This window comes from Mesorhizobium sp. M0815 (assembly GCF_040319995.1).
GTDB lineage: Bacteria > Pseudomonadota > Alphaproteobacteria > Rhizobiales > Rhizobiaceae > Mesorhizobium.
Genome location: NZ_JAMYOU010000001.1, coordinates 281831 through 394487 on the forward strand (window position 1 = coordinate 281831; position 112657 = coordinate 394487).

The following is a 112657-nucleotide window of genomic DNA, read 5'->3' on the forward strand; positions in this document are numbered from 1 at the left end:
TGAAGGCGTCGCGCCGAAACATTGACCGATACCCGCGGAATGTGGAGTCCCGCAGCGGACCATTCTTTGAAGTCCAAAAGCGACTGCTTCAATATGGCTTGGTCGATGATCGAGACCACATTCAGTTCTTCCGCAATTCTCAGGAAGACATCGGGCGCCAAAATACCCTTTTCTGGATGTCTCCACCTCGCCAGCGCCTCAACCCCCACGATTTCGAGCGTCTTTGCGTCAAATTGGGGCTGGTAGAAGGGGATGAACTCGTTGCGCTCAAGGCCGCCGAGAATTTCGTCGGCAATCCGCTTTGTATCGACGATTTCGCTTTGCATCGCGTCGGTGAAGAATTCGTATCGATTGCGCCCACGCCTCTTTGCTCGGTAAAGCGCGATATCGGCGTTTACCAGCAGGTGTTTGGCTTCGATATTTTTTCCGTTGTCGACTGCGATTCCCACGCTGACACCAAAACGGCATCGATGGCCCTGGTAGTAGACCGGTTCGCGCATCTGGCTGATGACGCGGTCAGCGAGCAGCGCCAGTTGCTTGGTATCGTCGCGCACCACGCACAGAACGATGAATTCGTCTCCCCCGATGCGGGCGACGAATCCCTCGTCGCCGACCTTCGATCTGAGGACTGTTGACGCGTGAACCAACATTGCGTCACCGGCGGCGTGGCCCAGCGTATCATTGATGTGCTTGAACCGATCCAGATCGATGTGAAGCAGTGCCGCATGCCCGCCTGAGCGCCTGGCGTTTGCCGCGTAATCTTCCAGTACCTGGTCGAGGTAACGCCGGTTGGGCAAGCCGGTCAACGAGTCATGAAGCGCGATGTGCTCTATGCGCGCTTTGGCCGACTCGAGTTCTGCATTTTTCGACTCGGACAGCTGTTTTGCTCGAACCAGATCCTGGTTCAGCAGGACATCGGCTGTAACGTCCCATTCCGCGCCTATCATTTTTGGAGTGTTGTTTGCGACCCGGTAAACGATCGCCTTGGACCGGACATGACGGACCTCGCCATCCGGACGCACAATCCGGTACTCCGACAAATAGGGTCGTCCGCTGGCCACCGCGCTGTCGAAATCTGCGTTGGCGGTAGCCAAATCATCTGGGTGGATTGCACCCGCCCAGTCTATGTAGCCCCGGTGCTCCCCGGTTGATTTGCCATATATTTCATTTACGCGATCATCCCACGTAAGCTCGTTGGTCGCGAGATCGTGTTCCCAAACCCCAATAGCCGAGGCTTCCAGAGCGAGTTCCAGGCGTCGTGACAATCGACGCAATTCCGCATAATTGCGCTGTCTTTCGCCGATCAGGCGACCTGTGACCAGGAAGGGGAACACAACCAAGGCCCCGGCCGTCGCCATGATCGCGCGCAACAACCATGCGTTACTTGGCGTCGAAGGCCAGCCATTTTTGGGAATGGCCGCGATCTGCCACGAACCGGACGGGAGCAAAACGTCGGCCGTCACCGGATCGCTTTTGCCGATCCGCTCATTGCCGTAGAATTGGTCTCCATTTTGGCCGAGAGCGTCCCTGCCGATCAGCGCTATGTCAATCCCGAGATCGTCGTCAAGCAGCCCGCTCGCCCGATAGAGACGCTGCACGTCGACAACGGCGGAAATGATGCCCCAGAACCTTTCCGTATTGCCCGCGCTCCGCACGAAAACCGGAAAGCGACCGATAAAGCCTTGTCCTCCCTGCTTCAGATCGACGGGACCGGCAAGCACCAGCTTGCGTTCGTCTCGCGCCCTTAGCGCAGCCGCACGCTGCCGCTCGTTCTTGCGGTAATCGAGGCCCATCGCCTGCTCGTTACCCTCCATCGGGTACATCAGGGAAACGACCAGATCGGGCGCGCCGGCAATATTGTTCAATTGCGAGTTCGCGCCAAACAGATTACTCGCCAGCGAAGCGAAGCGTTGCTGTCCCATATAGGGCTCGGTTACGACCGCAGCGACCAGTCCATGCACGAGTTGAAGGTTTCCGTTGATATTGCCTTCGAGCTTGGCGCGGATGAGGTTGACCTTGGTCAGCACGTCCGCACGGACGGCCTGGTCCGAGACGATCTTGTTCTGGTGCTCCGCGAACGCTGCGCTGATAAGGATGACGACAAACGCGATCGCCGCCGGAATATTTGCCGACGAAAAGACGGCCTCCTTAATGCCGCCGAACCTAGCGCGGAAAAAAGCCAATAGGCGATTCCTCAATTGCCATTTCAGGTTCTCGGGTCGACCCGATGAGGAATATTAGCGTTCAATGTTTAATTTGACCTTCACACTCCTGAAAAATTTCGCATTTTCCGATGGCTGACGCCGGCTGTTATGTCGACATCGACACCACCGCCCGCGCGATGTTGAAGGCAGGCTGCATGAAGCGGACCAACATGAAACGAGATCAGCCTTGCTCGGAAGACCGCAGACACGAGCGCCATTGCACACCTCGATGCTCCGACCCGAGTACATCAAGAGCGTTGACCTTGGGCTAGTGGCCCTCAATCGACTTGTGAGACACAAGATATGGTATCTTGCCGACGCTCCGCTTCGTCGCGCCAATGGAATAGGCCATCGGTATCTTGGGAGAGTTCTCTGGCAGGCCGTACATATCCTTGCCGGCCCGCACTGCAAATGAAAAGTGCTGCCACGAAACCGTGTCATGCTCATTGAGAAAATCGAGCGTCAGACCAGCTGAAATCAGCGCGTTCACCACGTCACTGATCGGATGGATCCACTCATAATAGCGAGGATGCTTCAAGATACGATTGTCGCCGGTGTAGGTCAGTTCCTCGTTCCAGGCGAGCGGCCGAGCTATCGGCGTTCGCCAGTCGTGCTTCAACTCCAGGGCCGCGGCCTTTCGATCGCACTGAAACATCAGCGGATGGCCCTCGGCCATGTAGAGCCGGCCGCCGGGTCGCAGGAGACTGGCAACCACCCGCGCCCAGCGGAACACGTCGTCCAGCCAGTTTACCGAACCCCAGGTAACGTAAGCGATGTCAAAGGTCCGGCCGAGCGCTTCGACGGCCTCGAACAGGGGCGCTTCCACGAAACGTACGTCGGTGCCTGCCTTCGCAGCGAAATCCCGCGCCGCCGCGATCGCCGTCGGTGAAAAGTCGAGGCCGGTCACGCTGCCTGCGCCGAGATTCTTCAGGCTGATCGTGTCAAGCCCGATGTGACACTGCAGGTGGACGATATCCTTGCCGGCAATATCGCCGACCTCGCGCGTTTCCAATTCATAGAGATTGGATCCGCCTGCCAGCACATTCTCGATGTGGTAGCTGCCCGTTGTGTCGGTCGAGTGCAGTTCGGCCCGATCATCCCAATTAAGGCGGTTCGCACCCAGAAACGGTTCCAAATTCCCCCCAACCCTGACTGACGGATGGTAAACAAGTCGTTAAGATACCTTTGCAGCGAAAGTATCGCGCGTCAATCCGGACCGGTCGCCTCTCAAACAAGCTTCGGCGGCAATCAAGACGAGCAAGAGCGTCTCGTCTTCAAGAACTGCGATCCACGACCAATGTTTTCACCGGATCGAGAAAAGAACGAGCCTGTCCGCGCCGCTGGCACGTCGCCGCTGACCATGTCCACTGCGGCTTTGGATCGCTCGATCACCATCAAGTGATCCAGGCGTGCCGGTGCCGAATGGAACATAAAGCCCGGAATTCAGTTAGATAGCCGGATTTGGCTGGAGTACCGCCAGATGCGGAACTCCGGCCGGGCAAGGGCACTGCCGTAACACGGAGTGAGCGGCTTCGGGCGCATCTCGCCGGACTCAGGCACCACCTTGCCGAACTCGGGAGCCATAAACGCTCCCTATGGAGGATGCCATGAACCAGTGGACAAACGCCAGGCTCTGTGACGTAGCCAACCTGATCCTTGGGGCAATTCTGTTCTTCTCTCCCTGGATCTTCGCCTTTGCGGCAGGCCCGCAGACGCAGAACGCCCTCGGCAGCGGAATCTTGATTGTCGTGCTTTCGATTGCCGCTCTCGCGGCATTTGCCGTCTGGGAAGAGTGGGTGAACCTGGTCGTCGGACTGTGGGTTCTCGTATCGCCCTGGGTGCTTGGATTCCAGGCGACCACGGCGATGACCGTGCATGTCGTGATCGGCATTCTGGTTGCCGTCCTGGCCGCGATCGAGCTCTGGATGATGTACCAGAACCCGCCGACCCAGTCCGCCGCCTAACAGGCGCAGCCAGCCAGCGCCCTTTTGGGCCTGACGGATCGATGGTTCGTCTGCCGGCCTCTCGGCAACAGCCGCCCAGAGGCCGGATGCCAGGATCTGAGAAGGATTGCGCATTATGGTCGGTGACAATCCGCGTTCGACGGCCAGGATTGCGGGACATCCCATTCATCCGATGCTCGTGCCGTTTCCGATCGCCTGCTTCGTCGGCACCTTGCTGACGGATCTGGCCTATTGGCGAACAGCGGAAATGATGTGGGCGGACTTCTCTGCTTGGCTGGTTACCGTCGGCGTGATCATGGGCTGCCTTGCAGCGATCGTGGGGTTGATCGATTTTCTGGCTAATCCGCTGATAAGGGCACAGCCCCCTGCCTGGCCGCACGTGCTCGGTAATCTGCTGGCGCTGGTGTTGTCCGTGATCAACATGCTCGTGCACACCCGCGATGCATGGACCTCCATCGTTCCCACCGGCTTGATCCTCTCGGCGGTTGTCGTGCTCATCCTCATCTTCACTGGTTGGCTGGGCTGGTCCATGGTGTACCGGCATCACGTCGGAGTGGCGGATTGATGCGCGTAGCAAGCTCCATCAGACAGGCCGGGCGCATCGCGGCGTCCATCCTTACTTGCACTGCGGCGATCACTCTTGCAGCGTGCAGCGGCAACGACCCGGATCCCAGCAGTCAGATAGGGCCGAATCCAAACCTGCCGGAGCCGATCCAATATTTCTTCCCGCCCATGCATCTCGCTTCCGTGGTAGGATGGAAGAACGACGAAAAGCCGACAGTCGCGCAGGGGCTGCAGATCCAGGCTTTTGCCAACGGCTTGCAGCATCCGCGCTCACTTTATGTGCTGCCCAATGGCGACGTCCTGGTGGTCGAGTCCAAGGCGCCGGGCGGCGAACCGATCAAACGGCCCAAGGATTTGGTGATGGGCTGGATCGAATCGTGGGTCACTTCGGGCGGCGACAGCGGCCCAAGCAACCGCATCACCTTGCTGCGCGACGCCGATGGCGATGGCAAGCCCGAGCTGACCAGCGTCTTCCTCGACCACCTGAGCTCGCCCTTCGGCGTGGCGCTGGTGGGAAGCGATCTCTACGTTGCCAACACTGATTCCATTGTTCGCTATCCCTACACCACCGGCGACACCAAGATCACCGCGCCCGGAACGCCGCTCACCGCCCTGCCCGGCGGCCCGATCGACCACCATTGGACGAAGAGCCTGGTGGCAAGCCCGGACGGCTCGCTGCTCTATGTCGGCATCGGCTCGAACAGCAACGTGGCCGAGAACGGCATGGAGGCGGAGAAGGACCGCGCCGCGATCTGGCAGGTGGACAGGGCTACCGGCAGGTCGCGCATTTTCGCCAGCGGTTTGCGCAATCCGAATGGCCTGAGCTGGGAGCCGCAGACCGGGGCGCTCTGGGCCGTGATCAATGAGCGCGACGAGCTCGGCCCCAATCTCGTGCCGGATTATCTGACGTCGGTAAAGGACGGCGGCTTCTACGGGTGGCCATACAGCTATTACGGCCAGCATCTCGATCCCCGAGTCATGCCCCAGCGTCCGGACCTGGTCGCGAAAGCGATCGTTCCGGATTATGCGCTGAGCTCCCACGTCGCCCCTCTGGGATTGGCCTTCTACACGGCAACCTCCCTTCCCGACGCATATCGCGGCGGCGCCTTCGTTGGCGAGCACGGGAGCTGGAACCGCACGCGCTTCAATGGCTACAAGGTGGTGTTCGTACCATTCAGCGGCGGCCATCCGAGTGGCGCCGCACAGGACGTGGTGACTGACTTCCTGGACAAGGACAACAAGGCGCGCGGCCGGCCTGTCGGCCTGGCCGTCGACAAAACCGGGGCCCTGCTCATCGCCGACGACGTCGGCAACACAGTTTGGCGGGTGACATCTGCCGGCCAATAAAGGGGCTCCACTCCCTTCGTCGAGCTGTCGGTCGAGCAGGGGATCGAACCCTGCGCGCGACGATCCCGACGATCGCCGTTCCGGTGATTCTGCCGGGCACATTCGGCATGCTCGCCATTGCCGTTTACTCGACGCTGACGATGTTTGCCGCGCGCTACCGCTGATCACCGCCGAACCGAAGGACCGCCAGCACCGAGAAATGGTATTTTTGCCCTTCCCACAGCCGGCTCTAGAATTTTCATCGCAAATCAAGTTATGATGCACTTGGTATTTCCCGGGACGGCTTTGCGCCGCTTGGAATACCGGGAGGAACCGGGACATGGCCGTTGCGCTTGTACTCGTTCTGATAGTCGTGGGCTCGGTGTTGTTCCACTTCCTGAGCCCATGGTGGTGGACGCCGATTGCCTCGAACTGGGACTATATCGACAACACCATCATCATAACTTTCTGGATCACCGGCGTCGTCTTCGCCGCCGTGGTTCTTTTCATGGCCTATTGCGTCTTCCGCTTCCGTCATCGGGAAGGCAATCAGGCGGCATATGAACCTGAGAACAGGCGGCTCGAATCCTGGCTGACGGTCGTCACTGCCGTCGGTGTCACGGCTTTGCTGGTTCCCGGCCTGTTCGTCTGGAGCCGCTTCGTCAACGTCCCAAGCGACGCAACCGAGGTCGAAGTCGTCGGCCAGCAATGGCAATGGAGTTTCCGCCTGCCCGGCAAGGACGGCAAGCTCGGCACATCCGACACTCGCGACGTCAACGCTGAAAATCCGCTCGGCGTCATCGCCGCTGATGCCAACGGCCAGGACGACGTCGTGGTCGAAGCGGCCGACCTGCATCTGCCGGTTGGCAAACCGGTCAAGATGCTGCTCCGCTCGATCGATGTGCTGCACGATTTCTACGTGCCGGAATTCCGCGCCAAGATGGACATGATCCCGGGCTCAGTCACCTATTTCTGGTTCACTCCGACCAAGACCGGAACCTTCCAGGTCCTGTGTGCCGAACTCTGCGGCCAAGGGCATCCGATGATGCATGGCGTGGTCATGGTCGATACGCAGGAAGATTATCTGGCGTGGCTTGGCCAGCAGCAGACTTTTGCGCAGCTGTCCGCGCCCCAACAGATGGGCTCGGCAGAGTAGACGCCGGAACGACGGCGCGCCGTCGGCATTGAAAAGATTGCGGCAGGCCCGAACTGTCGGGCATGGCCGAAAAGGGCACGGAGGTGTTCCTATGGTCGATATCACACCTGCAGATGCGGTACCGCCGGCCGAAGTCGCGGAAATGGAACTTTACCATCCGCACAGCTGGTGGACGAAATACGTTTTCTCGCAGGATGCCAAGGTCATCGCCATCCAGTATTCGGCGACGGCGACGGCGATCGGCATGGTGGCGCTGGTGTTGTCCTGGCTGATGCGGCTGCAGCTCGGCTTCCCCGGCACGTTCGACTTCATCACACCGGAAGCCTACTACCAGTTCATCACCATGCATGGCATGATCATGGTGATCTACCTGCTCACCGCACTCTTCCTGGGCGGCTTCGGCAACTATCTGATCCCGCTGATGGTTGGCGCTCGCGACATGGTCTTTCCCTATGTCAACATGCTGAGCTACTGGATCTATCTCCTGGCCGTGCTGGTCCTCGTGTCGAGCTTCTTTGCCCCCGGCGGACCGACAGGTGCCGGCTGGACGCTCTATCCGCCGCAGGCGATCATGACCGGTACGCCAGGCGGCCAGGACTGGGGCATCATCCTGATGCTCGTCTCGCTGATCCTGTTCATCATCGGCTTCACCATGGGCGGCTTGAACTATGTCGTGACGGTGCTACAGGGCCGCACGCGCGGCATGACACTGATGCGCCTTCCGCTCACCGTCTGGGGTATTTTCACCGCCACCGTCATGGCGCTGCTCGCCTTCCCGGCACTGTTCGTCGCCTGCGTGATGATGCTGCTCGACCGGGCGCTCGGCACCAGCTTCTTCATGCCGGCGATCGTCGAGATGGGCGAACAATTGCAGCATGGCGGCGGCAGCCCGATCCTGTTCCAGCATCTGTTCTGGTTCTTCGGCCACCCCGAGGTCTACATCGTGGCGCTTCCGGCCTTCGGCATCGTCTCCGACCTGATCAGCACCCATGCGCGCAAGAACATCTTCGGCTACCGCATGATGGTCTGGGCCATCGTCGGCATTGGCGCACTGAGCTTCGTGGTCTGGGCGCACCACATGTATGTCAGCGGCATGCATCCCTATTTCGGCTTTTTCTTCGCCACCACGACATTGATCATCGCGGTTCCAACAGCCATCAAGGTCTACAACTGGGTGCTGACGCTGTGGCGTGGCGACATCCACCTCACCATACCGATGCTTTTTGCCCTGGCCTTCATCGTCACCTTCGTCAATGGCGGGTTGACTGGGCTATTCCTCGGCAATGTCGTCGTCGACGTTCCGCTGTCGGACACGATGTTCGTCGTCGCCCATTTCCATATGGTCATGGGGGTCGCCCCGATCATCGTAATCTTCGGCGCGATCTATCACTGGTATCCGAAGGTCACCGGTCGGATGCTGAACGAGACGCTGGGCCGGTTCCATTTCTGGGTCACCTTCCTTGGCGCCTATCTGATCTTCTTTCCCATGCACTATCTCGGCTTGATGGGCGTGCCGCGGCGCTACAACGAATTGACCGATATGACGGTGATGACGGAATCGGCCCACCACCTCAACTCGTTTATCAGCATCATGGCTTTTATCGTCGGTTTTGCCCAGATTGTGTTTCTGTTCAATCTCATCTGGAGCATCCGCCATGGCCGTGAGGCTGGTGGCAATCCGTGGCGGGCAACGACGCTCGAGTGGCAGACGGCCGAAACACCGCCGGGCCATGGCAATTTCGGCAAGGATCTGCCGATCGTCTATCGCTGGGCCTATGACTACAGCGTACCGGGCGCCAAGGAGGACTTCATACCGCAAAACGTTCCGGGCTCCTTCGGACCTTCCAGGGAGCCGGCATGAGCGTCATTCTGGTTTTCCTGCTCGTGATCGCCGGCATTGCTGGGTGGTGGCTCTCGCATCAGCGGCTAATGACGAGGCCGTGGCTCGAGCAAGGTTTGGTCGGGGATTTTGTCGCCCTGGACCGATCGGCGCTGCCGACCGCAAAGATCGGTCTCGGCGTCTTCCTTGCCGTCGTCGGCTGCCTGTTCGCGCTGTTCACCAGTGCTTACTTCATGCGCATGGCGCTGTCGGATTGGCAGCCGCTGCCCATCCCGCCTCTGCTCTGGCTTAATACCGGCGTACTGGTCTTGAGCAGCATTGCCATGCAGTGCGCTTCGCTCGCGGCGCGCAAGGGTCAAGTGGACATGGTCAGGCTCGGTCTCGCCACCGCTGGACTCACGGCGCTCGCCTTCCTGGTTGGACAGCTTATGGCATGGCGGGAACTGAGCGCGGATGGCTATTTTCTGGCGTCCAATCCGGCCAACAGCTTCTTCTACCTGCTAACGGGAATGCATGGGCTGCATATACTGGGAGGGCTGGTCGGCCTGGGCAGAACGACCGTCGGTGCCTGGAACGGTGCGCGGCCGCAGCGGCTTCGCCTGAGCGTCGAGCTGTGCGCCATGTACTGGCATTTCCTGCTTTTCGTCTGGCTCGCCATCTTCGCTCTTCTGGCCGGCTGGGCTTCGACTTTAATCGACATTTGCCGAGGGTTGCTGACCTAGGAGGAACGGGCGGATGGCAGAGACGACACTGACCCACATCGGCCGAACGGGGCCGCGGCCCGCAGGCTGGCAAGGCATCGCCGCCGACTGGTCCTCGGATCAGCGGGCGTTCAAAAACGTGTCTTGGGGCAAGGCCATGATGTGGATCTTCCTGCTCAGCGACACGTTCATCTTCGGCTGCTTCCTGCTCTCCTACATGACCGACCGTATCTCCACACGCGTGCCGTGGCCCAATCCGAGCGAGGTCTTTGCCCTGCGCATCGGCGGCTCCGACATTCCATTGATCCTTATCGCCATCATGACCTTCGTCCTGATCTCGAGCAGCGGAACGATGGCCATGGCGGTGAATTTCGGCTACCGCCGCGACCGCCGCAAGACGGCAGTCCTGCTGCTTTTGACCGCGGCACTCGGCGCGACCTTCGTCGGCATGCAAGCCTTCGAATGGACCAAGTTGATCACCGAGGGCGTGCGGCCTTGGGGCAATCCGTGGGGCGCTGCACAGTTCGGCGCATCCTTTTTCATGATCACCGGCTTCCACGGCACACATGTGTCGATCGGGGTGATTTTCCTGATCATCGTGGCGCGAAAGGTCTGGCGCGGGGACTACGACGTCGGACGGCCCGGCTTCTTCACCAGCCGGAGGGGCCGCTACGAAAACGTCGAAATCATGGGGCTCTACTGGCATTTCGTCGACCTGGTCTGGGTGTTCATTTTCGCATTTTTCTATCTTTGGTGAGAGGCAGGACATGGCTGAAGCAACCGCAAATGGCCTTGGACAACACACGCTCGACAGCGCCCGTACGCATGATGCGACGGCGACCAGCGTTACCCCTACGGAGGTTCATCAGGAGCACCCGATCAAGCTCTACCTGGTGGTCTGGGCGTGGCTGTTCATCCTCAGCACCTGCTCCTATCTGGTCGACTATTTCGGGCTCCACGGCTATCTCAGATGGTCGCTGATCCTGATCTTCATGATCCTCAAGGCAGGGCTGATCGTCGCCATCTTCATGCACATGGCCTGGGAACGGCTGGCGCTGACATATGCAATCATCCTGCCGCCGGTGCTGGTGCTGGTATTCGTGACGCTGATGGTCTTCGAAGCGGACTACACCCTTCTCACCCGAATGGCGTTTTTCGGGGCCGGGCCCTGACATGCAATCCGGATCCAGGCCGGTCCTGTTCTGGAGCCTTCGCCTTGAAACAATCTACGGCTGGACCATTTCTGTTGGTATCGGAAACGACAGGCGATGCCGGCGTTTCCACATGCGTCGCGAACACCAGCAAGGGGCGCCCAAGATGACCATCGCAAACAGACTGAAGGACTTCATCGATAAGAAAGGCATTTCCTACGACACCGTCGAGCATCACCGCACGGCGACAAGCAGACAATCCGCCATTGCGGCACATGTGCCTGGCAGCATAATGGCCAAATCGGTGGTCGTTCACCACGACCGTGGCTACGCGCTGGCCGTGGTTCCAAGCACGCACAGGATAGAACTCGCGACATTGCAGGATGTTATGGACAAGCCTCTTGGACTTGCCTCCGAAGACGAGGTGGTCTCGTTGTTCGGCGATTGCGATGTCGGCGCTGTGCCGCCGATCGGCGCTGCCTATGATGTGCCGGTGGTCCTCGATGAAAGCCTCGGCGACGCTCCCGAAATCTATTTCGAGGGCGGCGACCATAGGACGCTGGTGCATGTGAGCGGCAAGGATTTCCGCGACCTGACAAAAGACGCGCGCCAGGCCCGTTTCAGCCACCCGGCCTATTGAAAGCTCTGCCCCACCCTCCCCGCACCGGCGCTCGGTGCGGAGGACAGGTTTTTCAGCTCACGGTCTGGTAGCCGGCGGCGATTCGACAACTTTCCGATAGACATGCCAGGTGGCATGACCAAGGATCGGCAGCACGACCGCCAACCCGGCGAACACTGGCAGCGAGCCGATGATCAGGGCGACGGCGACAATAAGGCCCCACACCGCCATCACGATCGGGTTGGCCAGGACAACGCGCACCGAGGTGTGGATGGCTTCGTAGGCGCCGACATCGCGGTCGAGCAACAACGGGAATGCGACGACCGTGGTGCACAACACAACCGCGGCGAACACAAAGCCGATGGCGTGACCCAGGATGATGAGTGTCCAGCCGCGTCCCGTGGCGAATATTTCACTGATGAAGCTGGACAGCGATTGCGGCGGCGCCGGGCCGAACACGGTCTGGTAAAATATCTGGGCCGTCAAAAGCCAGGCGATGAATATCGCAAGCAGCATGATGCCGACCGCCGCGATAGCCGGCAGCGCCGGAGAACTTCTGACCTCAAAGGCGTGCCTCCACGATGCGTCGAGCCCGGCTTCCCGTCGCCGGCTGATCTCATAGAGGCCGATCGCCGCGAACGGACCAATTAGCGCAAAGCCGGACACAAGCGGAAACAACAATGGCAGCGTGTTGTTGCCTGATGTCCAGACAGCAAGCACGACCCCCGCAAGCGGGTAGATCAGGCAGAGAAAAACGATGTGCGACGGCTTGACCATGAAATCATCGACGCCACGCCTGAGCGCATCAAAAAGATCGGAGACACCGATTTTTCGAATTCTGGTGTGTTCCAGCGTCTCGCTGGCGCCTGCTATCACGTGAAAGCTTGCCATGACCATTCCTCCAGACCGGGTCCGGTAAGGTCGCGTTTTACGGTGCTGCCGTTCTGCGTGATTGGCCACGCAAACCGCGACCTGCACCATGATCAATATACTCTCATGCGGGGGACTTGTCGCGCTTTGTACGAAGGCCCCCGGGGGTAAGAGGTCCCGGGTAGCCCGACTAGCTCTGGATGCCGTTCTTCGATATGCTCTTCTAGACGAAGGTGAAGGTCATGGATGGAAGGACAGTTCTCATACTCGGCCTTGGCGTCGTTATTCTGCTGTTGCTGGGATTTTGTGCTCTGCCAACGTGATGTTTTGAGCCGGGCTCAATAGCCGGCTGACGCGACCACTCGCATTACAATGGTGTCGGCAAGCAGCGCCGCGAAGATCGCGAAAAGATAGACAATCGAATACGCAAACAGCGCCTTTGCCGGCTTCATCTCCTTGTCGGCGACGAGGACCTTCCAGGCGTGCCAAATGAACCCTGCGCCCAACGCTGCTGAAGCAGTGCCGTAGTATCCGCTCGCGAAGCCGAAGGCCCAAGGAAGCACGCCGATTGGCGCCAAGACCAGCGAATAGGCGAAGATTTGTTTTCTGGTCGAGTGCTGGCCGGCCACATTCGGCATCATCGGGATGCCCGCCGCGGCATAGTCGCCGACCTTGAAAAGGGCCAGCGCCCAGAAATGAGGCGGCGTCCAGAGGAAAATGATCAGAAACAGAATGACACTTTCGATGCCGATTGCGCCGGTTGCAGCCGCCCACCCGATCACTGGAGGAAGGGCGCCTGCCGCGCCGCCTATGACGATATTTTGTGGCGTCGAGCGCTTCAGCCACATTGTGTAGATAACGACATAGAAAAAGATAGTGAACGCCAACAACGATGCGGCAAGCCACCCCACCAGCACGCCGAGCGTCATGACCGACAGTGCGGAAAGCACCAGACCGAAGCCGAGAGCTTCGCCAGGCGTGACGCGGCCTGACGGAATTGGTCGCTTGGACGTGCGAGACATCAAGGCGTCTATGTCTGCGTCGTACCACATATTGAGCGCGCCGGCGGCTCCTGCTCCGACCGCAATTGCGCCGATGGCGATTACGGCGATAACTGGATTCATTACGCCGGGCGCCATCATCAGGCCGACGAACGCAGTAAACACGGCAAGCGCCATGACCCGTGGTTTCAAAAGCGCAAGGAAATCACACGCCGTCGCCTCCGAGAGGCGGATGCCGGTATCCTTGAGACGGCTTTCTTCAGTCGACATTCAGACGACCACCGATGGGAACGGCAGCCTAGCCGGCCAATGTCTTTTTTGCAACAAGCCGCCCTCCCCACCGACACTGCCGGCAGATTGCGGCCGAGGCTATGCCTCGACCTGTTTGCGATACCAAGATCCGGCGGAAGAGCCGCGTTATTTGGAGAATTGCTTCAGATAGGCAATGACATTGACGATGTCCTCGTCTTTCTTGAGGCCGGGAAACGCCATCTTCGTTCCTTTGACCATCGCCTTGGGATCGCGAAGGTAGCTCGTCAGTGTGGCTTCGTCCCATTTGACGCCGGACTTGCCGGCCTCGGTCATCGCCTTGGAATAGCTGAACCCCGGATGCGTGCCGGCCGTTCGGCCGATGACGCCGTTCAACGACGGACCGACCTTGTTCTGATCCTTGTCCGCGACGTGGCAGACCTTGCATTTGGCGAAGACCTTCTCACCCGCCGCGGCATCCTGAGCCCACGAGGGGCCGGCGATGACGGTCGCGACCGACATGATGATAAAAAACACAATGGCACGCATGGCATTTCCTCCCTGATCGCCAATTTGCCCTGGCTGACCTGCACAGGCCGACATCTAGTCCGCTGGCATGCGCTCTTGAATGGCAGAACGGATATCCACTGCCTGGAGTTGCGGCACCTACATACCACGGAACCCGGCCGGCAGGTAGAGTTCGGCCATGCAAAGGTTTCATGCGGACAATCTGCTCAAGGCAATTTGGTGTTGCAGGTGGTGGCGATCCGGCCGACCGCCTCTTCAACTCCGGCGAGGTCAAACTCGGCTTTGCCGCGCCCCGACAGCAGCCCGAACCGCCAGGACAGCAGCAGCCGGTCCGCGGAAATCAGTCGCCTGATGCCGTCGGCACCGTCGCGCACCAGCATCCTGCTGCGCGGGCCGACCGACCAGCTTTCGTTGAGCTTGCCGGATTGGTCGACAGTCACCGACATGGCGATGGTTCGGCTGGCGGAAACAGTATCGCTCAGCTGCAGCCATTCGCTCCAACGCGGTTCGCCGGCGGTCCGGCAGGCAATCGTCAATACCGGGCTGTAGCTCAATGCGCCGCCGCCGGTGATGAGCTTGTTGGTAGCGTAAAGCGAGGCGGTGACCAGACCGTCGCTGGTCTTGTCGAACCGCCAGTTGTCGAGAACCGTGTCAGCCTGGGCGATGCCGTAGACCGACGCAAGCAGGAACGCCGCCGCGACCACGCTTCCGATACCGAAGAACTGTCTCAACGATGCCTCCAACAACCGCTGCGATCCGCAACCCAGCGCAGATAATCATCAAAGCTTCGTATCGCCACCTCGACCGCCAGATGCGTGAAATCCGTTGCGCCTGCGCCACAACGAAAAAGGCCGCCTCGAGAAGGCGGCCTTTTGGAATTCAGCAGGGACGTTATTCAGCGTCCTTGGCGGCCTTTTTCTTCGGCGCAGCCTTCTTCTTGGGCTCTTCAGCGTCGTCGTCGGCCTTCTTGGTGTCGGCTTTTTTCGCAGCCGCCTTCTTCGCCGGCTTGGCCTTGGTCGTCTCCGTATCCTCGTCGTCGGCCAGCAGCTCTTCCTTGCTGACCTTGACGTCGGTGACCGAGATCTGGCCAAGCAGATGGTCGACCACCTTCTCTTCGAACATCGGCGCGCGCAACGTATTCAGCGCTTCGGGATTGTTGCGATAGAATTCGAAGGCCTCCTGCTGCTGGTTGGCCGGATAGCGACGCACCTGCTCGAACAGGCCGCGCTGCAATTCCTCGTCCGTCACCGTGACGCCCGCCTTCTCGCCGATTTCGGCGAGAACCAGGCCGAGACGCACGCGGCGCTCGGCAAGCCGCATATATTCGGCACGCGCTTCCTCTTCCGTCGTCTCTTCGTCGGCAAAGGTGCGCCCGGCGGCTTCGAGATCGCGGTTGACCTGGTTCCAGATGTTGTTGAACTCGGCCTCGACGAGCTTGGACGGCGCCTCGAACGAGTAGGCGGCGTCGAGCTGGTCGAGCAACTGGCGCTTGACCTTCTGGCGCGTCATCGAGCCGAACTGATTTTCGATCTGACCGCGCACCACCTCGCGCAGGCGCTCCAGCGACTCCAGGCCGAGGTTTTTGGCCATCTCGTCGTTGATCTCAAGTTCGCCGGGCTTCGACACTTCCTTGACGGTCACGTCGAAAGTGGCTTCCTTGCCGGCCAGATGCGCCGCCTGGTAGTTTTCCGGGAAGGTAACCGTGACCTGCTTCTCGTCGCCGGCCTTGCTGCCGACCAGCTGGTCCTCGAAGCCAGGGATGAATTCCTTCGAGCCGAGCACCAGCGGCTGATCGGTGCCGGCGCCGCCGCCGAAGGCTTCGCCGTCGATCTTGCCGACATAATCGAGGGTCACGCGGTCGCCCTCGGCGGCCTTGCCGGTCTTCGGCTCATAAGTGCGCGCCGACTCGGCGACACGCTTGACCTGTTCATCGATCTCCTCATCAGGCACTTCGAATACCTGACGCGTCACCTTGATGTCGGAGAAATCCTTGATCTCGATCGGCGGAATGACCTCGTAGTTCAGGCGGAACTCGAAATCTGCGCCACCAGCCAGGATCTTCTCGGCTTCCTTCTCGTCCTCGGTCATGATCACTTCTGGCTGCATGGCAGCCTTTTCGCCGCGCCCGGTGATGATCGAACGGGTCGAATCGTTGAGGATCTCGTTGACCACTTCGGCCATGAACGATTTACCATAGACTTTGCGCAGATGCTGCACCGGCACCTTGCCGGGGCGGAAGCCGTTGATGCGGACCTTGTTCCTGGCATCGGAGAGCCGCGCCATCAGCTTGGCTTCCATGTCACCGGCCGGCACGGTGATCTTGATCTCGCGCTTGAGACCGGAGTTGAGCGTTTCGGTGACCTGCATCATAAAACCTTTGTTTCCACCAATGAGGCCGTCAAACGGCCCCTGCCGTTCACAGCCTGCCGGTATGATCTTGCCGGGAATGGCTTTTGGTGCGGGACTTGGCGATTTGTCCGCCCAACGCGGCACAAATCCTCCAGAAATACGCTCCAAAATGTGAATAAGTCTTTGTTTTTCCTACTTCTTATCACATTCTGCAGAAGCGGATCGTCGCGTCCCGTCACATTCGACACGCCTTTTGTCACAGGCGACGCTGATTTTCAACCATCTTTGCATTCCGGCCAATGATGCCGATGTGGGCTCTGACATTGACAGAATGATGGCTACATGGGATTGGCCGGGCAATGCGGATGTGGCGGAATTGGTAGACGCCCTGGATTTAGGTTCCAGTGCCGAAAGGCGTGGGGGTTCGAGTCCCTTCATCCGCACCACCCTTCGCTCTTCGAGCTTCGGGTGGCAGGCCGCTCGAAGCTCGTTAGACGAAGGAGTGCCCTCCGAAGCCTTGGCGGAGGAGGACAGGCGCCACTATGGCGCACCATTTCGATCCCCCGAGCGCCGACACCTAGATTCTTCCACGCTTCAATAGAGCGGCTCCTCGAACAGCGTCTTGTCGCCGTCCACCAGCGCCTTGATCTGCGCCGTGCCGTTGGCCGCGATCGCGACGCGGATGCCGAACGGCCGCACCCGCATGTCATTCTGGATCGCCATGCCCTCGCCCTCCGGCAAATAGAAGCGCTCGATGCCGTAATCCGGCGCGATCGTCGTGGCTGCGCTGAGATCCGAGCCCTCGGAGACGTGTCCGACGATATCGGCTTCACCGGATGCTGCCGGCACCGGCGCTTGCCCGAACCAAGCCGCGGTCGGACCCCAATAGCCGTCGGCGCCCGGCTTCAGCCTGACCACGATCGGCGTGTCGTCACTCGCCAGCTTGCCGGCTGGAATGTTGCCGATCAGCTTCACCGGTATGCGCGAAATCTCGTAGCCAAGCGAAATATAGTCACCGCGCAAGAGATCGCGCGGATCGATCGGCTCGACCCTGAGCAGGACCTGCTTGCCGTCGCGCAGGATCGCCGCGCGTCCGGCGATGATCCAGCTCAGGAAGCCGATCTGGACGAGCGCCAGGATCAGCGCCGAGATGATCAGTCTTTTGCCGGTCATCATGCTGCTGCACCTGTCATATCCGGAGCGTTCATGCGCTTTTCTATGCGGATGATAATGAAAGCAAGAACGGCGAGAAGCACCGCCGCCGCAAGGAAGAAGCCTGCCGTGTCGAGCATTGATTGCAGCATCACCACATAGATGATGGCGAGTTCGAAGGCGAAGCCCGCATAGGCAACCCAGCGCAGTCCCCGGCTCTCCCGGCCGCCCAGCACGATCGCCGCGACGATGCCGGCCAGCGCAACAGCCGAGGCAATGGCGAAGCCGCTGCTGTAGCTGCTTTCATCCGCCAGTTCGAACTGGATCATCGCCAGGCCGGTGAGAAAGCCGATCAGCGCGTGCAGGGGCAGCCTGCCACCCAGTTGCAAGATCCTGTCGACCGGCCCGGCAGCAAAGATCGCGGCGATAAAAAGCAGCACCGACGCGACAACGAGCGGAATGGCGACTTGCAGCGTGTCGTACCGCGTCACCAGGAGCACGAGATAGAACAGCACCGACAGGATGATCAGGTGGCGCGCGGCCTGGCTGCGCGTCCAGAACGAAACGGCAAACAGCACCAGCGCCATGACGACGAAGAGATGCGGGAATTCCGCGCGATACTCGAAGCCTTTCAGGAACAGCCAGGCATCGGCGATGCCGACGGCAGCGACGGTCAGCGGGTTCGAGCGCAGTGCCACCGCCGCCAGCGCCGTGCCGGCGCCCCAGGTGACCATGGCGGAGGCCTCGTCGCCAGACAAATGGTACATCTGGCCGATCAGCGCGATCGATCCGCCGAACGCTGCTGCCGCGACGATCCACAGCGCTTCGCCGATCGCCGCATGGTCACGCATTTTCAGCACCGCGCCGCCGACATAGCCGGCAAGGATAACGGCAAAGAGTGCTGCGACCCGTACCAGCCGCGGGATGACTTCCCAGTTGGCGGCGATGAAGATCAGGATGGCCGCGCCGAACAACAGTGCCGCCATCATCGCCAGGATCGAGCCGAAGCTCAGCGATTTGCGTTCGTTGGCCTCGACGTCGCGCGTCAGCCCGTCGGCTGTCGGCGCGTCGATCAGGCCGGCCTGCTGCCATCGTGCGATATCCAACCTGACCCGTGACGAATAGCTCGCCATGCCCCTCCCCCTTTGTTTAGCCCTTTTAGCTCGTCCGCCCAAGCGTTTGACCTAACGGCATTTTCCGATCTGGGCAGAAAACTGGACGCGCGTTAATGCTGCAATGCACAATTTGCATTGCTGCCATGCACCAATAGCGCTTTTAAATCGATATGACCCCTCTTATCTTCACGGTGCACACAAAGACGGAATGATCCGAAAGAAAGACGAAACGAGAATACCATGAACCTGATCCGCAACTATCGCAACTGGCGCCGCTACCGGGACACCGTTTCTGAGCTGAGCCGCCTGAGCACCCGTGAACTGACCGACCTAGGCATCAGCCGCGGCGACATCCACTACGTCGCCCGCAAGGCGGTCTAATCCTTTCGGACCGCAAATGGCCCGAACCAGTTTTGAAAGAGAACGACAATGAACCTGATCCGCAACTATCGTAACTGGCGCGTCTACCGCGAGACGGTTACCGAGCTGGGTCGCCTGTCAAACCGCCAGCTCAATGATCTCGGCATCGTCCGCGACGAGATCAAGATGGTCGCTCGCAGGGCGATCTAACCAGCAGAATTTCGCCAGGGTCGACCTCCTCCCCGACCCTGACGGATACGGTCAGCCTTCACCTCCTCCCGAGGGTTGACCACAAAAACGGCGCCCGCCGGACCTCCTCCCCCGGCGGGCGTTGTTTCTAAGAAGGGTTTCGCGCCCTTTCAAATGGCGAAAGGAATTTCGTCAAAGCCGACCTCTTCCCCGGCGATGACGAATACGGTCGATCTTCACCTCCTCCCGAGGATCGGCCAACAAAACGACACCCGCAGGACCTCCTCCCCCGGCGGGTGTTGTTGTTTTCAGGCTCGAAACGCCCTGGGAGCCGTTTTTGGCGGGACGTCCCCGTCGTCAGTCCAGCGCGCCGCTCTTCAGCACGCCTCGCTTCTTCCACTGGCTCAGCGGAAAAATATCCGGCGCGCCGCCCATCGGCGCATACCAGGAATCCACCACCCATTCTGTACCGCCGCGGTCGCTGATCACCGCCGTCCAATGCGGATAGCGCCCGTCGACAAACAGGCCTCGCGAGGCCTTGTCCTCGACCTTATGAAACCTGAGCAGTTTTCGCTCGGCAAGATAGACCAGCAACGCATGCGTATTGGTCGATTCGTCGACACAATCCATCTGGCCCCTGACGCGCGATGCACCGAATTTCGACTGCGGCTGGTCGCGGACGCCGATGGCCTGGAAAATGCGCTGTTCGAAATAGCGGACGGCCTTCGAAATAGCGGAGCGCTCGGCCTGGGGCGAACCCGCGCCCGCACGCAGGATAGAGCGGAAACGCGCACCGTCACTGGGGCCAAGCGCCAGCGTCGTGCGATAGTTGCAACCGTAACCATGGCATATGGGGATCCGCTTGGAAGCCGTCGCGGCCGGTTCGCCGGCCGCTGCTGATCCGCCCACGGCGATCACGACTGTCAGAAATGTCGCTCTGGCAAAGACCCCGAGACTCCCACCCATTCGCAATAGTAGACGATTGCAGCGCGTGGCGGCAACAGCGCGGCTGATTCGTGTAATTGCAATCGCCGCGCCAAGGGATTATTTCGGCGCTCATGAACACAAATCCCATTCACGTCATCGGTGGCGGTCTCGCCGGCTCCGAAGCTGCTTGGCAGGCGGCCGAAGCCGGCATTCCGGTTACCCTGCATGAAATGCGTCCCGTCCGCGGCACCGATGCGCACAAGACCGACGGGCTGGCCGAGCTCGTCTGTTCCAATTCCTTCCGCTCCGACGATGCGCAAGCCAATGCCGTCGGCCTGCTGCATGCCGAAATGCGGCTCGCCGGTTCGCTGATCATGAGCGCCGGCGACGCGCACCAGGTGCCGGCCGGCGGTGCGCTGGCCGTCGACCGCGACGGATTTTCCGAAGCGGTCACCAGAAAGCTCGAAGCGCACCCACTCATCACCATCCGGCGCGAGGAAGTGCCTGGCCTGCCGCCGGCGGACTGGGACCAGGCGATCGTCGCCACCGGCCCGCTGACCGCCCCTTCGCTCGCCCAGTCGATCGCGGAAGCAACCGGCGCCGACGCGCTCGCCTTCTTCGACGCCATCGCGCCGATCGTCCATTTCGACACGATCGACATGGATATCTGCTGGTTCCAGTCGCGCTACGACAAGGTCGGCCCCGGCGGCACCGGCAAGGATTACATCAACTGCCCGATGGACAAGGAGCAGTACCTTGTCTTCGTGCAGGCGCTGGTCGACGGCCAGAAAACCGAATTCAAGCAATGGGAAGGCACGCCCTATTTCGACGGCTGCCTGCCGATCGAGGTGATGGCCGAGCGTGGCATCGAGACATTGCGTTACGGGCCGATGAAGCCGATGGGGCTGACCAATGCACACAATCCGTCTGTAAAGGCCTATGCCGTCGTCCAGCTTCGCCAGGACAACGCACTGGGCACGCTCTACAACATGGTCGGCTTCCAGACCAAGCTGAAGCACGCCGAGCAGGTGCGCATTTTCCGCACCATTCCTGGGCTGGAAAACGCCGAATTCGCCCGCCTCGGCGGCCTGCACCGCAACACCTACATCAATTCGCCGACGCTGCTCGACGCTTCGCTGCAGTTGAAGTCGCGGCCCGGCTTGCGTTTTGCCGGCCAGATCACCGGCTGTGAGGGCTATGTCGAGAGTGCCGCCATCGGCCTGCTCGCCGGGCGTTTCGCCGCCGCCGAAAGGCTTGGCCATGCGCCGTCGCTGCCGCCGTTGACCACCGCTTTCGGCGCGCTGCTCAACCACATCACCGGCGGCCATATTGTCTCCGACGACGAGCCGGGAAAGCGCTCTTTCCAGCCGATGAACGTCAATTTCGGCCTGTTCCCGCCCGTGGACGCGCCAAAGATCGAAGGCAAGCGGCTGCGCGGCAAGGACAAGACGGTCGCCAAGCGGCACGCGGTGACATCGCGCGCGCTGGCCGATTGCCGCGAATGGCTCGGGCTGCCGGCGCAGGCGGAAGCTGCGGAATAACGGTCGGGTTGGCTACGCGGCAGCCTTTATGCGACCGGCCAGCCCCGCGTTGCGCGCCGGAACAAGAGCCAATGCCGGCGCAAGGCCGAAAGCCGCACCGCGCCATCAAGCGGTGAATGGCGGGAGCCGTCCATCTTGCCGAGATAGGCGCCCGTCAGCGCCAGCGGCAGAAACGCCGGACGCAGTGAAATCGGCAGGGCGGACGCCCCCTGCTCGAAAGCTGAGAGATGCTCGCGTGCCAGCGCGATCATCGCGGCAACGGCGCGTTCCGCGCCCGGCCCGCCGTCACCTGTAGCGAACTCTTGCGGCGACGATCCCGCCGCAGCCAGAATGTCGGCCGGAACGAAGCACTGTCCCCGCTTACGATGCAGCGGCAGCAGAAGCAGGAGACCGGTCATCGCCTGCGCACAACCTGCCCTGCCGGCAAGTTCGGCAAAGCGCGGTGCTTCGACCGGATCGAGCACCATCGCCGCAAGCTGGATGAGCGCGGCGGCAGTCTCGCCGCAATAGCCTTCGAGATCGGTGCGCGACGGCATCGGGTCGTCATAGAGATCGAAGACGCGCGCTTCGAGCATATTGTCGAAAGCGGCCTTGGGCAGGCGGTGAGCGGAAATAGTCGCCCTCAGCGCGTCCGCCACGGGATGGCCGACCTTAGCGCGATCCTCTTCGGCGGCGATGACGTCTCGCCACCATTGCAGCCGGACTTCACCCGGCAGCGCTTCGCGGATGCGATCGCGTATGCCGGCAATTTCGGCGTTGAAGGCATAGAGCGAAAACACCGCGTCCCGCTTGTCTTCGGGCGCGTAGAGCGCGGCGAGATAGCGGTCATGATCGGCGGCGCGCACCGTCTCCATGACGGCTTTGGTGTTTTCGGCCACGTCAGTCGACGGCGATGAGTGCTGCGGCCACGGCGCGGTCTTCAGCCAGCAGCACATTATAGGTCCGCACTGCCGCCCCGGTCGACATCGGATCGGCGGAAATGCCGGCATCCTTCAGCGCAGCACGCAACGCCGCCGGCAATGGCCTCAGATCCTTGCCGCTGCCGACCAGCAGGATCTCGACCTTGTCGGCCTCGTTGAACAGCTTGGTGAAATCCGCTGCCGTCAGCGCCAGCGGATCGGCCGGCTCCCAGCCATAGATGCCAGAAGGCAGGCACAGCAGCGAGCCGCGGTGCGACATGTCGGCAAAGCGGAAACCGCCATTGCCGTAAGCCTCGATCGGTGCGCGGCCGGGGAAATGCGCCTCGCGGATGACGATGCCCTTGGCCACTTTTGCGGCAAGCCGTCAGGTGGCTATGGCTTTGCCGCCGCCCACCGGCTTTTCCTCATCGGATGCTGTGGCCTGCGGCCGCAGCTTGAACAGGATAAGCAGTGGCGCGGCGATAAAGATCGACGAATAGGTGCCGAACACGACGCCAAACAGCATGGCCATGGTGAACGAGCGGATCACCTCGCCGCCGAACAGCACCAGCGCCAGCAGCGCCAGGATCGTCGTCACCGAGGTCAGCGTCGTCCTCGACAGCGTCTCGTTGATGGCGTTGTTCAGCAATTGCGGCAGCGGCATTCGCTTGTATTTTCGCAGATCCTCGCGAACACGGTCATAGACGACGATCGTATCGTTGAGCGAATAACCGATGATGGTGAGGATCGCCGCCAGCGACGACTGGTTGAATTCCAGGCCGGTAATGACGAAGAAGCCGATCGTCATGACCACGTCATGCACGGTCGCAACGATGGCGCCGACCGCGAACTGCCATTCGAAGCGGAACCAGACATAGATCAGGATGCCGAGCAGCGCGACAAGCATGGCGATGGTGCCTTGCTTGGCAAGCTCGCCCGAGACCGTCGGCCCGACCACTTCGACGCGGCGGAAATCGTACTGGTCTTGCAGTTCGCCGCGCACCTTGTCGATGACGGTCTGCTCGGCATTCTCGCCGCCCTCCTGCGTACCGACGCGGATCAGCACGTCGTTCGGCTCGCCGAACTGCTGAACCTGCACCTCACCGATATTGAGTTCCGTCAGCCTGCCGCGGATGTCGGCCAGATCGGCATTGCCGGTCTTGGACTGCACCTCGATCAGCGAGCCGCCCTTGAAATCGATGCCGTAATTGATGTCGATGGTCATGAACCCGACGACCGACAGGACTGAAAGCACGCTGGACAGCGTGAACGTCCAGCGGCGGATGCCCATAAACGGAATTTTCGTTCCGGGCGGAACGAAAGTCACAGGCGCCCGCGGCAACTCCTTCGGACGGGCCCGGCGAAGCCAGATCGACACCAGCAGGCGGGTGAAGGTGAAGGCGGTGAAGACCGTGGTCAGGATGCCGATGGCATAGGTGACGGCAAAGCCCTTCACCGGCCCGGTGCCGAGATAGAACAGCACCACGGTCGCGATCAGCGAGGTGACGTTGGAATCGACGATTGTGGCCAGCGCCTTGCTGAAACCGGTATCGATCGCCTGGATGACCGAGCGGCCGGCACGTCGCTCCTCGCGGATGCGTTCATAGATCAGCACGTTGGAATCGACCGCCATGCCGATGGTCAGCACGATACCGGCGATACCGGGCAAGGTCAGCGTCGCTCCAAGCAGCGACAGCAGCCCGACGATCATCGCCACATGCACCGCCAGCGCGATGTTGGCGAGGAAGCCGAAGAAGCCGTAGGCGACGAACATGAACGCCACAACCAGGATCGAACCGATGATGCCGGCGATTTTGCCGGCATGAATGGAATCCTGTCCGAGGCCAGGGCCCACCGTGCGCTCCTCGATCACCGTCAGCGTCGCCGGCAAGGCGCCGGCGCGCAGCAGCACGGCGAGGTCGTTGGCGCTCTCAGCGGTGAAATTCCCCGATATCTGGCCGGTGCCGCCGGGGATCGGTTCGCGGATCTGCGGTGCCGAAATCACCTGATTGTCGAGGATGATGGCAAACAGCTTGCCGACGTTCTGTGATGTCGCCTGGCCGAACCGCTGCGCCCCTTTCGAATCGAAGCGAAACGAAACAACCGGCTCGTTGTTCTGGGAGTTGAACGTCGCCTGGGCATCGACGAGGTTTTCACCCGAAACGATGACGCGGTTCTCGATCAGATACGGAACCGGCGGGTCGTCCTGCGAATACAGCACCGAGGATCCCGGCGGCGGACGGCCGTTCAGCGCGTCCTGCACCGGCATCGATTGGTCGACCATCTGGAAGGTCAGCTTGGCGGTCTGGCCAAGAATTTCCTTCAGCCGTTGCGGGTCTTGGAGACCCGGCACCTGCACCAGGATGCGGTCGTCACCTTGCCGCTGCACGATCGGCTCGGTCGTGCCGAGTTCATTGACGCGGCGGGCGACGACCTCGATCGACTGCGTCAGCGCTGCCGAAGTACGATATTTGATGCCCGCATCGGTGACGGTGAACTTGAGCAGGCCGGGCTCGGAATCATCCAGCGTCATCTCCTGGATCGAGCCGCCGCTGAACAAGCCGGCCGCCACCGGATCGGTCAACGTCTTCAACGCCTTCTTGGCAGCCTCGATCTGTGCGGGATCGGTGATGCGGACCTGCACCGTGCGGCCCGTTCCGGCAAGGCCGGTATAGCCGATCTTGGCATCGCGCAGCAGCGTCCTGATTTCGTCGCGCGTCGTCTCCAGCCGATCTTTGATCAGATCGTTCGGATCCATCCTGAGCAGGATATGCGAGCCGCCCTGCAGGTCGAGGCCAAGCGTCATCTGCCGCTTCGGCACCCAGTCGGGCAGCTTGGCCAGCGTGCTGGCGGAAAAAAGGTTGGGCGCAGCGAGGACCACTGTGGCGGCCACGGCCAGCCAGATCAGGATCATCTTGAAGCGCGAAAAATAAAGCATATGGCGTCGTCCGTCAGGGCGTACTGGCGGATCGTTCCGCCGACAATTCGGTTATTTCTTGGCGTTCTGGTTCGCCACCGGCTCGCCCTTGACGCGCACGTCGGCAAGCGTCGAGCGCAGCGCCGTCACCTTGGTGCCGCCGCCAAGGTCGATCTCGAGCTCGTTGTCGTCGATCACCTTGGTAACCTTGCCGACCAAGCCGCCGCCAGTGACAACGGTGTCGCCGCGGCGAACCGCCGCCAGCATCTCGCCGCGCTTCTTCAGCTGCGTGCGCTGCGGCCGGATGATCAGAAAATACATGATCACGAAAATCAGAGCAAACGGCACGATCTGGATAAACATTGCGGACGAGTCCCCGCCGATGCCTTGGGCGTATGCCGGTGTCACGAACATCGAGGTACTCCTGAACTTTGAAAAACAGCCGCAAGGCGGCCCCGCCAAATTTGGCCGGAATATAGTCGGTAACGTTGCCAATGCAACTGCGCTGCCGGGCAAATCGGCTGCTTTTCCGGCCTGGTGAGCCGTGTTAGAGGGTGATCACGAAAAGCGATGCTCGGTTTTCGCAAAAGATCATGCCCGAACAAATGCTTGGGACGAGTTTCGAAACCGCTGAAATCAGGTAGGTTGCCCTACCGCACCGTCCTGAACGCGAAACAAAACGCGAAACAAAAAGACAAGAGATGACCGACAGCCCTATCGATATCCTGCACCAGAAGCTCGACCGCCTGATCGAGGCGGTCGCCCGCCTCGCCCCGCCGCCGGTGCCTCAAACCGACCTCCGCGAGGCCGATTGCTTCGTCTGGCAGGCCGATCCCGGCTATCTGGAACCGGTGCGCAAGGTCAACCGCGTCGATATCGGCCTGATCCGCGGCGTCGACCGCGTCCGCGACATATTGGTCGACAACACCGAGCGCTTCGCCTCCGGCTACGCTGCCAACAACGTGCTGTTATGGGGCGCGCGCGGCATGGGCAAATCGTCGCTGGTCAAGGCGGTACACGCCTCGGTCAACGCTTCGGCGAAGCCCGACGTGCCGCTCAAGCTTATCGAGATCCACCGCGAAGACATCGACACGCTGCCGAAGCTGATGGGCCTGCTGAAGGCAGCGCCGTTTCGCTTCATCTTGTTTTGCGACGACCTGTCATTCGACCATGACGACACATCCTACAAATCGCTGAAGGCAGCACTTGAAGGCGGCGTCGAAGGCCGCCCGGCCAATGTCATTTTCTATGCCACCTCGAACCGGCGGCATCTGTTGCCGCGCGACATGATCGACAATGAGCGCTCGACGGCGATCAACCCGTCGGAAGCGGTCGAGGAGAAGGTTTCGCTGTCGGACCGCTTCGGCCTGTGGCTTGGCTTCCACAAATGTTCGCAGGACGAATATCTCGACATGATCGATGGCTATGTCCGCCATCATGATCTGGCCATCGATCCCGAGACGCTGCGCGCCGAGGCGCTGGAATGGGCGACGACCCGCGGCAGCCGTTCGGGCCGCGTCGCCTGGCAGTTCACCCAGGATCTGGCAGGCCGGCTCGGAAAATCGCTCAAGGACTAGCCGCTCAAGGACTGGCAACAGAAGAAGCCCGCACCTTGCGGAGCGGACTTCCTCGGCGGGCTGAAGGTCAGGCGGCCCGCAAAATCGGATTTTTCTCTATTCGAGATAACCCGACGGATCGACCGGCGCCGAGTTCTTGCGCACTTCGAAATGCAGTTTCGGCGAGTCGGTGGTGCCGCTCATGCCGGACAGGGCGATTTCCTGGCCGCGCTTGACCTTCTGGCCGCGCTGCACCTCGATCGAGCTGGCATGGCCGTAGACGGTGACCAGACCGTTTTCGTGACGCACCAGCACTGTGTTGCCGAATTCCTTGAGGCCGTCTCCGGCATAGATGACGACACCGTTTTCGGCTGCCTTGACCGGCGTCCCCTCAGGCACGGCGATGTCGACGCCGTCCTTGCCGCCGCCGAAGCTGGAAATCACGCGGCCGCGCACCGGCCAGCGCATCTTGCCGATGCCGGTTGCATCCGGCGCCACCGCATCGTCGTCCTCGGCCTGCTGGATGACTTTCGCGTCCTTCTTCGGCGGCGTGTAGGAGGCGAGCGTCTGCGTCGGCGTGCCCTTGGCCGGCGGCTGGGTGGTGGCCGTCGTCACCGGATCGACCTTTGCCGGCTTCGCACTGGCGACGACAGCGGTTCCGCCTGCCGGCACTTTCAGGGTCTGGCCGATCTTGAGCAGTCCATCCTGCATGCCGTTCGCCTGCTTCAGCGCAACGACGCCGACGCCGGTCTTCCTGGCGATGGCGGACAGCGTATCGCCTTGCTGAACCGTGTAGGTGCCGCCGGCTCCGGCCGGCTTGGCCGTCGCCGAAGCAGTTTTTGGCGCGGCCTTTCCATCCTTCGGCTGGCTTGCGGCAGCCGAGGCATCCACCTGCGCGGCGGACTTGCCTTCCCTGACCTTCGGCTGCTGCGGCAGCACGGCCACCTTCTCCGGCGCATCGGCCGGCTGGTCGTGCCTGGTGCCGTTCGCGGGCTTGGCGTCGGCGACTTTCGGCGCGGCGCCGTTGCTCGAATACGCATAGGCCGGGATGACGAGCTTCTGGCCGGTCTTCAGCCCTTTGGTCGCGCTCAGCCCGTTCACTTTCATGATGGCGTCGGCCGGCACGCCGTAGCGCCGCGACAGGCCGGAAATGGTCTCACCGTCCTTGACGACGATCTCGGTTGCATGCGGTGCGCCGGCGGCCGTCGCCACGCGCGGCGCGTCGGGCTCGGCGTTCTTGAACGGCCTTGCCGCAGGAGCGACGGTGCCGGTTGCCGTCCTGTCGACACGAGGAGCGGCAGGCGCCAGGGCCGGCGCGGCAGCGGTACGCACCGGGCGAGCGGCGGGTGCCAGGGCGGGAGCCGGCGGCGGCAATTGCTGCGCCGTAACCGGTTCGAGGCTTGAGCGGCTGACCGACTGGGTGTGGCTGCCGTCGATCGGCGCGGCCGCAACATCGCCCGGATAGGGCTGGGCAGCATCCTGCTTGTCGATGATGGCGCGCTGGTTGTTGGTCGAGGCGGTGAACACGTCGTCGACGCTGTTGAACCGCGCCACCTGGGAACTACACCCCGTCGCAGCGCCTGCAATCATGAGGACGGCGCAGCCACGCGCCAGATTGCGTCCGTTTGCCTTCAAAACACTGAATTGCATCGCACTAACCCGCACAGACCCGGTACAACTGAACCTGATTAAAGCGCGTTAATGTTACCGGTCGGTTAAACCTGTAGAATCAGACGCAAATTTTCTTAAAATGTTTCGAGGAAGGCTCTCAGCTTCGTCATCCTAGGGCGGAGCAGGAGCGGAGCTCCGTCGCGGAGACCCTGGGATCCATTCCGTGACATTGGCCGAAGAATGCGGCGGAGCAGAATTCTGCACCCTTGCAACGCCTCAAGGGCGTGGCATGGATCCTAGGGTCTGCGCTGTGTCGCTCCGCTCCTCGCTGCGCCCCAGGATGACGAAGCACCAGGCTTCGGCTGCCGCCAAGCGGCCGATGGTTAGGATATCAAATCACCGCCGCGACACTGCGCAGGATCGGCTGCAGACGCACCAGGCCGATATCCTCGCGTTCGAAGCGGCTGCCGACCTTGGTCAGCTTGGCCAGCACCTGCTCGCCCTCGTCGGGTCCGATGGGCGCAATGACGATGCCGCCGCTCGACAATTGGTCGAGCAGGAAACGCGGCAGGCTGTCGAAGGCCGCCCAGGCGACGATGCGGTCGAACGGCGCTTCGTTGGCCAGCCCGTTGGAACCGTCCGCCTGGCGCACGATGACGTTGCCGATGGCGAGTGCCTCGAGACGCTGCCGGGCCTGTTCGGCCAGCGTCTTGTAACGGTCGATGGTGACGATCCGCGCGGCAAGCCGCGACATCACCGCCGCCGTGTAGCCGGACCCGGTGCCGATCTCGAGCACGCGGTTGCCCGGTTCGATGGCAAGTGCCGCGATCACCGCCGCCTGCAGGTCGGCGCCTTCGATGGCCTCGCCGCATTCGATTGGCAGCATACGGTCGGACCAGGCAATCGAGTGGAAATGCGGAGACAGGAAGCCGCGCCGCGGCGTCGCCTCGAAGGCGGCGATCAGCGCCTTCGGCACCGTGCCCCTGCCGCGCAGGCGAAGCAGGAAGGCAGCGAAACCTTCGCGTTCGTCGAACGTTGCAGCGTGATTCAAGTTCATGCGAGCGCCTTGGCCAGTTGATCGCGGATTTCATGCGCGGTGAGATCGAGCTGCAGCGGCGTCACCGACACCAGCCGATTGCGCAAGGCATGGAGGTCGCTGCCTTGCTTGCCCTCGACCGGCTCGCGGCCGAAGCGCAGCCAGTAGTAAGGCAGGCCGCGCCCGTCGCGCCGCTCGTCGACCCACAGGCTGTGGACCAGCTTGCCCTGCGAAGTGACCACAGTTCCGGCGATCTCTTCCGGCGCACAATTCGGAAAATTGACGTTGAGCAGCACGCCGTCCGGCAACGGCATGGCGACGAGCTTTTGGAGCAGCGCCGGCGCCAGCGCCTCGGTTGTCTCATAGGGAACGACGCGATCCTCGCCGACATAGGAATAGGCCTGGCTGATGGCGATCGATCGCACGCCGAGCAGCGCGCCTTCCATGGCACCGGCGACCGTGCCCGAATAGGTGACGTCGTCGGCGATGTTGGCGCCGGAATTGACGCCGGACAGGATCAGGTCGGGCGCTTCGGGCAGGATCTTCTTCACGCCCATGATGACGCAGTCGGTCGGCGTGCCGCGCACGGCAAAGTGTTTTTCGCCGATTTTCCTCAGGCGCAGCGGCTCCGAGATCGACAGCGAATGCGCATAGCCGGACTGGTCCTGTTCCGGTGCCACCACCCAGACGTCGTCCGACAGCGTGCGGGCGATGCGTTCGAGTGATGCAAGGCCCTCGGCATGGATGCCGTCGTCGTTGGTCAGAAGGATGCGCATTATTTCGATTCGATCTTTTCCAGACCGCCCATGTAAGGCCGAAGCGCTTCAGGAATGGTTACGCTGCCGTCCTCGTTCTGGTAATTTTCGATGACGGCGATCAGAGCGCGGCCGACGGCGGTGCCCGAACCGTTCAGCGTGTGGACGAAGCGGTTGCCCTTGCCATCCTTGTCCTTGTAGCGGGCGTCCATGCGCCGGGCCTGGAAATCGCCGCATACCGAGCACGACGAGATTTCGCGATAGGTATTCTGGCCGGGCAGCCAGACCTCGATATCGTAGGTCTTGCGCGCGCCAAAGCCCATGTCGCCGGTGCACAGCGTCATGGTGCGGAACGGCAGGCCCAGCCGCTTCAGCACCTCCTCGGCGCATTCGGTCATGCGCTCGTGCTCGGCAATCGACGAGTCCTGATCGGTGATCGACACCAGCTCGACCTTATTGAACTGGTGCTGACGCAGCATGCCGCGCGTGTCGCGGCCGGCCGAACCCGCCTCGGAGCGGAAGCACGGCGTCAGCGCGGTATAGCGCAGCGGCAGTTTTTCGTGCGGCGTGATCTCCTCGCGCACGAGATTGGTGAGTGGGACTTCGGCGGTGGGGATTAGGCCAAGCCTGCCATCCCCATGCCGGGCGAAGAACAAATCTTCCTCAAACTTTGGCAGCTGCCCAGTCCCGAAAAGCGCCTCGTCGCGCACCATCAGCGGCGGGACGATCTCCTCGTAGCCGTGCTCGGTGGTATGCAGGTCGAGCATGAACTGGCCGAGTGCGCGCTCCATGCGCGCCAGCTGGTTCTTGAGCACCGTGAAGCGCGAGCCGGAAAGCCTTGCCGCGTGCTCGAAATCCATCATGCCGAGCGCTTCGCCGATCTCGAAATGCTCTTTCACCCAATTCGGCCGCGTCGGCAGCTTGCCGACGACGCGCTTGACGACGTTGTCGTGCTCGTCCTTGCCGACCGGCACATCGTCGAACGGCACGTTGGGCAGCACCGCCAGTGCGTCGTTCAGCGCCTTGTCGAGTTCGCGTTCGCGCGCCTCGCCGTTCTGGATGAAGGCCTTGATCTCGCCGACCTCAGCCTTCAGCCGTTCGGCAAGCGCGGCATCGCCCGAGCGCATGGCATTGCCGATCTCCTTCGATGCGGCGTTGCGGCGCTCCTGCCTGGTCTGCAGCTCGGTCAGATGCTCGCGCCGCGCCTCATCCGCAGCGATCAGATCGTCGACGGTGGACTGCGCCGCCTCGGCCGACCACGAGCGCTTCTGGAGCGCGTCGACAAGGGCCTTCGGGTTGTCGCGAATCCATTTGATGTCAAGCATGGTCTGTTCGTCCTCGAGGGCATGTCGCCCAAAAAATGCGCAGCGGTTGTGGGGCAACGACATGCCCAAAACAAAGACCAGAGGGCGTAAACCGCATCTTTCATTGATGCAAGACGGGAACGCCGGCGTTTCTTCACGCCGCCATCTGTCCCGCCGACTTCACAGACGGCAGCACTCGCAACATTTGGTCGAAAGGGAACCTGAAACAAAAAAACCCGCCTCAGAGGGCGGGTCGTCGGCGCCGAATCAGCACCATACCCAGATTAGTAGCATAGCTGCCGGCACAAAGCAAGAACAAAGTTGCTGCGGCCGGAAGAAAGATGCCAGCCGGTAACCCCACCTACGTCGACGACGCGTCCGCCGGCTTTTCGGCCACCTCTTCCGTGGCGTCCTGCTTTTCGCGGGCGACACGGTCGCGCTCCTTGCTGCGCTCGATCAAGCGAGCCGACCAGATCGAGACCTCGTAGAGCAGGATCGTCGGAATTGCGAGGCCGATCTGGCTCATCGGGTCGGGCGGCGTCAGCACCGCCGCCACGACGAAGGCGATGACGATCGCCCATTTGCGCTTCTCGGCCAACCCTTGCGACGACAGCATGCCGACTCGCGTCATCAGGCTTGTCACCACCGGCAACTGGAACACCAGGCCGAAGGAGAAGATCAGCGTCATGATCAGGCTGAGATATTCGGACACTTTCGGCAGCAGCGAAATCTGCACCTGGTCGTTGGTGCCGGTCTGCTGCATGGCGAGGAAGAACCACATCACCATCGGCGTAAAGAAGAAATAGACCAGCGACGCGCCCATCAGAAACAGGATCGGCGAGGCGATCAGGAACGGCAGGAAGGCATTGCGCTCGTTCTTGTAGAGGCCGGGCGCGATGAATTTGTAGATCTGCGTGGCGATCAACGGAAAAGCGATGACCATGCCGCCGAACATGGCGAGCTTGACCTGGGTAAAGAAGAACTCCTGCGGCGCCGTATAGATCAGCTCGACCTTGTGCGGATCGAGCCCGGCCCATTGGGTCGCCCATCTGAACGGGATCACCAACAGGTTGAACAGCTTCTTGGCGAAGAAGAAGCACACAAGAAAAGCAACGAAAAAACCGCCGATCGACCACATCAGCCGCCGGCGCAACTCGATCAGGTGCTCCATCAGCGGAGCCGACGATTTTTCGATCTCGTCCTTTTCCGTGTCCGAAGTGCTCACTTGGCGGCTCCCGCCGTTTTCGTGGCGGCCGGCTTCTTCGTTGCTGCCGCAGGCTTCTTCGCTGCTGCCGCCGGCTTCTTCGCTGCTGATGACTGCGCTTTCGGCTCAGCTTTTGTGGCGACCTTTGGCGCAGCGGCCTTTGCCGGCTTGGCCGGCACGGCAGCCGCGGCTTTCGCGGGCGCCGGCTTCTTCTTTGCCGCCGGCGCTTTTTGCGGCACGGCCGCTGCAGTCGTTTGCGCCTCTACTGCCGGCGCCACGACGGACTCGTCCGTCATCGCCGGAAAGATCGGCGTGGCCGGCGTCGGCTCCGGCGGGCTGACGCCCGGCATCGTCGTCGCGCCGTTCTTCAGCGGCTCGGCTGCCTGCTCTGTCGAGGCGGCCTCGACCGCCGGCTTGGGTTTCATCACGGCATCGACGCCGGAACGGACGTCGGCGGCGGCCTGCTCGAATGGATTGAGCTGCTTCCTGATCTCCGCTGCCGGATTGAGGCTTCTCAGCGAATCGACCGACTTCTTGACGTCGTCGAGTTCGGCTTCCTTCAGTGCGTCGTTGAACTGCCGCTGGAAATCCGACGCCATGGCGCGCAGCTTCGCCGTTGTGCGGCCGAAGGTGCGCAGCATGTTGGGCAAATCCTTGGGCCCGACGACCACGATCATGACGATCGCGATCACCAGCATCTCGGTCCAGCCGACTTCGAACATGGCTATACGTTCCGACTCAAGTTTCAGGCCGACTCAAGTTTTGGCCAACCAAAGTTTTGGGCTCAGCTTTTGCTGGCCTTTTCCTTCGGTACCGACACGGTCTCGTCGGAACGGTGTTCGACGGTGCGCTTGTCCTCGGCAGTCTCGTCGTCGGCCATGCCCTTCTTGAAGCTCTTGATGCCCTTGGCCATGTCGCCCATCAGCTCGGGGATCTTGCCGCGGCCGAAGACCAGCAGCACGATCACCAGAACGATCATCCAGTGCCAAATCGAAAATGAACCCATAGCAAATCTCTCTCGAACGGTTTCCCAGACGCTGATCTATGCGCTTTCGGGTTCGGATTCAAACAGAACTGCGACAGAGTTCATGAATGAGTGGCCGAAGTCACGCACTTTCGGCACGGCGGCCCGCTACCAATCGGCGCAGTTCCATCCTGGCTGTGGCTTAAAGATGGCGCTCGGCTCAATCGTCCGTAACGCGCGGCGTCAAAAGGCCGAGTTCCTCGAGGTCGATGTCGGTCAGCGGATCCTCGTCGTCGGTGAGCGCATCGGGGTCGGCCGGCGGCAGCGGCACCGAGAAATTCGACGGCATGCGGCCGGACAGCAATCCTGCACCCTTCAATTCCTCCATGCCGGGGAGATCGCGGATCTCCTCCAGTGCGAAATGGTCGAGAAAAATGTCCGTCGTGCCGTAGGTGACGGGACGGCCGGGCGTGCGGCGGCGGCCGCGCATTCTCACCCATTCCGTCTCCATCAGCGTGTCGAGCGTCCCCTTTGACGTCTCGACGCCGCGGATATCCTCGATCTCGGCGCGCGTCACCGGCTGGTGGTAGGCGATGATCGCCAGCACTTCGAGGGCAGCGCGGGACAGCTTGCGCTGCTGCACCGTGTCGCGGCTCATCAGGAAGGCGAGGTCGCCGGCGGTGCGGAAGGCCCAGGCATCGCCGACGCGCACCAGATTGACGCCGCGCCGCGCATAGATCTGCTGCAGTTCGGCCATCGCCGCGGCAATGTTGATGCCGTCGGGCAGCCGCGAAGTGAGCTGTTTTTCGCTGACCGGCTCGGCGCTGGCGAATACGATCGCCTCGGCCATCCGTACGGCCTCCGCCATATGCAGCCGCTCGCCGGGATTCTGCGACAAATTCTGCCCCTGGTTTTGTGCCGGGTTCTCGGCAACCGCGCCTTGCTCGGCGTCGTCCTCGACCTTGAACGGAATGACCGAAGCGTTGGCGCGTTCGCTCATGGTGTCACCTCGACTATCTTGATGGCTTGAGCGCGGCCGCGCAGATAAAGCGGCGCGAACACCTGGTCCTGCCGCATCTCCATCTTGCCTTCGCGCACCAGTTCCAGCGTTGCGGCAAACGAGCTGGCGACAGCGGTGCGCCGCTCTTCCGGGCCAGCCAGATATTCGACCAGGAAACTGTCGAGCGCCGTCCAGTCGCGCAGCGACCCGATCAGCCTGATCAGCACGTCACGCGCATCCTTGAGCGACCACACGCCGCGCCTGGCGATCGTCACATTGGTGATCGCCTGCTTTTGGCGCTGCTGGGCATAGGCGGTCAACAAATCGTAGAGCGAGGCCGAATAGGCATTTCGCTTCTCGACGATGACCATTTCCGGCATGCCGCGCGCAAACACGTCGCGTCCGAGCCGGTTGCGGTTGACCAGCCGTGCCGCCGCGTCGCGCATCGCCTCCAGCCGCTTCAGTCGGAACTGCAGCACTGCCGCCAGTTCCTCGCCGCTTTCGCCTTCGTCGCCGGGCTGCTTGGGGATCAGGAGCTTCGACTTGAGGAAGGCCAGCCATGCCGCCATCACCAGATAGTCGGCGGCAAGCTCCAGCCGCAGCGCCCTCACCTTCTCGACGAAGGCCAGATATTGCTCGGCCAGCGCCAGGATCGAGATGCGCGACAGGTCGACCTTCTGGTTGCGGGCAAGATGCAGCAGAAGATCGAGCGGACCTTCGAAACCGGCCACATCGACGACCAAAGCGGGATCGCCGGTCAACCGGGAATCGTCGTTCTCGGCCCACAGACGGTCCATCGGTGCGGCCTTGCCGGCCTTCAGGTCCAATGTTTCCGCCACTTCGCTTCCTTTGATGCTAGGCCACCGCGTCGAAATAACTGGCAAATTCGGCCCGAATCTCGGTCTCGTCCGCTACGTCACGGTTCCTGATATAGGTCAGCGCCCGCTCCGCGCGCTCAAACGACTTGCCTTCAAGTCCGGTCGTTCGCGATGCAATGCCGGCCATCTCCTCAAACACGCCGTTGCAGTGAAGGACCAGATCGCAGCCCGCCGCAAGGATAGCGGCCGCCTTTGACGGGAAATCCCCAGAAAGTGCCTTCATCGAGGTGTCGTCGCTCATCAACAGGCCGTCGAAGCCGATTTCGCCGCGGATGATCTTTTCGATGACCTTGCCGGATGTCGTGGCCGGGTTCTTCGGGTCGATCGCGCTATAGACGACATGCGCCGTCATCGCCATCGGCAAATGGTTGAGCTCCCTGAACGGGGCAAAATCATGCCGCTGCAGGTCGCCGATCGAGGCGTCGACGGTCGGCAGTTCGAAATGCGTGTCGGCGAAGGCCCTTCCATGGCCGGGAATATGCTTCATCACCGGCAGCACGCCGCCCGCCATCAGGCCTTCCGCCGCGGCGCGACCCAATTCGATGACGGCGCGCGGCTCCTTGCCATAGGCGCGTGCGCCGATGACGTCGCTGGCGCCCTCGATCGGCACGTCGAGCACCGGCAGGCAATCCGCCGTGATGCCGTAGCGCAGCAGATCGAAGGCATGCAGCCGCGCCATCAGCCAGGCGGCACGGGTGCCGGCGTCATGGTCGTCGCGCCATAAGGCGCCGAGTGCGCCGGCAGCCGGATAGTTCGGCGCCAGCGGCGGCCGCAGGCGCTGCACCCGGCCGCCCTCCTGGTCGATGAACACCGGCGCATCCGCGCGCCCGACGCAGTCGCGCATAGCGGCGACCAGATCGCGGATCTGCTCGGTCTCGCCGATATTGCGCGCAAACAGGATGAAACCCCACGGGCATTCGTTGCGGTAGAAACGGATCTCGTCGCGGGTCAGTGATTTCCCGGCGCAGCCGAGGATCATGGATTTTGATTCGGTCATGCGGAACAGTTTAGAGCTTCGCGCCGACAAAGGGAATCGACCGCAATTGCCTCCAGGGATTTCCGTTCACGCAAAAAAGCCGGCGCGAGCGCCGGCTTTTCGAGAGGTTTTTGGTGCCGCTAGTGGGACACGAAGCAATTGCCGCCGGCAGCCTTGTAGCTGGTGCACAGTTTGATCGCCCCGTTGCGCGACTGCGCTGGAACGCGGACGCGGTAGAAGGTGCCCTTGCCGGCAATTTCGGCCTTGACGATGTTGGCGGTGCGGCCGGAAAGCACGCTGCCGTAGCGGCGCTGCAGATCCTGATAAGTCGACTGGGCGCTTTCGACTGTCGGCTGCGAAGCGATCTGTATCGACCACGAACCAGCGCCGGCCGCGGCCGGATCGATGGAAGCAACCTGATCGGGCTTGACTTCGCCGACTACGTCGACCGGCTGGTCGGACGGACGCTGCGGCGCCACTGGGACCGTGGCCGGGGTGTTGGCGGACTGCTTGCTGGCTGAGGGCTGGGCCTTGGCTTCGGCCTTGGTGTCGGGCTTGGGCGCCGGCTGCAGCTTGGTGGTTTCGGCCTGATCGCCACTCGCCTGATCGCCACTCGGCTGGTCACCAATCTTCTGATCGCCAATCTTCGGATCACTTGTCATCTGCTCGATCAGGGGCACGGTGCCAGTCTGCGCGGCGGCGTCGGCCTGGGCCGACGGAGCCACGTGCTGCGGCGCCGGATCTGCCGGCTCGGCAGCAGCCATCTGCGGGGCGGCAGGCGCCGGATCCTCGCGCGCCACCAGCGAGCCGTCAGGTTTCACGACCATGGTCCGTACCTTGCGCGGCGCAACGGCGACGATCTCGGGGTTGGCACCCTTCTCGGCCTCCTGCAGAACCTGCGCGATGCGATCCTCGGACTTGGGCGCCGGTGCGGCGGCAGTTTCGGTACCGCCAGCGGCATTGGCGCCAAGCGCATCGGTGTCAGGCGCGTTGGTATCAGGCGCGTTGATACCAGAGGCGTTGGTGTCGGACGCCACTGTGCCGGGCGCGTCGAGATCGTCCGCGGCGTCGGGGTCATTGGGCGAAAGATCGACGACGCGGCTCTCCGGTTCGTTGGCTTTCAGGTCCACAGGCTCTTCGGTGTTGGTGACCAGCTTCTGCTGAACGGGCTCGGCGGGCTTGGCGCCCTTGACCACAGCGTCATAGACCTTGTTGTCCTGGTTCGGCACGACGGTGCCGCCTGGATTTTCCGGCTTGATCTTGATCGGCCTGTTGTCGGCCTTGACGATAACCGGCGCATCGCCGTCGCTCTTGCCGCCGAGGGTCAACGCAAAGGCGCCAAGGCCTCCGGCGATCGCCACCGCGCCGACTATCGCTCCTATCAGCAGCCCGCGCCTGCGCGGCCGCCTTTCGGCCTCGCGTTCGGCGAGGCCCGGGACCGACATCTCGTCGTCCAGTTCGGGATCGTAGTCGAGCTCATCGAAGGTGAAATCGTCGGCTTGCGAAACCGGCTGGCCACCGGGCAATGGGCCCAGATCGAAACCGTCCGCTGCATCGGCATAGGAAGCGGCCGCCGCGCTGACGGGGGCTTCCGCAGGCTTGGCGCCATAGGCGCGCGTCTCGCCACGATCTTGCTTATAACCAGACGCAAAGCCCGCATCGTATTCATCGTCATAGCCAGCACTGCGCACCGGGGCAGGCGCTATATCCGTGGCATTCATTTCGGTGAGAAGGCTGGCAAAATCGGCATCAAGATCGTCGTAGGCGGGCGCCACCGGCTCGTCATCGTCGAAGTTGAGCTCCGGAATGTCGAGATCGTCCGCCAGCGCCACGACGCGCTCGGGCACGTCGACCGTCTCGACATCGGGCATCTCGTCATACGCGGAAGGCTGTTGATGCGAGGTTGGTGCAGCTTCCGTGTAGGCGGGCCGATCTTCATAGGACGGCCTCTCTTCACGGGATGCCTGGCCTTCATAGGACGGCGCCTCTTCGACCGGTGCGGCCCGATAGGACGGCGCCGCAGCCGGCTGCGGCGGTGGTGCCGGACGCGCCGAAGCCACCGGCTGGCCTGCAAAAGCGGGCTGAGGCTGTGCGACCGGCGTCACGCGGCTCCACGAGCGGGCCGGCTCGGGCGGCGTGGCGCGTGTCGTCAGCCAGTTCAGCGCATCGAGCGGATCTTCTTCGGAAGCAGCTGCGGCACTCTTGTCGGCCGAGTCATGATCCAGGCCGATATTCCTGGCGAAATCGGCATCGAGCGCATCATTGTCCAAATCATCCGCAGGTCCGGCAGCGGCTTCAACACCGAAATCCTCGCCTTCAAGCTCATCGAAGAGGACACTGCCAAGATCGGCATCATCGGCGGCACTGGACTGCTGCGGCTCAGCGGGCTCGTGCTCGTCGAGTTCCCAATCCAGCTCGTCGACAGGATGCACCGGTTCGTTGGTGACGTCTTCAGCCGCCACCATGGGCTGTTCAGCAGCCACTGCTGGCTCCTGAATTGCGGGCGCCACGGGCTGCTGAGCAGCAGCCATCACAGGCTTCAGGGCAGGCTGCTGGCTTGTCTGAGGTTCGTTGGCCGCTTGTGCCGGCCGTGTGCTCATTGCACCCAGCAGCGCGTTCAGCTCGTCTTCCAGGCTGCGTTCCTCAGCCACTGGGGCTGTCGGGACGACAGCGGCCGGCGCCACTGGTTCGGCCGCAACCTGCGCCACGGGCTCTTCGACGTCCTCCGCAAGCGCATCGTCGAGGCCCAGATCGAAATGGTCGTCGAACGCCGCTTCAGCAGCCGTGCCGGAAAGCTCGACGGCCTCTGGTTCTTCGATTTCGGCAGGCTCGTTCGGGCGAACGTCTAAGTCCATGTCGACGTCGGCCATGGCATCATCGAAATGGCCGGCAAAATTCTCATCGGCCGCCTCAACCGGGGATGCCGGGGCGGCGACCGCCGGCTCCTGCTCGTCGAACATCAGCTCGTCTTCGAGCGAGCTCGCAACGGCATCGTCGAACTCGTCATCGAACGCAGGCGCGGCGGCTTGCGCGGCGGTTTCAACGGCGACGGCCTGCTCCATCGGCTCATGCTCTTCGAGCATCAGCTCGTCTTCGAGCGAGTTGGCCACGGCGTTGTCGAACTCATTGTCGAAGGCAGGCTCGTCGTCGAAGGCGGGCTCGTCGACCGGCGCGTATGCATCGGCTGCGGCCCTAGGTCCGTCCTCGCCCGTCGCCCCGATCTTGCCCGTCACATCGTCGTCGAGCCGAAAATCCTGGTCGACAGGGCCGGCAAGTTCGTCGTCACTCGACAAGTCGTCCTCGAACGGCGACACGTCTTCGAGCGAGCCGGCGACGGCGTTATCGAACTCGTCGTCGAACTCCGACTCGACAGCGGGAGCGAACGACCTTTCGGGGCCGGAGGCAATTTCGTCGGCGGCAACAGGAGCGGCCGCAACAGGAGCAGCATCATCCACCGCACTGTCGTCGAACGCGAAATCCTGTTCGAACGAGGCGGCAAGCGCGTCCTCCATCCCATCCGTGGTAGCCGGTTCGGATGCCGGCTCGCGAAGCTCGACAGGGGAAGCATTGTCATTGGCGTCGGCGCCGAACTCGCCCATCAACTCCTTCTCGAGATCGATGTCGAAATCGGCCTCGCCCTCCGGCGGCCCGGCGGCAGCGGCTTTCGGCTGGGCCGGCGTTTGCGGTTTGACCGGTTGGCGCGGGTCGAACCCCATGATCCTGGTCAGTTCCGCGAACGGATCATCGTTGGCGATGTCGTTGTGGTCGGCTGCTCTCAGCTGGGTTCTGTCTGCCATTATTGTTCCCGAACTCGCACTCATTCGGACGCCATGGACGTCGCGTAGGGTTGGCCCTTACCAGCGCAATGTGGGCAAAAGGTGACAGGTTTTTTACTCAAACCTAACGCATTTCGGTGGGCGCATTGGCTCCGATCAGCGTCAGGCCGGACGTCAAAACGTCCGAAACAGCCTGCACCAGCCCTAGTCTGGCATGCGTCAATTGTCGGTCGTTAACCTTAACAAAACGTAAGTCAGGATTATCGGTGCCGCGGTTCCAGTGTCCGTGGAAGCTGGAAGCGAGTTCGTAGAGGTAGAATGCCAGCCGGTGGGGCTCAAGCGCGAGCGCCGCGGCTTCGATCAGCCGCGGATATTCGGCAAGCTTTCTGATCAGGCCGATCTCACCCTCGTCGGTCAGCAAAGCCACTTCGGCGGCCAGCTGGTTGCGGTCGAACATGGCCTCGCCCAATTGCTCGCTTGCCTGCCGGAACACCGAATGGCAGCGCGCCGAGGCATACTGCACGTAGAACACGGGATTGTCCTTCGACTGCTCGGTCACCTTGGCGAAGTCGAAATCGAGCGGCGCGTCGTTCTTGCGGTAGAGCATCATGAAGCGGATCGGGTCGCGGCCGACCTCCTCGACCACTTCACGCAAGGTCACGAACTCGCCCGACCGCTTCGACATGCGCACCGGCTCACCGGCGCGAAACAGCCTCACCAGCTGGCAAAGCAGCACGGTAAGCTTGACCTCGTCGCCGGCAATCGCCCGGGCAAGCGCTTCCAGCCGTTTCACATAGCCGCCATGATCGGCGCCAAGCACATAGATCAGGTCAACGAAGCCGCGATCGACCTTGTCCTTGAGGTAAGCGACATCGGCAGCGAAATAGGTGAAGGTACCGTCCGACTTGACCAGCGCCCGGTCCATGTCGTCGCCGACCGCGGTCGAGCGGAACAGCGTCTGCTCGCGGTCCTCCCACTCGTCCGGCTTCTCGCCCTTGGGCGGCGGCAGCTTGCCCTTGTAGATGTGGCCCTTCAGCGTCAGGTCGCTGATCGCCGAGCGGATCTTCTTCGCATTGTTGGCATGCAGCGTCCGCTCGGAAAAGAAGACGTCGTGATGCACGTTGAGCAGCGCCAGATCCTCGCGGATCATCGCCATCATCGCGTCGATCGTCCTGTCCTTGACGATGGCAAGTGCCTCCTCGTCCGGCATCTGCAGTAGGGAGCGGCCGAATTCGCTGGCCAACGCCTGACCAACGGGGATCAGATAGTCGCCTGGATAAAGCCCGGCCGGAATCTCGCCGATCTCATCGCCAAGCGCCTCGCGGTAGCGCAGGATGACCGAGCGTCCGAGCACGTCGATCTGCGAACCGGCATCGTTGATGACATATTCCTTGGTCACGTCGTAACCGGCGAAGGCCATCAGGTTGGCGAGCGCGTCGCCGACCACGGCACCCCGGCAATGGCCGACATGCATCGGCCCGGTCGGGTTGGCCGAGACATACTCGACATTGGTTTTCTTGCCGCCGCCGACTGTCGAGCGGCCGTAATTGCGGCCCTCGCCGAGCAGCGCCGTCAGATGTGCCTGCCAGAAGTCGTCCTTGAGCTTGAGATTGACGAAGCCCGGGCCGGCGATCTCGGCGGCCGCGATATCCTCGTCGGCGCGCAGCGCCTCGGCCAGCCTTTCGGCCAGCGCGCGCGGGTTCTGGCCGGTCGGCTTGGCCAACACCATGGCAGCGTTGGTGGCGAGATCGCCATGGCTGGCATCGCGCGGCGGCTCGACGGCGATGCGCGACAGATCCGGCGGCACGCCATCCTTGTCTTTCAAATCAAGCGCTTCGACGGCCTTTATGATTCGCGCGTTGAAATCGGCGAAGATGTTCATTGCTATGGCTCTGACGGTTTTGCAGGGATCCGGCTCGTTGGCCGGCAAAATCGCGCCCGCCCTAGCTCAAATCCGGCGTATGGTCAAACAAACGCCTGTGTTCCTTGAGTGCATCAGTGTCCGTCATGCCAGCCAGGAAATCGGCAACACTGCGCGCCTTGACGCGATCCTCCGCCCGATCGAGCCCTTCGCGCCAGCCATCCGGCATGGCGCGCGGATCGGCGAAATAGACGTCGAACAGGTCCCTGACGATCTGGTCGGCGTCGGCGCGCACCCGCATGACCTCCGCGTGCCGATAGAGATGCTTGTAGAGAAAGGCCTTCAGCTCCTTTTCCGATACGGCCGTCTCGGCGGAGAAGCTCACCATCGTCTCGCCGGCCGCCCTTACCGCCTCGGCGCTGTCGGGCTTGATGCGCGCCAGATTGGCCGTCGTCGAGACGATCACGTCCTCGACCATGATAGTGATCTGCCGGCGCATCAGCTCGTGGCCGGTGCGTACGTCATCGAGCGCCGGATAGCGCTCACGCACCCCCTTGAGGATCGACCCCGGCAGCGAGAGGTCCTCCAGCATGTCCAGCGTCAGCAGCCCTGCCCTCAGCCCGTCGTCGATGTCATGGGTGTTGTAGGCGATGTCGTCGGCAATCGCCGCGCACTGCGCCTCGATACCGGCGAAGCGGTCGAGCTCGAGGTCGTGCAGTTCGGAATAGTCGCGGATCGCCTGCGGCACCGGCCCCTTCAGCCCTTTGCCCTTGGCATCGGTCAGTGGGCCATTGTGCTTGACCAGCCCCTCCAGCGTTTCCCAGGTGAGGTTCAGCCCATCGAACTCGGCATAGCGCCGCTCCAGCCGCGTCACCACGCGCAGCGATTGCGCATTGTGGTCGAAGCCGCCCCAGGCGGCCATCTTCTCGTTCAGCGCGTCCTCGCCGGTATGGCCGAAGGGTGTGTGGCCGAAGTCGTGCACCAGGGCCACCGCCTCGGCCAGGTCCTCGTCGCCGCGCAGTGCCCGCGCCAGAGCGCGTGCAATTTGCGCCACCTCGATCGAATGCGTCAGCCTTGTGCGGTAATGGTCGCCTTCGTGTGCGACGAACACTTGCGTCTTGTGCTTCAGCCGGCGGAACGCCGTCGAATGGATGATGCGGTCGCGGTCGCGCTGGAACGGCGTGCGCGTCGGGCTTTCCACCTCGTCGAACAGCCGGCCGCGCGACTTCGCCGGGTCGCTGGCATAGGCCGCGCGCGGCCGATAGCCGAATCCGATGTCGCCCAACTCGTTGGTCATAGCGTATGCCGCAGTTGACTTGCCCCGTCGCGCTTCATACCTATCATACGAAACCGAAAGCAAGGTGACGCCCATGGGCGCTGATGCCAAGACCGCCATGAAAGTCGAGATGACCGACGCCGCCGCCAAGCGGATCGCCAAGATCGTGGCGAGCGAAGCCGGCAAGACGGCCCTGCGCGTCTCGGTCGAGGGCGGCGGCTGTTCCGGCTTCTCCTACAAGTTCGATCTGGTCGATAGGCGCAATGATGACGACGTCGCCATCGAGAAGGACGGCGCAACCGTGCTGATCGACGACCTGTCGCTGGTCTATATGGGCGGCTCGGTGATCGATTTTGTCGACGATCTGATGGGCCAGTCGTTCCAGATCAGGAACCCCAATGCGGTCGCCTCCTGCGGCTGCGGCACCAGCTTCTCGATCTAGAAATGCCCGACATCGGCGCGGTCCGTCAGATCGCGCTTTCCGCCGGACGCGATCTCGACGCAACGCTGGCCTTCTGGCGCGAGGTGCTCGGCATGAGTCTGCATGCGCGTTTCGATCCTCCAGGCATCGCCTTCATCATGGCAGGTGACGTGCGCCTGCTTTTCACCGACGGCCTGCCGGCCGGCACCGTCTATCTCGACATATCGGACCTCGAAGAGTTCCACGCTTCGGCAAGGGCCGCCGGTGTTCCCTTCACCGCGCCGCCGGCGCTCGTCCATCGCGACACCGAAGGCCTGTTCGGCCAGGCGGGGGAAAGCGAGTGGATGGCCTTCCTAAAGGACCCGGCAGGCAATACGATCGGCCTTGTCGAACGTCACCCGCCGGATCGCTAGTCTCCGGACCACCAGCCTATCGAGGACGTCATGAAAATCGTCACCTGGAACATCAACGGCGTCCGCGCCCGCATCGGCAATTTGACCCATTGGCTGACGGAAAGCGCGCCCGACATCGCCTGCCTGCAGGAGATCAAGACGGTCGACGAGCAATTTCCTCGCGCCGAGATCGAGGCGCTCGGCTACAATGTCGAGACCTACGGCCAAAAAGGCTTCAACGGCGTCGCCATCCTGTCGAAGCTGCGTTTCGACGAGGTCAATCGCGGCTTGCCGGGCGACGATGCCGACGAGCAGGCGCGTTTCATCGAAGGCGTGTTCTCGACCGACAAGGGCGCCTTGCGGGTTGCCTCTATCTATCTGCCGAACGGCAACCCAATCGACGACGAGAAGAAGTTCTCCTACAAGCTTTCCTGGATGACGCGGCTGGAGCGCTGGGCCGAGGAGCGGCTTGCACTGGAAGAGCCGCTGGTCCTGGCCGGCGACTACAATGTCATTCCTGAGCCGGCCGATGCGAAATATCCGGAAAACTGGCTAAGCGACGCGCTGTTCCAGCCCGCAACGCGGCAGGCGTTCCGGCGGCTGAAGAATCTCGGCTTCACCGAAGCCGTGCGTGCCGTCACCGACGCCCCCGACGTCTTTACGTTCTGGGACTATCAGGCCGGCGCCTGGCAGAAGAACAACGGCATCCGCATCGACCACCTGCTTCTGTCGCCCGAAGCCGCCAATTGGTTTTCCTCGGCTTCGATCGAAAAACAGGTGCGCGCCTGGGAAAAACCCTCCGACCATGTGCCGGTGGCGATCGATCTGGCGCTGCGGCCGGCCTGATCGGAGCTGCTGTCCGGCGGCACATTGAGAAGTTGACCTCTTATCGCCACAAATCGCGCGCTTGATGAGAAATCATCATGGTGGCTGGGGTTCCCATGACTATCCGACTTGCACTTTGCACGTGTGCCGCGGCGCTCGCTTTTGGCGCGATGCCGGCCGTTGCCGCTCCGCTATGCCTTGCCAATGGCAAATCGTTCCAGATCGGTCAAATGGCCTGCCTGACACTTGCCGGACAAAGCCACCTCGCCCGCTGCGAGATGGTGCTCAACAACACGTCCTGGACAAAGCAGCGGGACGGCTGCCCGGAGAACACACTGGCCCCGCATCTGCAAGGCACGCCGATATCAACACCGGCGCCCGGCGGCGTGCCGGCGAAACCGACCGAGAACTGATTTAAATCGACCAATCCCGCCGGCCTACTGGTCGCCGCCACCCTTGGTCAGGATGTCGTCGGCCAGCGAAATCGCGGTGCGACGGTCGGCTTCGCCGGCGGCGGCAAACGCTTCTTCCTGCATGCCGCGGATCCATGGCTGGTCGGCGGGTGAGGCTCGTTCGAGTGCCGCGGTCATCATCGCCAGCCCGCGGACGATCTTGCCGCTTTGGAAAAGCAGGTTGCCGAGCGTCGCCTGCGCGCCCGCATGGCCCTTTTCGGCCGCCAGCTGGAACCAGCGTCCGGCCTGCTTGACGCTGGCCTTGACGCCGCCCTCGCCCTTGAGGAACATCTGGCCCATCTCGAACTGGGCGTTCGGATTGCGGTAGTTGGCGGCGGCACGCATGTAATATTCCTGGGCCGCCACCTCGTTCTCCTCGACGGGGCTGCCGGGAATGCCTTTCCTCAGATAGTCGCCAAGCGCCACCAGCGCGTCCGAAACATAGCTTTCCTCGGGCGAACCGGGCTCGACGTCCTGGTCGACGATCTCGCTGAAGAACTTGAATGCCGCGTAGTCGTCTCGCGCCACGCCATCGCCTTCGGCATACATGCGCGCAAGCTTCCAGGTGGCGCCGATCTGGCCGTTCTCGGCGGCATATTTGTAGGCTTCCGCGGCCTGCTCCTTATGGCCGTTCTTGTAAGCGGAAAAGCCGAACTGGAACACCGCCCACGGGCTCGACTGCGGCTTCACGCCGGTCTTGTCGTCGAACACCTTGTCGTCGAAGGCCATGGCCTGGCCGACGGCGCCTAAGGTCGCGCCAAACGTGGCGAGCGCAACCAGTGCCGAAAGGACAGACGACCTCAACAACTCAGATGTCCGCATAGCAGTGTGTTTCTTTGGCACCGCCCGGATGGGTGACCGCGCCGTCGCGGGCAGATCCGACCGTCTGTGCGTATTTCCAGATCGCGCCCGACTGATAGTCGGTCGTGCGCGCCTTCCATGCTTTTGCCCTCGCCGCCAGTTCGGCTTTGGACAATGCAACCTCGATCGTGCCGTTCACCGCATCGATCGAGATCAAGTCGCCGTCTTTCAGAAGCCCGATCGGGCCACCGACGGCCGCTTCCGGCCCGACATGGCCGATGCAGAAACCGCGCGTCGCGCCAGAAAAACGCCCGTCGGTGATGAGCGCCACCTTGCCGCCCATGCCCTGGCCGTAGAGAGCCGCCGTCGTCGACAGCATTTCGCGCATGCCCGGGCCGCCGCGCGGACCCTCGTAACGGATGACGAGAACCTCGCCTTCGCTATAGTTACGGCGCGTAACCGCCTCGAAACATTCCTCTTCCGAATCGAAGCAGCGCGCCGGACCCGAGAATTTGAGTTCCGCCATGCCTGCGACCTTCACGATCGCGCCTTCGGGGGCAAGGTTACCCTTCAAGCCCACGACCCCGCCGGTCTGGGTAATCGGCTTGTTGGCGGGACGGACCACATCCTGGCTGTCATTCCAGGAAACATGTTCCATATTTTCGGCCAAAGTGCGGCCGGTCACCGTCAGGCAATCGCCATGAAGATAGCCATGGTCGAGCAGCGTCTTCATCAAGAGCGGAATGCCGCCGGCCTCGAACATGTCCTTGGCGACGTATTTGCCGCCCGGCTTGAGGTCGGCGATGTAGGGTGTCTTTTCGAATATCCTGGCCACGTCGAAAAGGTCGAACTTTATCCCGGCTTCGTGCGCGATCGCCGGCAGATGCAGCGCCGCGTTGGTCGAGCCGCCGGTGGCCGAGACCACGGTCGCGGCATTTTCCAACGCTTTCATAGTAACGATGCCGCGAGGGCGGATGTTCCTTGCGATCAACTCCATGATCTTTTCGCCGGAAGCGAAATTGAAGCGGTCGCGCATCTCGTAGGGTGCCGGCGCGCCGCAGGAATAGGGCAGCGCCAGGCCGATCGCCTCAGCGACGGTGGCCATGGTGTTGGCGGTGAACTGGGCGCCGCAGGAGCCGGCCGACGGACACGCGGCTTGCTCGATTTCTAGCAGTTCGGCGTCGCCGATGGTGCCGACCGAATGCTGGCCGACCGCCTCGAATACGTCCTGCACGGTGATCTGCCGGCCACGGTAGCTGCCGGGCAGGATCGAGCCGCCATAGATGAAGATCGACGGCACGTTGAGGCGCACCATAGCCATCATCATGCCGGGCAGCGACTTGTCGCAACCGGCCAGGCCGACCAGCGCATCGTAGCAATGGCCGCGCATGGTAAGCTCGACTGAATCGGCGATGACCTCGCGTGACACCAGCGACGACTTCATGCCCTGGTGGCCCATGGCGATGCCGTCGGTGACGGTGATGGTGCAGAATTCGCGCGGCGTGCCTTTGGCGGCCGCCACGCCCTTCTTGACCACTTGCGCCTGGCGCATCAGTGAGATGTTGCAAGGTGCGGCCTCGTTCCAGCAGCTGGCGACACCAACCAGCGGCTGCGCGATCTCGGCCGCCGACAGCCCCATCGCATAGAGGTAGGAGCGATGCGGCGCCCGCTCGGGACCAACGGTCACGTGACGGCTTGGCAGCTTGGCCTTGGAGATCGCTCTGGCGTCCATACTCGTCCTTGCCGCGGGCGGTGCGGCCTGTCTCTTCGCCTAGCCTTTTGGCGCGTGTCCCGAGACAAGTTCGAGGTGCGCCGGGTTTATGGCGGGAAATGGGCAATGTTCCCAGGCGGCCGGGTGGCGCGAGGGTTGTTCAGAAACTGTTGCCGAAACGTCACAATTATCGGAGCGAACATCATGGGGGCAATTGTTGCGCTGGCCGAATGACGGATGACGCACCGAACGAAACGACCGGGCAGTGCCCGGCCGTTTTGTCGTTTAAAAATTTGTAGTTAGAACTTGATCTTGACGGAAGCCGAACCGGCGAGAAGCAGGTCGTTGCCGTAGGTATAGGTGACGGCATTTGCCACGTCGCCGACACCGCTGAAAGTCGATGACCCGCTCGTCAGCACACCGATCGAGCCGCCGAGCCTGACCTCGACCTGGTCGTTCGGCGAATAGGAGACGCCGCTGGCCACGGCCCAGGTATCCGACTGATAGCCGGAGGTCGTCGAGGTGCCGCGATCCCAGGTCAGCGAAACCACGCCCGACAATTGGTCGGTGAACTTGTGACCGATACCGCCCGTGATCGTCCAGCCGTCGCGATAAAGCAGGTCGAATGAAACGGGCGAGGGAGCACCGGTTACCGGACTGCGCACGCCATTGATGGCAATGACGCCAAGCTTGCTCCACTCCTGCCAGCGGATGGAACCAAAGGCCAGCCAGCCAGGAGCTATACCGCTCTGCAGCTTGAATTCCAGAGCCTGAGGTATCTCGGCCGACGCCGAGACTGGGTACACGCCGGTAGAGCCAGGAACCAGATCCGCTGGAAAGGCGCCCCTGAAGCCGGTCGTGTCGACCGTTCCCGACAGCCCGTCATATTTATAGCTGGAAGAGTACATCAGGCTGGCGCGCAGAGCGATCTCGGGGATCTCATAGGCTGCGCCCGCACGCCAACCCCATGCCTCGTCGGACAGCTTGAAGACGCCGAGGCCGGTATTGCCGAAGGCGAGCAGTGTCTGGCGGGACAGAAACGCGTCGACCTGCTGGTAGGAGACACCGCCAATGAATCGTATGGCGCCCTTGCCGACGTTCACCTTGTAAGAGCAGGTGAGACCGAAATCGTCTGTGTCGACGGAGTATTTGACCGCTGTCGGCGAATAGGCGTTGTTCATGCCGAAATTTGCGTCCGCACCATACGGTCTGGTATAGGTGGCAAGACAGTCTACGGGCTCAAAGATGTTGGCCTTGATGCCGACATGCGGCACCGCATAGTCGCCACCAACATCCACCGCCGACGTCGACAGCCCCGAGCCGTCCAGACGCTGCACATTTTTGAGCGTGCGTTGGGGCGAAACATAGGTGACGCCTGCATCGAACGAATATGGCGCCGCGTCGAACAGCTGGTCGATGTTGACGCCGCCCCGGTCAAAGCCTCCGGAGTGCGCCGTCCCGACCAAAGCCAGCGAAAAGGCCGCTGCGCCCAGCAGCGCTTTCAGACGCGAATAACACATGAATCTCCTCCCCGAATGTCATTCCATCAAGCTAGAACCAATTCAGGTTAATGGCGCAACAACGAATTCGCCGTGCGTACATGTACACCCTGGCCGAACGCATTTCCGACAAGGTGTCGGCCTTCTCGACAAGGCGGGAAAATGGCTGGCTCGGTACAAATCAATGAGAAAAATCGGGAAAATCGCCTAAATCACGACAAAACTGGGCATTTCGCGTGCGCAGCCACCCATTGTTACATTATGGCAACAATGGGGCAAAAACATTCAGTTTGCCTCAAGATTTACGCTGCGGAATGCCTGTTTTCGTGGCAGGAAGCCCATCTGGAAAGCAGATTCGTGACCCGGCGAATCTGCTCGATCAGCCGGCCCAATTTGCTCTATCAGCCGGCCCAATTTGTTCGATCAGCCGGCATCGCGCACCCGCGTCAATGCCACCGAAAGCTTCTCTTGCGCCTCGCGATATTCGGCGAGTTTTTCGCGCTCGGCCTCCACCACCTCGTCCGGTGCGTTGGCGACGAATTTCTCGTTGGACAGCTTCTTGTAAAGCCGCGCAATTTCCTCGGTCACCTTGGCAAGTTCCTTCTGCAGGCGCGCTGCCTCGGCTGTAACGTCGATCAGGCTGCCGAGCGGCAGGCAGATGGTCGCCTCGTTGACGACGATCTGGGCGGAGCCCTTGGGCGCCGCATCGACCAGCGAGATGTCGCCGACCCGCGCCAGCCGCTTGATGGCCGATGCCTGGCGCTCAAGCCTTTGGTGGGTCGTTTCATTGGCACCGATCACCATCAGGGGCGCGATCGCTGCCGGCGGCACGTTCATTTCCGAACGCACCGAGCGGATGCCGGAGACGAGATCGACCAGCCAGTTGATATCGGCGGCGGCCTCCTCGTCCTCGAAGTCGGGCGACGGCCAAGCCGCATGACAAAGCAGCGACGGCCGTTGCCTGCCCTCGCCGGCGGTTTCAGCCCACAGTTCCTCGGTCATGAACGGCATCATCGGATGCAGCAGCTTATAGATCTCGTCGAGCACGAAGGCGACGCAGGCCCTGCTCTCGGCCTTGGCGGCTTCGTCGGTGCCCATGAATACCGGCTTCAGCAGTTCCAGGTACCAGTCGCAGAACTGGTTCCAGACGAAGCGGTAGGCAGCACCCGCCGCCTCGTTGAAGCGGTACGAGGTGATGCCGTCGGTTATGTCGCGCGCGGCTCGCGTCAGCTCCGTCAGGATCCAGCGGTTGACCGCCAGCTTGGCGTCCTGCAGCCAGAAATCGTCGTCGCGCGCCACTTCGTTCATCTCGGCGAAGCGCGTCGCGTTCCACAGCTTGGTGCCGAAATTGCGATAGCCGGCAATGCGGGCCGGATCGAGCTTAACGTCGCGCCCTTGCGCTGCCATTACCGTCAAGGTGAAGCGCAGCGCATCGGCGCCATATTCGTCGATGAGGTCGAGCGGATCGATGACGTTGCCTTTCGACTTCGACATCTTCTGTCCATTCTTGTCGCGAACCAGCGCATGCACATAAACGGTATGAAACGGCTCCTGGTCCATGAAATGCAGGCCCATCATCATCATGCGGGCGACCCAGAAGAAGATGATGTCGAAACCGGTGACCAGCACGTCGGTCGGGTAATAGGTCTTCAGCTCCGGCGTCTGGTCCGGCCAGCCGAGCGTCGAGAACGGCCACAGCGCCGACGAGAACCATGTGTCGAGCACGTCCTCGTCGCGGGTCAGGATCTCGCCAGGCTGGAAATTCTCGAGTTTGTCCTCGACCCAGGCCTTCCACGGCCCTTCCAGCGCCAGATAATATTCGACGGCGGCACCGAGCGCTTCTTCCTCGGTCTTTTCGACAAAGACATGCCCGTCCGGCCCGTACCAGGCAGGGATCTGGTGGCCCCACCAGAGCTGGCGCGAAATGCACCAGGGCTGGATGTTCTCCATCCAGTCGAAATAGGTCTTTTCCCAGTTTTTGGGCACGAAATTGGTACGGCTCTCGCGCACCGAGGCGATCGCCGGCTTGGCCAGTTCCGCCGCATTGACATACCATTGGTCGGTCAGAAACGGCTCGATAGGCACGCCGCCACGGTCGCCGTGCGGCACGGCGTGGCGATGCGGCTCGACCTTTTCAAGAAAGCCGCCCGCCTCCATCAACTCGACGATCTTCTTGCGCGCATCGAAACGATCCAGGCCATCGAGGCCGTCCCAGACGGCCTGGCGCTCCGGCGTCACTTCCAGTCCGGCCAGAAAGTCCTCATTGTCCTTGAGGCTCACCGCCGCATTGACGGTGAGGATGTTGACCGCCGGCAGCCGGTGGCGCTTGCCGACCTCGAAATCGTTGAAGTCATGCGCCGGCGTGATCTTGACCGCACCGCTGCCTTTTTCGGGATCGGAATACTCGTCCGCCACCACCGGGATCTTGCGGCCGACGATCGGCAGGATGAGGTTCTTGCCGACGAGATGCCGGAAACGCTCGTCGTCGGGGTGGACTGCGACAGCCGTATCGCCCAGCATCGTCTCGGGGCGGGTCGTCGCAACGGTGATGAAGGTTTTCGGATTTTCCGGATCGAACGTCTTGCCTTCGACCGGATAGCGGAAGTGCCAGAGGTTGCCGTTGACTTCCTGCTGCTCGACCTCGAGATCCGAGATGGCGGTCAACAGCTTCGGGTCCCAGTTCACAAGGCGCTTGTCCTTGTAGATCAGCCCTTCCTTGTAGAGCGTCACGAACACTTCGAGCACTGCCTTCGACAGGCCCTCGTCCATGGTGAAGCGCTCGCGGCTCCAGTCGGCCGAGGCCCCGAGCCGCTTCAGCTGGTTGAGGATGGCGCCACCGGACTCGGCCTTCCACTCCCACACCTTGTCGATGAACTCATCGCGCGTCAGGTCGCGACGGTGGATCTGCTTTTCCATCAGCTGGCGCTCGACCACCATCTGGGTGGCGATGCCGGCATGATCCATGCCCGGCTGCCACAAGACGTTCTTGCCGCGCATGCGCTCGAAGCGCACCAGAATGTCCTGCAGCGTGTTGTTGAGCGCATGGCCCATATGCAGCGAGCCGGTGACGTTCGGCGGCGGGATGACGATGGTGAAGGCTTCAGCCCCCTCCTCGGCGCCGGCACCGGCCCGAAACGCGTCGGCCTCTTCCCAAATCCTGGCAATCTTCGGCTCGACGGCTTTGGCGTCGTAGGTCTTTTCGAGCATGGGAAAACGGTCCGCGCTGTCCGGAATTTGTGGTCCGGTGTAAATCGGAAGGTTGTTGCCAAGTCAACCGCAAGGGCGGCATGGCCGATAGATAGCGCCGGGATGGTTAGGTGCAACTCGCGGAAGTGACGTTGCAAGGCAATCGCTTCAGGTTTGCGCTGCCCCTCATTGCCGTGCCCGTCCTCCGCAGCAGCTGCGCTGAAGCTGCGGAGGGTGGACCGGGCATTTCTCGCCGTGTAGTGACGGGGAGAAAGACGCCTGCACTCCTGTACTGAAGCTTTCGCCAATCACGAACGTTGCGGAAAACGCGGCGGGGTTGCGGTCAGCCCCTTCTGCCCGTCACTATACGGGGAGGGTGCCGGCAGGCGGATGACGGGCAGCGCCGACTTCGACGATTTGCCGGTCGAGCGCCGCCCATCGGCGGCTCTCCGAATTGCTACTGCGCGCCGCGCGCGACGCGCTCGATTTCCTCGCGCACCAGCCGCTCGACCAGCGTCGGCAGGTTGTTGTCCAGCCAGTCCTGCAGCATCGGCCGCAGCATCTCCTCGGCCATCTCGTCGAAGGTCTTCTTGCTGCGGCTGGCAAATGCGTCTGAAAGCTCGCCGAAGGCGGCGGCAACCTGCCGCCCCGTATGTTCCGAAAGGATCGCCGGCCGAGAGTACGGCGCCTCGCTGGCCGCCGAACTCGCCAATCCCATTTTCGAAGGTCCCGGGCCGATTTTCGAAGGTTCCAGGCCGCTTTCCGAAGACTGCGACCCATTTTCAGAAGGCTCCGGCGCAGGTCCAGCAGTCGCCTCGTCTTCGAAAACCTCGGCTTTTGGCCCGGCGTCCGGCGTCCGGGGTGGCTCGGCCCGGTCCGGGTTGGCCATCGCGTCGCCGACCGCTGCGATCTCGCGCCGCCAATCGGCAATGATGGTGTCCGTCGTCTCGGCAGCCTTGGCCGTCGCAGGCCGATCCGGCTTTGCGGGCGGTTCGGGAGCGGTGTTCACCTCAGCCAGAGTGACCGGCGCTTTTGCCGGGCCGGGACGCACTTCCGTATACGCATTGACGGGCGCGGATGATGGCTGCACCTCGGCCCGCGTGGCCGGCTTGGCGATCTCCAGTCCGCCGCGCAGTTCGGAACGGAACGCATCGCCCTCCGCTGCCGGTCCGGCTGCCGGCGCCGGTTGCAGATCCTGGCGCAGCTCGTCCGCGTCGCCCGGCTGCTTGCGGCCGGTATCGCTGTCCTCGATGATCCTTCTGATGGAAGCCAGTATCTCTTCCATGGAAGGTTCGCGCTGTACGCTGCTTGCCGTCGCCATCGTCACATCCGCCGCCCTTGTGACTCGTTCTCAGATTTCCTGTCCGGCAATGCCGGATTCGAATCATGGCGACAGCGTAACCGACGGAACGCCCTGCGAGAATCCCCAATCTGGCGACATCTCGGATTTCAACAGATTAGGGTCGGGAGTGGAAGCCCGCGCGTCGTTCGAGCGCGGGCTGAAAACACGGCCTGGCGATCAGCGGCCGTCCGGCGTGCGCAGGCCGATCCACTTGTCTTTGACGGCGTTGTAATGCTCTTCCGGCCTGTACTTCGTCACATTGAGCGCAAGGCGGTCTGCCGACAAATGGCCAACCGCCGAGAGGATGGCATAGCTTGCCACCACCACGTCGCGTTCGGCACTGGCAAGATTGATCTTGGCGGTGATGACGGTCGCCTGCGCATTGAGAACGTCGAGCGTGGTACGCTGGCCGACATTGCGCTCCTCGATGACGCCGTTCAAGGCAAGTTGCGCGGCGGCGACCACCTGCCGGTTGGCCGTGACGCTTTGCTGCGCGGCGGTATATTGCGTCCATGCCGATGTCACGGCCTGGCGCACCTGGTCGCGACTCACGTCGACTTCGATCCGCGCCTGGCTGAGCGATTCCTTGTTCTGGCGCACGGTCGCCGAGGTCCGTCCGCCGGAATAGATCGGCACGGTCAGTGTCGCGCCGATGTTCGCCGACGTCCTTGTACCATCCTGCGATGCCCCAAGGACGCCCGGAACCGTGTTGCGATAGTCGCCGGAAACGCCGGCGCTAGCCGAAAGCTGCGGCAGCAGCGCGCCTTCGGCCGATTTAACCGAAAACGCCGCCGCGTCGACCAGATGCTCGGTGGCGAGGATGGCCGGATGTTCGGCCGATGCGATCGCAATCGCTGCATCGAGACTCGACGGCAACAGCTTTGACAGCGGCGAAGCCGGCCTGAGCCTGCCCGGCTCGTCGCCGACGATCTGGCGATAGGTCGCAGCACTTGCCAGCGCTGTCGCGCGGGCGGCGCTCAACTGCGCCACCGCGGAGGCGCGCGAAGCATCGGCTTGCGCGACGTCGGTGCGCGTGCCTTCGCCGACCTCGAAGCGCGAACGCGCCGCACGCGCCTGCTCGGTCAGGAATTGCAGATTCTGTTCGGTCAGCACCGCGATCTGGCGGTCGCGGATGACGTCCATATAGGCACTTGCCGCGTTGAACAGGGTGTTTTCTTCGGTGTTGCGCAGGCTCTCGACCGAGGCGCTGACCCGCGCTTCAGCGGCCGCGACATTGTTCCTGGTCTGAAAGCCGTCGAACAGGGTTTGATTGATCTGGACGCCAAAGTTGCCGGTAGTTATGCGTGCGGTTCGACTGGTACCATTGACGTGGGTGCTGGTGTAGTCGATGTCCGCGGAACCGGTGATGGTCGGGCGCCAGCCGGACTTGGCGATTGCAACGCCCTCGTCGGTGACGCGGACGCCGGCGCGTGTCGAATTGAGCGAGGAATTGTTTTGGTAGGCCTTTGAAAGGGCCCCGATGATCGTTTCGGCCGAGGCGACCATTGGAGAAAGCGCGGTCGCCGAAACGAGGACAGCGGTAAAAAGCAACTTGCGTACAGACGGCACGTTATATTCCCTCATTCGTTTTGCACGGGAACTGCGCCACGCTGGCTTCTCCTCTGATCAGCCGGCGCCGCGTTTTTTATCGTTCCCCCGCTGAAAGCCCCCAAGAAACACCCGGTTATGCAGATCAGCAACGATTGTTCAAACGCAAGCGATCATGACAACGCCTTCGCTGCAAGGCAAAATCACTCAGAATTCGAAGGCGGGAATGCGTTCAAATCCAGGTAGTGGCTTAATTGCCGCATTAAATGCGCGTCTTCCCGTTACAACCCCTCCAGTCTTAAAAAAAAGCCGGGCTACGCCCGAATTGCCCTGCCCCTCCACGGCGACGAGTCGGCCGCCTTCGGCAAGCTGGTCGAACAGCGCCGCCGGCACCTCCCCGCCGCTGCCGCCGAACAGGATCACGTCGTAAGGCGCCTTGGCAACATGGCCTTGCGGCAGCGGCCCCTGGACCACCGTGACATTGCCGCAACCCAGCGCGGCAAGCGTCGAAGTGGCGGTTTCGGCCAGCGCCGGATCGCTTTCCAGCGCGACCACGGACCTTGCCAGCCGCGACAGGATCGCCGCCGCGTAGCCGGTGCCGCAGCCAACATCGAGTGCCGAAGCGCTTGGGCCGATATCGGCCAGCTGCATCAGCTTGGCCAATGGCGACGGTTCCATCAGATAGCGCGGGCCATCGGCCGTATCGGCAATACGGATGTCCTCATCGATATAGGCGAGATCGCGCTGGCCGGCGCCGACAAAGGCCTCGCGCGGCACGACAAGCATCGCCTCGAGCAACGGCGCGCTGGTCACGTCGGTGGTGCGGATCTGGCCGTCGACCATCTTCACCCGGCGTTCGGCAAAATCAGCGCTCATGTTCCAACCATCCGCTTGCCGCGCAGAGGCCGCGGCTGTTTCGACCGGAACTGAAGCCCCCTGGCGCTGACGCGCGGGAGCTCGGGCATTGGAGGCCTCGCCCGGAATCGAACCGGGGTGCAAGGATTTGCAGTCCTCTGCGTAACCACTCCGCCACGAGGCCTCATTGCTCCCGGCGTTCCACCCGGCTCCAATAGGTTGCGGCGAAAATGCCGTCAAGCGGCCACCATGCATTCCCACCGGTTCTTCCGACATCGAGGCACTGCTTATCAACGCAATACCATGCTAGCAATAACATATTAGCTTATCGTTAAGCACGATTCTCGGCGAGAGGAACCCGATACCGGCGGCCACGTTGGGCAGATAGGAGGGTCCGCCATGCGTCGAGCAGCTACGGAAGACGGCACACCGCGCGGATTGTCGCAGTCTGCAGAGCTTGTGCGCTATGCCATCGACCGCCTCAGCATAGAAGGCGCAAACAGCCTGCCACCGCGCGACCGTGCGCGGCTGGCATCGGCCACCGCCGTCCTCAAGGAGCTTTGCGAACGCCTGGAAAGCTGCTTCGACCAACCTCGGTAATGCAGAAGCTAATGCATAGGCGGAGCACGCCGTCCTCCGGCATTTTCCGGCTAGCGGCGCGTCAGCAGGGCAATCTCAGTCCGGCCGCCGCCGCCGCTCCCACCAGACGACGAAACGGCGCCGGTGACGGCGCACCAATGCGAATTCGTAGGAGAGCACCAGCAATCCGATCGGCACCATCCAGAACCCAAGGATCGGCAGGAAGCCGAGAATGCCGCCGATGATCAGCACGACGCCGATCGCAATCCTGAGGCCGCGCGAGCGCGGCATGGTGAACTGGCGGCCGAAGACCGAGATTTTCCGGGCCGGTGGCTGTTCGTCGCTCATTGCCGTCATGTGAAATGTCGATCCGTTTGCATCAGTAGCACCATCAGCCGGAGAAAGCCGCAACGGCCTTTTCCGTTCCCCGACAGGCGAGAGACAGCTCATATGAGGGCGCTCGCCGGCCATTGCCAGAAAGCCCTGCGCCAAAAAGCACCGAAAAAATGCGAAATGCTTCTTTGCAAAGCCGAAACGGGTTTGCTATAGGCTGCCCCACTCACATGAGAGCCTCTGTTCCCCGGTAGCTCAGTGGTAGAGCAACCGGCTGTTAACCGGTTGGTCGCTGGTTCGAATCCGGCCCGGGGAGCCATCGCCTTTTCTACGCCAAGTCGCGATTTTGCACGCCGGCGTGCGATTTTTCCCTACGCTTCGATCTCGTGTCAGAGCATCGAGGACAGATGAAATCAAGCGCAGAATAGCGGCCTCGCCCGCCCAGCCTATTCTTCGCAAGCCGATCGCAGGACTGGCGACGCAGATGCTTTTTCGTGTTATGATGGGCTTGCAACGCGCGTAATCTCGACCTCGGCAATATGGCAGAGGTCGAAAGCTATTGCCTTGGCACAGGAAGCTTTCGCCCCCAGCACTTGATCGCCTCCGAAACGCTAGGTGTGCTGCTTCCCTGACTGACCCAGGGCGAGGAGGTTGTCCATGTCCACGAGTAGTGTTGACCGCCCGCTGCAGCCGGGCGACCGGGCACCGAATGTTGTGCTCAATGCGATCTCACGCGAAGGCAAGATCGCGCTCGATGATTTTCGAGGCCGTAGCCCGTTGTTGATCGGTTTGTTCCGAGGCCTGCACTGTCCGTTCTGCCGGCGCCATGTCGCGGCGATGGCGCAACTTAAGCCGGCCCTGCGTGAGAAAGGCGTCGAATGCCTGGCTGTGGTCAATACGCCGGTCGAGCGGGCGCGGCTCTATTTCCGTTACCACCCGGCACCCGATCTTCTCGCCGCATCCGACCCGGAGCGAGCCTCGCACCGTGCTTTCGGCTTGCGCGAGGTCGGGATGGACACGGTCATGGCGATACCGTTCCATCTCCCGGGCGAGTTGCCCGAGCCTATGGACGTCATGGCAATGAATGAATTTCTTAACAAGAAGGAAGGTTATGAGATTACGGAAGTCGATCAGCAGGCGATGGCTTCCAGCCAGGCGCAGCTTGTCGGTCAGTTCCTAATCGACCGGGCGGGCATCGTACGCTGGAACTTCACTGAAGTTCTGGAGGATGGCCTCAACACCTTCAGAGCGCCGAATCCCGAGGAATTGATGTCGGCAGCTTCCCAAGTTGCACATTAACAGGCTGCGGAAATGGGCTGCTAAAAACTCGCTCGACGGCCACCGTCCTGTGGTGATTCTTTGGATTTAACAATCGTCGAAATGCTCAGCGCGGGAGGCTAAGGTCTGCCCGTGGGCTTCGTAGCGATTTTTCGATTCAACGGTCTGCGGACCGCCCCGACGCTAGAGTGAGCAAGCCGCATAGGCGGGGCAACGTCCGCTCCTTGCCGCAATCACGTTGTTCCGACAGGCGCGCATAAGGTAATTATGCCGCCTCCCCGTCTGCTGCTCAGTAGACTCCATAGCGAACCTTGATTAGCGGCCCCTCCCTCGCACATCCGGGTTAGATAACAGCGGGGAACGCCGATGTCTGTGAGATCGTGTGTGCGCACAACGCCTCGTTCCTTCGCGAGTGCGACTGCCCGTTGCCTCAAAGATGGTTTTGGCCCACCGGTTGATCGGAGGCGCACGGCGCGCTCCCGGTCACGCTTGCGAGTCTTGATGGCGGGCTGCGGCGCAGTTTTGAGAGGAATCGGCAGCTCATAGTTCGCAGTTTCGTCCGGCCCGGGAAGCCAATATTTTTCAAAGGCGTAGAGGCTCCGGCGTTTTCATTGTTTTGGCTGACACCACGGTTTTGACAACGCCAAGACCATGGTCACTGCGTCTGGGATTCCCTATCGTGGAAGAATGTAATTGCTGAGCGACGATTCCGCTCGCCACTCCACGAACTGTGTCAGTCGTCACCACTGCTGACGGCCGGCTATGTAATGGGTAAGCGCCGCCGATTGCATTCCCTTCCCTCCTCGTTGACGAAAAGTGTTCGTTCGAATGATGCTTTTCCGTTGCCCTAAGCGCAAGGTTTTGACCAGCCAGCACAGGGCCTCCTCTTAAGCTCGCTGGTCGTCAAGGCCCAGCGGCCTCTAGCTGCCGTCCCCCCCGCAACCAAGCCGCTGGGCCGCCTCGCCAACGGCGAAGCTTGCAGGCCGAATGTATATTAGCAATATCTTGACTAGGCACCGTCCGCTCCAGACTCAAGCGTCTGGCGCGGGGCACTGGTTGCGATCACGGCCACGATACGTAGGCGGGTCACTGAGGACCGGACAAGCGTCTCGATTCCGAGCTACGGCTTCCCGCATTGCATCGTGGACAGCACGTCCAAGATCAAGAGAGGTCAGCAGATCGAGCTTGCCGGCGAGATCACGCGCATAGAGGAGGAAGGCGGCACTCACAATCGACATGGGACCGCTGTCAAGCCTGACGCCGAGGGGTATTAACCGACCTTCCTTTTAAATCTGAAATGCCTTACCCGAGGCCCGCCCTGGAACGGTAGGTCAGCGCTGATCTTCCTCGTCCGGCTCAGCCTGCATCGCGGGCCTTCATGAAAAGCTCCAGCAAGTCGGCGCCAATGCCGAGGGTTGCCATGAGGCTGAACTTAGAGCGGCTAGGGAGTTTCGTCGTCTCTGGCCTTACCAATCGCCTCAAGTAATGAAGCTAGGGTTGGGGTTAGCTCTGTTTCGACTGGCCCAAACAGCTTCTGTACATGACGACGATTGTCTTCGGTTCCGATCAACTGCCGAACGGCGTCCGCAAGGGACTTATGCCCAGCTTTGTCGCGCTTTGTCATGTCGGCCGAGGTTCCCCGCCTGTCGCGCAACTCGGAGATCAGGGAATGGTTGCATTAGGGATCAGGAATGTTTGGGAACTGGGCTCGGGTAACTGGCACATTCGGCCCTAATCAGACGAGCGCAGCACCCCTCCTCCTCGGCAGCAGCCAAGAATGCCTTTCGTGCCTCCTCAGGTTCCATCTCGTCGGAAATGCAGGCGATGCAGACGCGCACCGCTTGGTTCCATTTGGGGCCACGCTTGGTCCACTTCATCAGCTCCTGTCCGGCTGCCTCGACGTTGTTCACGTTCCGGGTCATACCGGCACGGTCAGTCGTCACAGGAACCGGAGGGGAGAACCAATGGGTTGCCATAAGGGGAACTTAGAGCGGCACAAGCCTGCCGACCAACCCAGGTTGTAGGGAACGATGTAGGCCCTCGCGGGGTTAGAACTTGCAGCGGTCGAGTCTTCGTGGATGCAGCCGCTGAGGGGGTCCGTCGCCTGTCCCTCACCGGCGGCGGGCTCCTTTCTGGAAGGCGGTGTTGGTCAGAGACACATAGAACCTTATACCGCAAAACAATTTAGCTATTTGTCGTTGGGGGAATTAACGTCCCCTCCTCCATCGCGGCAGCCAGGAATGCTTTGCGGGCCTCCTCGGGTTCCATCTCGTCGAATATCACGGCCATGCAAACGCGCACCGCGAGGTCCCAGCAAGGGCCACGCTTGGTCCACTTCATCAGCTCCTCGCCGGCTGTCTCGGCGTTGTTGACGTTGCGAATGATCCCGGTACGCTGTGTCTTGACGGGGACCGGAGGGTTGAACCAGTGGGGGGCCATACGTCACTCTTTGTCGGCCCTATCAAGTTCCTCCAGCAAATACCTTTGCTCAGCCGGCAGTTCCCCTTTCTACAGGCAGATTTAGCAGGTTGCGAAGGTAATTGCGGATTACCTCTGAAGTGATCCACCGCCGCACAACTTCGGCAATAACCTTCTGTTTGGCTTTATCGATTTCAGCCATGTTCGGGTCTGCATGCTTAAAAGGACCGAACTGCACCGCGAGCGGATTTGTTCCTGCTAATTACGAAGATCAAGCAGGACGGCGCGCCCCCTCTCGCGGGGCCACAATGAGCAAAATTCCTGGAATGCTGGGGGGGAACGTTAGGCGGATTAGTGAGGCGCGTGGCTGAGAGCTACTCCCGGCCGTCGAAACACACGAACAGGCCAGTGGCGGAAGCTACCTCAAGGATAGCCTCAGTTAGCTCTTCGTCAGATGCCCGCAGATTAGGCGCAGTCACGCGGACTCGTTCTATTGCAGCCTTGATCGAGACAATGTCTCCGCGAGCCGCCCCGTTCAGGAGTGCAGCAATAGCCTGATGTAGAATTGGACTGACACTTTGAACGACACTCATCCGACCATCCCCGAGGGGCACGCCGAAGAGACGACAGTACTCTCTCCCTGACCGACATCAACAGGATGTAAGAACCGTACAATGCTCGGGCCGTAACCGTCAGGAATGTTTGGTAGAAATTTCTGAGCGGGGGATCGGATAACCCGCTCGCGCGAAGATCCCCATGCCCCCTTCCGCAGCGTCGACCTTCCGTTCCCGCAACGAACACCCTACTTTCGACTTTGGCGGGATGGACCAGGCCCATGCGAGGCTCGTCGCTACTCGGCTCGCCGTCAGACCAAACAGTGCCCCTCCATTCAATCTTGCGGTTCTTGTCAAGCACAACGAACGTTGACGTTAGACAATGCTTCGGCCACCACCTTGTCAGGCACAACGCTTGAACTGGACAAAGCCGTGAAGCAGTACGTCATCTACACCCGCGTTTTGACGGACTGGCTTTGCGTTTCGTCCGTGCTTATAAAGCAGCTCGCTCACCAGCTGGTTGCAATTGCCGTTGGCGCAACTGATGTGAATGACCCGACCACTAGCTATGAAGGCGATTTCCGCGCCTTCGCGCGGACCGGTCGCCTGGAAGAAGGTGACCTTGCTTCCTGCTCAAGCGTCACGATCTCGCGCAGATCAGTACCGGCGATCATAGCTTCGCGCACGAAGTGGGTCGCGCTCTCCTCCACGACGTCGCAACGGGTGCAGAGGCCTGCGGGCAGGAACAGGCGGGCGTCGCGCGCCTTGAGTTCCAGGCCCTGCCATATCTGCGCACGGGTCAGCTTGGTCTCGCCTCGGGGATTCACCGGAACGGTAGCGGTCGAGTAAATCATGATATGTCTCCTGGACAGAACGTCGGTGATGGGGCTCAGACGGCAATTGCGGCCGCATAGTCGCGATAGGAGCGCAACGGCCGGCCCAGCAGCGCGGTCAGCCGATCGACATCGCCGGCATCGGGGACCATGCCGTCCGTGAGGAAGCGCTCGGCCATCAGGCGCATGTCGAGCGCCATCCAGCTCGGCATGAACTGCCGCAGGTTCTGCTCGAAGCCGGCGGTGTCGTCGCCGGGATACGCGATATGTCGACCGAGGACGTCCGTCCAGATCGCTGCGACGTCCGTGCCAGTCAGCGTGTCGGGGCCGACCAGGTTGATGCGATTGAGCGGGAGCGGCGCGGCGGCCTGCTCACGGCGGAGGAGTTCGATCGCGGCGATCTCGCCCAGGTCCCGCGCGTCGATCATGGCGATGCCCTTGGCTCCGATCGGCATCGGATAGATGCCGTAGCCGATCACCACGTCCTTGATCGTGATGTCGTTGTCCATGAAGTAGGCGGGCCGCAGGATGGTGGCGTTGAGCTCCATCTGTTCGATCATCCGCTCGACGCCGAACTTGCCCGCGAAATGCGGCACATTGACGTAGATGTCGCTGTGGATCACCGACAGGTAGACGATCCGCTCGATGCCGGCCTCACGGGCAACGGCCAGCGCTACCAGCGCCTGGGTGTATTCGTCGGCCACCACCGCGTTCAGCAGGAAAAGGGTGGAGACGCCGGAGAACGCCTTGCGCAGGGAATCGACATCGAGCAGGTCGCCCTGCACGACATCTACGCCAGTGGGGAAATTGGCCTTGGAGGGATCGCGAACCAAAGCGCGCACATGGGCGCCACGCTTCACGAGCTGTTCGACTACGTTGCGGCCGACATTGCCGGTCGCGCCGGTAACGAGAATGGTCATGGGGTTACTCCTGAGTTGAGCCGGATGGCTGCTCAGAAATTAGTGATCCACATTTGTGTCGGTAGGCGTTATATTTGGACACGCCGTCTCATTGGTGGAACATATGGATCTACTTGCCCTTGCCGATTTCAATCTGGTCGCCCGCCACGGGGGCTTCGGTAAGGCCGCCCGCGCTGCCGGGCGCCCGAAGGCAACCTTGTCCCGACGCGTGGCGGAGTTGGAGGCCAGTCTGGATCTACGGCTGTTCGAGCGTGGCGCCCGCGCGTTGAAGCTGACGGAAGAAGGACGTGCGCTTTTCGAGCGCGCGGGCCGGTTGCTTTCCGAGCTCGAAGAGACAGCGGCCGCGATCGCCTCAGGCGGCGAAAGGCCGCGAGGCAGGTTGCGGATCAGCGCCCCAGTGCTGTTCTCACAGACCGCGATGGGGAAGATCGCTGCCGGCTTCGCCCTGAAATACCCGGAGGTAAGGCTCGAGGTCACGACCGAAGACCGCGCCGTCGACATGATCGAAGAGGGATTTGACCTGGTGATCCGGGTCAATCCGGATCCGGATGAGAGCCTCGTTGGGCGAGCCTTTCTGCGTGATCGACTGGTGGTCGTGGCAAGTCCTCACCTCGCCCGGCCGGCGGACGGTCTGGCGACCCCGGCCGTCATGCGTTCGACAGCCGATCGAGGGGCTTGGGACGTGAAGACGCCCACTGGCCGGTCAACAATCGCGATCGAGCCGGTCCTTGCGCTGTCGTCACTCATCATGGTCCGGGATGCGGTACGAGCGGGCGTCGGCGCGGCGCGCCTACCTGTGTCGCTGGTGAGCCATGATCTGGCGGACGGAACACTGGTACATTGGGGGGATCTCGATCGACCCGACATCGCCCTGTGGACGCTCTATCCCTCTCGGCGGCTGCTGAGCGCCCGCGTCTCCGCATTCCTCGACCATCTGAAACAGGCCTTTCCCATGGGGACGCCTGACGAGCTGGCCGCCTATATCGGCAAATGACGCGCAGGGAGCTGGTTAACCCAGCTGAGGCCTTATGCGAGGCACAAGGAAAGCAGTTGCCGTACTTTCTAGGTGGGTGCGTTATCCGAAATATCTTCCGCGAACGCGACACTTTTTTTTAACGGCAACCGGCTCCGCGAACTGTGCCATCGTCACCACTGCTGACGGCCGGCTATGTGTAGGTATTGAGAGCGCCACCGACCGCATTCCCTTCCCTCCTCGTGGACGAAAAGTGTTCGTTCGAATGATGCTTGCGATATTGATAAGGTCAGGCTGGTCGAGAAGTACAGGCCGCCGAAGCGCAAGAAGCCGCTGCGTTGACATGCTGAATTAGCGGACAACAAACAGGGGAATTCAGGGATTCCCGGTGTTGATCTAGACTCCAGGAATGGAAAAGACGTTTGACGATCTTGCCAGCGCGATAAGGCCCCCCACGCAGACGTTTGGGGAGCCATCCGCGTCTTGGCCATCGATCTGGCCGGGAAGCTTCTAATGGGCCCTGCCATCGGCGTTGGCACTGGAACGGCGCTGGCCGGTTAGATCGCTAACCCGCAAGATTCCACCCGGGCGCGGATTCGCCCACGATCGCCAACTTGGCTTTATTCAGCCTTGAGGTTAATCACCCGCATCACGGCGACCACTGTCCCGTTGTTCGTAGCAGCCTCCTTCGTGCTACCCTTGCCGCAGCTCCATACATCGCCTTCCTTGGCTGTGAACTGCATATCCCCGGCCGTAACCTGCAGCTCGCCTTCAGTGACCGTGCAGACCATGTCGTCGGCCATGACATCCCCCAGCGGGCTAGATCCCTTTGGCTGATACACGACGTCTTCCATCGCGATTTTCTTGTACCCCTTGATATGGGAGTCTCGTGTTCCCAGTTCGACGAGCCGAACGCCGGGAAAAATCTCTTTGCCATCAGTCGGACCGTAGGTCTTGGCCGCTGCCGGAGTCGGCAATGCAACCAATAGCGGGGTCGACAACGAGGTGGCACCAAGGGCGAGAGCATTACGTCGATTCATCTTCATAACATTATCCTCCCTGAGTTAGTCCGCCCACAACTGGGCGAACCGGATATTTTACGCGCCCGTGCAGCCAAATAGTCAAAACACAATTGAGCAGGCCCATGCTCCGCCCAGGAAGCTGGTTAATCCAGCTGAGGCCCGCAGCGGGCCAACATAGCGAAAGTGCACTGTCACCGTAATTCTGCGTTCGAAGGGAAACCATCGCTCGATTTCACTCAAATGAAGGAAGACGCTTTACCTGAAAGAGGCTGATAACGCGCCAGAGCCAATCGGCTCGGCGATAATGCGCTTCGGCCAAGATGCCGACCTGAGCTTCGGCCCCAGTGTCGGTAGATCTACCGCGGCTTAGGCCGGCGCTTGGGGAGGAAATTCGATGAGATTGGCCATCGTGTGCGCGGCAATTGTGATTGCCGGATCCACCGCCGCCGTTGCGCACGAGAAAAAGGTGGTAGCCAGAAAAGGAATAACGCCACCTTGTGCCGATTTGTCAGGCACGATCAAGAAAAAGAGGGAGACAGAAGTGGATTACCGTTCAACCGGAACTGTCTCCGGCGCAATCCCCAAAAACAAGTCTGAGCCGCGCCTAGGCTACGAAACGGTTAACCCTGGCATCATATCTATCTTTTAGCTCGTTGATTGCGTGTTTCGCTAACTTGAATGCAGCACAGGTGGCCAGCAGGATACACAGGCGGCCACGAAGGCGAGCGCCGGTATTGAACTACGGTGACGGTGCACTTTTTGCGGCGTGGCATTCTCAGCCCATCCCGTGCGGGGTCCCAAACGTTTTTCGCCTTCCGTGACCGGCAGTGCCTTTCCCCCGAAATCGACCGCCCTATTTCGCCTCGACAGGTGGGCGGCTGATTGCTGGACGAGTCCCTGCGACTAGGACGGCATGTGCTTCGAGGTACCCCCAATGGACTTCCACGATCGGCACCTACTGCGGTTGCGGGTGAACGGCGAGGACCACAGCCTTTCCGATCTCGATCCCCGCGTCACGCTGCTCGACCTGTTGCGCGAGCGGCTTCATCTGACCGGAACGAAAAAGGGATGCAATTTCGGCGAGTGCGGCGCCTGCACCGTGCATCTCGACGGACGGCGTGTGAATGCCTGCATGATACTGGCCGTGTCCGCCGAGGGACGCGAGGTCACGACGATCGAGGGCCTGGCGGACGGCGATGCGCTTCATCCCGTGCAGCAGGCGTTCATCGATCATGATGGTTTCCAGTGCGGATTCTGCACGCCCGGGCAGGTGATGTCGGCGGCGGCGCTGATCGAGGAGGGACATACCGGCTCCGACGCCGAGATCCGCGAATGGATGAGCGGCAATCTGTGCCGCTGCTCGGCCTATCCGCAAATCGTCGAGGCGGTGCGCGCAGCGGCTGGGAGGGCGAGCCAATGACCCCATTCGTCTATGCGCGCGCCGATAGCCTGGGCGAAACGATCGCGGCCGGAGCGGCGCCGGACAGCGCTTTTCTCGCCGGCGGCACCGAATTGCTCAACTGGCTGCGCCTTGGCATTGCCGGGCCGGCGCGGATCATCGATATCTCCCGCCTCGACGGGCTGGATCAGATCGAGGCACTGCCCGGCGGCGGCTTGAGGATCGGCGCGCTGACGCATCTCAACGACGTCGCGCAGCACGAGTTGGTCATGCGCGACTATCCGGTGTTGAGCCAGGCGATCCTCAACGCGGCGTCGCCGCAACTGAGAAACCTCGCAACGATAGGCGGCAATCTGCTGCAGAAGACGCGCTGTGCCTATTTCCGTGCCGAAGAGCAGTTGCCGTGCAACAAACGTCGGCTCGGCTCCGGTTGCTCGGCATTGCATGGCATCAACGACAATCACGCGATATTCGGCTGGACCGAGGATTGCATCGCCACCCAGCCATCCGACCCGGCGGTGGCACTGGCAGCACTTGATGCAGTCATCGTCACCGCGCACCGCAGCGGCGGCCGGCGCATTCCGGCAGCCGAATTCCACCTGCTTCCCGACACGCGGCCCGAGGCAGACAATGTGTTGCAGCAAGGGGAACTGATCACGGCAATCGAGCTGCCGGCACCGGCGCCGCGATCGGCTTACCTCAAGGTGCGCGAGCGCGAATCCTACGAATATGCCATCGTCTCCGCCGCCGTAGTGCTGGAGATGGACGGCCAAACCATCCGTCGGGCTGCCGTGGCGCTGGGGTCCGTCGCGCTGCGGCCCTGGCAGCTGAGCGCCGCCGAGGACCAGCTCGCCGGTGCCGAAATCGGCGATCGCGAGGCATTGAGCACCGCTATCGAGCAATCCTTCGCCGAAGCGCGTCCCTTGTCGCAGAACGCCTACAAGATCGAACTGGCCAAGACCGCCGCTTTGCGGGCGATCGAAAGAGCAGCGAGGGTGCCGTCATGATGATCAGCCAGCCTGTTGCCCGCCCTGACGGCGGCGTCAAGGTTACCGGCCGCGCCCGCTATGCGGCCGACTATTTTGCCCCCGACCTGCTCTATGCAGTGCTGGTGACCGCGCCCGTTCCCGCCGGCCGCGTGACGTCGATCATGGTCGACGACGCGCTCGCCGAGGAAGGCGTCGTGCGCGTGCTCACGCATGAGGACATGCCCAAATTCGGCCGGTTCGCATCGCCAAGGGCCGAGCCGGATACGCAGACGCAGCACGCCGAAGGTCCGCCGGCGGCGCAGAGCTTCATGCCCATGCAGAACGACGAGATACGTCACGAGGGCCAGCCGCTTGCAATTGTGCTGGGCGAGACACTGGAGGCGGCGGAAGCCGGCGCCCGCCGCGTCTCGTTGCGCTACGAGTTCGCCGAGCCGGAATTGCCGGCACCACCCGAATGGACCGCAATCGACAAGGCTGCGGTCGTGCCGAGGGAGAGCGGCTTTCTGTTCCTGGAGCCGACGTTTACGAAGGGCGAGGTCGACCGCGGGCTTAGCAACGCAGCCGCCATGGTCGAAGCCGTCTACCTGCAGCCGTCGCGCCATCACAACGCCATGGAGCCCTCGGCGACGCTCGCCGAGTGGAACGACGGAGAGCTGACGCTGCACGACGCCACGCAGCACGTCTACGGTGTCCGCCAGGTGGTTGCGGCCCGCATGAATGTCCCGGCCGAGAAGGTCCGCGTGATTTCCCGCCATACCGGCGGCGGCTTCGGCGGCAAGGGCTGGATCTGGCCGCATCAGGTGCTGGCCGCCGCCGCGGCGCGCATCATGCAGCGCCCGGTCAGGCTGGCGCTCAGCCGCGCCAATGCCTATTCCTGTCTCGGCTATCAGCCGCGCATGGCACAGAAGATCGTGCTGGCGGCGGACAAGTCGGGCAAGCTGACCGCCGTGCAACAGGACGTGGTCAACCTGACCACCGTCACCGACGATTTCGTCGAGTTCGCCACCGAAGCCTCGAAGGGTCTCTACGCCACGCCGGCCATGCGTCTCAGCCAGCGCGTCGAGCGCGCGAACGTCGCCATGCCGACGGCGCTGCGCGCGCCGGTCGAGGGTCCCGGCACCTGGGCCCTCGAAAGCGCGATGGACGAGCTCGCCCACCGCCTCGGCATCGATCCGCTCGACCTGCGTCTGATCAACCATGCGGACACGGATCCGGCCACCGGCCAGCCCTGGTCGTCGAAGAAGCTGCGCGAGGCCTATGAGGAAGGCGCCCGCCTGTTCGGCTGGCGCGAGCGCCCGCGCAAGCCGCAACGCGATGGCGATTGGCTGATCGGCTACGGCATGGCGACCTGCAGCATGGGCTGTTTCCGCAACCCGACGCCTGCAGCCGAGGTCAGGTTGCACAGGGACGGCACGGTGCTCATCCGCACCGGCACCCAGGATATAGGGACCGGAACACTCACCATCTTTCCGCAGATCGCAGCCGATGTCCTGGGCCTGCCGATGGAGAGGATCGAGTTGGAAATGGGCGATACACAGCTGCCGGAGGCGGGTCCGACCTATGGCTCATCGTCGACCATGGGGGTGGGCGCGGCGGTGCTTGCAGCCGCCGAAGATGCACGTTCGCAGCTTGCCCGTCTTGCCAATCTGCCGCCCGACGAGGTCGAGATGCAAGACGGCCATATTCGCCGCAAAGGCGCTGCCGGCGGTCAGACGATCGCCGACGTGATGAGTCATACCGACATCGGCGAGATCATCGGCTCCGGCTCGTTCGATCCGGCGCAGCATGGCAAAGGCCTCGCCATGCGCACTTTCGGCGCGATTTTCATGGAGGTCGGCGTCGATCCGGGGCTCGGCCTGCTCAGGCTTCGTCGCGCCGTCGGCAGCTACAGCGCCGGCCGCATCGTCAATCCCCGCACCGCACGCAGCCAGATGACGGGCGGCATCATCTGGGGCTGGGGCATGGCGGCGATGGAGCAGAGCAGGCACGAACCGGTGCTCGGGCGGTTCCTGTCGAAGAACCTTTCAGGGGTTGCCATTCCGGTCAACGCCGACATTCCCGGCGACATCATTATCCACTTCGTCGACGAGGTGGACGAGCATGCCAGCCCGATTGGCGGCAAGGGCATCGGCGAGCTCGGCGCCACCGGCGTTGCCGCAGCGGTTGCCAATGCCGTCTTCGACGCTACAGGCAAGCGGATCCGGGAGCTGCCGATCACGCCGGAAAAACTGCTGTAGAAGGACTAGGCCCGCTATTGCCCTGCGATAGCGGGTCTCTGACGTAGTCGATTATCTCCTCTGCAAAGCTTGCCGAGACTTGGGAAATACCTGCGGCCCCCAGACCGACGTCTTCATTTCAGCTCAGATACTTTGCCGGCAAGCGTCTGCTCGACGAGGTTGACGTAGTAGCGCATCACCGTCGGCACGATCTCGTCGTTGAAGACGTAGCGGTCGCCGTGCAGGCCTTCGCCCGGGCCGACCTCGCCGGCACCGATCCACGCATAGCAGCCGCTCGCCTCACGGATCATGAAAGCGAAATCCTCGCAGCCGAGACTGAGACTGAACTCGGTCATGACATTCTCCCGGCCGACGACGGATGCCGCCGCCTCGACGGCGCGGGCCGTCGCGTCCGCGGTGTTGATCAGTGGCGGATAGCCCTTCCGGTAGTCGAACCTTGCCTTGAGCGAATGCGCGGCGGCGATGCCTTGTGCGATCTCGCCAATCAGCGTCTCGCAGTGGTTGGAAAGGCCGGGCTCGAAGAAGCGGCAGGTGCCTTGCAGCCAGACCTTGCCCGGCACGATGTTGCCGACATTGCCGCCATGGATCTGCGTGATGCTGACGACAAGCGCGCTCTGCGGGTCGACCGTGCGGCTGACGATGCGCTGGACGGCTTGCACGAAGGCGCCCGCTGCCAGGATCGGGTCATCGCCGAGCTGCGGCATCGCGGCATGCGCGCCAAGACCCTCGAAAGTCAGCTCGAAATTGTCGACGGCCGCCATCTGCGCACCAGCACGGGCCGCGATCGTCCCCAGCCTGACGCCCGGCCAGTTGTGGACCGCATAGACCGCCTCGACCGGAAAGCGCCTGAACAGGCCGTCCTCGATCATGCGCATGCTGCCGCCTTCGTTTTCCTCGGCCGGCTGGAAGATGAAAGTGACGGTGCCGTCGAAGGTGCGCGACTCGCTGAGCAATTTGGCAGCGCCGAGCAGCATGGCGGTGTGGCCGTCATGGCCGCAGGCATGCATCACGCCCTCTCTCCTCGAAGCATAGAGCAAGCCGGTTTTCTCCAGCACCGGAAGCGCGTCGAGCTCGGCGCGAAGGCCGATGGCGCGTGTGCCGCCACCGCTGCGCAGGACACCGACGACCCCGGTGCCGCCGATCCCTTCATGCACCTCGTCGAGGCCGAAGGAGCGCAGTTTCTCTGCAACGAAACGCGCCGTTTCGTATTCATTGAATCCGAGCTCCGGATTGGCATGGATATGGTGCCGCCAGCCTATGACCTCTGGTGTCAGCGCGGCGATGGGGTCATTGTGCAACATGATGCCTCCTTTCACGCCGGCAAAGGCGGCGCGGTTTGGTCCTGCCAGCCATAGAAGGCCCGACGAAAAGCGTCTTGAACCGGATTGACCATGGCAAAGACAAACCAAGCGGCAGAGACCGGGAAATACTGGCGCCATCCGTGCTTCCCCGACCTTGGCCTGTTCGAGGCGCGCTTCACCCAGCACCGTTATGACCTGCACACGCACCCGACCTATGTGATCGCCCTGATTACCTCCGGCTGCGAGCGTATTCGCATCGGCCGTCAAAGCGTTCTTGCTCCGGCAGGCGCCATTGCCGTCGTCAATCCAGAGGAGTGGCATGACGGCGAACGCGGGGCGGACGAAGGCTGGGCCTACCGGACGTTTTATCCCTCGGTGCCGCTGATGACCGCACTTGCCCGCGAACTCGGCTGGCACGGCGCTCCGGTGTTTTCGCGCGCGACTATCGAAGACAACAATCTCGCCGCAGCGTTGACGGCAGCACACCAGGGCTCGACATCCCCAGACACAATGACGGCCGAGACGTCCCTGCTCGTGGCGCTGCGACGGCTGATCGTTCGGCATGGCGACTCGAGCGGACAGGCCGAGGAGGTCGAAAGCTCCGGATCGCAGCGGAGGTTTTCGCTCTATCGCGACCTTGTCGAAAGCGAGCTCGGCTCGCAGCTCGACCTCAAGCGGCTTGCCGGTGCGGGTGGCGTGACCCGGTTCCAGGTCATCCGCGACTTCAACAAGGCGATCGGCCTGACGCCGGTGGCCTATATCCGCGACCGGCGATTGCGCCGGGCGAGCGCGCTGATCGAACAGGGATTTGGCCTCGCCGACGCCGCTATCGCGGCAGGTTTCGCCGACCAGAGCCATCTCTCCCGTACGTTCCGGGCCATGCATGGCATGACGCCGGGCATGTTTAGAAGAGCTGGATAAGGCGCTCCTCAACAGACAAGCTTGCGCGCCAATGCGTGCTGCGCAATGCTGACGCAGCTCGGGGGGAATCATGCGAATAATCTTGGCGCCGACGCTGCTGCTCGCGGCTGCACTGTTTGCAAACAACGCCCAGGCGCTGGACGCCAGCGGGACGCCGGTTGTCGTGACCCCGCTTGCCTCTCGCACCGAGACTGCGTCCGGCCAGCCGATCACGCTGCCGCAGAAGAACGTGCAGGTCCTGGTCTCGGCCTATCAGATCGCGCCGGGCGCCACCTTGCCGGTCCACAAGCATCCATTTCCGCGTTACGCCTATGTCGAGGCCGGCACGCTTCAGGTCACCAATGTCGAGACCGGCAAGAGCAACACCTATCAAACAGGTGATTTCATCATCGAGATGATCGGGCAATGGCATCAGGCGACCAATGTCGGCGCCGAACCGGTCAAGCTGCTGGTTATCGACCAGGTCGAAGAAGGCACCAAGAACACGGTGTTGCGCCAGTAGCTGCCACGTCTGAAAACAGCGTCCGTGGCGAATCCAGCACAGCGCGTAACAGACGTCAGAACGTGAACCCCTCCGGCAAATTGTGATTCCAATAGCCCTCCTCGACAAGTTCACTTATGCGCCAGCCCTCGGACGTGCGTACGACGCGGTCGCGATACCAGAGCCCTTGGAAGAAGACCTGCCTTTTGCCTTCGCCGAGGTCGACCACCATCGGGCATGAACAATGCACGCGCGCGCTGGCCTCATCCCCTCGGAGATCAAGAAGGATTGTCGAAATGGCGTGCTGCGAGATCAATATCTTCGATAGGGCGCCTTTCATATAAGCAACATGCTCACCCACACCGCTCCTGATTCCACCTGTTACAGTGTCGTCAAGCGCGGCGTCGGGCGTGAATATTTTCCGATAGGCTTCCCAGTCGCGATCGTCCACCGCGTAGCAATAGCGGGCAAGCAGCTGTTCGATCTCAAGGCGATCCGAAACCTCCTGCAGTGAAAGGGTCATGTCCTGTCTCCGCGGTTGGCGGCACTAATGCCGCATGCGCCAAGCCCGCCCCGACATTCGATCAATATTCACGTTGCCGTTGCTCCGAGCAACCTCGCCGCGCGACCGGGCATGCGCAAATCCGAACACTCATTTGGCCTCCGCCTTCACCCGGTCGGCAGCGGCGGCCAGCACGGCGCGATCTCCCTCTTCGTACAAGCGGCGGATGGAGATTGCCTTGACGCGCCAACCTTCCGACGTCCGCACCAGCCGATGTAGATAGCTGCCGCCGACCGTCCAGAACCGGGAACCGATCCAGTGGGTCGCGCGGACATGGCTGCGTGCAACCGCATGCTTATCCGCGCCTTCGACAATGACGTTGGTGATGAGGTGCTGGGTGGCGTCGAAGCCCGGCAGCAGCGCTTGCCATTGGGCGATCAGGGAGTCGCGGCCGCTGGTCGTGACCTCGCCGCCGAAGAGGCTGGTATAGTCGGTCGTGACACGGGCCGCGAGATAGGATCTGACCCGGTTCCACTCACGCAGATCGGCATAGAGGCCGATCCCGGCAACTGCCTCGGCGATTGCGATCTTGTCTTCGACCGTCAGCGTATCTCCCGATGCGCTCGAGGCGGGCGCCGAGACGGCGGAAATCATCGCAACGGAAACCGCCGAGGCCAGGACATGCCGGCGAGTGACGAGGCTCATTGTCCCGCCTCCCCTGCACCGCCCAGCGTCGCGCGGAAGTGCGCGGCGACGGCATCACTCGCCGCCTTCACCGGCGCGGCACGATCGTAGAAATCGAACTGGGTGACATTGTCTAGCCACAGCTCCTGCCTGGAACTGGTCAGCCGCGTGTAGAACTTGTGCGCGCCCTGCGGAATGGCAGCCGCCTCGCTATGCACCATCAGAAAAGGCTGGTGCAGGCGCGGAGCAGCCTGGATTGCATCGAACCTCAACCAGCCGCGCCAGAAGGCGGGATCGGCCTCGTTGCGCCAGGCCGGGAGCATGCCGCGATCGGGTTCGGTGTAGTAGGGCACCTTGAACATGACCGCGCGCTCGTCGGTCAAGCTAGCAGCGGGCAGGAATGCCTGTTTGCCGGTGCGGCGATATTCCGCCTCGGCCGCATCGCTCGCGGCCTCGAGCCTGGCGACACCGTCCCCGCCGCCATAGGTCTGCTCGACCACTTCGGCATCCTGCAACCAGGGCGCAACGAGGGCGACCGACTTGATCGCGGCGTTTTCGGCCGCAGCGGTGACCATGTAGCCGGAGCTGGCGCAAATGCCGAGCCCGCCGATGCGGTCCTGATCGGTCTCGGGCCGGGTCGCGAGATAGGCGACCGCCGCTTCGATGTCGGCGATCTTGGCGTTAGGATCCTCGTACTGGCGGCGCACGCCGCCGCTTTCGCCCCAGCCGCGAAAATCGAAGGTCAAGGCGATGAAACCGCGGTCGGCCATCTCGCGGGCATAGCGGGCCGGCATCTGTTCCTTTACCGTCATCCAGGCGCCGGTCACGACCAGCGCGGGCCGAAGTTTCGCCGCGTCCAGATCCTCCGGCAGATAGAGCTCGCCGACGATCTGCTCACCGTTCGAGGCGAAAGCGACGCGCTCGATGCGCGGTGCGGCGAAGGCATTGGAGGCGGCGAGCGCCACGGCGGTTGCTGCAGCAAGTGTCAGGGTTTTAAGCATCGCAAGTCTCCTTTGGCTTGGAGTGAGAAGCGCGGCGCGTTGCAAGAAAGACCGCCGTCTCAGCGCTCGCCAGCCAGTCGGCCGGGCAATGGCTTCAGCGGGTAATGCGCCCAGTAAAAGGCGTCCGACTGATACATGTCGGTCAAAAAATTCTGTGCCTCGGCGATCTTGCCGCCCTTGATGCGGAACATCAGCGCATAGAGCTGGTCGATCTCGGGACCTGAGCCGACATTCGACCAGCCGCGATGGACATCGACGACGAGGTCGCCCTGCGCCTGGAAGAAGATCGGCTCGGCCTTGAACTTGCCATCGGCCAGGCCGCGGAAAAAGGCGACCACCTCGTCCGGCCCGCGCTTGTCGCCGGCGAGCGGATGATGACCGGGAATGCGCCACACGATGTCGGGCGCGAGGAAGGGCCGCACGGCCTCAGGATTGCCGGTCGCGTAAGCTGCGTAGTAGTCCTTGATGAGCTGGATGTTGCTGTCCTCCAGCGGCCCGGCATTCGCCGGGGCGGCAGACACCGCCAGCAGAGCGCCGGCGGCGAGTAAAGCGAGCCTGGTCATCGGTCCTGTCTCCTTGCCCGTTCGGCCATCGCAACAGCGAGGTCCGTTCTTCGGACCCAACATGACGCCTTTTGTTCGCCGGAAAAACCAGTAGAGTTCGACAGGGCTATTTGGAAAATCCTTACAATGCGTCTCGACCAATTCAGCGGCATCGTCGCCTTCGTAAAAGTTGCGGAGGCCAAAAGCTTCACCCACGCCGCCGCCGAGCTCGGCGTCGCTCCGGCCTCGTTGAGCGAGGCCGTCAAGGGGCTCGAGGAGCGCCTGGGGGTGCGGCTGCTCAACCGCACGACCCGCAGCGTCGGCTTGACCGAGGCAGGCGCCCAGTACCTCGACCATGTGCGCCCGGCAGCCGAAGACATCTGGGCGGCTGGTGCGGCGCTGCGCGAGACCCGCGATCGTCCTGCCGGGACACTGCGCCTCAGCCTGCCCTGGATCGCCGCCCCGCTGCTGATCGAACCATTGATGCGGCCGTTCATGGATGCTTATCCAGAAGTGCGGCTCAATCTGATCTTCGACGACAGCTTCGTCGACATCGCCGCCGAGGGGTTCGATGCCGGCCTGCGCATCGGCGAGCTTCTCGAGAAAGATATGATCGGCGCGCGCCTGGGCGGGCCCCTGCAGATGGTCGTGGTGGGCAGCCCGGACTATCTGGCGCGCAACGGCACGCCGAAGCGGCCGGCCGACCTCGCCGCCCATCGCTGCATCGCATTCGCCCTCACCCGCACCCGCGCGATCTCGCCCTGGGAGTTCACCGTGGATGAACGCGAAGTCGCTTTCACACCGGACGCATGTCTGGTCGTGAACACGCTTCCGCTGTGCATTACTGCTGCCGCGCAAGGGCTTGGCCTCGCCTTCGCGGTCGAGGGGCTCGCCGCGCCGCTTCTTGCCTCAGGCGCGCTGGTCAAGGTGCTGGAGCCTTTCTGTCCCGCTTACGAGCCGCTCCACCTCTATTATCCCAGCCGCCGCCTGGTACCGCCGAAGCTGCGGGCCTTCATCGACTTCGTGCGCGCGAATTCTCACAAGCTGCGGATCTGATGTGGCTTTGCGAGAACCCGGCCCCGTTCAGCCCCAGGCGCCGACCATCTGTCTGGTGGTTGCGTTGAGACGGTTGAACGCATTGATCAGGGCAATCTGGACGACCAGTGCGGCAAGCGCCTTTTCGTCATAGTGCCGGGCGGCTTCATCCCAGACCGCATCCGGCACCGGGTCTGGCCGGTCGGCTAACCGGGTCGCCGCCTCGGTCAGCGCCAGCGCGGCGCGCTCGGCGTCGGTGAAGTAAGGTGTTTCCCGCCAGGCCGACACGGTGAAGACGCGCTCATCCTTTTCACCGGCCTTCTTCAATTCGCGTGCATGCATATCGATACAGACACTGCATCCGTTGATCTGGCTGGCGCGCAAATGGACGAGCTTGCGCGTCACATAGGACAGATCGGCCGTTTCCGTCGACTTGTCCAGCGCGAGCAGCGCCTGCAGAGCGCCAGGAATGAGCATCACCGGGTTTTTCAATCGTGCTTGCATAGTGGTCTCCTTCGGGCGTGTTTTCTCAAGCCCGGACGACGAACATCCGGGGTCTCGATATTTCTTGGTTCTGTCAGTTCGCCGGCCGCCGCGTTGCGGCAAGGCGAGCGCCGGGATATTCAGCTTTGCCAGGCAGTCACCCGCTCAAGCCGCTCGAGAATGCGCGGCCAACCGCTTCCCATGCCGATGTAGCCGCGCTCGTCCTCGGACCGGAACCCGGAATGCTCCATGCGCACCCGCGTCGCTTTACCTTCGGGCGTCAACGACCATGTCACCACGGTCTTCAGACCGCTGTCGGATTCGGTGCCGTCGCCCCAGCTGTAGGCGAGCAGGCGTGGCGGCTCGATCTTCAGCACCTCGCAGTTCGTCACGCCGGACCAGCCAGGCACCGGCGTCGCGCGAAAGGTAAAGCGATGGCCTTGCTCAGGCGCAAAGTCGTTCTCCATCAGCCATTCGGCAACCAGATGCGGCACGGTCAGTGCGCGCCATATCTTTTCAGCCGCATGCGGGATCAGACGCTCGACGACAATGGATTTGGTTTCGATTGTGGTTGCTTCAGTCATGACTTGGGACCCGTTGTTTGCGGTTTGGCTGGGCTATTCAACAACGCGCTCTCCATGAGAACCAATAACCCATCAGCTATGAGTTACGTATAACGCTTAAGTTATGAATGTGTCAAGCGGCGGAATGGCAGGCGCGCCCGCAAGCACATTGAGCCCACACTTCCGGCTTTCAAGGCACCGTGCCCGATGCTACCGCTGGCCAGCTGAAATCATCAACGGATCGCCCATGACCGAGACCGAACGCCCTCGCCTGCCGCTGATCGAGATCTGCGTCGAAGGCATAGACGGCCTGCTGGCCGCGCAAGCCGCCGGTGCCGACCGTGTCGAGCTCTGTGCCAGCCTGGTCGAGGGCGGCATCACGCCGAGCTTCGGCACCGTGCGCACGGCGCTTGAATTAGCGACGATCCCGTTCCACGTCATCGTGCGGCCGCGTGGCGGCGATTTTCTCTATAGCGAGGCCGAATATCGTTCGATGCTCGCCGATGTCCGAGCGCTTGCCGAGCTTGGCGTCGCCGGTGTCGTTATCGGCTGCCTCGCTGCCGACGGCACGATCGATGAGCAGCGCATGAGCGAACTGGCGCAGGCAGCGGGGAGCTTGAACGTCACCTGCCACCGCGCCTTCGACATGACCCGCGACCCGACCGAGGCACTGGAATCGCTGATCCGCTGCAAGGTCGGCCGTGTGCTGACCAGCGGCCAGCGCGACACGGCGCTGGAGGGCGCGGACCTGCTCGCCGATCTGGTCAGGCAGGCTGGCGACCGCATCATCATCCTCGGCTGCGGCGGGCTTGACCCGCAGAACATTGCCGAGGTGCGGAGGAAAACCGGGGTGAGCGAAATGCACTTCGCCGCGCTCAAGGACGTGCCGAGCGCCATGCGCTATCGCAACCCGAAAGTCGGTATGGGCGGCACCGACCTCGACCGCGAATACCGCAACACCGTGACCGACGAGGTACTGGTGGCGGCGACCATCGCCGCTGCCCGGGCATGATCCTGGAAGACAGAAGAAAGAAAATGATTGAAACGCGATTGCCGATCGAGCTGGTTTTGCCGCGGGATGAGCCCGCAATCCTCGCGCTCAACAACGAGCACGCTGCGGAATTATCATGGCTCGAACCTGAGCGCCTTTCCTTCCTGCTTGGCGAAGCGTTTTACGCGCGCCGTATCGGTGCACTCGAAGCCTTCATCATGACCTTCGACCAGGACGCAAGCTACGACAGCCCGAATTTCCTGTGGTTTCGCGAGCGCTATCCGCGCTTCGTCTATGTCGATCGCGTCGTGGTCGGCGCCAATGCGCGCGGCCGGGGTCATGCCCGCCGGCTGTACGAGGATCTGTTCGAGCAGGCGTCACGCGCCGGCCAGGCGATCGTCACTTGCGAGGTCAATGCCGAGCCACCCAATCCGGCTTCGGACGCCTTCCACGCGGCACTCGGCTTCATGGAAGTGGGCGACGCGGTAATCCACGGCGGCAAGAAAGCCGTGCGGTATTATCTAAGACGGATCGCCGGCTGAACGGCAGCCGCCTCGCCCTACCAATTGCGGTTCAGCCAGGAGCGGGTCGGCTTTTCGACGATGTAGTAGCTGCACAGAGCGCAAGCGAACGCCGCCGCCAACATCAGCCACGGCGAACTGCCTTGTATGTCGACGAATTGATAAAAGGGCTGCTGCCAAAGATAGAGCGAATACGACCACAGCCCCAGCATCGTCATCGGCCGGGAGGATAGAAACCCGGTCAGGTACCAACTGCTGAAGTCGAGCGAGTTGACGGCGAGGGCCAACAGCGGCACCGCGACCAGATAGTGGATCGGGGTTGGCACGGCAGCCATGAACACTAGAACCGCCACGACAGCGGCCGCCAGGGCGACATGTGGGCCCTTGAGCAGCGCCGGCAGCCTGTCGTCGGCCTTGAGCAGGCATATCACCGCTGACAGCAGGATCGAGGCGATGTGCACGTCGGTGCGCCAATAGGTGGACTCGTAGCCTATTCCGAGCACCCAGTAGGAGATGGCGCCGTTTGCCATGGCCAGCACCGACAATGCGCCGAGCAGCACGATGACCCGGGACTGCCCCGAGACGACGACGCCGATCAGCGCCAGGATGACATAGGCGTGCTCTTCGACGCAGAGCGACCAGATATGGTCGAGCGCGCCGGCGCGGGTGACGAGAATTCCGGCGTAGTTGTAAGTGAACGTCAGCGCCGTCAGCGCCGCCTTCCACTTGAAGGCGATGAATGTGCCGGACAAGGCAACCACCGCGGCGACGACGAAAACCATCAGTGCCGGGTAGATGCGGGAGAACCGGCGCTTGAAGAATTTCTTCAGCGGATAGTGTTCGACGAACAGGATCTCGGCCATCAGCCGGCCGCTGAGCACGAAGAAGAATTCGACGCCCAGGACGCCGAGATTGATGCCGGGAACGGGGAAGAAATGGCCGATCAGCACCAGCGCGATCGACAGGCCACGCCAGCCGTCGAGATAGGCAAGCCTGGTTCTTGCCGAGCTATCGGCGACAGGCCTGGACACGACAAGACGCGCCGCGGAGATGTCCGTCATGCCGGTCCCTTCTGCGAAAGGCGGGCTGGAGGCCGCATTCCTCCAGCTATATTGCAGCGCACCAGAACTTTGTGCAAGTGCGAGATAACGACACGCCCGAAGTACGGGACGGACAGAAAAGGGCCGTTAAGGCCCCGTTCCCAAAACCGAAGGTCGGTGGTCTCAGGCGTTGGCGGCAGCCACGAGACTGGCGCGGTAGTCGGCCGACCATTCATGTCGCTCATCAAATTATCCGCCGCGACTTTAACGCCGGCCAGTGCCGAGGCCACGAAGCTTCCGGCGAGCGCCGCCTCGATCTCCTTCGAACGGAAGAGGCCATTGTCGCCGGCGCCGGTGGAAGGCCTTGTGTTTCTCCTTCGATAAAGAGAGGGTCTGTCACCAAACTGGTGGACGGACATGCCGAACGGAAGTGTCACATATGCGGTGTAACCAGCAAGTTGAGCTCAAAGTCGGTTCTGGATCGCGGAAGGGAATGTGGCATGGTGGATTCTGATCGGATCGACAACCTGATCGCAGCGGTGCCCCCCGCCTTGGCGCTTCGCGCCGGGCTGGACCTCGGCATCTTCACCCGGCTCGGCGGCAGCGCGGTGACTGCCGACAGCCTTGGGGCCGCGCTCAAAGTCGAGCCCGATCGTCTGTCGCGGCTCCTCTACGCGCTCGCCAGCATCGGTCTCCTCGAAGTCAAGGATGGTCAATTTCGCAATGGAGCCGAAGCGTCGGCCTTCCTCGACGCGTCCAAACCGACCTACCGCGGCGGCGATCATGCGCTCCTGCGCGAGCTCTGGGGAGCCGACCTGCTGACCGCAGAGTCGCTGCGACAGAACCGGCCGGCTGCGCTGCACGACTTTTCCGAAGCGGGGCCCGAGGCCGCGGCGGCCTTCAGCCGCCTGCTCGCACCGGGCGGGGTGATTTTCGGCCGACATCTGGCCCGGGAGATGGACCTCTCTGCGATCGGTTCGGTGATCGACATCGGCGGGGGCTCCGGGACCATTCTCGTCGGACTTCGCGAGCGGCGGCCGCAGATTGCGGCGACGCTGATGGAACTCCCAACGGTGGCAGCGGTCGCGCCAGATATCCTGTCAGAATACGGTGCCGACGACGTGGTTGTCGAAGAGGGGGACATAACTGTCGCACCATCGATCGGTCGGCACGACCTGGCGATCCTGAAGGCCGTCGTCCAGGTCCTTCCGCCGGACCAGGCGCGCAGTTCGATCCTGAACGCGGCGCGTTGCCTCACACCCGGAGGCGAGATCGCAATTGCGGGGTGGGGTGTCGTCGATGACGACCGCCTCGGCCCGCCTGAGGGTGTCTTTCTGAATCTCACCTTCTTGAACCTCTATCGCCACGGCGAATCGTACACTGAAGGTCAGTATCGCGCATGGATGACCGAGGCTGGATTCCGGGATATCTCCAGGTCGCGCCTGACGGACGGCTCCACGTTGTTTCGTGCGCGCCTCACGGGCTGATCGTGGCTGAGTGGTTGGTTTCGGACGCAAGGCTCTCCGAGCCCGCCCGCCAGGGCACGGACGAGGACACGAGCGACTAAATTCAGGCCGCGCCGCGCGGCGGGGCGTAGCTCTTCTGAAATGCAATGCCTTGCCCGGTGATCCAAATCGGCCGAATGTGCCGGCGACAGATTCACTGAAGCAGAGACAGTGCATGACAGACTTCGCCCTCCCCCTGCCCGCAACCCCGTCGGTGGCCGTCGCCGGCTCGCCGCGGCGTTTTGCGGTGCGTCGCATCTTCTGCGTCGGCCGCAACTACGCCGCCCATGCCCGCGAGCTCGGCAATGATGAGCGCGACCCGCCCTTCTTCTTCACCAAGCCAGGCGACGCAGTGGTCGATGCGGCGGTCGGTTCGGGCACGATCATCCCCTACCCGCCGCTGACCCAAAACCTGCATCACGAAATCGAGCTAGTCGTCGCGATCGGCGGAGCCGGCTTCCGCATCCGGCGCGAGCGGGCGCTGAACCATGTCTGGGGCTACGGCGTCGGTGTCGACCTGACCCGCCGCGACCTTCAGGACGAGGCGAAGAAGGCGGCACGACCGTGGGACTGGTCGAAAGCCTTCGACCGTTCGGCGCCCTGCGGCCCGCTGGTTCCGGCACAAACATCCGGCCATCCCGAAAAGGGCCGTATCTGGCTCGCCGTCAACGGCAAGATCAGGCAGGACGGCGACCTCGCCGAACTGATCTGGCCGGTTCCCGACATCGTCTCGATTTGCAGCGAGGCGGTAGAACTTAAGCCCGGCGACCTGATCTTCACCGGCACGCCGGCCGGCGTCGGCGCGGTCGGGCCGGGCGAAAAGATCACCGGCGGCGTCGACGGCATCGGCGAAATCGAGCTGACCATCGGCCAACCGGGCCCGTGATCCGATGAGCGACATCGTCCTTCACAATTACTACCGCTCCTCGACGTCTTACCGGGTGCGGATCGCGCTGGAGATGAAGGGCCTCGCCTACGAATACGTGCCGCATCATCTGCGCCACGGCGAGCATCTCGAACCCGCCTATCTCGCGGTCAATCCGCAAGGTCTGGTGCCGGCTCTGATCCTGGGCGACGGCACGCTGCTGACGCAATCACTGGCGATCATCGAATATCTCGACGAGACCACGCCCGAGCCGCCATTGCTGCCCAAGGATGCGCCTGGCCGCGCCCGCGTCAGGATGCTGGCGCAGATGATCGCCTGCGACATCCATCCGGTGAACAATCTGCGCGTGCTGACCTCGTTGCGCACGCTGTTCGGCGCCGGCGACCAGGACGTCGCCAACTGGTTCCGGCATTGGGTGAACGAAGGTTTCCAGCCGCTTGAAAAGATTCTGGCTTCCCCGCCCGAGACAAAGACCTTTTGCCATGGCGACACGCCGGGGCTAGCCGATATCTACCTGGTCGCACAGGTCACCAGCAATGCCCGTTTCGGCGTCGATATGACGCCCTACCCGACGATCGCGCGCATCAACGCCGCCTGCATGGCGCTGCCGGCGTTCCAGAAGGCGGCGCCGGAGAACCAGATCGATGCCGAGTAGACCGCAAATTGCATGAAGTGATGAGGAACTGCCGATGAAAGCCGTCGTCTTCGAAAAATTCGGCGAGGCGCCGACGATCCAGACCGTGCCGGATCCGACGCCTTCGCCGGAAGGCGTCGTCATCAAGGTCGAGGCGACTGGCCTTTGCCGCAGCGATTGGCATGGCTGGATGGGCCACGACGACGGCATCCGCCTGCCGCATGTGCCGGGCCACGAGCTGGCAGGCGTCGTGGTCTCCACAGGCAGCCAGGTGACCCGCTGGAAGACCGGCGAGCGCGTCACCGTGCCGTTCGCCGTCGGCTGCGGCCGCTGCTCCGAATGCACCTCGGGCAACCACCAGGTCTGCGAGCACCAGTTCCAGCCCGGCTTCACCGCTTGGGGCTCGTTCGCCGAATATGTCGCCATCGACCACGCCGACACCAATCTCGTGCGCTTGCCCGACGAGATGGAATTCGCCACCGCCGCCAGCCTCGGCTGCCGCTTCGTCACCTCGTTCCGCGCCATCGTCGACCAGGGCCGGGTGACGCCCGGCGAATGGGTGGCCGTGCATGGCTGCGGCGGCGTCGGCCTGTCGGCGATCATGATCGCCAGCGCCATGGGCGCCAATGTCGTTGCCATCGACCTGACCGACGAGAAGCTGGACTTCGCCAAAACGATCGGCGCGGTGGCGACGATCAACGCGGCAAAGACGCCGAACGTGGTCAAGGCAGTCAAGCAGATCACCAATGGCGGCGCGCATATGTCGATGGACGCGCTCGGCCATCCGACGACGTCGTTCAACTCGATCGCGAACCTGCGCCGGCGCGGCCGCCATGTGCAGGTCGGCCTGATGCTCGGCGAGCATGCCAGGCCGCAGATACCGATGGACAAGGTGATCGCCTTCGAGCTCGAGATCCGCGGCAGCCACGGCATGCAGGCTTTCCGCTATCAGGCGATGATGGAGATGATCCGCACCGGCAAGCTTAAGCCCGAACTGCTGGTCGGCAAGAAGATCAGCCTCGAGGAAGCGCCGGCCGCATTGATGGCTATGGGCGGCTTCGAAGGCATCGGCATCGGCGTGGTGACCCGATTCTAGATCAGCGACCCGACTCTGGATTAGCGGAGAAAGGCGCAGACTTCCCGCACGCAGGCGCGTAACCAGCGTTGCGCCGGATCGGCGTCGAGCCGCGGATGCCAGAGCATCGAGATCGTGACCTCGGCAACGTCGACCGGCAACGGAAAGCTGAACATGCCCGTGCGCGCGCCTAGCGTGTGCCGCTCGGGGACGCTGGCGATCAAATCGGAGGCGCGCGCCATGGCGAGCGTGGCCGAGAAGCTGGAAACCATGCACACAATCGTCCGCTGGAGACCCAGCAGTTTCAAGGCCTCGTCGATCGGGCCTTTTTCGCGACCACGCCGCGAAACGCTGATGTGGCGGCCGGCCGCATAGCGGGCCGGCGTCACCGGACCCTCGCTCAGCTCATGGCCCATTCGCACCGCACCGATGAAGCGGTCGCGAAACAGCGCCTGAATACGCATTTCAGGGCTCGTTTCACCGGCAACCCCGATTTCGAGATCAATCCCTGCGTCGCGCAGCGACATGTCGTTCTTGTCGGATTTCGGCGCAAAACGCAGCTGCACGCCAGACGCATCCGCTTCGATACGGGCGACGAGACGCGGCGCGAACTCCTCGACGAAGCTTTCATTGGCGCGCAGCGTAAAAACGCTGTCGAGGCATGAGAGGTCGAGCAAGGTGGCCGGGCGCAGGAGCGCTTCAGCTTCCTGCACGACGCGGCCTGCCTGCTGCTGCAATTCCTGCGCGCGCGGTGTCGCAACCAGGCCACGGCCGGCCCGGACCAGCAATGGATCGCCTGTCGCTTGGCGCAGCCGCGCCAGCGTCCGGCTCATCGCCGACGGACTGAGGTGCAGCCGCGCGGCAGCACGGGCGACGCTGCCCTCGCTCAGCAGCACATCGAGAGCGACAAGCAGATTGAGATCGGGTGACGACATGGAAGGACCATAACACAGCTCAGCGGTGACGTGGCGTTTCATGCACGAATAAGATGCAAATACTGCGCCTTCCGCCACATCAAGCAGAGGAATAGCTTCCGACAGCTCCGATTTTGGGGGCTTGCCGGCAGAGGAGTTCACCGTGGCATCGACCGCTGAAAAGACTTGGTCTGAAAAGAGCTGGGCTGAAAAGGCCGGGGCTGAAAAGATCGGGAATGAAACGGCCCCGGTGAGCGTCCGCTCGGCCCGATGGGCGTTGGCCAGCCTGTCGCTTTCAACGCTGCTGTCGTCGCTCGCCACCAGCATCGCCAGCGTCGGGCTGCCATCGCTGATGCAGGCATTCGGCGCATCGTTCCAGCTCGTGCAATGGGTCGTTCTTGCCTATCTGCTCGCCATCACCACCTTGATCGTCAGCGCCGGGCGACTCGCCGATATATTCGGCCGCCGCCCGCTATTGCTCGGCGGCATTGGCCTGTTCACCTTCGCATCGGTGCTTTGCGGGCTCGCGCCGACGCTCTGGCTGCTGATTGCCGCAAGGGCGGCACAGGGGCTCGGCGCGGCCGTCATGATGGCTCTGACGCTGACCTTTATCGCCGACACGGTTCCCCGGGAAAAAACCGGCAGCGCCATGGGCCTGCTCGGCGCCATGTCCGCGATCGGCACCACGCTTGGCCCCTCGCTTGGCGGACTGCTGATCGCCGGTCTCGGCTGGCGAGCGATCTTCCTCATCAATCTGCCGTTGGGGGCGCTGGCCTTCGCGCTCGCCCGTCGCGTCCTGCCGGCTGGAAAAAAGTCAGCGGAACCGGATCGCCGCCGTTTCGACGGCATCGGCACGGCTTTGCTCGCGCTGACGCTAGCCGCCTATGCGCTCGCCATGACCCTTGGGCGCGGCAGTTTTGGTTCTCTCAATGTCGGCTTGCTGATTGCCGCTGCCGTGGGTGGCCTGCTGTTCGTCATTGCGCAGACAAGCGCCGAGAACCCTTTGATCCAGCCTGCGAGGTTCCGCGATAGCGCCTTGAACGCAAGCCTCGCCATGAGCCTGGTCGTCGCCACCGTGATGATGGCGACGCTGGTGGTCGCGCCATTCTATCTGTCGCGCGCGCTTGGGCTGGACGCAGCCATGGTCGGGCTGGTTCTGTCGGCCGGCCCTCTGGTTACGGCCTTGGCGGCGCTGCCGGCCGGACGCCTGGTCGATCGTTTCGGGGCGCACCGGATGATGATCGTCGGCCTGCTCGATCTCGCCATTGGTATCTTCATTCTGTCGCAGGCGGAATTCGGTATTGCCGGCTATGTCGTGCCAATCATCATCGTCTGCACCGGCTACAGCCTGTTTCAGACCGCCAACAATTCAGCCGTGATGACCGGCGTCGCGTCCGACCAGCGCGGCGTCGTCTCCGGCCTGCTCAATCTGTCGCGCAATCTCGGCCTGATCACCGGTGCGTCGGTGATGGGCGCGGTGTTTGCCTTCGCATCGGCTGGCGGAGGCGAAGGCACCGGTCGGCAGGTATTGGCATCTGCGGCAGCCGCACGCGGCATGCAGGTCACTTTCCAGGTCGCGACGGCCCTGGTGGTGGCGGCTTTGATCATTGCGATTATTTCTGGTCGCCGCGGCCAGCGCGCTTAGCTGAGCCGCCAGCGACGAACTCCAGCATCAGTTCAGCAGCCCTGAGCGCATGCGTCTCCAGAAGGAAATGGCCTGCGTCGAAGACGTGGGCCTCCATCCGGGGAAGATCCATAAGCCACGATTGAACCTCTGCAATGTCGAAGAAGGCATCGTGGCGACCCCAAAGAAGCATCGCTCGGGGTTGACGCTTCGCCAGATAATCAGCCACCGCCGCGAACCGGTCGACATATCGGCCGTAGTCGGCAATGAGCGCCTTCTGCAGATCAAGTCGTCCCGGCAGGCACATAACCCGCCAGTCTTCAATCCAACCACCTGGATCGATCTGCGCCGCGATCTCGGCTGGCAGGCCGGCGACGTACTGGTCGCGGGTTCCCTCGAGGGTGAGATGGGCGGTGGCGGCCTGCTCATTCGCCGCATTCGGCTCAGCCCAGAAGTCCAATGTGTCTGCCCATTGCGAACCAAAGCCGGAGCGGTGGGCATTGGCATTCTGGACGACAAGGCCTTCGACGAGTTCCGGGGCGCGCATGGCGAGATGAAGCGCTACCGGGGCTCCGAAATCATGCAAATAGAGAAACCTGCGGCCAACGTTGAGACGCGAGAGCAGCTCTTCAATCGCGCTGGCCAGCATGTCGAACGACGGCTCGGGCGGCAGATCGGATGCGCCGAAGCCCGGCAGGTCCGGCGCCACGACATAGACGCTGCCGGAGAGCGGCGCGATCACGTCGCGAAACGTCCGCGACGAGCTAGGAAAGCCGTGCAGCAGCACGAGCGCGGGTTCGGAAGCATCACCAGCCGTCCGGACGGCCACCTCGCCACCCGAGGACAAGCGTATCTTCTGGATCCCAGGCACCAAAATTGCCCCTTTTTCTCCACGCCGCGCAAGGCCCACTTCGCGCCTTGCGCCACGCTGGCCGATTCGGCGCCTCGGAGACGCCGTTCCGCCAGGTCGGCAGCTCTTGGTATCAACTGGACGCGATTGTATCGAGTTCAAGACTGCGCCGGCGCACCTATCTCGCATATCTCTTGGCGCCGACGACGCAAAGCACGACGGCGGCGGTGACGGCGATCATGGCGGGACTGACCTGCTCATGCAGCAGCGCTGCCGCCAGCCCAAGGCCGAAGAAAGGCTGCAGCAGTTGCAGCTGCCCGACCGCGGCGATGCCGCCTTGCGCCAGGCCGCGATACCAGAACACGAAACCGATCAGCATGCTGAACAGCGACACATACGCCAAACCTATCCACGCGCCCCTGCCGGCACTTTCGAGCGACGGCGGCATGGTGATGAACGTCAGCGCCAGCATGACCGGCAGCGACAGCACCAGCGCCCACGAGATCACCTGCCAGCCGCCGAGCTTGCGCGACAGCGCCGCTCCTTCGGCATAGCCCAATCCGCACACGATGATGGCGGCCAGCATCAAGATGTCGCCGAGCGGCGAGACCGAGAGGCCATGCGTCACTGCAAAACCGGCAACAAGGGCGCTGCCGAGACACGAGAACAGCCAGAACGCCGGTTTCGGGCGATCACCGCCTCGAACCACGCCGAAGATCGCGGTCGCCAACGGCAACAGGCCGACGAAAATGATCGAGTGAGCCGAATTGATGTGCTTGAGCGCCAGCGCTGTCAGCAGGGGAAAGCCGACCACGACGCCAAGCGCGACGATCGCCAGCGAGAACAGATCTTGCCGCTCCGGTCGCTTCTGGCGAAAAACGAGCAGCAGCGCGAGGCCGAGAATGCCCGCCGAAGCCGCACGGGCGACCGTCACGAACACCGGATCGAAATCCATCACCGCCACGCGCGTCGCCGGAAGCGAACCGCTGAAGATCAGCACGCCTATGAACCCGTTGACCCAGCCGCTCGCCGCCCAGCTACTCGCCGCCCCACCACTCACCGCCTTGTCCATCGATGCCCCGCTCGTTTCGCCCTCTATCGGGCCGGGCGTATGGCTCCGCCAGAGACAATGAGGTACAGTTCGACAAAACCGTCATGGTAGGCTGAGCAGTACGGATGGACGAGCAGACGACAACAGATGAGGGCAGCCGGACGCTTGTCGAAACCGTCATGGCGACGATCAGGCACAGGATCGCCGCGCGCAGCCTGACACCGGGAATGCGGCTGCCTTCGATCCGGGCTTTCGCCAAGGCCATGCAGGTTTCCAAATCCACCGTGGTCGAAGCCTATGAGCGTCTTGCGGCGGAAGGCATGATCCGCTCGCGGCCGGGCTCGGGTTTCTATGCCGCCGGATCGCTGGCTCCGCTGTCACTGGCCGAGATCGGCCCCAGGCTTGACCGTGCTGTCGACCCGCTGTGGGTCTCGCGCCAATCGCTGGAAGCTGGCGACAATGTGCTCAAACCCGGTTGCGGCTGGTTGCCGGCCGCATGGATGCCCGAGGCCGGATTGCGCCGCGCACTGCGGACCATGGCCCGCGCCGACGATGCCGCGCTGACCGATTACGGCACGCCGCTCGGCTTGCCGGCGCTGCGCCATCTGCTGGCGCGGCGCATGGCCGAGCACGGTATCGAAGCCTCCCCGGACCAGATCATGCTGACGGAATCGGGCACCCAGGCGATCGACCTGCTGTGTAGGTTTCTGCTCGAACCGGGTGACACCGTGTTGGTCGACGATCCCTGCTATTTCAACTTCCATGCCCTGTTGCGCGCCCATCGGGCCAAGGTGATCAGCGTTCCCTACACACGCTCGGGGCCGGACATCGAGCTGTTCGCGCAAGCGCTGAACGAGCACCGGCCGCGCCTCTACATCACCAATTCCGCGCTCCACAATCCGACCGGCGCGATATTGTCGCCCGTCGCCGCCCATCGGCTGCTGAAGCTCGCCGACCAGTCGGGGCTGACGATTATCGAGGACGATATCTTCGCCGATTTCGAACATACGCCCGCGCCCCGGCTGGCGGCCTTCGACGGTCTCAGCCGGGTCATCCATATCGGAAGCTTCTCCAAGACGCTTTCGGCATCGGTGCGCTGCGGCTTCATCGCCGCTCCTCGCGACTGGATGGAAGGATTGACCGATCTCAAGATCGCCACGTCCTTTGGCAGCGGGCGGCTTGCATCCGAACTGGTGCTGACGCTGCTGAAGGACGGCCTCTATCGCAAGCACGTCGATCTGCTGCGCGCGCGGCTCTCGCGCGCCGTGGAAGAAACCAGCGCCCGCCTGAAGGCCATCGGCATCGTGCCATGGATAGATCAGCCGGCCGGCATGTTTTTGTGGTGCAGGCTGCCGGAGGGGATAGATGCCGCGGATGTCGCCCGTCACGCTTTGTCGGCCAACGTCGTGCTTGCGCCCGGCAATGCGTTCAGCCTGTCTCGGTCGGCCAGCCGTTTCATGCGCTTCAACGTCGCCCAGTCCGGAGACGACCGGATTTTCAGGGCGCTTGAACAGGCGATGTCGCGCTGATTTGCACCGCCGCACGCCTGTCTGAGCCCGTGTCCTCGGAGACTGTTTCGAAATTCGCTCTGGCGAGTCATATGGTGGTGGTTTCGAGAACCGGAGCGCAGCGGACATTTAGGTCCGTGAGCACCGGCCTACGCCGGCCGTAGCCTTAACTGCCACGACCGCTGATCGGTGCTTCGGCCGGCGAAGGCCGGAAGCGCAGAAAACGCGATCAGATGGCCGCCAGAGTAGAGTTTCCAAACGGTCTCTCAGGTGCCGGCCCGCTTGCGGCGTGCGTAAAGCATGACGAGCGTCTCGGCGGTCAGCGCCGGCCTCTGCTCGCCTTCGATCTCGACCGTATTGGAAGCCTTCATCAGATATTGCCCCGGGCCTTTGTCTTCCATCGACAACAGCGTGGTGCGCAGCCTGATTCGCGAGCCGACCCTGACTGGCGCCACGAAACGCACTTTGTCGAAACCGTAGTTGAAAGCGGCCTGCGTGTTTTCGGGTACGATGCCCATCTCAAGCGCCAGCGCGCCGATGATCGACAGGGTCAGATAGCCATGCGCGATCGTGGTGCGAAACGGGCTTTGCCGCTTCGCCCGCTCGGGATCGACATGGATCCATTGATGATCGCCCGTGCATTCGGCAAACTGGTCGATGCGGTGCTGATCGACCAGCGTCCAGTCCGAGACGCCTAATTCCTGCCCGGCCATCGCCCTGAGTTGCTCGAAGGTCGGCGGCGTCGTGGGCCGTATCTGCGTCATTCCTGCTTTCCCGATCGCTTGCCTGTTCCGGACCACGACGGGCCGCCCCTGTCAATTCGCCAGTGCGATTCCAGCCCATAATCTTCGGCCGCGAACCGCCAGTCTTCGCCGCCGGCAAGCGTGCTGCTGGGGAACAGCTTATTTCTTGTCGTGGCCGGCGCGGATCTCCTCCATCGCCTCCTTGATGCGGCTGCGCAGGATTTCGATGGATTCGGTGCCGGACGCCCTCGCCAGTTCGGCCATCTCGCCGGCATTCTTCAGCGCGGTCTCGAAGGATCTCCTGGCGAACGCCGCCTGCTTCTGCATCATTTCCTGGGGATTGCCGGGCGCCCTGTAGTTTTGTGCCATGTCGGTGATTTCGCGCAGCGTGTCCTGTAGCATCTCGCGTTGCCTGGACAACAGCGCCGACGCTCCGGCGGCACTCGCCCTGGCCGACTTCTCCAGCGCTTCCAGGTTCTTGGCGTGGTGGGCGAGGATCGCCTCGACATCGACATTCGGCAGCTTCAGGTCGCGGCCGAACTTGCCGAACATGTCGATAAAGGACTCGGAATCCGGTCGTTTTGCCATGCTGGTACTCTCCCCCTGTTGCCGTGAACGCCGCCACTGCACGGAAGATAGTGCAGCGAAGCTCAGCGGTCCATTCGGACGAGGTCAGCCGACGAGAAACAGCCGTTCGGCGGTGTAGAGCACGAGCCCGGCAAGGCCACCGATGATCATGCCGTTGAAGCGGATATATTGCAGGTCCTTGCCGATGTTCATCTCGATCAGCCTTGTCAGTTGCGCGAGGTCCCAGCGCTTGACCTGGTCGGCGATGAATTTGGACACGCCGCTCTTCTGGCTTTCGACGAAGGATGCCAGCGCCACGATGAACCCCTGGTTCATGTCGGCCCTGATCTGCGCGTCGTCGGCAAGATGGCGGCCGACCTCGACGAACATGGTGGCGAGATGGTCGCGGATCATCGAATTCGGCGCCTTGGCGTCCTGCTCGATGAACAGCCGCAGGCTCTCCCACATGTCGCCGGCCAGAGCGCTGAGTTCCGGCCGGGCGAGGAAATCTCGCTTCAGCTTTTCGGCGCGCCTGGCATATTGTTTGGATGTCCTCAGCCGCTCGACGAAAGTCGCGACGAAAAGGTCAAATTCGGCGCGCATTGGATGGTGCGGATCGGCGCGCACTTCATCGAGCAGCGAGCCGGCCGACGCAACGATCTTCTTCAACAGATAGGCGTCGGCGCGAAACAGGTTGAACAGCGACGGCAGTTCCTCGCGGATCTTCTCGCGCATCGTCGCCAGCGCCTGCTCGTCGCTCAAGAAGCGGCCGACCACCTTGGTGAACTCGTCGAATAGTTTCTGGTGGCGGCGATCGTCAGTCAGCGCCGACAGCAACTCGGCGGCGAGCGGCGCCAGCGGCACCTTTTCGATCTGCTCCAGCATACGGCTGGTGACGAAGCCGCGCAGTCCGGATTGCTCGACCGCCGCCAGCGTCTGCGGCACCAGCCGGCCGACAAAACGCGACAGGTCGGCGGCGCGGTTCGGGTCGGCCAGCCAGTCCGCGACCAGCGCGGAAAAATCGACTTCGGCGAGCTTTTCGCGCACCGGCTCCGGCGCCAGGAAATTGACCTCGATGAAGCGGCCGAGATTGTCGGCGATTCGGTTCTGGTTCTCCGGGATGATAGCCGTATGCGGGATCGGCAGGCCGAGTGGCCGCCGAAACAGCGCTACCACCGCATACCAGTCGGCCAGCCCGCCGATCGTCGCTGCCTCGGCGAAAGCGGCAACAAAGCCCAACCACGCATGCCGGCTCTCGAACGATTTCGCCGCCGCAAAGATCAGCACGCAAAACGCAAGTGCTGCAGTGGCAGCGAACTTGGTGCGCCTGAGCGCCGAAAGCTTGGCATCGGCGTCGGTGTCGAACCGGGCGAACGCGACGGATGCAAGAACCGGGGCTGGTCGTGACATGGTGGGCCGCTCCTGATCGATCATGCGAACTTATCTAATGTCGCTTCCCACAGAAAGCGCGCCGCTGATCCCGGTGCGCGCAATCGCGCATGCAAACTTGACGCCTGAATTCATCTATTATGCAGCGCCAGTCTGGAATTGTTCCAAACTATAGGCCATATTGACCCCAACCACTGCTATGTGAGGACACAATGCGGCTTACCCGTCAGACCAACTACGCCATGCGCATTCTGATGTATTGCGCCGCCAATACCGAACGGCTGAGCCGCATCCCCGAGATCGCCGCCGCCTATTCGGTATCGGAACTTTTCCTGTTCAAGATCCTGCAGCCACTGGTCGAAAACGGCTTGATCGAAACGGTGCGCGGCAGGAATGGCGGCGTCAGGCTCGGTCGCGCGGCCGAAACGATCAGCCTGTTCGATGTCGTGCGGGTGACGGAGGAAAGCTTTGCCATGGCCGAGTGCTTCGAGAACGACGCCGCCGAATGCCCGCTGGTCGACAGCTGCGCCTTGAATTCGGCATTGCGCGAAGCGCTCAACGCCTTCTTCGCCGTGCTGTCGCGCTACACGATCGCCGATCTGGTGGCGGCGCGCCCGAATGTGCGACACCTGCTCGGCATCGACATGCTGGTGCAACGGGCGCCGGCCGCCTGATTTTTCTGATTGCCTAAGCTGCCGATTGCGGCAAAACGAACGGCATGTTTCCTGCCGGCAACACGCCGACCTTCAGCCGGCAATCGAAGACCTTTTCGATCAGCTCGTCGCTGAGTACCTGTTGCGGCGAACCTGTAGCGGCGAGCCTGCCGCGATGCATGACGAAAATCCGGTCGGCATACATCGCCGTCAAATTGAGGTCGTGCAGGATGGCGACCACGCCGCCGCCCCGTCTGGCGAAATCACGCGCGATGTCCATGATGATCAGCTGGTGTTTGATGTCGAGGCTGGACACCGGCTCATCGAGGAACAAATAGCGCGGCTTGCCGTCGAGCACCGGCGCCCAGACCTGGCAGAGTACGCGGGCAAGCTGCACGCGCTGCTGCTCGCCGCCGGACAATTCCTGGTAGAAGCGGCCGGCAAAACCGTCGAGGTCGACGCGCGCCAGCGCGCGTTCGGGCAGGCGCTGGTCCTCGCCGGGCAGCGCGCCGGAGCGCCCGCCGACCAGGCCCAGCCTGACGATCTCACGCACAGTGAACGGGAAGGACAGCGTCGTCGCCTGCGGCAGCACCGCGCGCACCGTCGCCGCCTCGACCGGCTTCATCGCCGATAGATTGCGGCCGTTGATGGTGACCTCTCCCGAATAGCCAAGATCGCCGGACAGTGCTCTGAGGAAGGTCGTCTTGCCCGAACCGTTGGGGCCGACAATGGCCGCGATTTCGCCCGGCCGCGCCTCGAAATCGACATTGGCGACAATGCGCTTGCCGCCGATCGCCACCGAGACATCGCGCGCTTCGATCATAGGCAAACTTTCACAGGTCGATGACGCCGCGCTTGCGCAGCAGGATCCACAGGAAGAACGGGGCACCGGCGACCGCGGTGACGATCCCAATCGGCAATTCGGCCGGGGCAACGATGGTGCGGGCAACGGCGTCAGCCAACAGCAGCAGCGCGGCGCCGAGCAGCGCCGATGCCGGCAGCAGGTAACGGTTGTCGGGGCCGATCAGCAGGCGCAGCAAATGCGGCACGACGATGCCGACAAAACCGATGCCGCCGCTGACGGCGACCGACGCGCCGACCGCTGCCGAGACGCCGACGATCGCGGTGTATTTCAGCCGCTGCACCGGAATGCCGAGATGGCCGGCCGTCGCCTCGCCAAGCGCCAGCGCGTTGAGGCCGCGCGCCAGGAACGGCATTGCCGCCAGCGCCAGCACGATGATCGGCCCGACGGAGCCGATTTTTTGCCAGGTTGCGCCGCCCAGCGAGCCGAGCTGCCAAAAGGTCAGGTCGCGCAATTGCCGGTCGTCGGCCATGAAGATCAGGATGCCGGTCAGCGCCATGGCAAGCGCCGCCAGCGCGATGCCGGCGAGCAGCATGGTGGCGACCGAGGTCCGGCCTTGCCGTGTCGCGACCTGATAGAGCAGCAATGTCGTCGCCAGCCCGCCGCAGAACGCAGCCAGCGGCAGAGCCAGCGTGCCGAGCGCCGAGGTCAGCGGCGCCAGCATGGTCGAGCCAAGCACGATGACGGCGACCGCACCGAGGCTCGATCCGGCCGAAACGCCGATCAGGCCGGGGTCGGCCAGCGGATTGCGGAACAAACCCTGCATGACGGCACCGGAGACGGCAAGCGATGCGCCGACCAGTACGCCCAGAATGACGCGCGGCAGACGGATGTCATGGATGATCACATGGTCGCGGGCGCTCAATGCCGCGTCGCCGGGCAACGCGCCGAACAGCCAGTCGTGCATGACGCCGATGGCCGAGGCATCGGATGCGCCGGAGGTCAGTGACAACAGCACGGCGATAGCCAGCCCGACGCAGAGCAGCACGATGACGAGGCGGGCGCGCCGCGAACGGTCACCCTCGGCTGCCGTCGCCATGATGCCCGCCGCATCAGCGATCGAATGATCGGCCATCGCGCTCAATCCGTGACCTGGCCGCCATAGAGCGAGACGGCGAGATCGTGGATAGCGTCGGCCGTGCGCGGGCCGAAGCCGAGCAGATAGCCGCCGTCCATGCGGATCAGCTTGCGGGCGGCACCCGCCGGCGTCGAAGCCACGACAGGGTTCGAAAACAATTCGTCATCCGCGGTGGCCGGTCCGGCATTGTTCATCATCAGGATCACGTCCGGCCTAGCGGTGATGACTGCCTCGTCCGACAATTGCTTGTAGCCGGCAAAGCCGTCGATGGCGTTGATGCCGCCCGCAAGCTTGATGATGCCGTCGGCTGCGGTGTCGCTGCCGGCGGCAAGCAGCTTGCCGCCCTGCATCGACAGCACGAACAGGATGCGCTTGCGCTCCTTGATCGAGGCGGTCTGCTTTTCGGCTGCCTTCAGCTTGGCGTCGATCTGGGCTGCCAGGGCATCGGCCTTGGCCTCGACGCCGAGCGCCTTGCCGACGATGTGGATCTTTTCCAGAATGCCTTGATTATCATAGCGCTCGGGCACCTCGATGAACGGGATGCTCGATTTCTTCAGCACGTCGACGGCTTCCTTCGGTCCGCTTCCGTGCAGGGCCAATATACCCGACGGATTGACCGACAGCACACCCTCCGGCGACAGCTGGCGCATGTAGCCGACATCCGGCAGTTCCGCCGCCGCTTGCGGATAGCGGCTGGTCGAATCGCGCGCGACAAGGCGATCCTGTTCGCCAAGCGCGTAGACGATCTCGGTGATCGAGCCGCCGATGGCCACGATCCTCGAGCGGTCGGCAAAAGTCGCGATGCCTTCGGCGGCCTGAGCCGGCATCAGCACGGCGAACGCCAGGAAAACAGCGGCCGCAGGACCAAGCGCCGACCTGGAGACCAGCCTGGAGAAAAGAGCCATCATCGTTTCCTCAGGCTGCGGTCGGGCTTGGGATACGCGGCAGGTTTTCGGCCAGAAAGCGCCAGTCTTCGCGCTCGCTTTCGCCCTCATGCCGCTTACCGAAGAACTGGATGATCATCTTGCCGTCGGTGCCATAGACTTCGAGCGACGTGACATGGCCGTCCTTGGTCGGCTTACGCACGGCCCAGACCTCATCGATGTGGTCGGTCCGCAGGTGCAGATGGAAGGTCTCGTCGAGCACATTGAGCCATGGTCCCATCGGCTTGATCGAGGCGACGGGGCCGGAATGGATCTGGATGCAGCCGCGATTGCCGACAAAGCACATGATCGGCATGGCGCCAGCGGCGGCGTGGTTGAACATGGCGCTCACCGCATCGTTATCGACCAGCCAGGCATAATCCTGGCCGACCAAGCGCACCGCCTGCCGGCGGCTGAGCTTCAGTGTCTTCAGCATGCCGAAGAACTGATGCACGTCGGTTAGTTGGCTCCAGCGGTCGCGCAGATCCTCGACGCTGGCCGAATTGTCCACAGTCTCGATCTCGTCGTCAGCCGCGCCCGCTGAAATCGCCACCGTCGGTTCCTGGTTCGGAGATTCCAGCCCGGCCACCAGCTTCTGATAGGCGTAGAGGTTGGATGCGGGCCTGAGATGCACCTTGTGCATCGCCTCGCCTGCGGCGTCGAAGAACTGCAGGCTGCGTCGGATGTCGGCGCCGTCGCGCTTTTCCACCGCAAAGCCGTGCGCCCAGACTTTCGGGAAGATGCGCAGGTCGATGTCTTCGCCGAGCACCATGGCATTGTGATTGCCGGTGACGACCTTGTCGTAGACGCCGATCTTCTCGTGCACCGCGCTTTCGTTGCGGGTCAGCGCCATCACCTCACCGACAGCTTCGAGACCAGTCAAAAGGTCGTTGACACGCGGCTCGACCCGCACGACCCCGTCGCCGCAATGCGCGGCGACCAGTTCGGCCTCCGAAATACCGAGTTGGGCGGCGAGGTCGCGCTCGCGCATTTTCGGATTGTCTACCCGTGCCCGTCGGATCTCGTGCGGGGCGGGTTTTACGCGCTGGTCCATTTCCACCACCTACTTGTTGAGGATGAGCTTGCCCTGCCGGGTGATCTTCAGCCGATACAGCGCACCGTGATGTTCGATGCCGATCTCGTGCTCGCCCTGGAACAGCGTGTTGCTGGACAGCGTTCTCACGGCCGATTGGACCCGTTCGAAACGGACGGAATTTTCGTCGGAACGGCGGACGCGATGGCGAAAGTCGCTGGGATTGTGCGTGTTCATGGGTTCGCTCCCTGTTCTGTGCCGGGCATCTGGCTCGGCGCCTGCGTGAAATGCCGATTCAATTCTTGACTCGAATAGTCATGTTATCTAGCAGTGCAATACCGGAGTAAATGAGTCAACATTTAAGACGCCGGACGCGATGAAAAATGCCAGCGAGCCCCAAGCCAGCCAGCATCGAACATGGATTCTTGGAGTTGCAGCATGGGGTTGGCGAATTGGGGACGGCCGGCGGGCAGCGGACTGGCACACTGGTCGACGGTAAGGAAAGTGGGGTCGACGGCAAGCAAAATGGCCGCGTTGCTGGCCGGCGCGGCGGCGATCCCGCTGCTCGCCGCACCGGCCGGCGCCCAGCAGGCTGCCCAACCGGCAGCCGACCAGCAGCAGACTGACCCGTCTCAACCGCCAGAACAGGCAAAGCCCGCCCCGGCGGGTGCCACGCTGCTCGACAAGATCCTGATCCTCAGCCGCACCGGCGAGACGGCGATCGAGTCGCTTGCTTCAGCCAGCCATGTCGACGAGGAACAGCTAGAGCGCCGCATGGCGACGACGCCCAACGACATGCTGTTCGGTGTGCCGGGTGTCGCCGTCCAGGCCGACGCAAGGCGTGTCAGCTCCAGCATCAACATCCGCGGCCTGCAGGACTTCGGCCGCGTCTCCGTCATCGTCGACGGTGCCCGCCAGAATTTCCAGCGCTCGGATCACGGCACGCAATCGACCTTCTACATCGATCCCGAATTGATCAAATCCGTCGACGTGATCCGCGGTCCGGTCGCCAATACCTACGGCTCCGGGGCGATCGGCGGCGTCGTCTTTTTCGATACCAAGGATGCTCAGGATTTCCTCAAGCCCGACGAGACCTGGGCGGCATCCGCGACCGGGCGTTACGAAACCAACGGTGAAGGCTGGACCACCAGCGCCACCGGCGCCTACCGGATAAACGAGAACTGGGACGTGCTCGGCAACATCGTCTACCGCGACTATGACGACTACAAGCATGGCGGCGGCGACACTGTAGCGGGCACTGGCTTCGACGTCTTGAGCGGCCTCCTCAAGACGACCATCCGCCCCAGCGAAAACAGCGAGCTGAAGCTCGGTTGGATCGGCTCGAACGACGGATGGACCGAGACCAGCGGCAGCGCGCCGGTGAACGACGCCGACCTGAAGGCGAATACCTTCACGGCCCGCTACAACATCACCGACGAAGACAAGAGCTGGCTCGATCTCCACATCAACGCCTCTTACAACAAGACCAAGCTCGATCTGACGACCCTTGTGGCGCAAAACCGGTTTGATCCGGTCACCGGTCTGCCCGTGGTTTTGCCGGCGGGTTCGAAATCGATGTTCGACATCGGCACCTCCGGCATCGACATCTGGAACACGTCGAGATTCGAGACCGTTGGGATCGCGCATGAGCTGACCTATGGCGGCGACTGGGTTGGCGACGATGTCGAGACAGGCGGCACGGCGGGCGGCGACAGTTTCTACACGCCCTCGGGCGATAGAAACGTCTCCGGCGCATACGTCCAGGACAAGCTCACCTGGGACTGGCTCGAGGTCATCGCCGGGCTGCGTTACGACAGCTACAAGCTAGACAGCGATGTCGGCGAAACCTCTGGCGACCGGCTGTCGCCACGCATCACAGTGGGCATTTCGCCCTTCGCAAGCGCCAGCCTTTCCGGCCTGCAATTCTACGGCACTTACGCAGAAGGCTACCGTTCCCCTTCGCTATCGGAGACCCTGATCAGCGGCAATCATCCGGCAGGCGTCAGCTTCCCGTTCCTCCCCAATCCCAATCTCAAGCCCGAAACCGGCAAGACCGTGGAGTTTGGCGTCAACTACAGCACCAACGGCGTCATCGAGGCCGACGACGCGCTGCGGCTGAAGGCGGCCTATTTCAACAACAATGTCGACGATTACATCGACGGCGTGACGCTATCGGCGTTCGACCCGACCAGCGGCTGCCCGTTCGGTCCGGGCATCCCGATCTGCTTCCAGTATCAGAATTTCGCCAAGGCCAAGATCCACGGCTTCGAGATGGAGGGCGTCTATGACGCAGCCTGGGGCTTTGCCGGGCTTTCGGCGTCGTTCACCGATGGCCACACGATTTCCTATGAAGGCGAGCGGGCGGACCTTGTCACCGTCCCCTCCTCCCAGGTCACCGGGCAACTCGGCTTTCGCTTCCTCGAGGACAGGCTGACTGTCGGCGGCGAGGTGCAATACAACGGCAAGCCGCAGGGCAACGCGGTGGCCAAGGACTATACGCTGGTCAATGCCTTCGCCAGCTACCAGGCGACCGACAATTTCAAGGTCGATTTCCGCGCCGACAATCTGTTCGACGTCAAATACGCCAACCCACTGAACGCGTCGACCACGAGTATCGTCTACGAGCCCGGCGTCACCCTGAAGCTGGCGGCGACCATGCGGTTTGGAGGCTGACGATGAGGCAAGGCGTGACAGCATCCCTTCGTCTGTTGGCCGCGGCGGTGGCTATGTCGCTTGCGGCGGCTCCGGCATGGACACAGCAGCAAGCGCCGGCGCTGATCCTCGAGCTGAACGGCGCGCAGCCATCCGACAAGGGCTGCCGCCTAACCTTCGTGGTCACCAACAATCTCGGCGCCGGTCTTTCCAAGGCGGCGTTCGAGATCGCGTTGTTCAACGAGGCCGGCGTCGTCGACCGGCTGCTGCCTGCAGGCAAGACCAAGGTGACGCGTTTCGACCTTGCCGGCACCGATTGCGGCAAGGTCAGCCGCGTGTTGATCAACAGCGCCACGGAATGCGCCGGCGCTGAGCCGAATGCCTGCATGCGCGGGCTGAAGACGCAGACCAGGACCGGCATCGCCTTCGGGGTCTGAATTTGGGACTGGAACCGGCATTCGCGCGAAACACCCTGGCGTGGCCATTGGCCGGTTTCCTGCCGCCGGAACCGGACGATCCCGATTTCGCCATCCCTCGCGGGGTGCTGCATGTTTCGCCGCGCGACAGACCGGAAGACAGTTGCATCGCCGATGCCGACGGCGAATTGACTGCGGTGCCGGCGGAGCCATTGCGGCAGGCACGACAGATGCAGCGGCGCCACAACTGGACGGTGGCGATCGCCTGCTCTTGCGCATTTCACGCAGCGGTGGCGCTGGCCTTTCTCACCCTGCCGGACGACAGGCCAAGCATCGAAGGTGCCGACCAGCAAGGCGAAATGCTGCTCGGCGCCGATCCGCAGCAGGCGGCCGGCGATGTCGGAGACGACCCGGAAGTGACCAACGTAACGATGGTGACCATGCTCGACGCCAAGCCCGTCGAAACGGTCGAGGCACAGGCAACCGCGGCAGAGGAGGCGCTCCAGCCGGTCACCGATGTGGCGGAAGCATCGGAAAAAGATGTGGTCGAGCCGGTTAGCGAGGCCGTCACGGAGACTGCTCCTCTTGCCGATCGCCCCGAGCCCGCGCCTGCCCAGCCTGTCGAGCCGGCGCGCCCGGATCCATCGCCCGACATTCTCGCGACCGACAGGCTGGTGCCCACTGACGACAATGCCGTGCCGCCGCCAGTCAGCACGGTCGAAAGGGCCGATCCTGCCGAGACGAGTGCTCCGGCACCAGCCGACCCGGCGCCGGCCGAAACGGTTCAGACGGTCGAGACCGTCGTCGCGGCGGAAGAACCGAAGCCGGAAAGGCCGAAGCCCAAGCAGCCGAAGAAGGCAACCGCAAAGAACAAGCCGGCCAGGAAAGCCGAACCAAACGAGCCTGAAAAGCCGGTCTCGCGCAAGAAGGCGGGCAAGGCACTTGCCAAAGCCGATTCCAAGAAGAAAAAGACCGGCTCCGGCGGCCGTGACGAAATGGATGTCGCGCGCGGCACGGCCGACGGCAAGAAGGACGGCAAGATCCTGACTGCCAGCAGGGGCGGCAAGTCCGGCATCGGCAATGCAGCCGTCACAAACTACCCCGGCAAGATCCGATCAAAGCTGGTGCGGGCCTTCAATTCGACACGCACGCGCGCCACGGGCACAGCCACGGTTGCCTTTACCGTCGGTTCGAACGGCAGCGTCCGGTCGGCCAGGCTGACGGGCAGTTCAGGCGTTGCCGCGCTGGACAAGGCCGCTCTCGACGCGGTCCGCCGGGCTTCTCCGTTTCCCCCGATTCCAGACGGAGCCGGTCGCTCGGCCTGGCAGTTCGAGGTGCCGCTCGGTATCAGGTAGCGACCGTCCCCACGCAGAGTCGGCGCCGCCCTGCCCGCGATGAGCGAGCCCTGGCGAAACCCTATGCCGCGGCCAGCAGGCTGGCATTGCCGCCCGCCGCCGTGGTGTCGACGCAGACGGCGCGCTCGTGCGCATAGGCGGCCGGATAATACACTTCGCTGACCAGCGGTACGATCGGGCCGGCGCGGTCGGCGATGACCTTGCGCACGATGCGCGCGGCCTCGGGCGTACCGGAAAAGGCGACGACATCGACCCGCAGCGAGCGCGCTTCGACCGGGTCCGGATGGCCGTCGATCGCCGCCAGCGGCAGGCCCTTGCCGGTCAGCGCCGACAGTGCCGCAGGCGCGCCAGGTGCGACGGCGAGCACGGCATTGCCGGCGGCCAGCGCCTGGATCGTCTGCGCAAGCAGGGTATCCGCGTCGGGACCGAGGCACAGCACGCGCCCGCGCGGCGACAGCGACAGCGTGTTGGCCTCGCCGGTCGGCCCGGGCAGGTCGACCTGGCCGAAATCGATGCCGGCGGCGGCACCGATGGCCGCGGCACCCTTGCCGCGCAGATGTTTCCTCAGGATGGCGACGCGATCCGGCCGCGTCGACCAGCCGCCAAAGGCCGGGTCCGGCAGATTGTCGGCGAGCTCGGTCGCCGTCACCTTGCGGCCTTCGGCAAGATGGGTGCCGGCCTCCGGCCCCTTGCGGAAACGCCGGAGATAATGTGGCCCGCCCGCCTTCGGTCCGGTGCCGGAAAGCCCCTCGCCGCCGAAGGGCTGCGCCCCGACGACGGCGCCGATCTGGTTGCGGTTGACGTAGATGTTGCCAGCATGGATGCCGTCGACGAAATGCTGCGCGCGGCCTTCGATGCGGGTGTGCAGGCCGAAGGTCAGGCCGTAGCCCTTGCGGTTGATCGCGGCGATCACCGCATCGATCTCGTCGGCATCGAAGGTGGCGACGTGCAGCACCGGGCCGAACACCTCGCGTTCCAACTCCTCGATGCTCTTGACCCGAAAGACGTGCGGCGCGACGAAGCGGCCGTCCTTCGGCGCTTCGAGCTTGGCGATCAGCCGGCCCTGCAGGCCCATTTTCGTGCAATAGTCGCGGATCGACGCTTGTGCCTCGTCGTCGATGACCGGGCCGACATCGGTCGAGATCCGCCAGGGGTCGCCGAGGCTGAGCGCTTCCATAGCGCCTTTCAGCATCTCCAGCATCTTCTTCTCGACGTCCTTCTGCACGTAGAGAATGCGCAGTGCCGAGCAGCGCTGGCCGGCACTCTGGAAGGCGGAGGCCAGGATATCGCGCACCGCCTGTTCAGGCAGCGCCGTGGAATCGACGATCATGGCGTTCAGGCCGCCGGTTTCGGCGATCAGCATGGCGTCGGGCGCGGCGGTCTCGGCTAGCTGCTTTTCGATCAGTTTGGCGACATCGGTCGAGCCGGTGAAGCAGACGCCGGCAATGCGCGGATCGGCGGTCAGCGGGCCGCCGACCGAGGGACCGTCGCCGGGCAGAAGCTGGATGACGTCTTCCGGTACGCCGGCCTCGCGCAGCAGTTGGACAGCGCGGAAAGCGATCAGCGGCGTCTGCTCGGCCGGCTTGGCGATCACGGAATTGCCGGTGACGAGTGCCGCCGCGATCTGCCCGGTGAAGATGGCGAGCGGAAAATTCCACGGCGAGATGCAGGCGATGGCGCCGCGCGCCTCGGTGCCCGCCTCGGCATTGGCGGCCTCGGCCGCATAGTAGCGCAGGAAATCGACCGCCTCGCGCACCTCGGCAACGCCGTCGGCCAGCGACTTGCCGGCCTCGCGGGCGGCGAGCGCAAAGAACTCGACGGCGTTCGCCTCATAGAGATCGGCCGCCCGGTTGAGGATGGCGGCGCGCTCGGCGACGGGGTGTCTTGCCCATGCCGGTTGTGCCTCGACGGCGATGCGCACGGCGGTCTCGACCTGCTTGGCGCCGGCCTCGCTGACCGTGCCGACCACTTCCGAAGGTTTTGCCGGATTGACCACCGGACGCTGCTTGCCGTAGCCGGCGGCGCGGCTGACCGGCTTGGCGTGCCAGCGCTCCGGCCCGGCGAACTCGGCCCTGGCCTTGTCGATCGCCGCCAGCGTCAGCGTGTCAGTGATATCGAAACCCTTGGAGTTGCGCCGGCCGGGGCCAAAGATCGCCGACGGCGGCACGATCGCCGGATTGGCGGCGGGGCCTTGTTTCTCCACCGTTTCGAGCGGGTCGCGGGCAATGTCCTCGGGCTCGACCTCCTCGTCGGTGAGCTGGTGGACAAAGGAGGAATTGGCGCCGTTCTCCAGCAGCCGGCGGACCAGGTAGGCGAGCAGGTCGGAATGCGCGCCGACCGGCGCATAGATGCGGCAGCGCGTGCCTTCGGCCCGCCGCACCGTCTCATGCAGCGCTTCGCCCATGCCGTGCAGGCGCTGGAACTCGAATGTATCGCGCTCCGTCGTCATCGACAGGATGGCGGCGACGGTGTGGGCATTGTGAGTGGCGAATTGCGGATAGATACGGTCGGTCATCGACAACAGCTTCTTCGCGCAGGCCAAGTAGGAGACGTCGGTGTTGGCCTTGCGGGTAAAGACCGGATAGCCGTCGAGCCCGAGCGTCTGCGCCCGCTTGATCTCGGTGTCCCAATAGGCGCCCTTGACCAGCCGCACCATGATGCTGCGGTCGTATTTCCTGGCCAGAGCGTAGAGCCAGTCGATGACGAAGGCGGCGCGCGGTCCATAGGCCTGGACGACGACGCCAAAACCGTTCCAGCCGGCAAGCTCCGGCTCGGCCAACACCCGCTCGATGACGTCGAGCGACAAATCGAGGCGGTCGGCTTCCTCGGCGTCGATGTTGAGTCCCATGCGCGAATGGCGCGCCGCCAGTGCCAGCGACAAAAGCCGCTCGGCCATCACCGGCAGCATCTTCTCCTTCTGTGTCACCTCATAGCGCGGATGAAGCGCCGACAGTTTTACCGAAATGCCGTGGTTCTGGCGGATGTCGGGGCCGTTGGCGCCGGCATCGAGCGAAGAGATGGCGTCGGCATAGGCCTTGAGATAGCGCAACGCGTCGGCCTCGGTGCGGGCCGCTTCGCCCAGCATGTCGAAGGAATAGAGATAGCCCTTCTGGGTCATCGGCCGGCCGCGCCTGACGGCCTCGGCGATGGTGCGGCCGAGCACGAACTGCTCGCCCATCTCGCGCATGGCGGCGGCGACTGCCTTGCGGATGACCGGCTCGCCCAGCCGGCGCACCATCGCGCGCAGCGTGCCTTCGATGCCGCCCTCGCCTTCGTCGAGCACGCGGCCGGTCAGCATCAGCGCCCAGGTCGATGCATTGATGAAGATCGAACTCGAACCGCCCGAATGCGCCGACCAGTCGTGCGGCGCAATCTTGTCGGCGATGAGGTCGTCCATCGTCTCGGTGTCGGGCACCCGCAGCAGCGCCTCGGCCAGGCACATCAGCGCCACGCCCTCCTTGGTCGAGAGGCCGTAGGCGGACAGGAACACTTCCATCAGCCGGGGATCGGACGAGCCGCGCACCGCCCGCACCAGATCGGCGGCACGGGCCGAAATCGCCTTGCGGTCTTGCACGGACAGCCCGGCCGCCTCGGCCAGCCGCTTCACCGCCTGGTCTTCGTCGGGCAAATAATTGGCACGGATCTGCTGGCGGATGGTGTCGAGCGCTGGCATGGCGGACCTGTAGAACGAGCACAAGGGAGCGGGCCGGCGGTCACCGGACCGAATGGCGCAAGCTAACATAAGTAGCGACTCCAGTCGGTCCAAAGAAATCGACAGAACAGATCGATTGATCTATCATTAGGGCTGATCGCCTCCAATTCGACCAGGAATCCGATGGGAGAAGACCAATTGGACCGCATCGACAGGAACATCCTGTCGGCCCTGGGCAGCAACGGCCGGCTTTCCATGTCGGAACTGGCGGCAAAAGTCGGCCTGTCGAAGACGCCGGTTCAGGCGCGGGTGAAGCGGCTGGAGAAGGACGGGTTCATCAGGGGCTACCAGGCGATCATCGACCGTGAGCGCATGGGCGAAGGCCATGTTGCCTTCGTCCAGGTGAAACTGTCCGACACCCGCTCGGCCGCGCTCGACGCCTTCAACCGCGCCGTGCAGACGGTGCCGGAGATCGAGCAGTGCCACATGATGGCATCGAGCTTCGACTATCTGCTGAAGGTCCGCACCACCGACATCGCCGCCTACCGCCGCGTGCTCGGCGAACGCATCTCAGCCTTGCCGCACGTCGCCCAGACCTCGACCTTCGTGGCGATGGAGACGGTGAAGGACCGCTAGCCGCTCAAGGGCTTCGCCAGGTCATCCGGCTCGTTGAAGGCGCTCCTGGAATTGCTCTTCGATCGCCCTCAGAAAATGGGCGGACGACGACGTCCATCCAAAGAGCGTCTGCACGAGCGTGATCGAGGCGTCATGATTGCTCCTGGGTGCATCCGACGCGATGGGCGGTGGGGCGGACAGCCCGCTGAATCCCGGAAATGTCGATTCCGGCCCTGTCGAACATCCCGCCTTTCGAGCCGAAGTCATTCTGCATGTCCACGACGAGAACTGCGGTCTTGGCGGGGTCAATTGAAACAGGTTGAGGCTTGGCGTCGATTTCAAGTGGCTGCATTTTATCCTCCCACAGCCTGAGGTATCGCACTTTGCGCCTTGGTTATCATGAGCAGCGACCCTGCATCGTGTCAACGTTATTTGGCGGCCCAAGACGGTGGTCCGCTCTTGTCGCACACAAACCCGGCCTCACTCCGCCAGCGTCTTCAAAAACGCCACCAGAGCCGCGCGTTCGCGGTCCGAAAGCTGCAGCGGGTGGATCTCGGATACACCTTCGACACTGGCCGGCGCCTTGGAATAATGCGCCACCACTTCGTCCAGCGAGGAAAACTGCCCGGCATGCATGTAGGGCGGCCGGGTGGCGGCACCGCGCAGCGACGGCGTCTTATACCCACGAATGAGTTCCGGCCCGGCCTTGACCATGAAGCGCAACTCGCGGCAGGCGCTGGCATCACCGTCGCGAAAGGTGCCGAAACAGTTGAACGGATCGGCCTCGACCTGCGCCACCGCGTCGACGCGGCCGCGATCCGGCGGCAGGCCCGCGACAGGCGGCACGCCGGTGTTGTGAAAACTGCCGTCGGTAAAACGCGGGCCATTGTGGCAGGTCACGCAATTGCCCTTGCCGATGAACAGCTTCAGGCCGAGGATTTCCTCCGGCGAAAAGACGGCGTCGCCTTGCGGCTCGGCGCCCACCGCAAGATCGGTAGCAAAACGGTCGAAGCGTGTCTGCGGCGGCGCGATCGAGCGCTCGAAGGCGGCGATCGCCTTGCCGATATTGGCAAAGACGCGATTGACCTCCTCGGCTTGCGCCTCCGGCATGGCGTTCCAGGCCGCCCTCTCGGCATCGGTGCCGAGCGGGCTGGCATTGGCCGGCACACCCGAAAGGTCCGGCAGCGGCCCGAAGATGCGCTCGTAGCGCTCGCCGAAACGGGCCTTGATGGAATGCGCGAAGGCGGCGCGGTTGCCGGCCTGCTCCAGCGGATTTTCGAGCGGCGTCAGTGCTTGCGCCCACAGGCTGTCGCGCCGCCCGTCCCAGAAGAACCAGGGATCATGCGCGACGCCGGCCAGCGGCATGGTACGCCGGTTGGTGCGGCCGACGCCGACCGCTTGCGGCAGGTCGTCCTGGAACTGGCGGTCGATCTTGTGGCAGGTCGAGCAGGATACGGTGCCGCCGCCGCTCATCCCGGTGTCGAAGAACAGCGTCGAACCGAGTGCCGCGGCGGCCGGCACCTCGGCAAAGCGATTGGTCGTGTCGGGCTTCAGCGGCGGCAGCTTGGACAGCGCCAATGAGGCGACGGTTTGCTTCTCGGCGTCGGAAAACTCCGGCCTGCCGCAGCCGGCGAGCACGGCCACCATCACCAACGCGAGAAGACTGGAAAACCGGCTCATCTATGGCTCACAGCACCACGTTGAAGACGACAGTGTCCGAACCGGCCGCGGCGGAAATGGCAAAATGCAACTGCCACCACCCGCTCATCGTGAATTTCACGCCGTCGATGCGATAGCGTCCCTCGCCGAGGTAATCGGTCGCCTGCGGGCTGGTCGGCAGACCGTGCTTGTGCTGCGGCATGCCGCCGGAAATCGTTATCGCAGCACCTTCCACCGGCGCACCCTCGACGGTTTTCAATGTGAGCAGCCAGGACTCCAGTTCGCCCTGCCGGATGACGCCTTTCTCGGGCTCGAAAGTCGCCACGAACAGCTTGTTCGCCGTCGTCCTTGAACGGCCGACGTCCGAGCTTGGTTGCGGCGCATGCGGCGCCGTCAGATAGACGACGGCCAGCACACCGGCGAGCAAGGCAGCCAGGCCGAAGCCTCCAAGAAGATAACGCCATAACGATGCCAAACCCATTCCTGTTCTGCGGATAACGATTCGCTGGGCAGATCGCGTCCCACGCCCCTGTGGGAAATCGCGCCCAGCGCAAGAATCCGCCGTCGCCAAGCATGGCGCTGCCGGCCGCAAAAAGCTACAGCACCGCAATTGCACGGATGGAGGAGTACTTCATGGCAGGAAACGGCGTCGCCTCGATCGGCGAGTGCATGCTCGAGCTTTCGGGCCAGGCCGGGCCGAACTGGCGCATGGGCTTTGCCGGCGACACGTTCAACACTTTATGGGCGCTGCATGCCTTGAGCGGCGAGCGGCCGGCGACCTATGTCTCGGCCTTCGGCGACGACCCGTTCTCGGGCGACCAGATCAAATTCCTCGCCGAAAACGGCATCGGCGTCGGCGCCAGCCCGGTGATAGCGGGCGCCCGCCCCGGCCTCTATGCGATCACGCTGACCGGCGCCGAACGTTCGTTCACCTATTGGCGGGCCGATGCGGCCGCGAGGCAGTTGGCTTCGGACCCAGCCGCTTTACAGAAAAGCCTTGAAAACCAGGCGCTGGTCTATTTTTCCGGAATCACTTTGGCAATCCTCGACGAGGGTGCGCGCAAGGTACTGCTGACGGCCGTGGCCAAGGCGCGCGCGGCCGGCTCGCTGATCGCCTTCGATCCCAATTACCGGCCGCGGCTGTGGCGCCAAAGCGAGGAAGCGCAGGCCGCGATCCTCGAGGCGCTCGCCGTCGCCGACATCGCGCTACCCACCTTTCCCGACGAGCAGATGCTGTTTGGTGATACGACACCGCAGGAAACAGCCGAACGGCTGCGAAAGCTGGTCGGCGAGGTCCTCGTCAAGAACGGCGAGGAACCGGCGCTGATCGCGCAAAACGGAACCTTGCAAACCGTGCCGGCGGTACACGTCGCCACCCCGGTCGACACCACCGGCGCCGGCGACTCCTTCAATGGCGCCTATCTCGCCGCCCGCCTTGCCGGCCATGCGCCGACTGAGGCGGTGCAGCGCGCCCATCGCGTCGCCGCCGCCGTCGTACAGGTGCGCGGCGCCCTGGCGCCGTTCGAGACGCTCAGGGCTGCGTTCGAGGCAACTGCTATCTGACCTTGATGACGACCTTGCCCTTGGCGCGTCCTGTTTCGACATAGGCCAGAGCCTCATTGGTCGCTTCGAATGGAAAGACCCGATCCAGAACCGGGCGGATCGCGCCGGATTCGATTAGAGCGGCGATTTTGCTCAGCTGATCGCCCTGCGCCCACATGAAAAGGAACGAAAACTGCACGGCACGGCGCTTGGCTTTGGCCCGAATTCCGCGGCTCAGGAGGCGCAGCACCAGCCTCAGCATCAAATTCAGTCCCTTTTCCCTGGCAAACTCGGGATCCGGTGGACCCGAGATGGAGATGAGCTTCCCACCCGGTTTCAGCACGCTCAGGGATTTTTCGAGCGTCTTGGCGTCCTGGCTGTTCAAGACGACATCGTAGCCCGACAGAACCTTCTCGAAGTCTTCTTGCCTGTAGTCGACGACAACATCGGCGCCGAGACTTTTCACCAGATCGGCACTCGACGCGCTCGCGGTTGTCGCAACGGTCGCGCCGAGGTGCTTGGCCAACTGAATAGCGAATGTTCCCACGCCCCCGGAACCAGCCTGGATGAAGACCTTCTGTCCCTTCTTCAGGTTTGCCCTGTCGATAAGCGTCTGCCAGGCGGTGAGACCGACCAGGGGAATCGAGGCCGCCTCTTCCATGCTGAGATTCTCAGGCTTCAAGGCCACATCGGCTTCATCCATGGCGATGAACTCGGCGAATGTCCCAATCCGGCCATCGCGCGGCCGCGCATAGACATCGTCGCCGGCCTTGAACTTGCGGACTTTCGATCCCACGCGGATAACCTTCCCAGCCACGTCGTGGCCCAGGATGAAGGGCCGGCGATAGGGCAGGATGAGCTTGAATTCTCCGGTTCTGACCTTGGAATCGAGCAGGTTCACCCCTGCGGCATGAACCTCGACCAGGACATCGCTGTCCTGGAGCTGCGGCTCCGGCATTTCGGCCAGCCGCAGAAGGCCCTTTTTATTATATTTATCGACAACGAATGCCTTCATGGCAGTTACTTTCTAAGAATGTCTGTTGGTGTTCCGCGACAAAACAAGCCGAACGTTTTCAGTTGCATGGCCGCCCTGCGGCAAGACCTCAGCCTCGAGGAAGGACAGGGCTTTCGGGACGAAATCGGCGTAGTTCTGAACTACCCCGCCATGCCCGGCATCCGGATAGATAACCAGATGCGCCCCTGGGATACGCCCGGCGAGATCGTAGGTATTGCTGCTCGGCACCATCCTGTCCTGGTCGCCATTCGCAACCAAAGTGGGAATGCGGATAGCGCTCAGGTCTTGCGGCGCCTGGAGTCCGTAGGCCTTGATCGCCTTGAGTTGCGCGCCGAAGGCGCTCAGCGATACCGCCTTGTCCCGGTTGGACCGGCGCTCTTTCAGCCGTTGCAGAAATGCGTTTGCGGCGCGGCGCCCATTCGGCGTCGTTGTGAAGAAGAGATAGTATTTCGGATCCCGCAAGGTCAGCGCGCCCTTGATCATGTCCACGATCGTCAGCGGCGTCACCTTGTCGATGCCTTCGCCACCGGCCGGCCCCGTGCCAGCCAGGATGAGTTTGCGCACAAGGGCCTGACCAAATGTGTTGTGGTTGCTAGTCGCATATGCGCGAAATCCCCTGGCTCTGTTGTTCAGACCGGCAAGCGGAACTGCTTGCGCAGGCTCTTGTCGAACATCCCCGCGGGGGCAAAGCGGCGCAGCAGGCTGACCTGGCGCGCTGCCTTGCCAGCGGTGTAACGCCGTCGCGGACGGGCATCGGTCGCCGCCTTGACGACCACATTCGCCACCACTTCCGGCCGATCGGCTATCGGCATCACATCGCCCAGCAACGCCTTGAGCCCGGCTCGAGCCCGATCGTATTCCTTCAACAGCGAATCCGGCTCGATGCCGTTCTGGTCGAAGACGGTGCGGACGAATGCCGGCTCGATGACGGAAACGCGGACGTTGAAGGCGCGCACCTCGTGGTCGAGCGATTCCGAATAGCCTTCGAGCGCGTGCTTGACTGCCGAGTAATGCGCTGAGTATGGCGCGGGTACCAATCCCAGAATGGAGCCGATATTGATGATGCGCCCTTGGCCGCGCCGCCGCATCGACGGCAATACTGCGTTGGTCATCCGCATGACGCCGAACAGATTGACGTCGAACAGGGCTTGTACCTGTGCGACCGAGGATTCCTCGGCACCCCCTAGCAGGCCGACACCGGCATTGTTGACCAGGAGATCGATCCGGCCGGTCTGCGCGAGCACGGTGGCAACGAGCGCAGTGACGGCCGCATCATCGGTCACGTCGCATGCCAGCATGGTCACCCCTTCCGGGCCATTACTGGTCTTGCGGCGACTTGTGCCAAAGACAGTGAACCCCGCCCGCGCCAAGGCCTCGGCGCTGGCGCGGCCGATGCCCGAGGAGGCTCCGGTCACGATTGCGGTTTTTTCAGAATTCCCATCCATTTTTAATGTTCCAGGTTCGAGAGGTCTAGCTTATTTCCACGAATTGAATTATGGTCGTAATATCAGGTTATGAGCATAATGCAATAGCAGGACAGGAAAGAAAGACATGCGCTACGAAAAGGGCCGAAAAGACGCGTCACGCAGCCGGATCATGGAGGTCGCCGCCGAACGTTTTCGATCTGACGGCATCGCGGCGTCCGGGCTGGCGACCATCATGAGCGACGCCGGGCTGACGAACGGGGCCTTCTATCCGCACTTTCAGTCCAAGGCGGAGCTCGTCCGTGAAAGCGTGGCGGCGGCCCTGGACGCGCAGTCGCAGCAAGTGCAGGAAGCGTTGGCCGTCGGCGGTCCGGAAATGGCCATAGAGGCATATCTATCGGCCGAGCACCGGGACAATCCTGGAAAGGGCTGCGCTTCGGCCGCGCTACTGCCGGAAATAGCGCGGCAGCCGCCTGAAACGCGGGCCCTCTATGCCGAACGCGCCCAATCCCTGGTGCGTCAGATAGCCGACTCTCTGCCGCCGACCAACGATCCAGAGGGCGTTGCGTTGGGTGTGTTTG

109 protein-coding genes, 3 tRNA genes and 2 pseudogenes (2 of these 114 cut by a window edge) are annotated in these 112657 nt (G+C 62.8%); 46 read left to right on the forward strand and 68 right to left on the reverse strand.

The window, feature by feature from the left end; genetic code table 11:
• Positions 1-2111, reverse strand: partial view of a bifunctional diguanylate cyclase/phosphodiesterase gene (locus tag NKI01_RS01330; protein WP_352482301.1) — the 5' portion only. It extends 469 nt beyond the left edge of the window; the window shows 2111 of its 2580 coding nt (coding positions 1-2111); its start codon is at positions 2109-2111; its stop codon lies off the left edge, out of view.
• 361 nt (positions 2112-2472) lie between these two features.
• On the reverse strand, positions 2473-3339 hold the full coding sequence (locus tag NKI01_RS01335; RefSeq protein ID WP_352482151.1) for a class I SAM-dependent methyltransferase: 867 nt from the start codon (positions 3337-3339) through the stop codon (positions 2473-2475).
• Positions 3340-3363: 24 nt separating this feature from the next.
• Here NKI01_RS01335 and NKI01_RS01340 point away from each other — a divergent pair, with 24 nt between their 5' ends.
• The 10 genes from NKI01_RS01340 (at position 3364) to NKI01_RS01385 (ending at position 11546) form a co-directional block, all read left to right on the forward strand.
• On the forward strand, positions 3364-3606 hold the full coding sequence (locus NKI01_RS01340) for a hypothetical protein (RefSeq protein WP_156948109.1): 243 nt from the start codon (positions 3364-3366) through the stop codon (positions 3604-3606).
• A gap of 205 nt (positions 3607-3811) precedes the next feature.
• Positions 3812-4168, forward strand: coding sequence for an SPW repeat protein (locus NKI01_RS01345; protein WP_051409696.1), 357 nt, complete (start codon positions 3812-3814; stop codon positions 4166-4168).
• A gap of 115 nt (positions 4169-4283) precedes the next feature.
• Positions 4284-4733, forward strand: coding sequence for a DUF2231 domain-containing protein (locus tag NKI01_RS01350; protein WP_023720160.1), 450 nt, complete (start codon positions 4284-4286; stop codon positions 4731-4733).
• Positions 4733-6079 carry a PQQ-dependent sugar dehydrogenase gene (locus NKI01_RS01355; protein WP_352961751.1) on the forward strand — a complete coding sequence of 449 codons (1347 nt, stop codon included), beginning with the start codon at positions 4733-4735 and terminating at the stop codon, positions 6077-6079. The genes NKI01_RS01350 and NKI01_RS01355 overlap by 1 nt, the downstream gene beginning before the upstream one ends.
• 319 nt (positions 6080-6398) lie before the next feature.
• Positions 6399-7214 (forward strand): cytochrome c oxidase subunit II, encoded by an 816-nt coding sequence (gene coxB / locus NKI01_RS01360; protein WP_023720162.1) that lies wholly within the window; start codon positions 6399-6401, stop codon positions 7212-7214.
• A 91-nt stretch (positions 7215-7305) separates the two neighbouring features.
• Entirely contained in the window at positions 7306-9075 is a 1770-nt protein-coding gene (gene ctaD / locus NKI01_RS01365; RefSeq protein WP_023720163.1) for a cytochrome c oxidase subunit I, read from the forward strand.
• Positions 9072-9776: a cytochrome c oxidase subunit 3 gene (locus tag NKI01_RS01370; RefSeq protein ID WP_352482148.1), complete on the forward strand. Its 705-nt coding sequence runs from the start codon at positions 9072-9074 to the stop codon at positions 9774-9776. Before ctaD ends, NKI01_RS01370 begins: the two co-directional genes overlap by 4 nt.
• A 13-nt stretch (positions 9777-9789) precedes the next feature.
• Complete coding sequence (locus NKI01_RS01375; RefSeq protein ID WP_023720164.1) at positions 9790-10512, forward strand: heme-copper oxidase subunit III family protein; 723 nt, start codon at positions 9790-9792, stop codon at positions 10510-10512.
• 10 nt (positions 10513-10522) lie between these two features.
• Positions 10523-10927: a cytochrome C oxidase subunit IV family protein gene (locus NKI01_RS01380; RefSeq protein ID WP_023720165.1), complete on the forward strand. Its 405-nt coding sequence runs from the start codon at positions 10523-10525 to the stop codon at positions 10925-10927.
• Positions 10928-11072: 145 nt separating this feature from the next.
• Complete coding sequence (locus tag NKI01_RS01385) at positions 11073-11546, forward strand: aminoacyl-tRNA deacylase (protein ID WP_023720166.1); 474 nt, start codon at positions 11073-11075, stop codon at positions 11544-11546.
• A gap of 57 nt (positions 11547-11603) precedes the next feature.
• Here the strand turns inward: NKI01_RS01385 and NKI01_RS01390 are convergent, their stop codons facing one another.
• The 5 genes from NKI01_RS01390 to tig all read right to left on the reverse strand — a co-directional run bounded on the left by NKI01_RS01390 (position 11604) and on the right by tig (position 16540).
• Positions 11604-12416, reverse strand: coding sequence for a DUF2189 domain-containing protein (locus tag NKI01_RS01390; RefSeq protein WP_023720167.1), 813 nt, complete (start codon positions 12414-12416; stop codon positions 11604-11606).
• Positions 12417-12733: 317 nt separating this feature from the next.
• Positions 12734-13666, reverse strand: a complete 933-nt coding sequence (locus tag NKI01_RS01395; protein ID WP_023720168.1) for a heme o synthase — start codon at positions 13664-13666, stop codon at positions 12734-12736.
• A gap of 147 nt (positions 13667-13813) precedes the next feature.
• On the reverse strand, positions 13814-14167 hold the full coding sequence (locus NKI01_RS01400; protein ID WP_502896297.1) for a c-type cytochrome: 354 nt from the start codon (positions 14165-14167) through the stop codon (positions 13814-13816).
• Between the two features lie 212 nt (positions 14168-14379).
• Positions 14380-14904: a hypothetical protein gene (locus tag NKI01_RS01405; protein WP_352482143.1), complete on the reverse strand. Its 525-nt coding sequence runs from the start codon at positions 14902-14904 to the stop codon at positions 14380-14382.
• Between the two features lie 160 nt (positions 14905-15064).
• Positions 15065-16540 carry a trigger factor gene (gene tig / locus NKI01_RS01410; protein ID WP_352482299.1) on the reverse strand — a complete coding sequence of 492 codons (1476 nt, stop codon included), beginning with the start codon at positions 16538-16540 and terminating at the stop codon, positions 15065-15067.
• A 343-nt stretch (positions 16541-16883) separates the two neighbouring features.
• Between tig and NKI01_RS01415 the strand changes: the two genes are divergently transcribed.
• Positions 16884-16968, forward strand: a tRNA-Leu gene (locus tag NKI01_RS01415).
• Positions 16969-17116: 148 nt separating this feature from the next.
• On the opposite strand, the gene NKI01_RS01420 is transcribed toward NKI01_RS01415, so the two are convergent.
• Both NKI01_RS01420 and NKI01_RS01425 read right to left on the reverse strand, forming a co-directional pair.
• On the reverse strand, positions 17117-17698 hold the full coding sequence (locus NKI01_RS01420; RefSeq protein WP_352961614.1) for a GDYXXLXY domain-containing protein: 582 nt from the start codon (positions 17696-17698) through the stop codon (positions 17117-17119).
• Positions 17695-18807 (reverse strand): DUF2157 domain-containing protein, encoded by a 1113-nt coding sequence (locus NKI01_RS01425; RefSeq protein ID WP_352961616.1) that lies wholly within the window; start codon positions 18805-18807, stop codon positions 17695-17697. The genes NKI01_RS01420 and NKI01_RS01425 overlap by 4 nt, the downstream gene beginning before the upstream one ends.
• Positions 18808-19029: 222 nt before the next feature.
• Here NKI01_RS01425 and NKI01_RS01430 point away from each other — a divergent pair, with 222 nt between their 5' ends.
• On the forward strand, positions 19030-19170 hold the full coding sequence (locus tag NKI01_RS01430) for a DUF1127 domain-containing protein (protein ID WP_023720174.1): 141 nt from the start codon (positions 19030-19032) through the stop codon (positions 19168-19170).
• 48 nt (positions 19171-19218) lie between these two features.
• Positions 19219-19359, forward strand: coding sequence for a DUF1127 domain-containing protein (locus tag NKI01_RS01435; protein ID WP_023678914.1), 141 nt, complete (start codon positions 19219-19221; stop codon positions 19357-19359).
• Positions 19360-19695: 336 nt separating this feature from the next.
• Here NKI01_RS01435 and NKI01_RS01440 read toward each other — a convergent pair whose 3' ends face one another.
• Positions 19696-20247, reverse strand: coding sequence for a hypothetical protein (locus NKI01_RS01440; RefSeq protein ID WP_245278626.1), 552 nt, complete (start codon positions 20245-20247; stop codon positions 19696-19698).
• Positions 20248-20396: 149 nt separating this feature from the next.
• Here NKI01_RS01440 and trmFO point away from each other — a divergent pair, with 149 nt between their 5' ends.
• The gene (trmFO, locus tag NKI01_RS01445) at positions 20397-21806 is read left to right on the forward strand and encodes a methylenetetrahydrofolate--tRNA-(uracil(54)-C(5))-methyltransferase (FADH(2)-oxidizing) TrmFO (protein ID WP_352961618.1); all 1410 of its coding nucleotides are present in this window, start codon (positions 20397-20399) and stop codon (positions 21804-21806) included.
• A 26-nt stretch (positions 21807-21832) separates the two neighbouring features.
• On the opposite strand, the gene NKI01_RS01450 is transcribed toward trmFO, so the two are convergent.
• From NKI01_RS01450 to yajC, 4 genes are read right to left on the reverse strand one after another with little or no spacing between them, the layout of a single operon-like run.
• A complete protein-coding gene (locus NKI01_RS01450; protein WP_502896860.1) occupies positions 21833-22660 on the reverse strand; it encodes a phytoene/squalene synthase family protein in 828 nt (275 codons plus the stop codon).
• Between the two features lie 25 nt (positions 22661-22685).
• A complete protein-coding gene (locus NKI01_RS01455; protein ID WP_023720178.1) occupies positions 22686-23075 on the reverse strand; it encodes an Mth938-like domain-containing protein in 390 nt (129 codons plus the stop codon).
• 15 nt (positions 23076-23090) lie between these two features.
• A complete protein-coding gene (gene secDF / locus NKI01_RS01460; protein WP_352961620.1) occupies positions 23091-25643 on the reverse strand; it encodes a protein translocase subunit SecDF in 2553 nt (850 codons plus the stop codon).
• A gap of 51 nt (positions 25644-25694) precedes the next feature.
• Positions 25695-26036 (reverse strand): preprotein translocase subunit YajC, encoded by a 342-nt coding sequence (gene yajC / locus NKI01_RS01465; protein WP_023678921.1) that lies wholly within the window; start codon positions 26034-26036, stop codon positions 25695-25697.
• Between yajC and NKI01_RS01470 the strand changes: the two genes are divergently transcribed.
• Both NKI01_RS01470 and NKI01_RS01475 read left to right on the forward strand, forming a co-directional pair.
• Entirely contained in the window at positions 25942-26163 is a 222-nt protein-coding gene (locus tag NKI01_RS01470; RefSeq protein WP_210164500.1) for a hypothetical protein, read from the forward strand. The genes yajC and NKI01_RS01470 overlap by 95 nt on opposite strands.
• A 160-nt stretch (positions 26164-26323) precedes the next feature.
• Positions 26324-27199 carry an ATP-binding protein gene (locus NKI01_RS01475; RefSeq protein ID WP_023720180.1) on the forward strand — a complete coding sequence of 292 codons (876 nt, stop codon included), beginning with the start codon at positions 26324-26326 and terminating at the stop codon, positions 27197-27199.
• Between the two features lie 96 nt (positions 27200-27295).
• Here NKI01_RS01475 and NKI01_RS01480 read toward each other — a convergent pair whose 3' ends face one another.
• From NKI01_RS01480 to NKI01_RS01540, 13 genes are all read right to left on the reverse strand, one after another.
• On the reverse strand, positions 27296-28828 hold the full coding sequence (locus tag NKI01_RS01480; RefSeq protein ID WP_352482134.1) for a peptidoglycan DD-metalloendopeptidase family protein: 1533 nt from the start codon (positions 28826-28828) through the stop codon (positions 27296-27298).
• Positions 28829-29180: 352 nt separating this feature from the next.
• The gene (locus tag NKI01_RS01485) at positions 29181-29846 is read right to left on the reverse strand and encodes a protein-L-isoaspartate(D-aspartate) O-methyltransferase (protein ID WP_031194310.1); all 666 of its coding nucleotides are present in this window, start codon (positions 29844-29846) and stop codon (positions 29181-29183) included.
• A complete protein-coding gene (gene surE, locus NKI01_RS01490) occupies positions 29843-30601 on the reverse strand; it encodes a 5'/3'-nucleotidase SurE (RefSeq protein ID WP_352482131.1) in 759 nt (252 codons plus the stop codon). The genes NKI01_RS01485 and surE overlap by 4 nt, the downstream gene beginning before the upstream one ends.
• Positions 30601-31905, reverse strand: coding sequence for a serine--tRNA ligase (gene serS, locus NKI01_RS01495; protein ID WP_352482130.1), 1305 nt, complete (start codon positions 31903-31905; stop codon positions 30601-30603). The genes surE and serS overlap by 1 nt, the downstream gene beginning before the upstream one ends.
• A 340-nt stretch (positions 31906-32245) precedes the next feature.
• Positions 32246-33109, reverse strand: coding sequence for a twin-arginine translocase subunit TatC (gene tatC / locus NKI01_RS01500; protein WP_023720061.1), 864 nt, complete (start codon positions 33107-33109; stop codon positions 32246-32248).
• Positions 33106-33810: a Sec-independent protein translocase protein TatB gene (gene tatB / locus NKI01_RS01505; protein ID WP_023720060.1), complete on the reverse strand. Its 705-nt coding sequence runs from the start codon at positions 33808-33810 to the stop codon at positions 33106-33108. The genes tatC and tatB overlap by 4 nt, the downstream gene beginning before the upstream one ends.
• Positions 33811-33872: 62 nt before the next feature.
• On the reverse strand, positions 33873-34094 hold the full coding sequence (locus NKI01_RS01510; RefSeq protein WP_023678929.1) for a twin-arginine translocase TatA/TatE family subunit: 222 nt from the start codon (positions 34092-34094) through the stop codon (positions 33873-33875).
• Positions 34095-34272: 178 nt separating this feature from the next.
• Positions 34273-35052: an SMC-Scp complex subunit ScpB gene (gene scpB / locus NKI01_RS01515; RefSeq protein ID WP_023720059.1), complete on the reverse strand. Its 780-nt coding sequence runs from the start codon at positions 35050-35052 to the stop codon at positions 34273-34275.
• Positions 35049-35849 (reverse strand): segregation and condensation protein A, encoded by an 801-nt coding sequence (locus NKI01_RS01520; protein ID WP_352482297.1) that lies wholly within the window; start codon positions 35847-35849, stop codon positions 35049-35051. The genes scpB and NKI01_RS01520 overlap by 4 nt, the downstream gene beginning before the upstream one ends.
• A gap of 58 nt (positions 35850-35907) precedes the next feature.
• Positions 35908-36927: a beta-N-acetylhexosaminidase gene (nagZ, locus tag NKI01_RS01525; RefSeq protein WP_254818318.1), complete on the reverse strand. Its 1020-nt coding sequence runs from the start codon at positions 36925-36927 to the stop codon at positions 35908-35910.
• A 119-nt stretch (positions 36928-37046) separates the two neighbouring features.
• The gene (locus NKI01_RS01530) at positions 37047-40703 is read right to left on the reverse strand and encodes an SPOR domain-containing protein (RefSeq protein WP_352961623.1); all 3657 of its coding nucleotides are present in this window, start codon (positions 40701-40703) and stop codon (positions 37047-37049) included.
• A 103-nt stretch (positions 40704-40806) separates the two neighbouring features.
• Positions 40807-42564, reverse strand: a complete 1758-nt coding sequence (argS, locus tag NKI01_RS01535; RefSeq protein WP_352495389.1) for an arginine--tRNA ligase — start codon at positions 42562-42564, stop codon at positions 40807-40809.
• Positions 42565-42625: 61 nt separating this feature from the next.
• Positions 42626-43840, reverse strand: coding sequence for a deoxyguanosinetriphosphate triphosphohydrolase (locus tag NKI01_RS01540; RefSeq protein WP_352961625.1), 1215 nt, complete (start codon positions 43838-43840; stop codon positions 42626-42628).
• A gap of 73 nt (positions 43841-43913) precedes the next feature.
• On the opposite strand from NKI01_RS01540, the gene erpA reads away from it, so the two are divergent.
• The 4 genes from erpA to NKI01_RS01560 all read left to right on the forward strand — a co-directional run bounded on the left by erpA (position 43914) and on the right by NKI01_RS01560 (position 45870).
• On the forward strand, positions 43914-44261 hold the full coding sequence (erpA, locus tag NKI01_RS01545) for an iron-sulfur cluster insertion protein ErpA (RefSeq protein ID WP_352467016.1): 348 nt from the start codon (positions 43914-43916) through the stop codon (positions 44259-44261).
• Between the two features lie 2 nt (positions 44262-44263).
• Complete coding sequence (locus tag NKI01_RS01550; RefSeq protein WP_352495391.1) at positions 44264-44653, forward strand: VOC family protein; 390 nt, start codon at positions 44264-44266, stop codon at positions 44651-44653.
• 30 nt (positions 44654-44683) lie between these two features.
• Complete coding sequence (xth, locus tag NKI01_RS01555; RefSeq protein WP_023720052.1) at positions 44684-45478, forward strand: exodeoxyribonuclease III; 795 nt, start codon at positions 44684-44686, stop codon at positions 45476-45478.
• A gap of 77 nt (positions 45479-45555) precedes the next feature.
• Positions 45556-45870 carry a hypothetical protein gene (locus NKI01_RS01560; RefSeq protein ID WP_023720051.1) on the forward strand — a complete coding sequence of 105 codons (315 nt, stop codon included), beginning with the start codon at positions 45556-45558 and terminating at the stop codon, positions 45868-45870.
• A gap of 24 nt (positions 45871-45894) precedes the next feature.
• Here NKI01_RS01560 and NKI01_RS01565 read toward each other — a convergent pair whose 3' ends face one another.
• From NKI01_RS01565 to NKI01_RS01600, 8 genes are all read right to left on the reverse strand, one after another.
• Positions 45895-46731, reverse strand: a complete 837-nt coding sequence (locus NKI01_RS01565) for a tetratricopeptide repeat protein (RefSeq protein WP_023678939.1) — start codon at positions 46729-46731, stop codon at positions 45895-45897.
• Positions 46718-48442 carry a dihydroxy-acid dehydratase gene (ilvD, locus tag NKI01_RS01570; RefSeq protein ID WP_352495392.1) on the reverse strand — a complete coding sequence of 575 codons (1725 nt, stop codon included), beginning with the start codon at positions 48440-48442 and terminating at the stop codon, positions 46718-46720. The genes NKI01_RS01565 and ilvD overlap by 14 nt, the downstream gene beginning before the upstream one ends.
• 278 nt (positions 48443-48720) lie before the next feature.
• Positions 48721-49941, reverse strand: coding sequence for an OmpP1/FadL family transporter (locus tag NKI01_RS01575; RefSeq protein ID WP_352482115.1), 1221 nt, complete (start codon positions 49939-49941; stop codon positions 48721-48723).
• A gap of 402 nt (positions 49942-50343) precedes the next feature.
• Positions 50344-53127, reverse strand: a complete 2784-nt coding sequence (locus tag NKI01_RS01580) for a valine--tRNA ligase (protein WP_352938414.1) — start codon at positions 53125-53127, stop codon at positions 50344-50346.
• A gap of 436 nt (positions 53128-53563) precedes the next feature.
• The gene (locus NKI01_RS01585; RefSeq protein ID WP_352961627.1) at positions 53564-54427 is read right to left on the reverse strand and encodes a PopZ family protein; all 864 of its coding nucleotides are present in this window, start codon (positions 54425-54427) and stop codon (positions 53564-53566) included.
• Positions 54428-54625: 198 nt separating this feature from the next.
• Positions 54626-56017, reverse strand: a complete 1392-nt coding sequence (locus NKI01_RS01590) for a TolC family outer membrane protein (RefSeq protein ID WP_023720047.1) — start codon at positions 56015-56017, stop codon at positions 54626-54628.
• A 186-nt stretch (positions 56018-56203) separates the two neighbouring features.
• Positions 56204-56872: a protein-L-isoaspartate O-methyltransferase family protein gene (locus NKI01_RS01595; RefSeq protein WP_352715230.1), complete on the reverse strand. Its 669-nt coding sequence runs from the start codon at positions 56870-56872 to the stop codon at positions 56204-56206.
• 89 nt (positions 56873-56961) lie between these two features.
• Positions 56962-57035 (reverse strand) — tRNA-Cys (locus NKI01_RS01600).
• 215 nt (positions 57036-57250) lie between these two features.
• On the opposite strand from NKI01_RS01600, the gene NKI01_RS01605 reads away from it, so the two are divergent.
• Positions 57251-57451 carry a hypothetical protein gene (locus NKI01_RS01605; RefSeq protein WP_352643778.1) on the forward strand — a complete coding sequence of 67 codons (201 nt, stop codon included), beginning with the start codon at positions 57251-57253 and terminating at the stop codon, positions 57449-57451.
• A 75-nt stretch (positions 57452-57526) separates the two neighbouring features.
• Here NKI01_RS01605 and NKI01_RS01610 read toward each other — a convergent pair whose 3' ends face one another.
• Positions 57527-57787, reverse strand: coding sequence for a hypothetical protein (locus NKI01_RS01610; protein WP_023676401.1), 261 nt, complete (start codon positions 57785-57787; stop codon positions 57527-57529).
• 220 nt (positions 57788-58007) lie between these two features.
• On the opposite strand from NKI01_RS01610, the gene NKI01_RS01615 reads away from it, so the two are divergent.
• Positions 58008-58082: transfer RNA gene (locus NKI01_RS01615), tRNA-Asn, on the forward strand.
• Positions 58083-58420: 338 nt separating this feature from the next.
• Complete coding sequence (locus NKI01_RS01620) at positions 58421-59062, forward strand: peroxiredoxin-like family protein (protein ID WP_287212788.1); 642 nt, start codon at positions 58421-58423, stop codon at positions 59060-59062.
• Between the two features lie 1664 nt (positions 59063-60726).
• Here the strand turns inward: NKI01_RS01620 and NKI01_RS01625 are convergent.
• From NKI01_RS01625 to NKI01_RS01645, 5 genes and pseudogenes are all read right to left on the reverse strand, one after another.
• A complete protein-coding gene (locus tag NKI01_RS01625) occupies positions 60727-61017 on the reverse strand; it encodes a DUF982 domain-containing protein (protein ID WP_023720041.1) in 291 nt (96 codons plus the stop codon).
• Positions 61018-61225: 208 nt separating this feature from the next.
• Positions 61226-61480 (reverse strand): DUF982 domain-containing protein, encoded by a 255-nt coding sequence (locus NKI01_RS01630; protein ID WP_023720040.1) that lies wholly within the window; start codon positions 61478-61480, stop codon positions 61226-61228.
• A 49-nt stretch (positions 61481-61529) separates the two neighbouring features.
• Positions 61530-61661 (reverse strand): hypothetical protein, encoded by a 132-nt coding sequence (locus NKI01_RS01635; protein ID WP_280940424.1) that lies wholly within the window; start codon positions 61659-61661, stop codon positions 61530-61532.
• A gap of 928 nt (positions 61662-62589) precedes the next feature.
• Positions 62590-62867, reverse strand: a pseudogene (locus NKI01_RS01640) (AtaL-like protein); the annotation flags it as partial.
• A 35-nt stretch (positions 62868-62902) separates the two neighbouring features.
• Positions 62903-63766 carry an SDR family oxidoreductase gene (locus tag NKI01_RS01645; RefSeq protein WP_352643184.1) on the reverse strand — a complete coding sequence of 288 codons (864 nt, stop codon included), beginning with the start codon at positions 63764-63766 and terminating at the stop codon, positions 62903-62905.
• Between the two features lie 103 nt (positions 63767-63869).
• On the opposite strand from NKI01_RS01645, the gene NKI01_RS01650 reads away from it, so the two are divergent.
• A complete protein-coding gene (locus NKI01_RS01650) occupies positions 63870-64760 on the forward strand; it encodes a LysR family transcriptional regulator (RefSeq protein WP_352643186.1) in 891 nt (296 codons plus the stop codon).
• Between the two features lie 599 nt (positions 64761-65359).
• Here the strand turns inward: NKI01_RS01650 and NKI01_RS01655 are convergent.
• Positions 65360-65785 carry a hypothetical protein gene (locus NKI01_RS01655; protein WP_023720037.1) on the reverse strand — a complete coding sequence of 142 codons (426 nt, stop codon included), beginning with the start codon at positions 65783-65785 and terminating at the stop codon, positions 65360-65362.
• A gap of 370 nt (positions 65786-66155) precedes the next feature.
• Here NKI01_RS01655 and NKI01_RS01660 point away from each other — a divergent pair, with 370 nt between their 5' ends.
• The 4 genes from NKI01_RS01660 (at position 66156) to NKI01_RS01675 (ending at position 70386) form a co-directional block, all read left to right on the forward strand.
• Positions 66156-66410, forward strand: coding sequence for a hypothetical protein (locus NKI01_RS01660; protein WP_352495399.1), 255 nt, complete (start codon positions 66156-66158; stop codon positions 66408-66410).
• Positions 66411-66695: 285 nt separating this feature from the next.
• Positions 66696-67181 carry a (2Fe-2S)-binding protein gene (locus tag NKI01_RS01665; protein ID WP_031194306.1) on the forward strand — a complete coding sequence of 162 codons (486 nt, stop codon included), beginning with the start codon at positions 66696-66698 and terminating at the stop codon, positions 67179-67181.
• Positions 67178-68167 carry an FAD binding domain-containing protein gene (locus NKI01_RS01670; RefSeq protein ID WP_352961630.1) on the forward strand — a complete coding sequence of 330 codons (990 nt, stop codon included), beginning with the start codon at positions 67178-67180 and terminating at the stop codon, positions 68165-68167. Before NKI01_RS01665 ends, NKI01_RS01670 begins: the two co-directional genes overlap by 4 nt.
• Positions 68164-70386, forward strand: coding sequence for a xanthine dehydrogenase family protein molybdopterin-binding subunit (locus NKI01_RS01675; RefSeq protein WP_352495401.1), 2223 nt, complete (start codon positions 68164-68166; stop codon positions 70384-70386). The genes NKI01_RS01670 and NKI01_RS01675 overlap by 4 nt, the downstream gene beginning before the upstream one ends.
• A 113-nt stretch (positions 70387-70499) precedes the next feature.
• On the opposite strand, the gene NKI01_RS01680 is transcribed toward NKI01_RS01675, so the two are convergent.
• On the reverse strand, positions 70500-71687 hold the full coding sequence (locus NKI01_RS01680; RefSeq protein ID WP_352495402.1) for an amidohydrolase: 1188 nt from the start codon (positions 71685-71687) through the stop codon (positions 70500-70502).
• Positions 71688-71777: 90 nt separating this feature from the next.
• Between NKI01_RS01680 and NKI01_RS01685 the strand changes: the two genes are divergently transcribed.
• Positions 71778-72608: an AraC family transcriptional regulator gene (locus NKI01_RS01685; RefSeq protein ID WP_352857570.1), complete on the forward strand. Its 831-nt coding sequence runs from the start codon at positions 71778-71780 to the stop codon at positions 72606-72608.
• Positions 72609-72678: 70 nt separating this feature from the next.
• Positions 72679-73110, forward strand: coding sequence for a cupin domain-containing protein (locus NKI01_RS01690; protein ID WP_352844268.1), 432 nt, complete (start codon positions 72679-72681; stop codon positions 73108-73110).
• Positions 73111-73165: 55 nt separating this feature from the next.
• Here NKI01_RS01690 and NKI01_RS01695 read toward each other — a convergent pair whose 3' ends face one another.
• The 4 genes from NKI01_RS01695 to NKI01_RS01710 form a co-directional block, all read right to left on the reverse strand.
• On the reverse strand, positions 73166-73612 hold the full coding sequence (locus tag NKI01_RS01695) for a nuclear transport factor 2 family protein (RefSeq protein WP_352857572.1): 447 nt from the start codon (positions 73610-73612) through the stop codon (positions 73166-73168).
• Between the two features lie 129 nt (positions 73613-73741).
• On the reverse strand, positions 73742-74296 hold the full coding sequence (locus NKI01_RS01700) for a nuclear transport factor 2 family protein (protein WP_352857574.1): 555 nt from the start codon (positions 74294-74296) through the stop codon (positions 73742-73744).
• Positions 74293-75276 (reverse strand): alpha/beta hydrolase, encoded by a 984-nt coding sequence (locus NKI01_RS01705; RefSeq protein ID WP_352908322.1) that lies wholly within the window; start codon positions 75274-75276, stop codon positions 74293-74295. Before NKI01_RS01705 ends, NKI01_RS01700 begins: the two co-directional genes overlap by 4 nt.
• 59 nt (positions 75277-75335) lie before the next feature.
• Positions 75336-75839 (reverse strand): nuclear transport factor 2 family protein, encoded by a 504-nt coding sequence (locus NKI01_RS01710; RefSeq protein ID WP_352908321.1) that lies wholly within the window; start codon positions 75837-75839, stop codon positions 75336-75338.
• Positions 75840-75965: 126 nt separating this feature from the next.
• Between NKI01_RS01710 and NKI01_RS01715 the strand changes: the two genes are divergently transcribed.
• Positions 75966-76874: a LysR family transcriptional regulator gene (locus NKI01_RS01715; RefSeq protein ID WP_352908320.1), complete on the forward strand. Its 909-nt coding sequence runs from the start codon at positions 75966-75968 to the stop codon at positions 76872-76874.
• A gap of 27 nt (positions 76875-76901) precedes the next feature.
• Here the strand turns inward: NKI01_RS01715 and NKI01_RS01720 are convergent, their stop codons facing one another.
• Together NKI01_RS01720 and NKI01_RS01725 are read right to left on the reverse strand one after the other, a co-directional pair.
• The gene (locus tag NKI01_RS01720; protein WP_023720025.1) at positions 76902-77357 is read right to left on the reverse strand and encodes a carboxymuconolactone decarboxylase family protein; all 456 of its coding nucleotides are present in this window, start codon (positions 77355-77357) and stop codon (positions 76902-76904) included.
• 119 nt (positions 77358-77476) lie between these two features.
• Positions 77477-77920 (reverse strand): SRPBCC family protein, encoded by a 444-nt coding sequence (locus tag NKI01_RS01725; protein ID WP_023720024.1) that lies wholly within the window; start codon positions 77918-77920, stop codon positions 77477-77479.
• A 226-nt stretch (positions 77921-78146) separates the two neighbouring features.
• On the opposite strand from NKI01_RS01725, the gene NKI01_RS01730 reads away from it, so the two are divergent.
• Both NKI01_RS01730 and NKI01_RS01735 read left to right on the forward strand, forming a co-directional pair.
• On the forward strand, positions 78147-78911 hold the full coding sequence (locus NKI01_RS01730; RefSeq protein WP_023720023.1) for a copper homeostasis protein CutC: 765 nt from the start codon (positions 78147-78149) through the stop codon (positions 78909-78911).
• A 23-nt stretch (positions 78912-78934) separates the two neighbouring features.
• Positions 78935-79432 (forward strand): GNAT family N-acetyltransferase, encoded by a 498-nt coding sequence (locus NKI01_RS01735; protein ID WP_023720022.1) that lies wholly within the window; start codon positions 78935-78937, stop codon positions 79430-79432.
• A 17-nt stretch (positions 79433-79449) separates the two neighbouring features.
• Here the strand turns inward: NKI01_RS01735 and NKI01_RS01740 are convergent, their stop codons facing one another.
• The gene (locus NKI01_RS01740) at positions 79450-80472 is read right to left on the reverse strand and encodes an acyltransferase family protein (protein WP_023720021.1); all 1023 of its coding nucleotides are present in this window, start codon (positions 80470-80472) and stop codon (positions 79450-79452) included.
• Between the two features lie 479 nt (positions 80473-80951).
• Here NKI01_RS01740 and NKI01_RS01750 point away from each other — a divergent pair, with 479 nt between their 5' ends.
• The 4 genes from NKI01_RS01750 (at position 80952) to NKI01_RS01765 (ending at position 84572) form a co-directional block, all read left to right on the forward strand.
• Positions 80952-81938 (forward strand): methyltransferase, encoded by a 987-nt coding sequence (locus NKI01_RS01750; protein WP_352484221.1) that lies wholly within the window; start codon positions 80952-80954, stop codon positions 81936-81938.
• Positions 81939-82131: 193 nt separating this feature from the next.
• Positions 82132-82842: a fumarylacetoacetate hydrolase family protein gene (locus NKI01_RS01755; protein ID WP_352495986.1), complete on the forward strand. Its 711-nt coding sequence runs from the start codon at positions 82132-82134 to the stop codon at positions 82840-82842.
• Positions 82843-82846: 4 nt separating this feature from the next.
• The gene (gene maiA, locus NKI01_RS01760) at positions 82847-83497 is read left to right on the forward strand and encodes a maleylacetoacetate isomerase (protein WP_352961633.1); all 651 of its coding nucleotides are present in this window, start codon (positions 82847-82849) and stop codon (positions 83495-83497) included.
• A 34-nt stretch (positions 83498-83531) separates the two neighbouring features.
• Positions 83532-84572, forward strand: coding sequence for a zinc-dependent alcohol dehydrogenase family protein (locus tag NKI01_RS01765; protein WP_023720018.1), 1041 nt, complete (start codon positions 83532-83534; stop codon positions 84570-84572).
• A gap of 20 nt (positions 84573-84592) precedes the next feature.
• On the opposite strand, the gene NKI01_RS01770 is transcribed toward NKI01_RS01765, so the two are convergent.
• Positions 84593-85486: a LysR family transcriptional regulator gene (locus NKI01_RS01770; RefSeq protein WP_352495984.1), complete on the reverse strand. Its 894-nt coding sequence runs from the start codon at positions 85484-85486 to the stop codon at positions 84593-84595.
• A 208-nt stretch (positions 85487-85694) separates the two neighbouring features.
• On the opposite strand from NKI01_RS01770, the gene NKI01_RS01775 reads away from it, so the two are divergent.
• The gene (locus NKI01_RS01775; RefSeq protein ID WP_352961754.1) at positions 85695-87110 is read left to right on the forward strand and encodes an MFS transporter; all 1416 of its coding nucleotides are present in this window, start codon (positions 85695-85697) and stop codon (positions 87108-87110) included.
• On the opposite strand, the gene NKI01_RS01780 is transcribed toward NKI01_RS01775, so the two are convergent.
• Together NKI01_RS01780 and NKI01_RS01785 are read right to left on the reverse strand one after the other, a co-directional pair.
• A complete protein-coding gene (locus tag NKI01_RS01780; RefSeq protein ID WP_023720016.1) occupies positions 87079-87936 on the reverse strand; it encodes an alpha/beta fold hydrolase in 858 nt (285 codons plus the stop codon). The two genes, NKI01_RS01775 and NKI01_RS01780, sit on opposite strands and share 32 nt — an antisense overlap.
• 181 nt (positions 87937-88117) lie before the next feature.
• Entirely contained in the window at positions 88118-89011 is an 894-nt protein-coding gene (locus NKI01_RS01785; RefSeq protein ID WP_352643872.1) for a DMT family transporter, read from the reverse strand.
• A 104-nt stretch (positions 89012-89115) separates the two neighbouring features.
• Between NKI01_RS01785 and NKI01_RS01790 the strand changes: the two genes are divergently transcribed.
• Positions 89116-90519 (forward strand): aminotransferase-like domain-containing protein, encoded by a 1404-nt coding sequence (locus NKI01_RS01790; RefSeq protein WP_352484216.1) that lies wholly within the window; start codon positions 89116-89118, stop codon positions 90517-90519.
• A gap of 245 nt (positions 90520-90764) precedes the next feature.
• Here NKI01_RS01790 and NKI01_RS01795 read toward each other — a convergent pair whose 3' ends face one another.
• The 3 genes from NKI01_RS01795 to NKI01_RS01805 all read right to left on the reverse strand — a co-directional run bounded on the left by NKI01_RS01795 (position 90765) and on the right by NKI01_RS01805 (position 93218).
• Positions 90765-91262: a MaoC family dehydratase gene (locus tag NKI01_RS01795; protein ID WP_023720013.1), complete on the reverse strand. Its 498-nt coding sequence runs from the start codon at positions 91260-91262 to the stop codon at positions 90765-90767.
• A 138-nt stretch (positions 91263-91400) separates the two neighbouring features.
• On the reverse strand, positions 91401-91829 hold the full coding sequence (locus tag NKI01_RS01800) for a phasin family protein (RefSeq protein ID WP_023720012.1): 429 nt from the start codon (positions 91827-91829) through the stop codon (positions 91401-91403).
• Between the two features lie 84 nt (positions 91830-91913).
• Positions 91914-93218 carry a DUF445 domain-containing protein gene (locus NKI01_RS01805; protein ID WP_023720011.1) on the reverse strand — a complete coding sequence of 435 codons (1305 nt, stop codon included), beginning with the start codon at positions 93216-93218 and terminating at the stop codon, positions 91914-91916.
• A gap of 191 nt (positions 93219-93409) precedes the next feature.
• Here NKI01_RS01805 and rirA point away from each other — a divergent pair, with 191 nt between their 5' ends.
• A complete protein-coding gene (rirA, locus tag NKI01_RS01810; RefSeq protein WP_023720010.1) occupies positions 93410-93871 on the forward strand; it encodes an iron-responsive transcriptional regulator RirA in 462 nt (153 codons plus the stop codon).
• Between the two features lie 13 nt (positions 93872-93884).
• Here rirA and NKI01_RS01815 read toward each other — a convergent pair whose 3' ends face one another.
• Genes NKI01_RS01815 through hemP form a run of 5 tightly spaced genes read right to left on the reverse strand, consistent with a single transcriptional unit; the run spans position 93885 to position 97983 of the window.
• Entirely contained in the window at positions 93885-94673 is a 789-nt protein-coding gene (locus NKI01_RS01815) for a heme ABC transporter ATP-binding protein (RefSeq protein WP_023720009.1), read from the reverse strand.
• Between the two features lie 10 nt (positions 94674-94683).
• Positions 94684-95787 carry a FecCD family ABC transporter permease gene (locus NKI01_RS01820; RefSeq protein WP_352484214.1) on the reverse strand — a complete coding sequence of 368 codons (1104 nt, stop codon included), beginning with the start codon at positions 95785-95787 and terminating at the stop codon, positions 94684-94686.
• 5 nt (positions 95788-95792) lie between these two features.
• Positions 95793-96695: a heme/hemin ABC transporter substrate-binding protein gene (locus tag NKI01_RS01825; protein WP_352590216.1), complete on the reverse strand. Its 903-nt coding sequence runs from the start codon at positions 96693-96695 to the stop codon at positions 95793-95795.
• Between the two features lie 10 nt (positions 96696-96705).
• Complete coding sequence (locus tag NKI01_RS01830) at positions 96706-97767, reverse strand: hemin-degrading factor (RefSeq protein ID WP_352640447.1); 1062 nt, start codon at positions 97765-97767, stop codon at positions 96706-96708.
• 9 nt (positions 97768-97776) lie between these two features.
• Positions 97777-97983, reverse strand: a complete 207-nt coding sequence (gene hemP / locus NKI01_RS01835; protein ID WP_352495978.1) for a hemin uptake protein HemP — start codon at positions 97981-97983, stop codon at positions 97777-97779.
• A 288-nt stretch (positions 97984-98271) separates the two neighbouring features.
• Between hemP and NKI01_RS01840 the strand changes: the two genes are divergently transcribed.
• Genes NKI01_RS01840 through NKI01_RS01850 form a run of 3 tightly spaced genes read left to right on the forward strand, consistent with a single transcriptional unit; the run spans position 98272 to position 102169 of the window.
• Positions 98272-100419 (forward strand): TonB-dependent hemoglobin/transferrin/lactoferrin family receptor, encoded by a 2148-nt coding sequence (locus NKI01_RS01840; protein ID WP_352495989.1) that lies wholly within the window; start codon positions 98272-98274, stop codon positions 100417-100419.
• 2 nt (positions 100420-100421) lie between these two features.
• Positions 100422-100835, forward strand: a complete 414-nt coding sequence (locus NKI01_RS01845) for a hypothetical protein (RefSeq protein WP_352495977.1) — start codon at positions 100422-100424, stop codon at positions 100833-100835.
• 47 nt (positions 100836-100882) lie between these two features.
• Positions 100883-102169 carry an energy transducer TonB family protein gene (locus NKI01_RS01850; protein ID WP_352495976.1) on the forward strand — a complete coding sequence of 429 codons (1287 nt, stop codon included), beginning with the start codon at positions 100883-100885 and terminating at the stop codon, positions 102167-102169.
• A 61-nt stretch (positions 102170-102230) separates the two neighbouring features.
• Here the strand turns inward: NKI01_RS01850 and putA are convergent, their stop codons facing one another.
• Positions 102231-105842 carry a bifunctional proline dehydrogenase/L-glutamate gamma-semialdehyde dehydrogenase PutA gene (putA, locus tag NKI01_RS01855; protein ID WP_352961636.1) on the reverse strand — a complete coding sequence of 1204 codons (3612 nt, stop codon included), beginning with the start codon at positions 105840-105842 and terminating at the stop codon, positions 102231-102233.
• A 162-nt stretch (positions 105843-106004) separates the two neighbouring features.
• On the opposite strand from putA, the gene NKI01_RS01860 reads away from it, so the two are divergent.
• Complete coding sequence (locus NKI01_RS01860) at positions 106005-106457, forward strand: Lrp/AsnC family transcriptional regulator (protein WP_352484209.1); 453 nt, start codon at positions 106005-106007, stop codon at positions 106455-106457.
• 130 nt (positions 106458-106587) lie between these two features.
• On the opposite strand, the gene NKI01_RS01865 is transcribed toward NKI01_RS01860, so the two are convergent.
• The 3 genes from NKI01_RS01865 to NKI01_RS01875 form a co-directional block, all read right to left on the reverse strand.
• On the reverse strand, positions 106588-106788 hold the full coding sequence (locus tag NKI01_RS01865) for a hypothetical protein (RefSeq protein WP_031194293.1): 201 nt from the start codon (positions 106786-106788) through the stop codon (positions 106588-106590).
• A 128-nt stretch (positions 106789-106916) separates the two neighbouring features.
• Positions 106917-108116 carry a cytochrome-c peroxidase gene (locus tag NKI01_RS01870; RefSeq protein ID WP_352961639.1) on the reverse strand — a complete coding sequence of 400 codons (1200 nt, stop codon included), beginning with the start codon at positions 108114-108116 and terminating at the stop codon, positions 106917-106919.
• Between the two features lie 7 nt (positions 108117-108123).
• On the reverse strand, positions 108124-108570 hold the full coding sequence (locus NKI01_RS01875; RefSeq protein ID WP_023719997.1) for a FixH family protein: 447 nt from the start codon (positions 108568-108570) through the stop codon (positions 108124-108126).
• A gap of 158 nt (positions 108571-108728) precedes the next feature.
• Here NKI01_RS01875 and NKI01_RS01880 point away from each other — a divergent pair, with 158 nt between their 5' ends.
• Positions 108729-109658: a sugar kinase gene (locus NKI01_RS01880; protein ID WP_352961642.1), complete on the forward strand. Its 930-nt coding sequence runs from the start codon at positions 108729-108731 to the stop codon at positions 109656-109658.
• On the opposite strand, the gene NKI01_RS01885 is transcribed toward NKI01_RS01880, so the two are convergent.
• The 3 genes and pseudogenes from NKI01_RS01885 to NKI01_RS01895 all read right to left on the reverse strand — a co-directional run bounded on the left by NKI01_RS01885 (position 109651) and on the right by NKI01_RS01895 (position 112097).
• Positions 109651-110652: an NADP-dependent oxidoreductase gene (locus NKI01_RS01885; protein ID WP_352961645.1), complete on the reverse strand. Its 1002-nt coding sequence runs from the start codon at positions 110650-110652 to the stop codon at positions 109651-109653. The two genes, NKI01_RS01880 and NKI01_RS01885, sit on opposite strands and share 8 nt — an antisense overlap.
• Positions 110653-110742: 90 nt before the next feature.
• Positions 110743-111219 (reverse strand): annotated as a pseudogene (locus NKI01_RS01890) (alpha/beta fold hydrolase); the annotation flags it as partial.
• A 62-nt stretch (positions 111220-111281) separates the two neighbouring features.
• Positions 111282-112097 carry an oxidoreductase gene (locus NKI01_RS01895; protein WP_352791370.1) on the reverse strand — a complete coding sequence of 272 codons (816 nt, stop codon included), beginning with the start codon at positions 112095-112097 and terminating at the stop codon, positions 111282-111284.
• Positions 112098-112203: 106 nt separating this feature from the next.
• Here NKI01_RS01895 and NKI01_RS01900 point away from each other — a divergent pair, with 106 nt between their 5' ends.
• Positions 112204-112657 carry the 5' portion of a TetR/AcrR family transcriptional regulator gene (locus NKI01_RS01900; protein WP_352937387.1) on the forward strand. The gene runs 131 nt beyond the window's last position, so the window shows 454 of its 585 coding nt (coding positions 1-454); it begins with the start codon at positions 112204-112206; the stop codon falls past the right edge of the window.

Coding starts and splice junctions, on each gene's coding strand:
- NKI01_RS01340 (WP_156948109.1), top strand. CDS start 3,364: ATGGTAAACAAGTCGTTAAGATACCTTTGCAGCGAAAGTATCGCGCGT.
- NKI01_RS01345 (WP_051409696.1), top strand. CDS start 3,812: ATGAACCAGTGGACAAACGCCAGGCTCTGTGACGTAGCCAACCTGATC.
- NKI01_RS01350 (WP_023720160.1), top strand. CDS start 4,284: ATGGTCGGTGACAATCCGCGTTCGACGGCCAGGATTGCGGGACATCCC.
- NKI01_RS01355 (WP_352961751.1), top strand. CDS start 4,733: ATGCGCGTAGCAAGCTCCATCAGACAGGCCGGGCGCATCGCGGCGTCC.
- coxB (WP_023720162.1), top strand. CDS start 6,399: ATGGCCGTTGCGCTTGTACTCGTTCTGATAGTCGTGGGCTCGGTGTTG.
- ctaD (WP_023720163.1), top strand. CDS start 7,306: ATGGTCGATATCACACCTGCAGATGCGGTACCGCCGGCCGAAGTCGCG.
- NKI01_RS01370 (WP_352482148.1), top strand. CDS start 9,072: ATGAGCGTCATTCTGGTTTTCCTGCTCGTGATCGCCGGCATTGCTGGG.
- NKI01_RS01375 (WP_023720164.1), top strand. CDS start 9,790: ATGGCAGAGACGACACTGACCCACATCGGCCGAACGGGGCCGCGGCCC.
- NKI01_RS01380 (WP_023720165.1), top strand. CDS start 10,523: ATGGCTGAAGCAACCGCAAATGGCCTTGGACAACACACGCTCGACAGC.
- NKI01_RS01385 (WP_023720166.1), top strand. CDS start 11,073: ATGACCATCGCAAACAGACTGAAGGACTTCATCGATAAGAAAGGCATT.
- NKI01_RS01390 (WP_023720167.1), bottom strand. CDS start 12,416: ATGGCAAGCTTTCACGTGATAGCAGGCGCCAGCGAGACGCTGGAACAC.
- NKI01_RS01395 (WP_023720168.1), bottom strand. CDS start 13,666: ATGTCGACTGAAGAAAGCCGTCTCAAGGATACCGGCATCCGCCTCTCG.
- NKI01_RS01400 (WP_502896297.1), bottom strand. CDS start 14,167: ATGTCGGTCGCGACCGTCATCGCCGGCCCCTCGTGGGCTCAGGATGCC.
- tig (WP_352482299.1), bottom strand. CDS start 16,540: ATGCAGGTCACCGAAACGCTCAACTCCGGTCTCAAGCGCGAGATCAAG.
- NKI01_RS01420 (WP_352961614.1), bottom strand. CDS start 17,698: ATGATGACCGGCAAAAGACTGATCATCTCGGCGCTGATCCTGGCGCTC.
- NKI01_RS01425 (WP_352961616.1), bottom strand. CDS start 18,807: ATGGCGAGCTATTCGTCACGGGTCAGGTTGGATATCGCACGATGGCAG.
- NKI01_RS01430 (WP_023720174.1), top strand. CDS start 19,030: ATGAACCTGATCCGCAACTATCGCAACTGGCGCCGCTACCGGGACACC.
- NKI01_RS01435 (WP_023678914.1), top strand. CDS start 19,219: ATGAACCTGATCCGCAACTATCGTAACTGGCGCGTCTACCGCGAGACG.
- trmFO (WP_352961618.1), top strand. CDS start 20,397: ATGAACACAAATCCCATTCACGTCATCGGTGGCGGTCTCGCCGGCTCC.
- NKI01_RS01450 (WP_502896860.1), bottom strand. CDS start 22,660: ATGGAGACGGTGCGCGCCGCCGATCATGACCGCTATCTCGCCGCGCTC.
- secDF (WP_352961620.1), bottom strand. CDS start 25,643: ATGCTTTATTTTTCGCGCTTCAAGATGATCCTGATCTGGCTGGCCGTG.
- NKI01_RS01470 (WP_210164500.1), top strand. CDS start 25,942: ATGATCACGAAAATCAGAGCAAACGGCACGATCTGGATAAACATTGCG.
- yajC (WP_023678921.1), bottom strand. CDS start 26,036: ATGTTCGTGACACCGGCATACGCCCAAGGCATCGGCGGGGACTCGTCC.
- NKI01_RS01475 (WP_023720180.1), top strand. CDS start 26,324: ATGACCGACAGCCCTATCGATATCCTGCACCAGAAGCTCGACCGCCTG.
- NKI01_RS01480 (WP_352482134.1), bottom strand. CDS start 28,828: ATGCAATTCAGTGTTTTGAAGGCAAACGGACGCAATCTGGCGCGTGGC.
- NKI01_RS01485 (WP_031194310.1), bottom strand. CDS start 29,846: ATGAACTTGAATCACGCTGCAACGTTCGACGAACGCGAAGGTTTCGCT.
- surE (WP_352482131.1), bottom strand. CDS start 30,601: ATGCGCATCCTTCTGACCAACGACGACGGCATCCATGCCGAGGGCCTT.
- serS (WP_352482130.1), bottom strand. CDS start 31,905: ATGCTTGACATCAAATGGATTCGCGACAACCCGAAGGCCCTTGTCGAC.
- tatB (WP_023720060.1), bottom strand. CDS start 33,810: ATGTTCGAAGTCGGCTGGACCGAGATGCTGGTGATCGCGATCGTCATG.
- NKI01_RS01510 (WP_023678929.1), bottom strand. CDS start 34,094: ATGGGTTCATTTTCGATTTGGCACTGGATGATCGTTCTGGTGATCGTG.
- scpB (WP_023720059.1), bottom strand. CDS start 35,052: ATGAGCGAACGCGCCAACGCTTCGGTCATTCCGTTCAAGGTCGAGGAC.
- NKI01_RS01520 (WP_352482297.1), bottom strand. CDS start 35,849: ATGGACCGTCTGTGGGCCGAGAACGACGATTCCCGGTTGACCGGCGAT.
- nagZ (WP_254818318.1), bottom strand. CDS start 36,927: ATGACCGAATCAAAATCCATGATCCTCGGCTGCGCCGGGAAATCACTG.
- NKI01_RS01530 (WP_352961623.1), bottom strand. CDS start 40,703: ATGGCAGACAGAACCCAGCTGAGAGCAGCCGACCACAACGACATCGCC.
- argS (WP_352495389.1), bottom strand. CDS start 42,564: ATGAACATCTTCGCCGATTTCAACGCGCGAATCATAAAGGCCGTCGAA.
- NKI01_RS01540 (WP_352961625.1), bottom strand. CDS start 43,840: ATGACCAACGAGTTGGGCGACATCGGATTCGGCTATCGGCCGCGCGCG.
- erpA (WP_352467016.1), top strand. CDS start 43,914: ATGGGCGCTGATGCCAAGACCGCCATGAAAGTCGAGATGACCGACGCC.
- NKI01_RS01550 (WP_352495391.1), top strand. CDS start 44,264: ATGCCCGACATCGGCGCGGTCCGTCAGATCGCGCTTTCCGCCGGACGC.
- xth (WP_023720052.1), top strand. CDS start 44,684: ATGAAAATCGTCACCTGGAACATCAACGGCGTCCGCGCCCGCATCGGC.
- NKI01_RS01560 (WP_023720051.1), top strand. CDS start 45,556: ATGGTGGCTGGGGTTCCCATGACTATCCGACTTGCACTTTGCACGTGT.
- NKI01_RS01565 (WP_023678939.1), bottom strand. CDS start 46,731: ATGCGGACATCTGAGTTGTTGAGGTCGTCTGTCCTTTCGGCACTGGTT.
- ilvD (WP_352495392.1), bottom strand. CDS start 48,442: ATGGACGCCAGAGCGATCTCCAAGGCCAAGCTGCCAAGCCGTCACGTG.
- NKI01_RS01575 (WP_352482115.1), bottom strand. CDS start 49,941: ATGTGTTATTCGCGTCTGAAAGCGCTGCTGGGCGCAGCGGCCTTTTCG.
- NKI01_RS01580 (WP_352938414.1), bottom strand. CDS start 53,127: ATGCTCGAAAAGACCTACGACGCCAAAGCCGTCGAGCCGAAGATTGCC.
- NKI01_RS01585 (WP_352961627.1), bottom strand. CDS start 54,427: ATGGCGACGGCAAGCAGCGTACAGCGCGAACCTTCCATGGAAGAGATA.
- NKI01_RS01595 (WP_352715230.1), bottom strand. CDS start 56,872: ATGAGCGCTGATTTTGCCGAACGCCGGGTGAAGATGGTCGACGGCCAG.
- NKI01_RS01605 (WP_352643778.1), top strand. CDS start 57,251: ATGCGTCGAGCAGCTACGGAAGACGGCACACCGCGCGGATTGTCGCAG.
- NKI01_RS01610 (WP_023676401.1), bottom strand. CDS start 57,787: ATGACGGCAATGAGCGACGAACAGCCACCGGCCCGGAAAATCTCGGTC.
- NKI01_RS01620 (WP_287212788.1), top strand. CDS start 58,421: ATGTCCACGAGTAGTGTTGACCGCCCGCTGCAGCCGGGCGACCGGGCA.
- NKI01_RS01625 (WP_023720041.1), bottom strand. CDS start 61,017: ATGGCAACCCATTGGTTCTCCCCTCCGGTTCCTGTGACGACTGACCGT.
- NKI01_RS01630 (WP_023720040.1), bottom strand. CDS start 61,480: ATGGCCCCCCACTGGTTCAACCCTCCGGTCCCCGTCAAGACACAGCGT.
- NKI01_RS01635 (WP_280940424.1), bottom strand. CDS start 61,661: ATGGCTGAAATCGATAAAGCCAAACAGAAGGTTATTGCCGAAGTTGTG.
- NKI01_RS01645 (WP_352643184.1), bottom strand. CDS start 63,766: ATGACCATTCTCGTTACCGGCGCGACCGGCAATGTCGGCCGCAACGTA.
- NKI01_RS01650 (WP_352643186.1), top strand. CDS start 63,870: ATGGATCTACTTGCCCTTGCCGATTTCAATCTGGTCGCCCGCCACGGG.
- NKI01_RS01655 (WP_023720037.1), bottom strand. CDS start 65,785: ATGAAGATGAATCGACGTAATGCTCTCGCCCTTGGTGCCACCTCGTTG.
- NKI01_RS01660 (WP_352495399.1), top strand. CDS start 66,156: ATGAGATTGGCCATCGTGTGCGCGGCAATTGTGATTGCCGGATCCACC.
- NKI01_RS01665 (WP_031194306.1), top strand. CDS start 66,696: ATGGACTTCCACGATCGGCACCTACTGCGGTTGCGGGTGAACGGCGAG.
- NKI01_RS01670 (WP_352961630.1), top strand. CDS start 67,178: ATGACCCCATTCGTCTATGCGCGCGCCGATAGCCTGGGCGAAACGATC.
- NKI01_RS01675 (WP_352495401.1), top strand. CDS start 68,164: ATGATGATCAGCCAGCCTGTTGCCCGCCCTGACGGCGGCGTCAAGGTT.
- NKI01_RS01680 (WP_352495402.1), bottom strand. CDS start 71,687: ATGTTGCACAATGACCCCATCGCCGCGCTGACACCAGAGGTCATAGGC.
- NKI01_RS01685 (WP_352857570.1), top strand. CDS start 71,778: ATGGCAAAGACAAACCAAGCGGCAGAGACCGGGAAATACTGGCGCCAT.
- NKI01_RS01690 (WP_352844268.1), top strand. CDS start 72,679: ATGCGAATAATCTTGGCGCCGACGCTGCTGCTCGCGGCTGCACTGTTT.
- NKI01_RS01695 (WP_352857572.1), bottom strand. CDS start 73,612: ATGACCCTTTCACTGCAGGAGGTTTCGGATCGCCTTGAGATCGAACAG.
- NKI01_RS01700 (WP_352857574.1), bottom strand. CDS start 74,296: ATGAGCCTCGTCACTCGCCGGCATGTCCTGGCCTCGGCGGTTTCCGTT.
- NKI01_RS01705 (WP_352908322.1), bottom strand. CDS start 75,276: ATGCTTAAAACCCTGACACTTGCTGCAGCAACCGCCGTGGCGCTCGCC.
- NKI01_RS01710 (WP_352908321.1), bottom strand. CDS start 75,839: ATGACCAGGCTCGCTTTACTCGCCGCCGGCGCTCTGCTGGCGGTGTCT.
- NKI01_RS01715 (WP_352908320.1), top strand. CDS start 75,966: ATGCGTCTCGACCAATTCAGCGGCATCGTCGCCTTCGTAAAAGTTGCG.
- NKI01_RS01720 (WP_023720025.1), bottom strand. CDS start 77,357: ATGCAAGCACGATTGAAAAACCCGGTGATGCTCATTCCTGGCGCTCTG.
- NKI01_RS01725 (WP_023720024.1), bottom strand. CDS start 77,920: ATGACTGAAGCAACCACAATCGAAACCAAATCCATTGTCGTCGAGCGT.
- NKI01_RS01730 (WP_023720023.1), top strand. CDS start 78,147: ATGACCGAGACCGAACGCCCTCGCCTGCCGCTGATCGAGATCTGCGTC.
- NKI01_RS01735 (WP_023720022.1), top strand. CDS start 78,935: ATGATTGAAACGCGATTGCCGATCGAGCTGGTTTTGCCGCGGGATGAG.
- NKI01_RS01740 (WP_023720021.1), bottom strand. CDS start 80,472: ATGACGGACATCTCCGCGGCGCGTCTTGTCGTGTCCAGGCCTGTCGCC.
- NKI01_RS01750 (WP_352484221.1), top strand. CDS start 80,952: ATGGTGGATTCTGATCGGATCGACAACCTGATCGCAGCGGTGCCCCCC.
- NKI01_RS01755 (WP_352495986.1), top strand. CDS start 82,132: ATGACAGACTTCGCCCTCCCCCTGCCCGCAACCCCGTCGGTGGCCGTC.
- maiA (WP_352961633.1), top strand. CDS start 82,847: ATGAGCGACATCGTCCTTCACAATTACTACCGCTCCTCGACGTCTTAC.
- NKI01_RS01765 (WP_023720018.1), top strand. CDS start 83,532: ATGAAAGCCGTCGTCTTCGAAAAATTCGGCGAGGCGCCGACGATCCAG.
- NKI01_RS01770 (WP_352495984.1), bottom strand. CDS start 85,486: ATGTCGTCACCCGATCTCAATCTGCTTGTCGCTCTCGATGTGCTGCTG.
- NKI01_RS01785 (WP_352643872.1), bottom strand. CDS start 89,011: ATGGACAAGGCGGTGAGTGGTGGGGCGGCGAGTAGCTGGGCGGCGAGC.
- NKI01_RS01790 (WP_352484216.1), top strand. CDS start 89,116: ATGGACGAGCAGACGACAACAGATGAGGGCAGCCGGACGCTTGTCGAA.
- NKI01_RS01795 (WP_023720013.1), bottom strand. CDS start 91,262: ATGACGCAGATACGGCCCACGACGCCGCCGACCTTCGAGCAACTCAGG.
- NKI01_RS01800 (WP_023720012.1), bottom strand. CDS start 91,829: ATGGCAAAACGACCGGATTCCGAGTCCTTTATCGACATGTTCGGCAAG.
- NKI01_RS01805 (WP_023720011.1), bottom strand. CDS start 93,218: ATGTCACGACCAGCCCCGGTTCTTGCATCCGTCGCGTTCGCCCGGTTC.
- rirA (WP_023720010.1), top strand. CDS start 93,410: ATGCGGCTTACCCGTCAGACCAACTACGCCATGCGCATTCTGATGTAT.
- NKI01_RS01815 (WP_023720009.1), bottom strand. CDS start 94,673: ATGATCGAAGCGCGCGATGTCTCGGTGGCGATCGGCGGCAAGCGCATT.
- NKI01_RS01820 (WP_352484214.1), bottom strand. CDS start 95,787: ATGGCCGATCATTCGATCGCTGATGCGGCGGGCATCATGGCGACGGCA.
- NKI01_RS01825 (WP_352590216.1), bottom strand. CDS start 96,695: ATGGCTCTTTTCTCCAGGCTGGTCTCCAGGTCGGCGCTTGGTCCTGCG.
- NKI01_RS01830 (WP_352640447.1), bottom strand. CDS start 97,767: ATGGACCAGCGCGTAAAACCCGCCCCGCACGAGATCCGACGGGCACGG.
- hemP (WP_352495978.1), bottom strand. CDS start 97,983: ATGAACACGCACAATCCCAGCGACTTTCGCCATCGCGTCCGCCGTTCC.
- NKI01_RS01840 (WP_352495989.1), top strand. CDS start 98,272: ATGGCCGCGTTGCTGGCCGGCGCGGCGGCGATCCCGCTGCTCGCCGCA.
- NKI01_RS01845 (WP_352495977.1), top strand. CDS start 100,422: ATGAGGCAAGGCGTGACAGCATCCCTTCGTCTGTTGGCCGCGGCGGTG.
- putA (WP_352961636.1), bottom strand. CDS start 105,842: ATGCCAGCGCTCGACACCATCCGCCAGCAGATCCGTGCCAATTATTTG.
- NKI01_RS01860 (WP_352484209.1), top strand. CDS start 106,005: ATGGGAGAAGACCAATTGGACCGCATCGACAGGAACATCCTGTCGGCC.
- NKI01_RS01865 (WP_031194293.1), bottom strand. CDS start 106,788: ATGCAGCCACTTGAAATCGACGCCAAGCCTCAACCTGTTTCAATTGAC.
- NKI01_RS01870 (WP_352961639.1), bottom strand. CDS start 108,116: ATGAGCCGGTTTTCCAGTCTTCTCGCGTTGGTGATGGTGGCCGTGCTC.
- NKI01_RS01880 (WP_352961642.1), top strand. CDS start 108,729: ATGGCAGGAAACGGCGTCGCCTCGATCGGCGAGTGCATGCTCGAGCTT.
- NKI01_RS01885 (WP_352961645.1), bottom strand. CDS start 110,652: ATGAAGGCATTCGTTGTCGATAAATATAATAAAAAGGGCCTTCTGCGG.
- NKI01_RS01895 (WP_352791370.1), bottom strand. CDS start 112,097: ATGGATGGGAATTCTGAAAAAACCGCAATCGTGACCGGAGCCTCCTCG.